Origin of the sequence: Streptomyces sichuanensis, assembly GCF_020328095.1 — a bacterium.
GTDB classification, from domain to species: domain Bacteria; phylum Actinomycetota; class Actinomycetes; order Streptomycetales; family Streptomycetaceae; genus Streptomyces; species Streptomyces cinnamoneus.
In genome coordinates this window covers 114,072-228,937 of record NZ_JAIXMK010000001.1, presented here as the reverse complement: position 1 = coordinate 228,937, position 114,866 = coordinate 114,072, and the positions used below count along the sequence as shown (strand labels likewise).

Annotated in this window: 104 protein-coding genes and 4 pseudogenes (1 of these 108 only partly in view); 41 read left to right on the top strand and 67 right to left on the bottom strand. The window is 72.8% G+C overall.

Features of this window, described 5'->3' with window-relative positions; translation table 11 throughout:
* The first annotated feature begins 22 nt into the window (after positions 1-22).
* Both LE181_RS01030 and LE181_RS01025 read left to right on the top strand, forming a co-directional pair.
* Complete coding sequence (locus tag LE181_RS01030) at positions 23-247, top strand: helix-turn-helix domain-containing protein (protein WP_225658934.1); 225 nt, start codon at positions 23-25, stop codon at positions 245-247.
* A 2-nt stretch (positions 248-249) separates the two neighbouring features.
* Positions 250-834, top strand: coding sequence for a Clp protease N-terminal domain-containing protein (locus LE181_RS01025; RefSeq protein ID WP_225658933.1), 585 nt, complete (start codon positions 250-252; stop codon positions 832-834).
* 147 nt (positions 835-981) lie between these two features.
* On the opposite strand, the gene LE181_RS01020 is transcribed toward LE181_RS01025, so the two are convergent.
* From LE181_RS01020 to LE181_RS01010, 3 genes are all read right to left on the bottom strand, one after another.
* Positions 982-2,397 (bottom strand): phytoene desaturase family protein, encoded by a 1,416-nt coding sequence (locus tag LE181_RS01020; RefSeq protein WP_225658984.1) that lies wholly within the window; start codon positions 2,395-2,397, stop codon positions 982-984.
* A 38-nt stretch (positions 2,398-2,435) separates the two neighbouring features.
* Positions 2,436-3,263, bottom strand: a complete 828-nt coding sequence (locus LE181_RS01015; RefSeq protein ID WP_225658932.1) for an inositol monophosphatase family protein — start codon at positions 3,261-3,263, stop codon at positions 2,436-2,438.
* 101 nt (positions 3,264-3,364) lie between these two features.
* On the bottom strand, positions 3,365-3,841 hold the full coding sequence (locus LE181_RS01010; RefSeq protein ID WP_225658931.1) for a DUF3761 domain-containing protein: 477 nt from the start codon (positions 3,839-3,841) through the stop codon (positions 3,365-3,367).
* Between the two features lie 217 nt (positions 3,842-4,058).
* Between LE181_RS01010 and lplAB the strand changes: the two genes are divergently transcribed.
* Entirely contained in the window at positions 4,059-5,114 is a 1,056-nt protein-coding gene (gene lplAB, locus LE181_RS01005) for a lipoate-protein ligase LplAB (RefSeq protein WP_225658930.1), read from the top strand.
* 66 nt (positions 5,115-5,180) lie between these two features.
* Here lplAB and LE181_RS01000 read toward each other — a convergent pair whose 3' ends face one another.
* Complete coding sequence (locus tag LE181_RS01000; RefSeq protein WP_372458210.1) at positions 5,181-7,022, bottom strand: SGNH/GDSL hydrolase family protein; 1,842 nt, start codon at positions 7,020-7,022, stop codon at positions 5,181-5,183.
* 148 nt (positions 7,023-7,170) lie between these two features.
* On the opposite strand from LE181_RS01000, the gene LE181_RS00995 reads away from it, so the two are divergent.
* A complete protein-coding gene (locus LE181_RS00995) occupies positions 7,171-7,611 on the top strand; it encodes a DUF6278 family protein (RefSeq protein WP_225658928.1) in 441 nt (146 codons plus the stop codon).
* A gap of 39 nt (positions 7,612-7,650) precedes the next feature.
* On the opposite strand, the gene LE181_RS00990 is transcribed toward LE181_RS00995, so the two are convergent.
* On the bottom strand, positions 7,651-8,439 hold the full coding sequence (locus tag LE181_RS00990) for a GntR family transcriptional regulator (protein ID WP_225658927.1): 789 nt from the start codon (positions 8,437-8,439) through the stop codon (positions 7,651-7,653).
* A 208-nt stretch (positions 8,440-8,647) separates the two neighbouring features.
* On the opposite strand from LE181_RS00990, the gene LE181_RS00985 reads away from it, so the two are divergent.
* Genes LE181_RS00985 through LE181_RS00970 form a run of 4 tightly spaced genes read left to right on the top strand, consistent with a single transcriptional unit; the run spans position 8,648 to position 11,859 of the window.
* Positions 8,648-9,391: an amino acid ABC transporter ATP-binding protein gene (locus LE181_RS00985; protein ID WP_225658926.1), complete on the top strand. Its 744-nt coding sequence runs from the start codon at positions 8,648-8,650 to the stop codon at positions 9,389-9,391.
* Between the two features lie 16 nt (positions 9,392-9,407).
* The gene (locus tag LE181_RS00980; RefSeq protein ID WP_225658925.1) at positions 9,408-10,307 is read left to right on the top strand and encodes a glutamate ABC transporter substrate-binding protein; all 900 of its coding nucleotides are present in this window, start codon (positions 9,408-9,410) and stop codon (positions 10,305-10,307) included.
* Positions 10,308-10,318: 11 nt separating this feature from the next.
* Positions 10,319-10,963 (top strand): amino acid ABC transporter permease, encoded by a 645-nt coding sequence (locus LE181_RS00975; protein WP_225658924.1) that lies wholly within the window; start codon positions 10,319-10,321, stop codon positions 10,961-10,963.
* Positions 10,960-11,859: an amino acid ABC transporter permease gene (locus LE181_RS00970; RefSeq protein ID WP_225658923.1), complete on the top strand. Its 900-nt coding sequence runs from the start codon at positions 10,960-10,962 to the stop codon at positions 11,857-11,859. The genes LE181_RS00975 and LE181_RS00970 overlap by 4 nt, the downstream gene beginning before the upstream one ends.
* On the opposite strand, the gene LE181_RS00965 is transcribed toward LE181_RS00970, so the two are convergent.
* The 7 genes and pseudogenes from LE181_RS00965 to LE181_RS00935 all read right to left on the bottom strand — a co-directional run bounded on the left by LE181_RS00965 (position 11,817) and on the right by LE181_RS00935 (position 19,377).
* The gene (locus LE181_RS00965; protein WP_225658922.1) at positions 11,817-13,004 is read right to left on the bottom strand and encodes a globin domain-containing protein; all 1,188 of its coding nucleotides are present in this window, start codon (positions 13,002-13,004) and stop codon (positions 11,817-11,819) included. The two genes, LE181_RS00970 and LE181_RS00965, sit on opposite strands and share 43 nt — an antisense overlap.
* Positions 13,005-13,076: 72 nt before the next feature.
* Positions 13,077-13,523, bottom strand: coding sequence for an RrF2 family transcriptional regulator (locus LE181_RS00960; RefSeq protein WP_225658921.1), 447 nt, complete (start codon positions 13,521-13,523; stop codon positions 13,077-13,079).
* An 82-nt stretch (positions 13,524-13,605) separates the two neighbouring features.
* Positions 13,606-14,919 (bottom strand): annotated as a pseudogene (locus tag LE181_RS00955) (MATE family efflux transporter); the annotation flags it as partial.
* 13 nt (positions 14,920-14,932) lie between these two features.
* Positions 14,933-15,958, bottom strand: coding sequence for a cysteine synthase family protein (locus LE181_RS00950; RefSeq protein WP_225658919.1), 1,026 nt, complete (start codon positions 15,956-15,958; stop codon positions 14,933-14,935).
* A gap of 20 nt (positions 15,959-15,978) precedes the next feature.
* Positions 15,979-17,340, bottom strand: coding sequence for a type III PLP-dependent enzyme domain-containing protein (locus LE181_RS00945; RefSeq protein WP_225658918.1), 1,362 nt, complete (start codon positions 17,338-17,340; stop codon positions 15,979-15,981).
* On the bottom strand, positions 17,337-18,353 hold the full coding sequence (locus LE181_RS00940; RefSeq protein WP_225658917.1) for an ornithine cyclodeaminase family protein: 1,017 nt from the start codon (positions 18,351-18,353) through the stop codon (positions 17,337-17,339). Before LE181_RS00940 ends, LE181_RS00945 begins: the two co-directional genes overlap by 4 nt.
* 28 nt (positions 18,354-18,381) lie before the next feature.
* Complete coding sequence (locus LE181_RS00935; RefSeq protein WP_225658916.1) at positions 18,382-19,377, bottom strand: TauD/TfdA family dioxygenase; 996 nt, start codon at positions 19,375-19,377, stop codon at positions 18,382-18,384.
* 369 nt (positions 19,378-19,746) lie between these two features.
* On the opposite strand from LE181_RS00935, the gene LE181_RS00930 reads away from it, so the two are divergent.
* From LE181_RS00930 to LE181_RS00885, 10 genes are all read left to right on the top strand, one after another.
* Complete coding sequence (locus tag LE181_RS00930) at positions 19,747-21,291, top strand: ABC transporter substrate-binding protein (protein ID WP_225658915.1); 1,545 nt, start codon at positions 19,747-19,749, stop codon at positions 21,289-21,291.
* On the top strand, positions 21,276-22,292 hold the full coding sequence (locus LE181_RS00925; protein WP_372458207.1) for an ABC transporter permease: 1,017 nt from the start codon (positions 21,276-21,278) through the stop codon (positions 22,290-22,292). Before LE181_RS00930 ends, LE181_RS00925 begins: the two co-directional genes overlap by 16 nt.
* Positions 22,289-23,143, top strand: a complete 855-nt coding sequence (locus LE181_RS00920) for an ABC transporter permease subunit (protein ID WP_372458206.1) — start codon at positions 22,289-22,291, stop codon at positions 23,141-23,143. The genes LE181_RS00925 and LE181_RS00920 overlap by 4 nt, the downstream gene beginning before the upstream one ends.
* Positions 23,140-24,657, top strand: a complete 1,518-nt coding sequence (locus LE181_RS00915; protein ID WP_225658914.1) for an ABC transporter ATP-binding protein — start codon at positions 23,140-23,142, stop codon at positions 24,655-24,657. Before LE181_RS00920 ends, LE181_RS00915 begins: the two co-directional genes overlap by 4 nt.
* An 84-nt stretch (positions 24,658-24,741) precedes the next feature.
* The gene (locus LE181_RS00910) at positions 24,742-25,635 is read left to right on the top strand and encodes an SGNH/GDSL hydrolase family protein (RefSeq protein ID WP_225658913.1); all 894 of its coding nucleotides are present in this window, start codon (positions 24,742-24,744) and stop codon (positions 25,633-25,635) included.
* Between the two features lie 68 nt (positions 25,636-25,703).
* Positions 25,704-27,530, top strand: coding sequence for a gamma-glutamyltransferase (gene ggt, locus LE181_RS00905; RefSeq protein WP_225658912.1), 1,827 nt, complete (start codon positions 25,704-25,706; stop codon positions 27,528-27,530).
* 201 nt (positions 27,531-27,731) lie between these two features.
* Entirely contained in the window at positions 27,732-28,574 is an 843-nt protein-coding gene (locus LE181_RS00900; protein ID WP_225658911.1) for a nitrilase-related carbon-nitrogen hydrolase, read from the top strand.
* A gap of 41 nt (positions 28,575-28,615) precedes the next feature.
* On the top strand, positions 28,616-29,890 hold the full coding sequence (locus tag LE181_RS00895; protein ID WP_225658981.1) for an aspartate aminotransferase family protein: 1,275 nt from the start codon (positions 28,616-28,618) through the stop codon (positions 29,888-29,890).
* Positions 29,887-31,287, top strand: a complete 1,401-nt coding sequence (gene hydA / locus LE181_RS00890) for a dihydropyrimidinase (RefSeq protein WP_225658910.1) — start codon at positions 29,887-29,889, stop codon at positions 31,285-31,287. The genes LE181_RS00895 and hydA overlap by 4 nt, the downstream gene beginning before the upstream one ends.
* Before the next feature lie 22 nt (positions 31,288-31,309).
* Entirely contained in the window at positions 31,310-32,308 is a 999-nt protein-coding gene (locus LE181_RS00885; protein WP_225658909.1) for a TIGR03842 family LLM class F420-dependent oxidoreductase, read from the top strand.
* 31 nt (positions 32,309-32,339) lie between these two features.
* Here LE181_RS00885 and LE181_RS00880 read toward each other — a convergent pair whose 3' ends face one another.
* The 5 genes and pseudogenes from LE181_RS00880 to LE181_RS00855 form a co-directional block, all read right to left on the bottom strand.
* Positions 32,340-33,119 carry an exodeoxyribonuclease III gene (locus LE181_RS00880; RefSeq protein ID WP_225658908.1) on the bottom strand — a complete coding sequence of 260 codons (780 nt, stop codon included), beginning with the start codon at positions 33,117-33,119 and terminating at the stop codon, positions 32,340-32,342.
* A gap of 74 nt (positions 33,120-33,193) precedes the next feature.
* Positions 33,194-33,838, bottom strand: coding sequence for an MBL fold metallo-hydrolase (locus LE181_RS00875; RefSeq protein WP_225658907.1), 645 nt, complete (start codon positions 33,836-33,838; stop codon positions 33,194-33,196).
* Between the two features lie 82 nt (positions 33,839-33,920).
* Positions 33,921-34,184, bottom strand: a pseudogene (locus LE181_RS00870) (carboxymuconolactone decarboxylase family protein); the annotation flags it as partial.
* Between the two features lie 567 nt (positions 34,185-34,751).
* A pseudogene (locus LE181_RS00865) lies at positions 34,752-35,753 on the bottom strand (alpha/beta fold hydrolase); the annotation flags it as partial.
* Positions 35,754-36,517: 764 nt separating this feature from the next.
* Entirely contained in the window at positions 36,518-36,880 is a 363-nt protein-coding gene (locus LE181_RS00855; RefSeq protein ID WP_225658906.1) for a MerR family transcriptional regulator, read from the bottom strand.
* 485 nt (positions 36,881-37,365) lie between these two features.
* Between LE181_RS00855 and LE181_RS00850 the strand changes: the two genes are divergently transcribed.
* Positions 37,366-37,740, top strand: a complete 375-nt coding sequence (locus LE181_RS00850; protein WP_225658905.1) for a GvpU-like protein — start codon at positions 37,366-37,368, stop codon at positions 37,738-37,740.
* A gap of 170 nt (positions 37,741-37,910) precedes the next feature.
* Here the strand turns inward: LE181_RS00850 and LE181_RS00845 are convergent, their stop codons facing one another.
* The 15 genes from LE181_RS00845 to LE181_RS00775 form a co-directional block, all read right to left on the bottom strand.
* Complete coding sequence (locus LE181_RS00845; protein WP_225658904.1) at positions 37,911-38,228, bottom strand: SCO5918 family protein; 318 nt, start codon at positions 38,226-38,228, stop codon at positions 37,911-37,913.
* Between the two features lie 49 nt (positions 38,229-38,277).
* Positions 38,278-38,586, bottom strand: a complete 309-nt coding sequence (locus tag LE181_RS00840) for a CBS domain-containing protein (protein WP_225658903.1) — start codon at positions 38,584-38,586, stop codon at positions 38,278-38,280.
* Positions 38,587-38,751: 165 nt separating this feature from the next.
* Positions 38,752-40,245 carry a DEAD/DEAH box helicase gene (locus tag LE181_RS00835; RefSeq protein ID WP_225658902.1) on the bottom strand — a complete coding sequence of 498 codons (1,494 nt, stop codon included), beginning with the start codon at positions 40,243-40,245 and terminating at the stop codon, positions 38,752-38,754.
* 321 nt (positions 40,246-40,566) lie between these two features.
* Positions 40,567-40,770, bottom strand: coding sequence for a cold-shock protein (locus LE181_RS00830; RefSeq protein ID WP_225658901.1), 204 nt, complete (start codon positions 40,768-40,770; stop codon positions 40,567-40,569).
* Positions 40,771-41,203: 433 nt separating this feature from the next.
* Positions 41,204-41,857 (bottom strand): hypothetical protein, encoded by a 654-nt coding sequence (locus LE181_RS00825; protein ID WP_225658900.1) that lies wholly within the window; start codon positions 41,855-41,857, stop codon positions 41,204-41,206.
* Positions 41,858-41,862: 5 nt separating this feature from the next.
* Positions 41,863-42,984: an ROK family glucokinase gene (locus LE181_RS00820; RefSeq protein ID WP_225658899.1), complete on the bottom strand. Its 1,122-nt coding sequence runs from the start codon at positions 42,982-42,984 to the stop codon at positions 41,863-41,865.
* A 543-nt stretch (positions 42,985-43,527) separates the two neighbouring features.
* The gene (locus LE181_RS00815) at positions 43,528-44,352 is read right to left on the bottom strand and encodes an ATP-binding cassette domain-containing protein (protein WP_225658898.1); all 825 of its coding nucleotides are present in this window, start codon (positions 44,350-44,352) and stop codon (positions 43,528-43,530) included.
* Positions 44,349-45,386: an ABC transporter permease gene (locus tag LE181_RS00810; RefSeq protein ID WP_225658897.1), complete on the bottom strand. Its 1,038-nt coding sequence runs from the start codon at positions 45,384-45,386 to the stop codon at positions 44,349-44,351. The genes LE181_RS00815 and LE181_RS00810 overlap by 4 nt, the downstream gene beginning before the upstream one ends.
* Positions 45,383-46,393, bottom strand: a complete 1,011-nt coding sequence (locus LE181_RS00805) for a sugar ABC transporter substrate-binding protein (protein WP_443742915.1) — start codon at positions 46,391-46,393, stop codon at positions 45,383-45,385. Before LE181_RS00805 ends, LE181_RS00810 begins: the two co-directional genes overlap by 4 nt.
* A 214-nt stretch (positions 46,394-46,607) precedes the next feature.
* Positions 46,608-47,357 carry a GntR family transcriptional regulator gene (locus LE181_RS00800; protein WP_225658896.1) on the bottom strand — a complete coding sequence of 250 codons (750 nt, stop codon included), beginning with the start codon at positions 47,355-47,357 and terminating at the stop codon, positions 46,608-46,610.
* Positions 47,358-47,431: 74 nt separating this feature from the next.
* Positions 47,432-48,646: a cytochrome P450 family protein gene (locus LE181_RS00795; RefSeq protein ID WP_225658895.1), complete on the bottom strand. Its 1,215-nt coding sequence runs from the start codon at positions 48,644-48,646 to the stop codon at positions 47,432-47,434.
* 152 nt (positions 48,647-48,798) lie between these two features.
* Positions 48,799-49,434, bottom strand: coding sequence for a bifunctional 4-hydroxy-2-oxoglutarate aldolase/2-dehydro-3-deoxy-phosphogluconate aldolase (locus LE181_RS00790; protein ID WP_225658894.1), 636 nt, complete (start codon positions 49,432-49,434; stop codon positions 48,799-48,801).
* A 117-nt stretch (positions 49,435-49,551) separates the two neighbouring features.
* Positions 49,552-50,148 (bottom strand): DUF4865 family protein, encoded by a 597-nt coding sequence (locus LE181_RS00785; RefSeq protein WP_225658893.1) that lies wholly within the window; start codon positions 50,146-50,148, stop codon positions 49,552-49,554.
* Between the two features lie 75 nt (positions 50,149-50,223).
* Positions 50,224-50,790: a TetR/AcrR family transcriptional regulator gene (locus tag LE181_RS00780; RefSeq protein WP_225658892.1), complete on the bottom strand. Its 567-nt coding sequence runs from the start codon at positions 50,788-50,790 to the stop codon at positions 50,224-50,226.
* Between the two features lie 88 nt (positions 50,791-50,878).
* Complete coding sequence (locus LE181_RS00775) at positions 50,879-51,298, bottom strand: guanyl-specific ribonuclease (protein WP_225658891.1); 420 nt, start codon at positions 51,296-51,298, stop codon at positions 50,879-50,881.
* Positions 51,299-51,451: 153 nt separating this feature from the next.
* On the opposite strand from LE181_RS00775, the gene LE181_RS00770 reads away from it, so the two are divergent.
* From LE181_RS00770 to LE181_RS00760, 3 genes are read left to right on the top strand one after another with little or no spacing between them, the layout of a single operon-like run.
* Entirely contained in the window at positions 51,452-52,060 is a 609-nt protein-coding gene (locus tag LE181_RS00770) for a helix-turn-helix domain-containing protein (protein WP_225658890.1), read from the top strand.
* Positions 52,057-52,197 (top strand): DUF6126 family protein, encoded by a 141-nt coding sequence (locus LE181_RS00765; RefSeq protein ID WP_190110591.1) that lies wholly within the window; start codon positions 52,057-52,059, stop codon positions 52,195-52,197. The genes LE181_RS00770 and LE181_RS00765 overlap by 4 nt, the downstream gene beginning before the upstream one ends.
* 22 nt (positions 52,198-52,219) lie before the next feature.
* Positions 52,220-52,879, top strand: a complete 660-nt coding sequence (locus LE181_RS00760; protein WP_225658889.1) for a heme oxygenase-like domain-containing protein — start codon at positions 52,220-52,222, stop codon at positions 52,877-52,879.
* Here the strand turns inward: LE181_RS00760 and alc are convergent.
* A complete protein-coding gene (gene alc, locus LE181_RS00755; RefSeq protein ID WP_225658888.1) occupies positions 52,840-54,000 on the bottom strand; it encodes an allantoicase in 1,161 nt (386 codons plus the stop codon). The two genes, LE181_RS00760 and alc, sit on opposite strands and share 40 nt — an antisense overlap.
* Positions 53,997-55,325 (bottom strand): allantoinase AllB, encoded by a 1,329-nt coding sequence (allB, locus tag LE181_RS00750; protein ID WP_225658979.1) that lies wholly within the window; start codon positions 55,323-55,325, stop codon positions 53,997-53,999. The genes alc and allB overlap by 4 nt, the downstream gene beginning before the upstream one ends.
* Before the next feature lie 303 nt (positions 55,326-55,628).
* Here allB and LE181_RS00745 point away from each other — a divergent pair, with 303 nt between their 5' ends.
* Positions 55,629-56,417, top strand: a complete 789-nt coding sequence (locus LE181_RS00745) for an IclR family transcriptional regulator (protein ID WP_225658887.1) — start codon at positions 55,629-55,631, stop codon at positions 56,415-56,417.
* Positions 56,418-56,434: 17 nt separating this feature from the next.
* Here LE181_RS00745 and LE181_RS00740 read toward each other — a convergent pair whose 3' ends face one another.
* Positions 56,435-56,839 carry a DUF5955 family protein gene (locus LE181_RS00740; protein ID WP_225658886.1) on the bottom strand — a complete coding sequence of 135 codons (405 nt, stop codon included), beginning with the start codon at positions 56,837-56,839 and terminating at the stop codon, positions 56,435-56,437.
* A 186-nt stretch (positions 56,840-57,025) separates the two neighbouring features.
* Between LE181_RS00740 and LE181_RS00735 the strand changes: the two genes are divergently transcribed.
* Both LE181_RS00735 and aceB read left to right on the top strand, forming a co-directional pair.
* Positions 57,026-57,646, top strand: a complete 621-nt coding sequence (locus LE181_RS00735; protein WP_225658978.1) for a nucleotidyltransferase family protein — start codon at positions 57,026-57,028, stop codon at positions 57,644-57,646.
* Between the two features lie 171 nt (positions 57,647-57,817).
* Positions 57,818-59,419, top strand: coding sequence for a malate synthase A (gene aceB / locus LE181_RS00730; RefSeq protein ID WP_225658885.1), 1,602 nt, complete (start codon positions 57,818-57,820; stop codon positions 59,417-59,419).
* Positions 59,420-59,486: 67 nt separating this feature from the next.
* Here the strand turns inward: aceB and LE181_RS00725 are convergent, their stop codons facing one another.
* The 6 genes from LE181_RS00725 to uraD form a co-directional block, all read right to left on the bottom strand.
* On the bottom strand, positions 59,487-61,031 hold the full coding sequence (locus LE181_RS00725; RefSeq protein ID WP_225658884.1) for a YfcC family protein: 1,545 nt from the start codon (positions 61,029-61,031) through the stop codon (positions 59,487-59,489).
* 151 nt (positions 61,032-61,182) lie between these two features.
* The gene (locus LE181_RS00720; protein ID WP_372458205.1) at positions 61,183-62,637 is read right to left on the bottom strand and encodes a nucleobase:cation symporter-2 family protein; all 1,455 of its coding nucleotides are present in this window, start codon (positions 62,635-62,637) and stop codon (positions 61,183-61,185) included.
* Positions 62,638-63,924: 1,287 nt separating this feature from the next.
* On the bottom strand, positions 63,925-65,322 hold the full coding sequence (locus LE181_RS00715; RefSeq protein WP_225658883.1) for an 8-oxoguanine deaminase: 1,398 nt from the start codon (positions 65,320-65,322) through the stop codon (positions 63,925-63,927).
* 34 nt (positions 65,323-65,356) lie between these two features.
* Entirely contained in the window at positions 65,357-66,253 is an 897-nt protein-coding gene (gene pucL, locus LE181_RS00710; RefSeq protein WP_225658882.1) for a factor-independent urate hydroxylase, read from the bottom strand.
* 4 nt (positions 66,254-66,257) lie between these two features.
* Positions 66,258-66,629, bottom strand: a complete 372-nt coding sequence (uraH, locus tag LE181_RS00705) for a hydroxyisourate hydrolase (RefSeq protein ID WP_225658881.1) — start codon at positions 66,627-66,629, stop codon at positions 66,258-66,260.
* Entirely contained in the window at positions 66,626-67,156 is a 531-nt protein-coding gene (gene uraD / locus LE181_RS00700) for a 2-oxo-4-hydroxy-4-carboxy-5-ureidoimidazoline decarboxylase (protein WP_225658880.1), read from the bottom strand. Before uraD ends, uraH begins: the two co-directional genes overlap by 4 nt.
* Before the next feature lie 328 nt (positions 67,157-67,484).
* Here uraD and LE181_RS00695 point away from each other — a divergent pair, with 328 nt between their 5' ends.
* Positions 67,485-68,138, top strand: a complete 654-nt coding sequence (locus tag LE181_RS00695) for a hypothetical protein (RefSeq protein WP_225658879.1) — start codon at positions 67,485-67,487, stop codon at positions 68,136-68,138.
* A gap of 20 nt (positions 68,139-68,158) precedes the next feature.
* Here the strand turns inward: LE181_RS00695 and LE181_RS00690 are convergent, their stop codons facing one another.
* The gene (locus LE181_RS00690) at positions 68,159-68,461 is read right to left on the bottom strand and encodes a helix-turn-helix domain-containing protein (RefSeq protein ID WP_225658976.1); all 303 of its coding nucleotides are present in this window, start codon (positions 68,459-68,461) and stop codon (positions 68,159-68,161) included.
* A 44-nt stretch (positions 68,462-68,505) separates the two neighbouring features.
* The gene (locus tag LE181_RS00685) at positions 68,506-68,766 is read right to left on the bottom strand and encodes a YkoF family thiamine-binding protein (RefSeq protein ID WP_225658878.1); all 261 of its coding nucleotides are present in this window, start codon (positions 68,764-68,766) and stop codon (positions 68,506-68,508) included.
* 100 nt (positions 68,767-68,866) lie between these two features.
* Here LE181_RS00685 and LE181_RS00680 point away from each other — a divergent pair, with 100 nt between their 5' ends.
* The 4 genes from LE181_RS00680 to LE181_RS00665 all read left to right on the top strand — a co-directional run bounded on the left by LE181_RS00680 (position 68,867) and on the right by LE181_RS00665 (position 73,311).
* Positions 68,867-69,703: a TIM barrel protein gene (locus LE181_RS00680; protein ID WP_225658877.1), complete on the top strand. Its 837-nt coding sequence runs from the start codon at positions 68,867-68,869 to the stop codon at positions 69,701-69,703.
* Between the two features lie 112 nt (positions 69,704-69,815).
* Positions 69,816-70,703 (top strand): 2-hydroxy-3-oxopropionate reductase, encoded by an 888-nt coding sequence (locus tag LE181_RS00675; RefSeq protein WP_225658876.1) that lies wholly within the window; start codon positions 69,816-69,818, stop codon positions 70,701-70,703.
* Between the two features lie 17 nt (positions 70,704-70,720).
* Positions 70,721-72,424, top strand: a complete 1,704-nt coding sequence (gene gcl, locus LE181_RS00670) for a glyoxylate carboligase (protein WP_225658975.1) — start codon at positions 70,721-70,723, stop codon at positions 72,422-72,424.
* Between the two features lie 170 nt (positions 72,425-72,594).
* The gene (locus tag LE181_RS00665; protein WP_225658875.1) at positions 72,595-73,311 is read left to right on the top strand and encodes a hypothetical protein; all 717 of its coding nucleotides are present in this window, start codon (positions 72,595-72,597) and stop codon (positions 73,309-73,311) included.
* A gap of 217 nt (positions 73,312-73,528) precedes the next feature.
* Here the strand turns inward: LE181_RS00665 and LE181_RS00660 are convergent, their stop codons facing one another.
* Together LE181_RS00660 and LE181_RS00655 are read right to left on the bottom strand one after the other, a co-directional pair.
* The gene (locus tag LE181_RS00660; protein ID WP_308103040.1) at positions 73,529-75,187 is read right to left on the bottom strand and encodes an AMP-binding protein; all 1,659 of its coding nucleotides are present in this window, start codon (positions 75,185-75,187) and stop codon (positions 73,529-73,531) included.
* Positions 75,184-76,878 carry an AMP-binding protein gene (locus LE181_RS00655; protein WP_225658874.1) on the bottom strand — a complete coding sequence of 565 codons (1,695 nt, stop codon included), beginning with the start codon at positions 76,876-76,878 and terminating at the stop codon, positions 75,184-75,186. The genes LE181_RS00660 and LE181_RS00655 overlap by 4 nt, the downstream gene beginning before the upstream one ends.
* Before the next feature lie 216 nt (positions 76,879-77,094).
* On the opposite strand from LE181_RS00655, the gene LE181_RS00650 reads away from it, so the two are divergent.
* Both LE181_RS00650 and lysA read left to right on the top strand, forming a co-directional pair.
* Positions 77,095-77,496: an SAV_915 family protein gene (locus LE181_RS00650; RefSeq protein ID WP_308103039.1), complete on the top strand. Its 402-nt coding sequence runs from the start codon at positions 77,095-77,097 to the stop codon at positions 77,494-77,496.
* A gap of 642 nt (positions 77,497-78,138) precedes the next feature.
* Positions 78,139-79,497, top strand: coding sequence for a diaminopimelate decarboxylase (gene lysA, locus LE181_RS00645; protein ID WP_225658972.1), 1,359 nt, complete (start codon positions 78,139-78,141; stop codon positions 79,495-79,497).
* Between the two features lie 37 nt (positions 79,498-79,534).
* Here lysA and LE181_RS00640 read toward each other — a convergent pair whose 3' ends face one another.
* On the bottom strand, positions 79,535-80,014 hold the full coding sequence (locus LE181_RS00640) for a DUF1453 domain-containing protein (protein WP_225658873.1): 480 nt from the start codon (positions 80,012-80,014) through the stop codon (positions 79,535-79,537).
* Between the two features lie 66 nt (positions 80,015-80,080).
* Here LE181_RS00640 and LE181_RS00635 point away from each other — a divergent pair, with 66 nt between their 5' ends.
* The 6 genes and pseudogenes from LE181_RS00635 to LE181_RS00610 all read left to right on the top strand — a co-directional run bounded on the left by LE181_RS00635 (position 80,081) and on the right by LE181_RS00610 (position 86,314).
* The gene (locus LE181_RS00635) at positions 80,081-80,701 is read left to right on the top strand and encodes a TetR/AcrR family transcriptional regulator (RefSeq protein ID WP_225658872.1); all 621 of its coding nucleotides are present in this window, start codon (positions 80,081-80,083) and stop codon (positions 80,699-80,701) included.
* A gap of 95 nt (positions 80,702-80,796) precedes the next feature.
* Complete coding sequence (locus tag LE181_RS00630) at positions 80,797-81,951, top strand: magnesium and cobalt transport protein CorA (protein ID WP_225658871.1); 1,155 nt, start codon at positions 80,797-80,799, stop codon at positions 81,949-81,951.
* 52 nt (positions 81,952-82,003) lie between these two features.
* Positions 82,004-82,216 (top strand): annotated as a pseudogene (locus LE181_RS00625) (RNaseH domain-containing protein); the annotation flags it as partial.
* An 805-nt stretch (positions 82,217-83,021) separates the two neighbouring features.
* Positions 83,022-83,426 carry a restriction system modified-DNA reader domain-containing protein gene (locus LE181_RS00620; RefSeq protein ID WP_225658870.1) on the top strand — a complete coding sequence of 135 codons (405 nt, stop codon included), beginning with the start codon at positions 83,022-83,024 and terminating at the stop codon, positions 83,424-83,426.
* A 55-nt stretch (positions 83,427-83,481) separates the two neighbouring features.
* Entirely contained in the window at positions 83,482-85,131 is a 1,650-nt protein-coding gene (locus tag LE181_RS00615; RefSeq protein WP_225658869.1) for a DUF262 domain-containing protein, read from the top strand.
* Positions 85,121-86,314 (top strand): type II toxin-antitoxin system HipA family toxin, encoded by a 1,194-nt coding sequence (locus LE181_RS00610; protein WP_225658868.1) that lies wholly within the window; start codon positions 85,121-85,123, stop codon positions 86,312-86,314. Before LE181_RS00615 ends, LE181_RS00610 begins: the two co-directional genes overlap by 11 nt.
* A gap of 662 nt (positions 86,315-86,976) precedes the next feature.
* On the opposite strand, the gene LE181_RS00600 is transcribed toward LE181_RS00610, so the two are convergent.
* Entirely contained in the window at positions 86,977-88,356 is a 1,380-nt protein-coding gene (locus tag LE181_RS00600) for an FAD-binding oxidoreductase (RefSeq protein WP_225658867.1), read from the bottom strand.
* A gap of 23 nt (positions 88,357-88,379) precedes the next feature.
* Positions 88,380-89,357 (bottom strand): antibiotic biosynthesis monooxygenase, encoded by a 978-nt coding sequence (locus LE181_RS00595; RefSeq protein ID WP_225658866.1) that lies wholly within the window; start codon positions 89,355-89,357, stop codon positions 88,380-88,382.
* Positions 89,358-89,442: 85 nt separating this feature from the next.
* Here LE181_RS00595 and LE181_RS00590 point away from each other — a divergent pair, with 85 nt between their 5' ends.
* Complete coding sequence (locus tag LE181_RS00590; protein WP_225658970.1) at positions 89,443-90,009, top strand: nucleoside deaminase; 567 nt, start codon at positions 89,443-89,445, stop codon at positions 90,007-90,009.
* Between the two features lie 28 nt (positions 90,010-90,037).
* On the opposite strand, the gene LE181_RS00585 is transcribed toward LE181_RS00590, so the two are convergent.
* The 15 genes from LE181_RS00585 to LE181_RS00515 form a co-directional block, all read right to left on the bottom strand.
* On the bottom strand, positions 90,038-92,908 hold the full coding sequence (locus tag LE181_RS00585; protein WP_225658865.1) for an NHLP bacteriocin export ABC transporter permease/ATPase subunit: 2,871 nt from the start codon (positions 92,906-92,908) through the stop codon (positions 90,038-90,040).
* 1 nt (position 92,909) lies between these two features.
* A complete protein-coding gene (locus LE181_RS00580) occupies positions 92,910-95,135 on the bottom strand; it encodes an NHLP family bacteriocin export ABC transporter peptidase/permease/ATPase subunit (protein ID WP_225658864.1) in 2,226 nt (741 codons plus the stop codon).
* A complete protein-coding gene (locus tag LE181_RS00575) occupies positions 95,132-95,938 on the bottom strand; it encodes an HlyD family efflux transporter periplasmic adaptor subunit (RefSeq protein WP_225658863.1) in 807 nt (268 codons plus the stop codon). The genes LE181_RS00580 and LE181_RS00575 overlap by 4 nt, the downstream gene beginning before the upstream one ends.
* Positions 95,939-96,068: 130 nt before the next feature.
* The gene (locus LE181_RS00570) at positions 96,069-96,287 is read right to left on the bottom strand and encodes a hypothetical protein (protein WP_190112513.1); all 219 of its coding nucleotides are present in this window, start codon (positions 96,285-96,287) and stop codon (positions 96,069-96,071) included.
* A 412-nt stretch (positions 96,288-96,699) separates the two neighbouring features.
* Entirely contained in the window at positions 96,700-98,406 is a 1,707-nt protein-coding gene (locus tag LE181_RS00565; RefSeq protein WP_225658862.1) for an AMP-binding protein, read from the bottom strand.
* 14 nt (positions 98,407-98,420) lie between these two features.
* Positions 98,421-99,032: an LOG family protein gene (locus tag LE181_RS00560; RefSeq protein WP_225658861.1), complete on the bottom strand. Its 612-nt coding sequence runs from the start codon at positions 99,030-99,032 to the stop codon at positions 98,421-98,423.
* A gap of 102 nt (positions 99,033-99,134) precedes the next feature.
* Positions 99,135-99,911, bottom strand: coding sequence for an FAD-dependent thymidylate synthase (gene thyX / locus LE181_RS00555; protein ID WP_225658860.1), 777 nt, complete (start codon positions 99,909-99,911; stop codon positions 99,135-99,137).
* Complete coding sequence (locus LE181_RS00550) at positions 99,908-100,927, bottom strand: DMT family transporter (protein WP_225658859.1); 1,020 nt, start codon at positions 100,925-100,927, stop codon at positions 99,908-99,910. The genes thyX and LE181_RS00550 overlap by 4 nt, the downstream gene beginning before the upstream one ends.
* A complete protein-coding gene (locus LE181_RS00545) occupies positions 100,924-101,976 on the bottom strand; it encodes an isopenicillin N synthase family dioxygenase (protein ID WP_225658858.1) in 1,053 nt (350 codons plus the stop codon). Before LE181_RS00545 ends, LE181_RS00550 begins: the two co-directional genes overlap by 4 nt.
* A gap of 80 nt (positions 101,977-102,056) precedes the next feature.
* Complete coding sequence (locus LE181_RS00540; RefSeq protein WP_225658969.1) at positions 102,057-102,815, bottom strand: enoyl-CoA hydratase/isomerase family protein; 759 nt, start codon at positions 102,813-102,815, stop codon at positions 102,057-102,059.
* A 95-nt stretch (positions 102,816-102,910) separates the two neighbouring features.
* Positions 102,911-103,648: an SDR family NAD(P)-dependent oxidoreductase gene (locus tag LE181_RS00535; RefSeq protein ID WP_225658857.1), complete on the bottom strand. Its 738-nt coding sequence runs from the start codon at positions 103,646-103,648 to the stop codon at positions 102,911-102,913.
* Positions 103,649-103,688: 40 nt separating this feature from the next.
* Positions 103,689-104,672 (bottom strand): 3-oxoacyl-ACP synthase III family protein, encoded by a 984-nt coding sequence (locus tag LE181_RS00530; protein ID WP_225658856.1) that lies wholly within the window; start codon positions 104,670-104,672, stop codon positions 103,689-103,691.
* 15 nt (positions 104,673-104,687) lie between these two features.
* Complete coding sequence (locus tag LE181_RS00525) at positions 104,688-105,728, bottom strand: ketoacyl-ACP synthase III family protein (protein WP_225658855.1); 1,041 nt, start codon at positions 105,726-105,728, stop codon at positions 104,688-104,690.
* 665 nt (positions 105,729-106,393) lie between these two features.
* Entirely contained in the window at positions 106,394-107,053 is a 660-nt protein-coding gene (locus LE181_RS00520) for a ScbR family autoregulator-binding transcription factor (protein WP_225658854.1), read from the bottom strand.
* Positions 107,054-107,276: 223 nt separating this feature from the next.
* Entirely contained in the window at positions 107,277-108,509 is a 1,233-nt protein-coding gene (locus LE181_RS00515; protein ID WP_225658853.1) for an MFS transporter, read from the bottom strand.
* 153 nt (positions 108,510-108,662) lie between these two features.
* Between LE181_RS00515 and LE181_RS00510 the strand changes: the two genes are divergently transcribed.
* A complete protein-coding gene (locus LE181_RS00510) occupies positions 108,663-109,190 on the top strand; it encodes a PadR family transcriptional regulator (protein WP_225658852.1) in 528 nt (175 codons plus the stop codon).
* Between the two features lie 29 nt (positions 109,191-109,219).
* Positions 109,220-109,651: a PPOX class F420-dependent oxidoreductase gene (locus LE181_RS00505; protein WP_225658851.1), complete on the top strand. Its 432-nt coding sequence runs from the start codon at positions 109,220-109,222 to the stop codon at positions 109,649-109,651.
* A 59-nt stretch (positions 109,652-109,710) separates the two neighbouring features.
* On the opposite strand, the gene LE181_RS00500 is transcribed toward LE181_RS00505, so the two are convergent.
* The 4 genes from LE181_RS00500 to pucD all read right to left on the bottom strand — a co-directional run.
* Positions 109,711-110,517: an MgtC/SapB family protein gene (locus LE181_RS00500; protein WP_225658850.1), complete on the bottom strand. Its 807-nt coding sequence runs from the start codon at positions 110,515-110,517 to the stop codon at positions 109,711-109,713.
* A gap of 33 nt (positions 110,518-110,550) precedes the next feature.
* On the bottom strand, positions 110,551-111,774 hold the full coding sequence (locus LE181_RS00495) for an XdhC family protein (protein WP_225658849.1): 1,224 nt from the start codon (positions 111,772-111,774) through the stop codon (positions 110,551-110,553).
* A gap of 9 nt (positions 111,775-111,783) precedes the next feature.
* The gene (locus LE181_RS00490; protein ID WP_225658848.1) at positions 111,784-113,244 is read right to left on the bottom strand and encodes an NCS2 family permease; all 1,461 of its coding nucleotides are present in this window, start codon (positions 113,242-113,244) and stop codon (positions 111,784-111,786) included.
* A 128-nt stretch (positions 113,245-113,372) separates the two neighbouring features.
* A protein-coding gene (gene pucD, locus LE181_RS00485) for a xanthine dehydrogenase subunit D (protein ID WP_225658847.1) crosses the window boundary here: on the bottom strand, positions 113,373-114,866 show its 3' portion. The gene runs 891 nt beyond the window's last position; 1,494 of the gene's 2,385 nt are visible here — the last part of the coding sequence; the start codon falls outside the window, past its right edge; the stop codon is at positions 113,373-113,375.

Here is a 114,866-nt window from a genome sequence, read left to right as displayed (position 1 = left end):
GCTGTCATCCTAGGTTGACAGCATGGCCGGAACGGATGCGAAGGAAGCGGTCGGTACCACCGAGGCCGCCATGAACCCGGATCCCCAGGTGGGATTGCGGGCGGTCGCCGCTCTGCGGCGCCTGGTCGAGCGCCTGGAGGAACTCCAGGTCGCCGGTGCACGACGGCAGGGCTGGTCCTGGGAGGAGATCGGGGCCGCGCTGGGAGTCAGCAGGCAGGCAGTCCACAAGAAGCACGCGCGGAGGTAGGCATGTTCCAGCGGTTCACCAAGGAAGCGCGCGAAGTGGTGATCGACGCGCAGGAGCAGGCGCGCTCGCTCCGGCACCCGGAGATCGGCCCGGAGCATCTCCTGCTCGCGATGGTCCACCGGGACCGGGCGCCCGGAGCCGCCACGCTGGCACGGCTGGGGATCACGCCGCAGGCATGCCGGGCGGCACTCACGGCACCGGACGCCCCCTTCGACAAGAGCGACGCGGAGGCGCTGCGGGCGTTCGGCATCGACCTCGACGCGGTGCGGGGGCGGGCGGAGGACGTCTTCGGAAGGGGAGCACTGGACGCCGTCCCACCGCCCACACCGGGGACCCGACGGCTGTTCGGCCGCGACCGGGATCGCAAGCGCCACCTGCCCTTCACCCGGCGGGCCCGGAAGGCGCTGGAACGGTCGCTGCGCGAGGCACTGGCGCGCCGGGACGACCGCATCGGGGTCGAGCACGTGCTGCTGGGCGTCCTGGACACGGAGGACCGGGCGACGGCCGGCCTCTTCCGCCGGCTCGGCACGGACACGGCGGCGGTACGCGCGGACGTCGTGGCGGACCTGGGCCGGGCGGCGGCGTAGCGCGAGGCACCGCCGGGCGCGCCCTTCGGTAGCCGGGGGGGAGTCACGGGCCGGGGGGCCTTACGTGCATGACCCAGGCACCTGAGCCCTCCACGCAACCGCCGGACCGGGCCCCGGCACCGGACGGCGCCCGCCCCGCCCCGCCTCCTACGCGGCGCCCTGTCGCAGGTGGCGCCAGGCGGCCTTTGCCGCGTGGTGGCCGGACATTCCGTGGACTCCCGGGCCCGGCGGGGTCGCGGAGGAGCAGAGGAAGACCGCCGGGTGGGACGTGGCGTACGGGACGCGGGCCAGGCGGGGGCGGATCAGCAGGCGCAGGCCCGCCACCGAGCCCGTCGCGATGTCCCCGCCCACGTAGTTGGCGTTGCGGGCGGCCAGCTCCGGCGGCCCCGCCGTGGCCCGGGCGAGGACCAGGTCGCCGAAGCCCGGGGCGAAGCGCTCGATCTGGCGCTCGATCACCTCGGTGGCGTCGCCCTCCCAGCCGCTGGGCACGTGCCCGTACACCCAGAAGGTGTGCTTGCCCTCGGGGGCGCGGGTGGGGTCGACGATGCTGGGCTGGGCGGTGATGAGGAACGGTACGGCGGGGTCGTCGCCGTGGACGGCGGCCCGCAGGGCCTCGCCGATCTCGCCCATGGTGGGGCCGACGTGGACCGTGCCGGCCCGCCGGGCGGCCTCGGCGGTCCAGGGCACCGGGCCGTCCAGCGCATAGTCGATCTTGAAGACGCTGGGCCCGTAGCGGAAGCGCGGGAAGGCGTTGCCCAGGCCGGCGATGCGGGCCAGGGCGGTGGGCGAGGTGTCGAAGAGGAAGGTCCGGGCGGGGGGCAGGTCGTCGAGGTGCTTCACCTCGAAACCGGTGTGCACGGTGCCGCCCAGCTCCCGCAGGTACGAGGCGAGCGCGTCGGCGATCGCCTGCGAGCCGCCGCGGGGCACGGGCCAGCCGCACTCGTGGGCGGCGAGGGCGAACATCAGGGCCATGCCCCCGGTGCCCAGGGCGCCCAGCGGCGCGATGCCGTGCGCGGCGAGCCCGGCGAACAGGCCGCGGGCCTTCTCGTCCCGGAAGCGGGTCCGGGCCAGCAGCGTGGCGGACTGGCCCGCGGCCAGCCCGAAGCGGGCGTACGTGAGCGGGTCGCGCGGCAGCCCGTCCCACTGCGTGCGCAGGAAGTCGGCGGCGAGGGTGTCCCACCGGCCGTGGAAGGGCGCGACGAGCCGCCGGTAGGCACCGGCGTCGCGCGGGCCCAGCGAGCGGGCCGTCTCGCCGATCAGCCGGGAGAGGACAGCCGCCGTGCCGTCCGGGAAGGGGTGCGCCATCGGCAGGTCGGGGTGGATCCACTCCAGGCCGTGCCGGCCGAGCGGCATCGCGCTGAAGGCGGGCGAGCGCACGGCGAGGGGGTGCACGGCGGAGCACGGGTCGTGGCGGAAGCCCGGGAGGGTCAGCTCCTCGGTGCGGGCGCCGCCGCCGACGACGTCGGCGGCCTCGAACACCTCCACGGACAGGCCCCTGCGGGCCAGTTCGACCGCGGCGGTCAGCCCATTGGGCCCCGCTCCCACGACGACCGCGTCGAGCATGGTGGCCACCGGACGGGCTCCCCTCGTGTCCCTGCGTGTCAGCCGGCGGACGCCAGCAGGTCCAGGATATGCCGCAACGTCATCTCGTCCCGCGCGGCACTGAAGGGCAGCGCGTTGCCGCCCGCGATACGGAACGGCTCCTTGGCGACGGTGCCGCTGGCCCCGCCCGCCTCGGAGACCAGCAGCAGGCCGGCGGCGTGGTCCCAGGCGTTCTCCCAGGAGAAGGCCACGGCGTCGAGGACGCCCTGCGCGATGTGGAGGTATTCGAGCCCCGCCGAGCCGCAGGGGCGCGGCGCCACCCCGTCCGTCCGCAGCGCGTCCAGCACCCGCTTCTGCTCGTCGGTGGTGAAGTCGTAGTGCGAGGTGGCCACTTCCAGGTCCCGGCCCGGCTCGGGCGAACCGGATCGCAGCGGCACGCCGTTGAGCACCGCCCCCTCCCCCTTGCGGGCTATCGCCATCAGCTCCAGGGCCGGCGCGTAGGTCCAGGAGGCGAGCAGTTCGCCGCGGTGCGCGAGGCAGACCAGGGTGGCGAAGCCGGGGTCGCCGTTCACGAACTGCCGGGTGCCGTCGACCGGGTCGACGATCCACACCGGCTCCTCGCCGCACAGCGAGGCGAGGATGCGCGGGTCGGCGTGCACCGCCTCCTCGCCGACGACGACGGATCCGGGCAGCAGGGCCGTCAGCGCGTGCGTGAGGTGTTCCTCCGCGAGCCGGTCGGCGACGGTCACGAGGTCGTGGGGGCCGTTCTTCTCGACGATCTCGTCCGCGGCGAGCTGCCGGAAGCGCGGCAGGATCTCGGCGGCGGCCGCCTTGCGGACCACTTCCTCGACATCGTTCACATCACCTGCGAGAAATTCATCGATCATACGAACCATCGAACCACGTCGCACCGACAATCGGTGATGCGGTGATGGCCGCATGGTGTCCCCGGAGTGAACCCCTCGCCGGCCCTGCTGCCGGGGCGGGCTCAGGAGGGCAGGTCCTTGAGCCACTGCGCGACACCGCCGTGGTGGGAGCAGGTGCCCCTGCGGTGCGCGGAGTAGGAGGACGTGCCGTCGTTGCAGATCGCGGAGGCGCCGCTGTGCGAGCCGCCCGTGGTGGACGACGAGCCGCCGCCTCCCCCGGTGGATGTGGAACCGGAACCGCCGGACCCGCCCGAGACGGCGCCGCCGAGGGAACCCGCGTCAGCCTTGGCCGGCGGCGTGGGCGAGGGGGTCGGCGAGGCGCTGCTCGGCGAGGGCGTGGGGGTGGGTGTCGGGCTGGGTGTGGGCGTGGCGGTGGGCCCGGCTATCTCCGACGGTGTCGTCGTCGAGACGGTCGGCTTCGGGTCCTGCGTCTTCTTGCCGTCGCCGTCGTCGCAGGCGACGGCGCCGAGTCCCAGTGCCAGCGCGGCGAACAGCGCCGCACAGGCCCGTGCGGTCCGCCGCGCGGTGAACGTGCTCACGATGAGGATTCCCCCCGGTGTACTGCTGCGCGAAGCAGTTCCGCGCATGGCTCCGCACCCGGTCGCGAGCCGGCGCCCGGCGGTCCGGGAGGGCGGGGTGGGGGGTGGTCAGAGTGTATGGGGCATCGCGGCGAACGCGTGGCCAGATGACGGAGTTACGGTTGATTCGCTGCCGGCCGACCGGGCCGGCCGGAGGAAGCAAGATGGAGGGTGCGCCGTGCACGGTGAATACAAGGTGCCGGGCGGCAAGCTCGTCGTCGTCGATCTGGACGTCGCGGACGGGGCGCTGCGTGACGTGCGGGTGGCCGGGGACTTCTTCCTGGAGCCGGACGAGGCGCTGCTCGACATCAACCGCGCCCTGGAAGGCGCCGACGCGGACCTGCCCGCTCCGGAGCTCGCCGCCCGGATCGACGCCGCCCTGCCCGAGGGCACGGTCATGTTCGGCTTCTCGTCGGAGGCCGTGGGCGTGGCGGTGCGCCGGGCGCTGGCGAACGCCACGGACTGGCACCACTACGACTGGCAGCTGATCCACGACGGCCCCCAGTCCCCCACCCTGCACATGGCCCTGGACGAGGTCCTGACCGCCGAGGTGGCGGCCGGCCGGCGGCCGCCGACGCTGCGGGTATGGGAGTGGGAGTCCCCGGCGGTGGTCATCGGGAGTTTCCAGTCGCTCCGGAACGAGGTGGACCCCGAAGGTGCCGAACGCCACGGGATGACCGTGGTGCGGCGCATCAGTGGCGGTGGGGCCATGTTCGTAGAGGCTCAGAGCACCATCACCTACTCCCTGTACGTTCCGGACGCACTGGTGCAGGGGCTGTCCTTCGCCGACAGCTACGCCTACCTCGACGACTGGGTGCTGGCGGCCCTCGGCGACATGGGCATCAAAGCCTGGTACCAGCCGCTCAACGACATCGCCACCGACGCCGGCAAGATCGCGGGCGCGGCGCAGAAGCGCATGGTCACCGGCGACGGGGCCGTGCTGCACCACGTGACCATGGCCTACGACATCGACGCCGAGAAGATGCTCGACGTGCTGCGCATCGGTAAGGAGAAGCTCTCCGACAAGGGCACCAAGAGCGCGAAGAAGCGCGTCGACCCGCTGCGCCGCCAGACCGGTCTGCCGCGCTCCGCGGTCATCGAGAAGATGATCGAGACCTTCCGCGGCCGGTACGGCCTGGCGGAAGGCTCGGTCACCCCCGGGGAGCTGGCGCGGGCCGAGGAGCTGGCGGCGACGAAGTTCGCCTCGGCGGAGTGGACGGCACGGGTGCCGTAGCCGCCCGGGCGGCCTGCGTCAGAACATGCGCCACGGCGCGTGTCCGAGCATGCGCCGGAGCGTGCCTCAGAACAGCTTCCGCAGGTCGATCGCGTCGCTGAACGCCTTCATTCCCGCATCGTTGGGGTGCAGGTGGTCGCCGCCGTCGAAGCGCGGCAGCATGCGGTCCGGGTGGCGGGGGTCGCGAATGGCGGCGTCGAAGTCGAACACGGCGTCGTAGACGGGGCTGTTGCGCAGGTGCCGGTTGATGGCGACGCGCTCGGCCTCGGCCCCGGCCGTGCAGTCGAAGAAGCCGCCGCACGGCGCGATGGTGGCGGCGACGACGCGCATGCCGCGCCGGTGGGCGACGTCCGCCATCCTGGTGAGGGCGCCAACGACCTCGTCGGCCTTCGTGCCGGCGCGGATGTCGTTGACGCCCTCGAAGATCACGACGGTCCGGGCGGAGGTCTGGGCCAGGACGTCGCGCTCCAGGCGGTGTTCCGCGCTGACCCCGCTCCTGATCGTGCTGGTGCCCTCGCCCGTGTAGCGGTCGGTCACGACGCGGTTGCCGGAGATGCCGTGGTTGAGGACGCCGAGCCGGGGCACCGCGTGCTGCCCGAGCAGCCGCCGCGACAGCAGGTCGGGCCAGCGGCCGTTGGCCCCGGGCGTGGCGCGTTCGCCGTCGGTGATGGAGTCGCCGAGGGCCACCACGGAGCCGGGCCCGCCGCCGACGTCCACGCCAGTCAGCAGCGGCCAGCCGTCCAGCTGCTGCCCGTAGGCGTCGCCGCCCCGGTCGCCGGTGCGGTCGCCGGCGCCGTCGGCGCTGAGGTAGGAGACCTGGTTGCTGTAGCTGTGCACGGGCAGCGCCCGTACGGTGCCCGGCAGGTGGATGCTGACCAGCAGGTTGGTGTCCGGCGGTACGCGGAAGCCCACGGGGTCGCTGAACTGCTGCGCCCCGGCGGGGATTTCGGCCGCGCTGCGGCCGGCGAAGGCCAGCGGTACGGGGCGGCCGTCCGCGGCCGCCCCGCGGCCCTGCACCGCCACGGTGGCACGGCCGATGCGGACGGGTAGCTGGGAGAAGGTGTTCTCCAGCCGGATGCGGGTGCGCGGGCCGCCCGCGCTGCTGTGCACGATCAGCCGCAGCGTCCGGTCGGTCCACGGGCCCACCGTCGCGTACCCGGACGTGGACGCCGCCCAGCTGCCGGTCCACCCGTTCGAGGGAGCGCGCAGGGCGAGGGAGAAGACGTGGAGGTCGCTCGTGGGGCCGTCGGCGGGCAGCACCACGGCGGCGATCTCCCGGGAGCGTTCGACGGGCACGCTCACCACGTAGAGGCGGGTCGTCTCGGTCCGCCGGCCGCCCGTGGTGTTGCGGTGCGGCAGCCCCACGGCCTTGGTGGTCAGCGGCCCGTGACGCCAGTCGGGCGCCTGCAGGCGGTAGGGGCTCTGCGAGCCGTCGCGGTAGCGGATCGTGCCCGTGCCGTCGGAGCCGCTCCGCTCCCCCACCGGGGAGCTGCTCGCCACCAGGAAGGAGAGGGCGTCCCCGCGGCCGTTCAGCCGCACCGCCTGCCCGTCGGCGACCACGTTGTCGGGCGTCCCGGGCCGCGTCCGGGGCCAGGTGAGTGCGGCGCCGTCGACGGCGATCGTACGACCCCGGGTCCAGCCGGCGGCCCTGAGGTCCTGGGCCGAGTAGGAGCTGCCCCGGCCGTCGAAGTCGGCGTCCTGCGGGTGGGCGTCGTCGCTGACGGCCCTGTTGTCGAAGAGCCGCTCCAGGGGGAGCGCTTCCCGGTGCGGCACGCCCGCGGCGTGCGCCGGGGCGCCGGTCAGGGCGAGGGCGCACACCGCTCCGGCCGCGAGCACCGCCGCCGCGAACGCGCGGGCGGCGGGCGGTCTGTGACGTGCGTTGTCCGTGGGCTGCGTCGTCCGGAGCATGTGCGTCATGCCTCCCAGCGTTCCCCGCTCTGCACGTGGCGGGATGAAGTTAGGGAGGCACCAGGGGAACGTCAAGGAGGCCAACCGGCCACGTCGGGCGCAGCGCGCCTGTGGTGGGGCCATCCGTGGGAGTGAGATCCTGGCCAGTATGAACATTCCCTTCTTGGACAGCTGGCGCAAGCGGCACGGCCCGGCGCACGGGGTGGCGCTGCCCGAGGCGGCCGACCGGGGGCCGGAGGGCCTGGCCGAGCTGCTGTCGGAGTGCGAACTGCTGCGTGCGCACGCGCAGTCGGCGGGGATCGCACTCGACGACTCGCCGTCGTCCCTGGAGGCGCTGGACCAGCTGCAGCCGCGCTGGCGTGAGGACCCGGAACTGGTGCCCTGGCTCGGTAACGACGCGGGGCTGTACCTGGGCACGGTCATCGTGCGCACGGTCACGGGCGCGGGCTGGTGGATCTGGCCGGACGGGCAGCCGGTGGTCCGGCTGGCCAGCGGGCGGGAGATCGACGTGGTCGAGGCGGGCCAGTCGTGGGCGGCGGACGGCGCCCCGGAGCTGTCGCAGCTCTACGCGGAGGTCGCGGAGAACTGACCCGGCGCCGGACGGTGTCAGCGGGCAGGCCGGACGGTGTCAGCTGGTGAAGGGGATGGTGTACTCCAGGCGCCAGCGGTCGGCCCGGACGACGATGTCGGAGGTCTCCACGGCGCGGTCCTCGCCGTCGAAGTGGGTGCGCTCGACGACGGTGACGCACTGGCCGGCGGCGCAGCCGAGCGCCTCGGCCTCGGGGGTGGTGGCGGGGCGGGAGCCGACGAGCTCGCGGGCCCGGACGACGCGGATGCCGATGGCGGCGAGCCGGCCGCGCACTCCGCGCCGGGCGTAGGGGCCGCGCTCGGGGAGGGCGACGTCGGTGCCCTCGGTGATGGTCAGGGGCTCCCAGCTGGTGGCCAGCTGCACGGGGTGCCGGTTGGCCAGGTATTCGTACTGGGTGCACAGCACGGGCTCGCCCGGGCCGATGCCCAGGCGTTCGGCGATGCCGGCGGGGGCGGGGGTCTCGCTGGAGGACGCCTCCCACGTCAGCGCCGTGCCGCGGTCGCCGGCACCGGCCGGGGACGCCTCGTCGCCGGCGGCGTAGCCGCGGATCTTGGCGGCGAAGGGCGAGTCGACGGCGCCGGTGGAGCGCAGCAGGGTGCCGAGCGGGGCCCGGTCGGCGACGAAGACGCCCCGGCCGAACTGTCCTTCGGCGTAGCCGGCGGCCTTCAGGACGCGGACCGCGCGGTCGACGGTCTGGTCGCTGGCCTCGTAGGCCCGTTTGAGCTCGGAGCGGGAGGGGATGCGGTCGCCGACCACCAGGGCGCCCTCGTCGATCCGTTGCCGCAGGTCGTCCGCGATGCGCAGGTATACGGGCCTGCTGTCACCCACACCGGGCTCCCTTCCCCCTCTGCTTCCCCCCGTCCGCCCCCACAGGCTAGGTACCCAGGCTCGGTCTGTGTACCTAGGGCAAATGGCGGCCTCTGCGGCTCCGATCCGGCCCATTCCCGGGAGGTGTGCGTGTCAGCACGGAAGTCCCGTTTTCGATGCGGATAGTTTGCGGCGACTGCGAGACAGCTGAGAGTGGATAGGGCTGGGTATGGCCGTCGATCCGTTGATCGAACTGAGGGACGTCAACAAGCACTACGGCACGCTGCACGTGCTGCGGGACATCAACCTCACCGTCGGCCGCGGGGAGGTGGTCGTGGTCATCGGCCCCTCCGGCTCCGGCAAGTCCACACTGTGCCGCACCATCAACCGCCTCGAACCGGTGGAGTCCGGCACCGTCCTGCTCGACGGCCGGCCGCTGCCGGCGGAGGGGCGGGAGCTGGCCCGGCTGCGCACCGAGGTCGGCATGGTCTTCCAGTCGTTCAACCTCTTCGCCCACAAGACGGTGCTGGCCAACGTCTCCCTGGCCCAGGTCAAGGTCCGCAAGCGCGGCAGGGAGGAGGCCGACCGGCGCTCGCGGGAGCTGCTGGAGCGGGTGGGGCTGCTCGCCCACGCCGAGAAGTACCCCGCGCAGCTCTCCGGCGGCCAGCAGCAGCGCGTGGCCATCGCCCGGGCGCTGGCCATGGACCCCAAGGCGCTCCTCTTCGACGAGCCGACCTCCGCCCTCGACCCCGAGATGATCAACGAGGTGCTGGAGGTCATGCAGCAGCTCGCCCGGGACGGGATGACGATGGTCGTCGTCACCCACGAGATGGGCTTCGCCCGCTCGGCCGCCAACCGCGTGGTCTTCATGGCGGACGGCCGCATCGTCGAGGACCGCACGCCCGAGGAGTTCTTCACCGCGCCCGAGAGCGAGCGCGCCAAGGACTTCCTCTCCAAGATCCTCAAGCACTGAGGGGGTGACGGCACCCATGAGACGCCTCGTCGCCGCGCTCGCCCTCGCGGCCCTGCTGACCGCCGGATGCGGCAAGGAGGGCAGCCCGCCCGTCAAGGGACCCCAGCCCGACCAGCTGCCCGTCTACCCCGTCGCCACCGGGTTCCGGCTGCCGGACTCCCCGACCTGGACGGCCGCCAGGCGCCGCGGCCACCTCGTGGTCGGCGCCAAGGAGGACCAGCCCTACCTGGGCCAGAAGGACCCCGCCACCGGCGCCTACTCCGGCTTCGACATCGAGATCGCCAAGATGATGTCCGCCTCGCTCGGCTTCGACCCCAAGACGGTCTCCTTCCGCACCATCGCCTCCGCCAACCGCGAGACCGCCCTGCAGAACGGCCAGATCGACTACTACGTCGGCACCTACACCATCAACGACCTGCGCAAGAAGCAGGTCGGCTTCGCCGGGCCGTACTACATCGCCGGGCAGTCGCTGCTGGTCCGCAAGGACGAGGACGACATCCACGGCCCCCAGGACCTGGCGGGCAAGCGGGTCTGCTCGGCGGCCGGCTCCACCCCGCTGCAGCGCATCCAGCGCGACTACCCCAAGGCCGTCGCCGTCGCCTACGACACCTACTCGATCTGCGTGGACAACCTCCTCAGCCTCCAGGTGGACGCCGTCACCACCGACGACACCATCCTCATGGGCTTCGCCGCCAAGGCCCCCGACGCGCTGAAGGTGGTGGGCGCGCCCTTCTCCAAGGAGCCCTACGGCATCGGGGTGCCCCGCGGCGACACCGCGCTGCGCTTCGCCCTCGACGACGCCGTCACGGCGCACGAGAAGAACGGCGACTGGAAGCGGGCCTACGACGCGACCCTGGGCCTGTCGGGAGTGCCCGCCCCGCAGCCGCCACCCGTCGACCGCTACCCGGCGGGCTGAGGAGGACCTCCGTGGACGTACTGACCGACAACCTCTCCCTCTACGGCGAGGGCCTGCTCGGCACCATCGAGCTCACCGTCTACGCCTCGCTGCTCGCGCTCGTCCTCGGCTTCGTCATGGCCTCGTTCCGGGTGGCGCCCGTCGGCTCGCTGCGCGTCTTCGGCACGGTGTGGGTGACGGTGCTGCGCAACACCCCGCTCACCCTGCTGTTCTTCGCGGTGATGCTGGGGCTGCCGCGCTTCGGGATCGTCCTGCCCTTCCAGCTCTTCGCGGTCCTCGCCCTGGGCTCCTACACCTCCGCCTTCATCTGCGAGGTGCTGCGCTCGGGCATCAACACCGTGCCCACCGGCCAGGGCGAGGCCGCCCACAGCCTGGGCATGACCTTCGCCCAGACCCTCGGCGACGTCGTCCTCCCCCAGGCGTTCCGGTCCGTCATCCCGCCCGTCGGCTCGACGCTGATCGCGCTCGCCAAGAACTCGGCGATCGCCGGGTCGTTCAGCGTCACCGAGCTCCTGGGCACGTACAAGCCGCTCAACGAGCTGGGCTACAGCATCGTCTGGTCCTTCGTCTGGATCGCCGTCGGCTATCTGCTCGTGACCCTGTCCATCAGCGCGATCTTCAACGTGCTGGAGAAGCGCTGGGGGATCGCCCGATGACCACCGCCCTCTACGACATCCCGGGACCGCACGCCCGCCGCCGCCACCTCCTCTACGGCCTGCTGGCCACCGTGGTGATCCTCGGGATCGTCGCCTGGGTGCTCTACCTCCTCTTCGACACCGGGCAGTTCACGGCCGCCAAGTGGACGCCCTTCGCGTACGAGGGCATCCAGGAACTGCTCCTGGACGGCCTCGGCAACACCCTCAAGGCGTTCGCCTACGCCGCCGTGCTCTCCCTCCTCCTCGGCGGGATCCTCGCCTGCGGCCGGCTCTCCGAGCACCGCGCGCTGCGCTGGACGGCCACGCTCGTGGTGGAGTTCTTCCGGGCCATGCCCGTGCTGGTCATGATCTTCTTCGTCTTCGTCGCCCTCAAGGTCCAGCCGCTGCCGGCCCTGGTCACCGGCCTGACCCTCTACAACGGCTCGGTGCTGGCCGAGGTCTTCCGCACGGGCGTGAACGCCGTCGACCGCGGCCAGCGCGAGGCGGCCTACTCCCTGGGCATGCGCAAGACCCAGGTGATGACGCACGTGCTGGTCCCCCAGGCCGTGCGCGCGATGCTGCCGGCCATCATCAGCCAGCTGGTCGTCGCCCTGAAGGACACCTCGCTCGGCTTCCTCATCACCTACGAGGAGTTCCTCCACGCGGGCAAGCTGATCGCCAGCAACCTCGACTACGACCTCCCCTTCATCCCCGTCGTCATGGTCATCTCACCCGTCTACATCGGCATGTGCATGCTGCTGTCGTGGTTCGCCACCTGGGTGGCGAAGCGGCAGCGGCGCAGCCTGAAGACCCGGAAGGTGGAGGTCGCCGCGGCGGAGCCGGGCCCGCTGCTGCCGGGCGCCGGTCAGCAGCTTCAGGAGCCGCCCAGCCACAGGTCGGGGCCGAAGACCTCGTAGTGGACGTCCGCGGCCGCCACGCCCGCGGCCAGCAGCTGGGCGCGGGCGGCGCGCAGGAAGGGCAGGGGGCCGCAGAGGTAGGCGGTGGTGCCGGCCGGGACGTCGATCAGGGACAGGTCGGCCAGTCCGGTGCGGTCGGCGGGCCAGTCGGCCTGCGGCTGCTCGTACCAGACGTGGGCGGTGGCGTGCGGGAGCTTGGCGACGAGCTGGTCGAGGTCGGTGCGGAAGGCGTGGGTGTCCTCACTGCGGTCGGCGTGGACGGCGATGACGCGGCGGGTGGAGCCGGTGGCGGCGAGGTGGGCGAGCATCGCGGTCATCGGGGTGCAGCCGATCCCGGCGGAGGCGAGCAGCAGCGGCGCGTCGCCGTCGTCGAGGGTCACGTCCCCGAAGGGGTGGCTGAGGAGCAGGGTGTCGCCGGCGGCCACGTGGTCGTGGAGGTGGCCCGAGACCTCGCCCGCGGGGTCGCCGGTCACGCGCTTGACGGAGAACTGCAGAGCGTCCTCCGGCAGTCCGGACAGGCTGTACTGGCGGATCTGCCGGGCACCGTCGGCCAGCGGGACCTGCACGGAGACGTACTGGCCGGGCCGGGCGGCGGGCAGCGGGCGGCCGTCGGCCGGGCGGACGACGAAGGTGGCGACGTCCGCGGTCTCCCGGTGGCGGGCGACGACGCGGTACGTCCGCCAGGTGGCGCCGTGCAGGGCACCCGCCCCGGCGTACAGCCGGGCCTCGATGGCGATGAGGGCGTTGGCCATCAGCCAGTACACCTCGTCCCAGGCGGCGGCCACCTCGGGCGTGACCGCCTCGCCCAGCACCTCGACGATGGCGGCGAAGAGGTGCTCGTGGACGATCCGGTACTGCTCGCGGCCGACGCCGAGCGAGGCGTGCTTGTGGGCGATGCGCGAGAGCATCGCGTCGGGGCGGACGTCCGGGTGCTCGACGAGCGCGGTGGCGAAGGCGGCGACGGCCCCGGCGAGGGCCTGCTGCTGGCTGCCCTCGGCCTGGTTGCCGCGGTTGAACAGGTCGCGCAGCAGCTGCGGATGGGCGGCGAACAGCTTGTCGTAGAAGAGCGGCGTGATCTCTCCGATCGCGCCGCCGACGGCGGGCAGGGTGGCGCGGACGATCTCGGTCGACTTCGGGGACAGCATCGGCGCTCCTCAAATTGGTATCTGAGATTCGTATTTTCGGGTGTGCGAACGGGCCGGGGACCACAGGGGGGGTCAGCTTCCGGGGCGCGTCCCCAGGCTCAGCAGGACCGGACCCGTCGGAGGGCCCGTCAGGTCCTCGACGGTGAGCGGGTCGAGTGCGGCGAAGAACGCCTCCTGGGCGTCGCGCAGCGCCCCGCGCAGCCGGCACGCGCCACGCAGCGGGCAGGGCGGCTCGTCCTCGCAGCCGACGACGTCGCCGGCGCCTTCGAGGTCGCGCACGAGGCGGCCGACCGAGCCCCGGCGTCCGGCCGGGGTGAGGGCGAGCCCGCCGCCGCGGCCCCGGCGGGCCTCGACGACCCCCAGGTGCTGCAGCCGGCTGACCACCTTGGCGGCGTGGGTGTAGGGCACACCGACGGCGTCGGCCACCTCGCGGGTGGTCGGCGCCGCGTCGGTGGGGTCCTCCACGGCCAGGCGCATGGCGATGCGCAGCGCGATGTCGGTGCTCTTGGTGAGTCGCACGGCACCACCGTAACTAATTGGATTCCTGGAATCCAATTATCTGGGGGCGGTGGGAGCGCAGGCCGACGTCGTAGCGGCGCAGCAGCAGCGCGGCCGTGCTCGCCAGGCCCGCCAGGAGACCGAGCCAGATGCCGAGGGTGTGCAGGCCGGCCGCGTAGCCGAACAGCAGGACCGCGGGCAGTCCGACGAGCCAGTAGCCGACGAGGGTGAGCCGGAAGCCGCCCTTGGTGTCGTCGAGGCCCCGCAGCAGGCCGACGCCGATGTTCTGGGCACAGTCGAAGAACTGCAGGACGGCGACGACGGCCAGCAGCCGGGTGGCCAGCGACAGGGCCGCGTCGTCGCCGGCGCCGAGGAAGGGGCGCAGGAACAGGGCGGGGAAGGCGAGGTAGCCGGCGCCGACGACGGTCATCACGGTGGCGGCGCAGGCCAGGGCGGTGTTCCGCAGGCGCCTAGCGGCCGGGACGTCGCCCAGGGCCAGCTCCCGGCTGACGTTGACGGAGGCGGCGTGGGAGAGGCCCACGGCCACTTGGAAGACGATGTAGACGAGCTGGTTGACGGCGGTGTGGGCGGCGAGCGCGGCGCTGCCGAAGGAGCCGGCCATCAGGGCGGTGAGGGAGAAGAAGCCGGCCTCCGAGCCGTAGGTGGCGGCGATGGGGGTGCCCAGGGCGAGCAGCCGGCGCACCTCGGCGCGGCCGGCCCGCAGGGGGTTCGCGCTCAGCAGGGGGGCGAGCTCGGCGTCCCGGCGGGCCGAGGCGTACAGCGCGGCGAAGGACAGCAGGTGCACCAGGGACGTGGCGACGCCGATGCCGGTGAGGCCGAGCCGGGGCAGGCCCCCGGCGCCGTTGAGGAACGCCCAGTTCAGGGCGGCGTTGACGGCCACGGAGACCAGGGTGATGCGCAGCAGCGCCTGCGGGCGGCGCATGCCGACGGTGAACTGGCGCACCGCCTGGAACCACAGGCAGGGCAGCAGCCCGGGGGCGAGGGCCAGGAGCACGGCCCGGGCCCGGTGGGCGACGTCCGGGTCCTGGCCGAGCAGGGGCAGGCACTGGCCGACGGCGGCCATGAGGACGGCCCCGGCGACGCCCGCCAGGGTGGCCACGGCCATGCCGGCCCGCACGGTGGCACGGATGTCGCCGGCGCCGTCGCGGGACGCCGCCTCGGCCCGGGCGGCGGCCGCGGCCGTGTGGTTGCCGACGGCCGTCACCAGGCCCACGCCCATGGTGCGCAGCTGGTTGAAGAGGACGAGGGCGAGGCCGCCGGCGGCCAGTTCCCGGGTGCCGAGCAGGCCCATCATCACGGTGTCGGTGGTGGTGAGCGCGACCTGGGCGAGCTGGGTGAGGACGAGCGGGACGGCGAGGGAGGCCAGGCCGCGGCAGTCGCGCAGGAGAACGTTCACGCCCACGACGGCATCACCTTCCGCGGAGTTTGGCGAGGACCTCGTCGACCGCCCGTTCCGTGGCGGGGGCGAGGAGGCCGCGGGCGGCCATCCAGTCGTCGTCGAAGACGGTGTCCAGGTACTTCTCGCCGCCGTCGTTGACGAGGGCGACGACGACGGAGCCCGGGGGCAGCGCCGGCAGCCGGCGGAGGGCCTCGTGGACGACCCCGCCGGCGGAACCGCCGATGAGCAGGCCGGTGCGGGCCACCGCGCGGCAGGTGGCGAAGGCCGCGACGTCGCCGACCTTGACGCCCTCGTCGATGAGGCCGAAGTCCACCAGGGCGCCGAGCGGGGCGCCGGCGGGCGTGCCGGTGCCCGACTGGTAGTAGTCGTGGGCCGGCGGGCCGAAGGCGGTGGACCCCTCGGGCTCCACGCCGACGGTCCGCACGCCGGGGAGGATCCGGCGCAGTTCGCGGGCGGTGCCGCACAGCGAGCCGCCGGTGCCGACGGCGGCGACGAGGACGTCCAGGCGGCCGTCGAGGGCCTGGTGCAGCTCGTGGGCGACCGACGCGTAACCGGTGCCGTTGCTGGGGTTGTTGTGCTGTTCGGTGAAGAGGGTGTCGTCCCGGCCGTGGGCCAGGCGCCCGGCCAGCTCCTCGCGGGCGGCGGTGGCCAGGTCGCCGGTGCCGCCGTCGGTGACGTACACCAGCTCGGCGCCCAGGGCGCGCATGGCCCGCAGCTTGTCGGCGCAGGCGTGGTGGTCGACGACGGCGGTGAAGGCGTAGCCGCGTTCGGCGGCGACCACGGCCAGGCCGAGCCCGGTGTTGCCGGAGGTCGACTCGACGATGCGGCCGCCCGGGGGGAGTTCGCCCCGCCGCTCGGCGTCCAGCACCATCTGCCGGGCCATGCGGATCTTCGCGCTGCCGGTGGGGTTGAACATCTCCAGCTTCAGCAGCAGCCGGCTGCCGGTGGCGGTGCGGCACAGCTCCAGCAGGGGGGTGCGGCCGATGAGCTCGGAGAGGCGGGTGACCACGGCGGGCCGGGCGAGTGCCTCGTTCATGGGTTCTGGGCTCCTGTGGGTCAGTGGGCCGGGGCGTGCCGGTCCAGGCGCCAGCGCGGGCGGTCCGCCGGGCCGTCGACGACGACCTTGGGCGGCAGCGGCAGTTCGTGGAAGGGGGATTCGTTGGAGTCCATCTGGTAGCCGGCGGTGTTGGGGTAGACGAGCAGGTCGCCGACGGCGGGGCGGGCGGGGAAGGGCACCTTGCGCCAGCTGACCATGTCGTTCTCCAGGCAGGTCGCCCCGCCCACGCAGGCCGCGTGCGCGGGCGGGCCGGTGGCGGGGCCGGCCGGGGTGAGGAGGACGGGATCGGGCAGGTACTCGCTGTTGAACCACTGCTCGGACAGGCTCAGGCTGCTGCCGTCGACGGTCAGCACGGCGTGGCCGTCGCGGTCCTTGACGCCCTGCACCCGGAAGACGGTCGCACCCGCCCGGTCCAGCAGGGCGCGGCCCGGCTCCAGCATCACGGTGATGCCGGCGTCCCGGAGCAGCCGGCCCAGGGGGCGGTCGTGCCCCGCCGGGACGGTGGCGAGGACGGCGCGCAGGGCGTCGGCGCCGGCCACCGGCGAGTGGTAGGGGTAGAAGCCGTCCGCCGGGAAGACCTTGCCGGCGTGGTAGTGCCCGGGCCGCTGCCGCGCCAGGAAGGCGTACCAGTCGGCGGCGGCCGCGTAGTCGACGGGGAAGCCGCCGCCGATGCCGATCCGGTCGGCCGGCAGGCCGCACTCCCGGGCCCGCCGGCACCAGGTGACGAGCTGTCCGGCCAGGTCGGCGCGAGGGCGCAGGGCGTACCCGGACAGGTGGAAGGCGAAGCCCTCCATCCGGACGACCTCCCCGGCCCCGGCGCAGCGCCGCAGGGCGGCGGCCGTCTCGGCGTCGTCGAGCCCGAAGCGGCTGTGCTGCCCGGGGGGCCGGTGGCGCAGCAGCACCCTGGCCGGCCGCGCCTGGGCGGCCAGGGCCAGGAGGTGGTCCAGCTCCCCCGGGGAGTCCACGGCGATCAGGCAGCCCTGCAGCAGGGCCACGCGCAGCAGGTACCCGTGCTTGGCGGGGCCGGTGACGGTGATGTCCGTCCCCCGTACGCCGTGGGCGAGGGCTTCGCGCAGCTCCCCGGCGGAGGAGACGTCGACGCCCGCGCCCGCCGCGGCGCAGCGCTCGACCCACACGGCCGCCTTGTTGGCCTTCTTCGCGTAGGACACCTCCCCCGTCACCCCCGCCTCGGCGAGGGCGGCGCGGAAGGCGGCGAGGTTGGCGTCGAAGTGCTCGGGGAGCAGGAAGTGGAACGGGCCGCCGAAGGCGTGGGAGAGCTCCTGCAGCAGCCCGCTGGCGAGCACCTGCGCCGTCCGCCGGTCGGGGCGGGCGGGCAGCGCAGGTGCACTCGTGCCGGTCATCGCCACAGCGGCACCCTGGTTCCCAGGCCCCGGGCGAGGGCGAGCCGGGCGAAGCGGTGGCCCAGCGCGATGTCGGTGACGACGAGCCCGCTGTTGTAGGCGAAGACCCGCTCCCCCGGGTCGGTGCGCCCGGCGGCGGTGCCGGCGATCACGGCGGGGAACTCGGCGTCGACGGCGGGCAGGGCGCCGCTCGCGTCGGCCATGTCGGTGCCGGTGACGCGCATCTGGGCCTCGCTGGTGGCCACGACCCGGTCGGCCTCGTGCAGCGTGGAGGGGGCCAGTCCGTGGCCGACGAGGACGGCGAGGGAGCCGGGCCGCAGCGAGGCGGCCGGCACGGCGGCGGGGGTGCCCGGGCCGGCGGTGGCGAGCACGACGTCGGCGGCCGCTGCCGCCTTGTCGGGGTCGGTGACGACCTCCACGGACCGGTCGGGGAAGTCCGCGCGCAGCTGCGCGCGGACCGCCGCGACGCCTTCGGGGTGGGTGCCGTAGAGCATCAGGTGTTCGAGGCCCGGCAGAGTGGTGAGCAGGAACGGCAGCGCCAGGCGCCCCTGGGTGCCGGTGCCGATCACCAGGGCGCTGCGGGCGCCGGGGGCGGCGCACGCGCGGGCGAGGAGCGCGGAGACGGCCGGGGTGCGCAGGGCGCCGATGCGTCCGCAGTCCATCATCGCCACCGGCAGTCCGGTGCGGTCGTCGTAGAGCGTGAGCGTGGTGTAGTAGTGCTGTTCGCCGCGGGGGCGGTGCAGGCCGTGTTTGTAGGAGGTCTTGACGGCGACGACGTCGCGGGTGCCGTCGTGGCCGAGCATCGCGTACGCCACCGAGTGGCCGTCCGCGGGCTTCACGGTGAGCTTGCGGGGGTTGTCGGAGAGTCCCGCGGCGAGCGTGCGGCAGGCCCGCTCCACGGTCTCGACGACGTCGGCCGGGGTGATGGCGATGCCGGCCACGTCGGCGGTGGACAGGAGGGTCAGGGTCCGGTCGTCGGGCAGGTGTCCGGCCGGCGTGCTGGTGTCCGTCATGGCTGCTCCCTGTGCGGTGGGGGCTCGTTCAGAGGATGGCGTGGGCCAGGGCGGCCTTCTGTCCGTAGCCGTGCTCGGCCTCCTCGGCCGGCGGGCGGGTGCGGCGGCCGGGTACGTGGACGGAGGCGCGCTTGAGCCAGCGGTCGGTGCCGTCGTAACGGGGGGTGAAGGGCACCCGGCCGTGGACGACGAGGTCGTTGTCGACGACGAGGACCTCGCCGGGGGCGAGGCGCACGGCGACGGAGACGCGCGCGAGTTCGCCGGCCAGGAGCCCGTAGGCCGCGGCGTAGGCGGGGGTGGCCTCGTCGAGCGGGGTGTAGGCGGGGTCGAAGCGCAGGGTGAGGCCGTCCTCGGACCGCCACAGCGTGGCCACGCGGGGCGCGGGACCGGTGTGCTTCCGGGGTCCGAAGTAGGCGTCGTCCGGCAGGATCGGCAGGGCGGGCCGGGTCAGCTCGTCGACGGCGGCCTCGTCCAGGCGGACGCGGCGGATGCTGGCGGCGGTGGTGGCGATGCGGTCGTGGTTGCGCATGCAGGCGAGCATCAGCAGGTGGGCGCGGGCGGGGTGGAAGGCGTCCTCGGTGTGCGGGCTGAGCAGCACGGTGCTGCTGGCGCCGGTCTGTGCCCGCTCGTGCCCGGCCGAGGGCACGATGTTGTGCACGAAACGACCGTTCTGCTGCCCCTCCCAGGCGAGGGGGTTGCCCATCACGGTGGCCAGCAGGAGGAGGGCGATGTCGTGGCGCGCGCCGGCGTCGCCGGAGGTCGCCCAGCTCAGCGGGGTGGGGCCGAGTCCGGCGTCGTCGACGGGCAGGCCGCGCAGGACGAACAGGCCGGCGTCGGTGTCCACGGGCCGGCACTGGTGGCGCAGGGGTTCGCCGAGGCGGGCGGCGTGCTCCCGGACCCTCCACAGGAGCCCGGGCGAGGTGGTGTCGGTGCCGCATGCGGCCTGTATCTCCTCGGCGGCCCGGTACAGCTCGCCGGCCGAGGCGTCGTCGAGCAGGCGGAGGGGGGCGGATCCCGTACTCATGGCGCGATCTCCCGTTCCGTAGCGGTCGTTCCGGGGCGGTCGTTCCGTGGGGTGGGGTGATTCCGGGCAGGGCGCGGCAGGGGCGAAGGGGTGGGGGCGCAGGGGCAACGCGCGGTCGTCGCAGGGGGCGTTGAGGGCCCGCTCGTCCGCGGCGCCGGAAGGCTGGCTCGAACGTACCGCCCGAAGTTAGGTTAGGCAAACCTAACTGACGGGTTATCCGATAGGCCGCCTTTGCCTGAACGACCGCTGAAATGCGGCGACTTAAGAAGATGGCTGATTCATGTCGTACGCACGGAAGCTTGCGGGGGTGAAGAAATTTAGGGTAGGCAAACCTAAGTAGACCTGAACCTGCTGCGGATCGGGGACGACGTGGACTTCACCAGGCGACAGGTGCTGTTGACCGGAGCGGGCCTCGGAGCGACAACGCTGCTCTCCGCCTGCACCAGCGGCGGCACGGCCTCCTCGGACACCGGAAACAAGCCGCGGCGCGGCGGCACCCTGCGCGTCGGCGCGCTGGGCCGGGCGTCCGCCATCACCCGCGACCCCCACGGAAACCAGGGCAACGAGAGCGACTATCTGGCCATCGCGCTCGCCTACGACACCCTCACCGCACCCGGGGCGAAGACGAACACCGTCGGCCGCCTCGCCACCTCCTGGACCCCATCGGACGACCTGAAGACCTGGCGCTTCACCCTCGCCGAGGGCGCGGCCTTCCACGACGGCACCCCCGTCACCGCCGACGACGTGGCCTGGTCCCTGCGCCGGCTGCGCAGCACCCCGGCCGGGGCGTCCCGGCTGCCGGGCGTCAAGGCCGAGGCCATACGGGCCGACGGCAAGGGCACCGTGGTCCTCGTCTCCGACTACGCCAACGCCGAACTCCCCCTCCTGACCCGGCTGTCCACCTTCGTCCTCAAGAAGGACACCGGCGACAAGGAGCTGGCCAAGGCGCCGGGCACCGGACCGTTCAGGCTCGACTGGTACCGCGGCGGCAACGCCCGGCTGGTGCGCAACGAGCACTGGCACGGCGGCGAGGTCCTCCTGGACGCCGTGGAAGTGATCATGTTCGAGACCGCACAGGCCATGGGCAACGCCCTGCTGGCGGGCCAGATCGACCTCGCCTCCAACTGCGGTGCCGTGGCCGGCCGCACCGCCGCCTCCCGCAAGGACGTCCAAGTCGTCCGCCGGCCCGACGACATGGCGATGCCCATCGTGATGCGCGCCGCCGCGGGCAGCCCCTTCGCCGACCCCCGGGTCCGCGAGGCGTTCAAGCTCGTCGTGGACCGCGAGGCCATGGTCAAGCAGGTCCTCTCCGGCTACGGCACCGTCGCCAACGACGTCCTGGGCACCGCCGACCCCGCCCACGCCAAGGACATCCCCCGGCGCACCCGCGACCTCGCCAGGGCCGCGAAGCTGCTGAAGGAGGCGGGTTTCGACCTCGGCAGGACCTACGAGCTGGTCACCACCGAGGACATCGCCGGCCTCGCCGAGTCCGCCACGCTCTTCGCCTCCCAGGCCCGCGAGGCCGGCATCAAGGTCAAGGTCGTCAAGCAGGAGTCCAACGCCTTCTACGACAGGACCTGGCTCAAGGGCGACTTCTACACCACCTACTGGGGCACCAACGACTCCGTCGTCTTCTTCGCCTCCAACACCCTGGTCACCGGCGCCCCGCGCAACGAAGCCGGCTTCTCCGACGAGGACTTCGACGCCGCCTACCGCAAGGCCATCGGCACCAAGGACGCCGCCGCCCGGACGGCCGGGCTCCGCACGCTCCAGAAGGTCGAGCACGAACGGTCGGGCTACCTGCTGTGGGGCATGGCCGACGGCATCGACCTGGCCGCCGCCACGGTGCGCGACCTGCCCCGGCTGCCCGGCTACGGACGCGTCCAGCTGGAACGCGTGTGGCTCGCGAGGTGACCTCCGTCCCGTCCGGCCCACCAGGTGCGGCCGCGGCACCCGCGGCCGCACCGGCCCGCGCGGCCGCCTTCGCGCTGCGCGCCACGGCCCTGCTGGCGCGCCGCGCCCTGCTGCTGGCCGTCCTGCTCGCCGTCGTCTTCGCGGGCGTCGAGCTGCTGCCCGGAGACGCCGCCCTGGCCGTCGCCGGGCACGGCGAGAGCGCCGCCGGCCTCGACCGGCAGCGGCACCTCCTCGGCCTCGACCGGCCGCTCCCCGAGCGGTTCCTGGACTGGATCACCTCCCTGCCCACCGGCGACCTGGGCACCTCCGCACGCGGGGAACCGGTCACCGGACTGCTGTCCGCGTCCTTCCCCAACACCCTGGTCCTCAGCGGCACCGCCTTCGCGCTGACGCTGCTGCTCTCCCTCACCCTCGGCTGCCGGGCCGCCGCCCGCCCGGGAGGTCCGGCGGACCGCACCATCGGCGTCCTCGCCACGGCCACCCTCGCCCTGCCGGAATTCGTCGTCGCCGTCGGCCTGTTGCTGCTCCTCTCCCTGTGGACGGGCTGGCTGCCGCCCACCACCCTCACCGGCGCCAACGGTTCCCCGGCCGACTGGAGGATGCTGGTCCTGCCCGTCCTGGCCCTCACCGTGCCGCAGGCGGGCTGGAACACCCGCCTGGTGCGGGCCGCCCTCGCCGACCAGGCCACGGCGCCCCACGTCGAGGCCGCGGTCCTCGACGGCCTGTCCCCGCACCGGGTCGTGCTGCTCCACGCGCTGCCCGGGGCGCTGCCCGCCATCGCGACCGGCCTGGCCACCTCGACCGGCATGCTGCTGGGCGGCGCCGTCGTCGTGGAGACCCTCTTCAACTACCCCGGCGTCGGCATGGTGCTGGCCGGCGCGGTCGCCGACCGCGACACCTCCGTGATCGCCGGCGTCGTGGCCTGCACCGCGGCCGCCATCACGCTCGTCCTCTTCCTCGCCGACCTCGTCCGCGACCGCACCGTGGGAGCCCGCCCGTGAGCGCACCCTCCGCATCCGGTCCGCCCGCGGCCCGGCGCCGCCCGTACCGGGTGCCCGCCGGGCTGCTGCCCGCCCTCGGCCCCGTCCCCGTCCTCCTGCTGGCGGCGGCCGGCCCGTTGCTGGCGCCGCACCCCGTCGACAAGCCCGTCACCGCCCCCTACGGGCCGCCCGGCGGCGGGGCGCTCCTGGGCGGCGACCAGCTGGGCCGCGACGTCTGGAGCCGGCTGCTGCACGGCGGCGGTCCGCTCGTCGCCGGCTCCCTCGCCGTGGCGGTGACCGTCACCGCCCTGGGCGCCGTCCTGGGCTGCTTCGCGGCCCTCGACCCGCGCCTGGGGCGCCTGGTCGAACGCGGCGCGGACCTGGTGATGCTGGTGCCTCCGGTCCTCGGCTTCATGCTCTTCGCGCTCGCCTGGCCGGGCGGCCGCCGCCTGGCCGTCGTCGCGGCCGCCGTCGTGCTGGGCACCCCCTACGCCGTACGGGTGGTGGCGGCCGCCGCCGCCCCGCCGGCCGCCGCCGGATTCACCGAGGCGGCGCGCGCCGGCGGCGAACACCTGTGGTACCTGGCGCTGCGCGAGGTCCTGCCCACCCTGCGCTCCACCGTCCTCGCCCTGTTCGGGCTGCGCTTCGTCGCCGCCGTCTACGTCCTGTCCATGGCGGGCTTCCTGCAGCTGGGCCCGCAGCCCCCGACCCCCGACTGGGCCCTGATGATCCGCGAGAACGCGCCCGGCATCCTCCTCAACCCCTGGGCCGTCGTCGCCCCCGCCCTCGCCATCGCCGTCCTGGCCGTCGGCACCCACCTCGCCGCCGACCGCCTCCCGCCCACCGGCCGGCGCACGGAGGCCCTCCGATGACCGCCGGCCCGCACGACGACGCCCCCCTGGTGAGCGTCGTGGACCTGGAGATCGGCATACCCGCCGGGCCGGTCCTGCTCCCCCGCACCGGCCTCGTCCTGCGCCGCGGCCGCGTCACCGCACTGACCGGCGCCTCCGGTTCCGGCAAGACCACCCTGCTGCGCGCGGTCCTCGGCGCCCTGCCCCCCGGGGCGCGCGTCCTCGCCGGCGGCGCGCACGTCCTGGGCGAGGACGTCTTCGCCCTGCCGCCCCGCCGGCTGCGGGAACTGCGGCGCCACCGCCTGGCCTACGTCGGCCAGGACCCCGGATCCGGGCTCGACCCCCGCATGCGGGTGCGGCGCCTGGTCGCCGAGACCGCCACCGACCCCCGGGAGCAGGCGGTGCGCGACCTGCTCGCCGAATGCCGGCTGCCCGCCGACGACGGGCTCCTCGGCCGCCGGCCGGCTGCCCTCTCGGGCGGCCAGCAGCGGCGCGTCGCGCTCGCCCGCGCCCTCGCGCGCACGCCCGACGTCCTGCTCCTGGACGAGCCCACCGCCGGGCTCGACGCGGCGCTGCGCGACCGGATCGCCGCCCTGCTGCGCCAGGTGGCCGCGCACCGCGCCATCGCCGTCGCCCTGGCCTGCCACGACCCCGCCCTGCTGGACCTCTGCGCCGACGACGTCGTCCACCTCGGCACCCGGCCGCCCCCCGCTCCGGCCCGGGCGGCCGGCGCGGCCGTCGCACCGCGCAGGGCGAGGGAGCCGGAGCCGGCGGCCCCGGAGGACCTGCCGGCCGCCGGGCTGGCGGCCCGCGGCCTGCGCGTGACCTTCGGCCGGTCCCGCGGCCGGGACACCCACCGGGCGCTCGACGGCGTCGACTTCACGGCCGCGCCCGGCAGCGCCACCGGCGTCATCGGCCCGTCCGGTTCGGGCAAGACCACCCTGCTGCGCGTCCTGGCAGGGCTCCAGCCGGCCGAGGAGGGGCGGCTCGTGCTCGACGGCGCGCCGCTGCCGGGCGGCCTCCGCAGGCGCAGCCGCGAGCAGCTGCGGCGCATCCAGCTGGTGCCGCAGAACCCGCTCGGGGCCCTCAACCCCGCGCGTACCGTCGGCGCGGCCCTCGCGCGCCCGTTGCGGCTGCACGGCGTGGTGCCCCGGCGGGGCACGGCGGAACACGTCGCCGGACTGCTCGACGCCGTGGGCCTGCCGGCCGGCTTCGCCCGCCGCTACCCGCACGAGCTCTCCGGCGGCCAGCGCCAGCGCGCCTCCATCGCCCGCGCCCTGGCCCCGCGGCCCGAGGTGCTGCTGTGCGACGAGGTGACCTCCGCCCTCGACCCCCGCACCGCCACGGCCGTCATGGACCTGCTCGTGCGGCTGACGGACGAGCGGGGGCTGGCGCTGGTCGTCGTCAGTCACGAGGTGCACCTCGTCGCCGCATACACCGCTACGGTCCACGTCCTCGACGCCGGCCGCGTCGTCCGCCGCGGTCCCACCGTGAGCCTGCTCGCATCACCCGGACGAGCGACGGCCTCGGATTGACAGACCGTAACCACGCGGGAAGTCTGGCCCGCGATGATCGACTGATCATCGATGAACGGACTCTCCCACCTTTTTGGAGCATTTGTGGCATTCGTGCGCCCACGTGGCAGCCGGTACGCCAAGGCCCTGGCAGCGCTCGGCGCGGCCTCGGCCCTGACGGCGGCGGCGTCCCCCTCCGTCTCCGCCGCCCCCGCCCAGCAGGCCGGCAGCGCCCGCTACGTCGCCCTCGGCGACTCGTACACCTCCGCGCCCGGTGTCCCCGAGCAGAGCGGCGGCGACTGCGCGCGGTCCAGCGTCAACTACCCCGCCCTCACCGCCGCGCAGCTGCAGCAGAAGTCCTTCAAGGACGTCAGCTGCAGCGGGGCGACGACGGACGACTTCTGGCGGGCGCAGGGCGAGAACGCCCCGCAGCTCGACGCCCTCGGCAAGCAGACCAAGCTGGTGACGGTCGGCATCGGCGGCAACGACATCGGCTTCGGCACGATCATCGGCACCTGCGCACAGCTGTCCGTCACCGACCCGGCCGGCGCGCCCTGCAAGAAGCAGTTCACGGCCGCCGACGGCAGCGACCAGCTCACCGCGCGCATCAACGAGGCGGCGCCCAAGATCGCGCACGTCCTCAAGGCCGTGCACGAGCGCGCCCCGTACGCCAAGGTCGTGCTCGTCGGCTACCCGACGATCATGCCGGACGGCGGTGAGGGCTGCTTCCCGAACGTGCCGATCGCGGCCGGCGACGCCCCGTACCTGCGCGACACCGAGAAGCGGCTCAACGCCATGCTCAAGGAGCAGGCCCGCGCGGCGCACGTCCGCTTCGCCGACACGTACGGGCCGACCGTGGGCCACGATGTGTGCAAGCCCACCGCCGACCGGTGGGTCGAGGGCGCCCAGCCCGAGAACCCGGCCGCGCCCTTCCACCCCAACGCCAAGGGCGAGGCGGCCATGGCCCGTTCGGTGACGGCGGAGCTCCGCAAGCACTGAGCGTGCCCTGTCGGCGGACGGGCTCCGCGAGTAGGCTCCGGGGCCCGTTCGCCCGAATGGAGGCACCGATGGCCCTGCAGAGACCGTCCGCCCACCGGAACACGCCCGTCCTCGCGGCGGCCGCCGCGCTGCTCGCCGGCGTGCTGACGGCGCCCGCCGCGGCCGCCGGCCCGAGCCCGGGCACCGCCCCGCCGCCCCCGAAGTCCCCCCTCGCCGTCGGCTACGGCGGCGCGGTCTCCAGCGTCGACCCCGACGCCTCGGCGGCCGGCATCGAGATACTGCGCAAGGGCGGCAACGCCGTCGACGCGGCCGTGGCCACCGCCGCCGCCCTGGGCGTCACGGAGCCCTACTCCGCCGGCATCGGCGGCGGCGGGTACCTCGTCCACTACGACGCCGGGACGCGCACCGTCTCCACGCTCGACGGCCGCGAGCGGGCTCCGCTCAGCGCGGACAAGGACCTGTTCGTCGAGAAGGGCAAGCCGGTCCCCTTCGCCGACGCGGTCACCAGCGGGCTCGCCGTCGGCACCCCCGGCACCCCCGCGACCTGGGACACCGCGCTGCGCACCTGGGGCAGCCGCTCGCTCGCCCAGGTGCTGGCGCCCGCCCGGCGGCTGGCGCGCGACGGCTTCACCGTCGACGCGACGTTCCGCAACCAGACCGCCGACAACCAGGCCCGCTTCAAGGACTTCCCGGCCAGCGCCCGGCTCTTCCTGCCCGGCGGCCGGCTCCCCGAGGTGGGCTCGACGCTCAAGAACCCCGACCTCGCCCGCACCTACGGCCTGCTGGCGCAGCAGGGCACGGACGTCTTCTACCGGGGCGCGGTGGGCCGCGACATCGTGCGGACCGTCCGCAAGCCGCCCGTCGACCCGGCCTCGCACCGCGTGGCGCGCCCCGGCGACCTGACGGAGAAGGACCTGCGGGCGTACGGCGTCAGGAAGCAGGCACCGACCCGGACGGCCTACCGCGGCCTGGACGTCTACGGCATGGCCCCGTCCTCGTCGGGCGGCACGACCGTCGCCGAGGCGCTCAACATCCTGGAGAACGGCGACCTGCGGAAGCTGGACGCGGCGACCTACCTGCACCGCTACGTGGAGGCGAGCCGGATCGCCTTCGCGGACCGCAACCGCTGGGTCGGCGACCCCGCGTTCGAGAGGGTGCCCGTCGCGGGGCTCACCTCGCAGCGCTACGCCGACGCGCGCGCCTGCCTGGTCAAGGACGACGCCGTGCTCACCAGCCCCCTGGCGCCGGGCGACCCGCGCCGGCCGCGGTCGTCCTGCACCTCCCGCGGCACGGCCGCCCCCACGCCGTACGAGGGGGAGAACACCACCCACCTGACGGTGGCCGACAAGTGGGGCAACGTCGTCGCCTACACCCTGACCATCGAGCAGACCGGCGGCAGCGGCATCACGGTGCCGGGGCGCGGCTTCCTGCTCAACAACGAACTGACCGACTTCTCGTTCGTACCCGTGAGCCCGGGGGTCCCCGACCCGAACCTGCCGGGGCCGGGCAAGCGGCCGCGCTCGTCGATGTCGCCGACGATCGTCCTCGACCACGGCAGGCCGGCCCTCGCGCTGGGCTCCCCCGGCGGTGCGACGATCATCACGACGGTGCTGCAGACGCTGCTCAACCACGTGGACCGCGGGATGCCGCTCGTCGACGCGATCGCCGCGCCGCGCGCCAGCCAGCGCAACGCGGCGGTGACCGAGCTGGAGCCGGGGCTGTGGGACGGCCCGCTGCGGAGCCGGCTGGAGGCCAAGGGGCACGTCTTCAAGGCCAACCCGGAGATCGGCGCGGCCACCGGCATCCAGCGCCTGCCGGACGGGCGGTGGCTGGCGGCGGCGGAGAAGTCCCGGCGCGGCGGCGGCGCGGCCATGGTGGTGCGGCCGGCGCGGTGACGTCCGGCCGTCCCCGCGGGTGTGCACGGCAGCGGGCCTCGCGCCCTGCCCACCCGCGGGGACCCGGCGCGTGCGCGCGACGGCTTTTCCCGGGACGTGGTGCGATGGTCTTGCCACGCGCAGTGACGGCACCTACGGTCGCATGCACACACGGATCTTCGCGTGTCAGCCTGGTGGAAGCCCCTGGCATAGGAGCAGCTCATGGCCAACGTTGTCCGCGCCGCACTGGTCCAGGCGACCTGGACCGGCGACACCGAGTCGATGATCGCCAAGCACGAGGAGCACGCCCGCGCCGCCGCCGCGCAGGGCGCCGCGGTGATCGGTTTTCAGGAAGTCTTCAACGCTCCCTACTTCTGCCAGGTGCAGGAGGACGAGCACTACCGCTGGGCCGAGCCGGTCCCGGACGGGCCGACCGTCCGCCGGATGCAGGACCTGGCCCGCGAGACCGGCATGGTGATCGTCGTACCGGTCTTCGAGGCCGAGCAGTCGGGCTTCTACTACAACACCGCCGCCGTCATCGACGCCGACGGCCGCTACCTCGGCAAGTACCGCAAGCACCACATCCCGCAGCTCAAGGGATTCTGGGAGAAGTTCTACTTCAAGCCCGGCAACCTCGGCTGGCCCGTGTTCGACACGGCCGTCGGCAAGGTCGGCGTCTACATCTGCTACGACCGCCACTTCCCCGAGGGCTGGCGCTCGCTGGGCCTGGCCGGGGCCCAGCTCGTCTACAACCCCTCCGCCACCTCCCGCAGCCTCTCCTCCCACCTGTGGCAGCTGGAGCAGCCGGCCGCGGCCGTCGCCAACGAATACTTCATCGCGGCGATCAACCGCGTCGGCCGGGAGGAGTACGGCGACAACGACTTCTACGGCACGTCGTACTTCGTCGACCCGCGCGGCCGCTTCGTCGGCGAGCCGGCCAGCGACACCAAGGAAGAACTCCTCGTCCGCGACCTGGACTTCGGCCTCATCGACGAGGTGCGCCGGCAGTGGGCGTTCTACCGCGACCGCAGGCCCGACGCGTACGACGGGCTGGTGCGGCCGTGACCGCGCCCCAGCCCTCGCTGCACGCCCGGCACCGGGCCGTCATGCCCGAGTGGCTCTCCCTCTACTACCGCGAGCCCCTGCAGCTCAGCCACGGCGAGGGGCGGTACGTCTGGGACGCCGAGGGGCGGCGCTACCTCGACTTCTACGGCGGCGTCCTCACCACCATGACCGCGCACGCCCTGCCGGAGGTCACCAAGGCCGTCGCCGAGCAGGCGGGGCGCATCCTGCACACCTCGACCCTCTACCTCGACCGTCACATGGTCGAGCTGGCCGAGCGCATCGCGGCCCTGTCCGGCATCCCGGACGCCCGGGTCTTCTTCACCACCTCCGGCACCGAGGCCAACGACGCGGCGCTGCTGCTGGCCACGTCCTTCCGGCGCTCGAACCAGATCCTGGCCATGCGCAACGGCTACCACGGCCGCTCCTTCTCCACCGTCGCCGTCACCGGCAACGCCGCCTGGTCGCCGACCAGCCTCTCGCCGCTGCAGACGCTGTACGTGCACGGCTGCGTCCGCACCAGCGGCCCCTACGCCGGGCTGACGGACGCGCAGTTCACCGACGCCTGCGTCGCCGACCTGCGCGACGTGCTCGGCCAGACGCGCCGCGACGTCGCCGCCCTGATCGCCGAACCGGTGCAGGGCGTCGGCGGCTTCACCTCGCCGCCCGACGGGCTCTACGCCGCCTTCCGCGAGGTGCTGGACGAGCACGGCATCCTGTGGATCAGCGACGAGGTGCAGACGGGCTGGGGCCGCACCGGCGACCACTTCTGGGGCTGGCAGGCCCACGCCGCGAGCGGCCCGCCGGACCTGCTCACCTTCGCCAAGGGCATCGGCAACGGCATGTCCCTCGGCGGCGTCGTCGCCCGGGCCGAGGTCATGAACTGCCTCGACGCCAACTCCATCTCCACCTTCGGCGGCAGCCCCGTCACCACGGCGGCCGGCCTCGCCAACCTCACCTACCTGCTGGAGCACGACCTGCAGGGCAACGCCCGCCGCGTCGGCGGCCTCCTCATCGAGCGGCTGCGCGCCGTCACCGCCGGCCTGTCCGTCGTCCGCGAGGTGCGCGGCCGCGGCCTGATGATCGGCATCGAGCTCGCCGGACCCGACGGCTCGCCCTCGACGGAGGCCGCCGCGCTCGCCCTCGAACGCACCCGCGAGCAGGGCCTCCTGGTCGGCAGGGGCGGCCGCGAGGCCCACGTGCTGCGCATCGCCCCGCCCCTGACCCTCACCGTCGCCGAGGCAGAAGAGGGCGCAGCCGCCCTCGCGACCGCCCTGCGCGAGGTGCAGCAGGCCATCGACCCGAAGGAGCGGCCGTGAGCAGAACGGTCATCAAGGGCGGGCTCGTCGTCACGGCCGCCGAGGAGATGCACGCCGACGTCCTCGTCGAGGACGGCACCGTCGCCGCCCTCGCCGCCTCCGACAGCGCCTGCGCCCGCGGCTGGAGCGCCGAACACACCATCGACGCCACGGGGAAGTACGTCGTCCCCGGCGGCGTCGACGCCCACACCCACTTCGAGCTCCCCTTCGGCGGCACGTCCTCCTCGGACACCTTCGAGACGGGCACGCGGGCCGCGGCCTGGGGCGGCACCACCACCGTCGTCGACTTCGCCGTGCAGACCCGCGGGCAGGCCCTGCGCGAGGGGCTCGACACCTGGCACGCCAAGGCCGAGGGCCGGTGCGCGATCGACTACGCCTTCCACATGATCCTCTCCGACGTGAACGAGGGTTCGCTGAAGGAGATGGACCACCTGGTGGCGGAGGGCTGCACGTCGTTCAAGCTGTTCATGGCCTACCCGGGCGTCTTCTACAGCGACGACGGGCAGATCCTGCGCGCCATGCAGCGGGCCGCGGACAACGGCGGCCTGATCATGATGCACGCCGAGAACGGCATCGCCATCGACGTCCTGGTCGAGCAGGCCCTCGCCGCCGGGAAGACCGACCCCCGTTACCACGGCGAGGTCCGCAAGGCGCTGCTGGAGGCCGAGGCCACCCACCGCGCCATCCAGCTCGCCCGCGTCGCCGGCAGCCCCCTGTACGTCGTGCACGTCTCGGCCCAGGAAGCCGTCGCCGAGCTGGCCCGGGCGCGCCACGCGGGGCTGCCGGTCTTCGGCGAGACGTGCCCCCAGTACCTGTTCCTGTCCACCGACAACCTCGCCGAGCCCGGCTTCGAGGGCGCCAAGTACGTCTGCTCGACGCCGTTGCGCCCCCGGGAGCACCAGGCCGCGCTCTGGCGCGGGCTGCGCACCGACGACCTGCAGGTGGTCTCCACCGACCACTGCCCGTTCTGCTTCGCCGGTCAGAAGGAGCTCGGCCGCGGCGACTTCTCGAAGATCCCCAACGGCCTCCCGGGCGTCGAGAACCGCATGGACCTCCTCCACCAGGCCGTCGTCGACGGGCACATCTCCCGCCGCCGCTGGATCGAGATCGCCTGCGCCGCCCCCGCCCGGATGTTCGGCCTCGCCCCGCGCAAGGGCACCATCGCCCCGGGCAGCGACGCCGACGTCGTCGTCTACGACCCGCACGCCCGGCAGACGCTCTCCGCCGCCACCCACCACATGAACGTCGACTACTCGGCCTACGAGGGCAAGGAGATCACCGGACAGGTCGAGACGGTGCTCTGCCGCGGCGTGACCGTCATCGACCGGCGGCGGTTCACCGGACGGGCCGGACACGGCCACTACCTGCCCCGCTCCACCTGCCAGTACCTCACGTAACGCGTAAGGAGCACCCCGCACCGTGGACTTCGGCCTCGTCCTCCAGACCGACCCGCCCGCCACCGCCGTCATCGACCTCATGCGCCGCGCCGAGGACGCCGGCTTCCGCTACGGCTGGACGTTCGACTCCGTCGTGCTGTGGCAGGAACCCTTCGTCATCCACAGCCGCATCCTGGAACACACCGAACGCCTCGTCGTCGGCCCCATGGTCACCAACCCCTCCACCCGCAGCCCGGAAGTGACCGCCTCCACCTTCGCCACCCTCAACGACATGTACGGCAACCGCACGGTGTGCGGCATCGGCCGCGGCGACTCGGCGATGCGGGTCGCCGGCCGCAAGCCCAACACCCTCGCCGCGCTCGGCGAGGCCATGCGCGTCATCCGTGACCTCGCCGAGGGCCGCGAGACCGACATAGACGGCACCATGCTGCGACTGCCGTGGGTGCGCGAGGGCCGGCTGCCCGTGTGGATGGCGGCCTACGGGCCGAAGGCCCTGGCCCTGGCCGGGCGGGAGGCCGACGGCTTCATCCTGCAGCTCGCCGACCCGTTCCTGACGGAGTGGATGATCAAGGCCGTCCGCACCGCGGCCGCCGAGGCGGGCCGCGACCCGTCCTCGGTGACGATCTGCGTCGCCGCGCCCGCCTACGTCGGCGACGACCTCGCGCACGCGCGCGAGCAGTGCCGCTGGTTCGGCGGCATGGTCGGCAACCACGTCGCTGACCTCGTCGCCCGCTACGGCGCGCACTCGGGGCTCGTCCCCGAGGCGCTCACCGCCTACATCGAGCAGCGCCACGGCTACGACTACAGCCACCACGGGCGCGCCGGGAACCCCTCGACCGACTTCGTGCCCGATGCGATCGTGGACCGCTTCTGCCTCCTGGGGCCCGTTGCGGCACACCGGGAGCGGCTGGAGCACCTGCGCGAGCTGGGCGTGGACCAGTTCGCCGTCTACGCGATGCACGACGCGAAGGAGGCCACCATCGACGCCTACGGCAAGGACGTCATCCCGGCGCTCGGCTGACCGCGGCGCTCGTGGCTCGCTGCTCGCCTGCTCAGACGTCGAGGTCGACGACCACCGGGGCGTGGTCGGAGGCGCCCTTGCCCTTGCGCTCCTCGCGGTCCACGTACGCGTCCTTCGCCGCGGCGGCGAAGGGGGCGTTGCCGTAGACCAGGTCGATGCGCATGCCCTTGTTCTTCGGGAAGCAGAGCTGGCGGTAGTCCCAGTAGGTGTACGGCTGGTCGTACTTCAGCGGACGGGGGACCACGTCGGACAGCCCGGCGTCGCGCAGCGCCGCGAGGGCGGCGCGCTCGGCGGGCGTGACGTGGGTGGCGCCCTCGAAGACGGCGGGGTCGAAGACGTCCGCGTCGGTGGGGGCGATGTTGAAGTCGCCGAGGACCGCGAACGGCCGCTCCCCCGTCGCGTCGGCGGCGACCACGTCGCGCAGCGTCTCCAGCCAGTGGAGCTTGTACGTGTAGTGGGCGTGGCCGACCTCGCGGCCGTTGGGCACGTAGACCGACCACAGGCGCACGGGGCCGCAGTCCGCGGAGATCGCCCGCGGCTCCTGGGCGTCCTCGTAGGCGGGGCCGCCGGGCAGGCCGTGGACGACGTTCTCCAGGCCGACCCGGGAGACCAGGGCCACGCCGTTCCACCGCCCGGTGGCGTGCACCGCCGACTCGTAACCGAGCTCGCGCAGCTCCTCGGCGGGGAACTGCTCGGCGGTGCACTTGGTCTCCTGGATGCAGAGGACGTCCGTGCCGCTGCTCTCCAGCCAGGCCAGCAGCCTGGGGAGACGGGCGGTGATCGAGTTCACGTTCCAGGTGGCGATGCGCATGCAGCCACCCTAACGGGAGGGTCCGACAGTCAGAGCTTCCAGAAATTCCAGAGCCTTCAGAGCTTTCAGAGCTTTCAGAGCTCGATGCTCTGGCCGGTGACCATCCGGGTGTGCTCGGTACCGCCGGCGCCCGGTCCGTCCGGGCCGAGCATCCGGTCGTAGACCGGCCGGGCGAGGTCGGTGAGCAGCGCGTCGTGGATGTCGACCGCCCGCCGCGGCTTGACCTCACGGAGGTAGTCGATGACCTCGGAGACCTTGTTCCAGGGCGCCATGACCGGAACCATCAGCGTGTCGACCGGCTGCCCCGGGAGGGTCAGCGCGTCGCCGGGGTGGAAGACCGAACCGTCCACGAAGTAGCCGACGTTGGTGATCCGCGGGATGTCCGGGTGGATCACGGCGTGCAGCTGCCCGTGCACCTGAATGTCGAAACCCGCGGCCGTGAAGGCATCGCCCTCGCCGACGGTGTGCACCCTCCCCGGAAAGGCCGCCGAGACCCGCTCGGCGACACTGCGCAGGGTCCACAGCTCCGCGGCCGGATTGGCCTCCAGCCCGGCGCGCAACCGGCCTTCGTCGAAGTGGTCGGGGTGCTCGTGCGTGACGAGAACGACGTCCGCGCCGACGGCCGCGTCCTCCTCGCTGAAGACCCCGGGATCGATGACGAGCCTGCGACCGTCCTTCTCCAGCCGGACGCAGGCGTGACTCTGCTTGATCAGCTTCATGCCCCCATCTTGCACCCACCGGCCCGGAGGGCCGGAGGAGACGGGCGGGGCGGGCCCGGCCGGGCCGGGCCGGAGGGCGGGGTCAGGAAGCAGGGGCCTCCTGGGCCACGACGCGCGCGGCCACCGCGATGGCCGCGCCGGCGGCCGGTATCCCGCAGTACGTCGCCGCGTGCAGCAACGTTTCCTCTATCTCGTCGGCGGTGACGCCGGCGCGCAGGGCGGCTTGGACGTGTACGGCCAGCTCGTCGAGGTGACTGCCCGCGGTCAGGGCGGTGAGCGTGAGGAGGAAGCGGGTTCGCCGGTCGAGCCCGGGCCGCGCCCAGGTCCCGCCCCAGGCCACGCGGGTGACGAAGGCCTCGTAGCCGGCTCCGAAGCCGGTCCGCTCCCGCGGCCGGCCCTCGCCGCCGAGCACCTCGGCACGGACGCGCAGACCGACGGCGTACGGGTCGGCCTCCACGACCGGCGGGGCACCGGTGGCGGGGCCCGTGGCGGTGGCGGTGCCGGTGCCGTATCCGGTGCCGGGGCCGGCGCCCGGGGTGGTTCCCGTGCCGGACCCAGTGCCGGTGCCGATGCCGGTGCCGGTGCCGGGGCCACTGGCGGTGCCGGTGCCGGGCCCGGTGCCCGTGCCAGTGGCGGTGCCGATGCCCGTACCCGTGGCGGTGCCGGTGCCGGGGCCATTGGCGGTCTCGGTGCCGGGCCCGGCGCCCGTACCAGTGCCGGTCCCGGTGCCGTATCCGGTGCCGGGCCCGGCGCCCGGGGTGGTTCCCGTGCCGGACCCAGTGCCGGCGCCGGGGCCGGTGCCAGCGCCGGGGCCGGTCTCCGTGCCCGTGGCCTGGCCGGAGGCTGCCGCGGGCGGGGTCGGGGTCGGGGTTGCGTACGGGTTGCCGTTCTCGCGGCTGACCGGAGTGGCGGGTACGCCTGCGGTTGCCGGGTCGGGGGCGGCTGCCGGGGGCGGGACCGTACCGGGCACCACGGCGGGGCCTGGCCCGAAACCGGGAACGGGGCGAGGACCGCCGCCGCCCGGTTCCCCGGCATCCGCAGGTGCCGGCGACGACTCGACGACAGCCGGCTGCGGCACGGAAGCCACATCGCCCACCACGCCGGCCCCACCCGCGCCCGCTGAGGACGGAGCCGGTTGCCAGGGGGCGGAGAAGTGGCGGACCAACAGGTCCGTGACGGCCGCGGGCTGTTCCACCGGCGTCAGGTGGCGCGCCGCCGGCACCACCGCCAGGCGGGCGTCGTGGATGCCCGCCACCAGCACCCGCGCCTCCGCGGCCGGCGTCACCTGGTCGTCGGATCCGACGATCACCAGCGTCGGAGCGCCGATCCGGCCCAGCTCCGGCCGTGCGTCGAACGCGGCCAGGGCCTCGCAGGCCGCGGCATAGCTGTGGAGGTCGGTCGTGCGCACCATTTGGACGGCCCAGTCCACGATCGCGGGCTGCGCACCGCCGAAGGCGGGCGTGAACCAGCGCTCGGGCGCGGAGAGGGCTACCGGTTCGAGCCCGTTCGCGCGGACCTCCGCGGCGCGCGGGCCCCAGCGGTCGGCCGCGGCGAAGTGGGCGGCGGAGCCCACGACGGCCAGTGAGGCGAGCCGGTGCGGGTGGCGCAGGGCCAGGTCGGTGCCGACGGCACCGGAAACGCAGCAGCCCACGTACCCGAAGCGCTCGACGCCGAGCCCGTCCAGCGTGGCCAGCAGCCGGTCGGCGAGGTCGCCGACGGTGGCGGCGGGCTCGGCCGGGGCGCCGCCGTGGCCGGGCAGATCGAAGCGGAGGACCCGCCAGTGCCGGGTCAGCTCGGGCACCTGCCGGTCCCACATGTGCCATGTGGTCCCGAGGGCCGGGCCCAGGACCAGGACCGGCGCGTCCTCCGGCCCGTCGGAGCGGTATTGCAGGGTGTTCGGCGTACTCTCACTCACCCGCTCACGCTCCCACATCTCAGAAAATCTCACGGAAGGGGGTCTCCACGCCCGGCTTCACGTACCACCTCTGGGTCGTCCTCGCGTTGGTGTGCCCGGCCCACCAGGCCGGAACGCGGTCCGGTGGGCGGCCGTGCACCGGGTGCTCGCACGGTGTTCCCTCGCGCACGGCGACCCCCCACAGCTACGTGCGCTGGTGTCCGGCGCACCGTTGCCGGCCAAGGCCACCCTGCTCACCCGCTGGCGACAGCGGGCCGACCAGGACGCCGAATACATCAGGGTCGCCTCGCCCCTCGCACACGAGCCATCGTCCTGCCGCCCGGAAAGCGTCACCTGGTGATCGAACCACGCGTCGTCGCCCACGCCCAGCGGCTGCCGCCCCACGAACTCCCCGCCTACATCTACGACCTCACCGCTCTCGACCGGCACGCCCACGCGATACGTGCGGTACTCCCCGAGCGGGCCGAGCTTCGGCGGCCCCGGCAAGACGGAGACGGAACTTCGGCTCGCCCTGGAACTGGGCGTCGAGCGCCTGCACGTGGGGAGCGAACACGAATTCCGGCTCCTCGTCTCCCTCTCCCGGGCACCTGTTGACGTGCTGCTCCGCGTCAATCTGCCGATACCGGACGGACACGGGGAGCACGCCGCGCTCGCGGACGGGTCCGTGGCGCGAGGTCCCGCCCGGTTCGTGGAGGAGCGGGACCGGGCCCGGCCGGAGGGCCGGGTGATCCCGTCATGCGCACCGGCCGGTCCGGCCGGCCTGCTCAGGCGGAACCGGAACCGGAACCGGAGTCGGAACCGTCTGACGCCTGCTCCGCCGTGCGGCGGTACTCGGCGTTGATGCGCTGTGCTTCCTCAAGCTGGTCCTCAAGGATGACGATGCGGCAGGCGGCCTCGACCGGTGTTCCTCTATCGACCAGCTCGCGGGCACGAGCGGCGATCCGGAGCTGGTAGCGGGAGTAGCGCCGGTGTCCGCCCTCGGAGCGGAGCGGAGTGATGAGCCGGGCCTCGCCGATGGCCCGGAGGAAACCCGGGGTGGTGCCGAGCATCTCGGCGGCACGGCCCATCGTGTACGCGGGGTAGTCGTCGTCATCGAGACGATCGCTCAGTGGACTGTCTGCTGTCATGTCACCTCGTTCTGCAAACGCGCTGAGGGGCCCTGGTGCCGTACGGCACCAGGGCCCCGAAGGAAATTGAACACCATCTGTCGGCGTTACTGCCGCGCCGACCTTCTGTTTCCGCCGCCCGGCCCGGGAGCGGGCAGGGCGTACCGGGATCGCGGTTGCGTGACCGAGGACCACCTTCCGTTCCGGGGCCTTGCGGTACCCGGTCCGAACGCTCTCGGGCCGGGCGATCCTGATGGCGTCTGCTCCCTCCGTCCTTCCTCTGGTGAATCTGTGTGTCAGAACCGGCACTGCGGTACTACCTGTGCCATCCCGCCAGTTCGTGTCTGCCGGGCATCTCCGACTGTGTCTACGGGAGAAACTCTAACCACGCGCCCGACCCATGTCTACTCTGACAAAGATAGATTTTGATGGCGCCTCACCTCAAGCATCCTCACGCCACCTCTGCAGGTGGATGGTGGGGCGGCCGCTGGATAGAATCCGCTCCCATGTCGAACCCTGACGACCTGCTCGTCGGCATCTCCACGATGGTGGAGTCCGGGCAGAGCAATCAGATGTCGCTGACCGTGGTGGTCGGTGGTGCTGTCATCACTGGCCGACTGGCTCCCGAGGCCGCGTGGAGGGAGCGGGTCTCGGAGGTACTCAAAGACTCGGACCATCTCGGTTCGTTCTCCGGCGTCTTCACCGCGGACCGGCCGCAGGACCGCGCCGACCGTGGCGAGGCGCCCACGCATCTGCACTTCCATCTCGCCAGGATCCTCCAGGGCAGCGTCGGAATTCCCGAGACCGGTGGGATGTACCGCGTCGCGATCAAGGACGTCAGCGCCTGGACCGTGGGCGACTTCAGCTACTCCGACCACTGAGACGCCGTACCGAGACACCGTGGCCGGCGCCTCCCGGACGGACGGTTCCGGTCGACCGGAACCGGACGACAACAGCGGTGAAGGGGCCCTGCCGACGCGCGTCGGCAGGGCCCCTTCACCGCTGTCCTGTGCCGGACGCCGTCCAGGGGATCAGCTTCCGGCGGTCGTCGTCACAGTCCCAGAGGGCTGGGGCTGCCCAGCAGCGCCGACGCTGTCTCGACCGGCGTGGAGGCGTGCGGGGCGGACGCAGCCTCATGGCCGCTCCGGCAGGTGAAGCCGAGCCGCGCCATGGCCCGGACGACCTCGCCGCTGGTGAAGTCGCGGCGGTCCTGCCTGGTGATGACTTCGCCCACCTGCTTGGCGGGGTAGTGGTGGCGGCCGATGAGCACGGACTCTCCCGTGACGGGCTCGGGCTTCACGCCCTTCATCGAGGTCAGCACCCCGCTCTTGGTGAGGTCGAAGGGGAACCGGGCGATGACGCAGCGCATGATGCCTCACAGGGGAAGGAGGAAGGGGACCGGGGGCCGGACGGGCCGGTCAGCGGGACAGGGTGAGAGCGCCCGGGGCGCAACCGTGCTCGCCGGGGACGGTAGACGGCGCGCCGGGCTGCCGGCGCCGCGTCGCGTGCCCGGCTCCGGGCGTCGTCACGGGCGCGGGCGGGGCGGACGGCCCGTCGGCGCCGAGGACGTCCCGCAGCCGGAGCCGGTCCGTGTAGGCGGAGCTGTCGCGGACGGCGACGAGCCGGGTCCGGGTGATCGAGCCCGTGATCTGATCGTCCCGGTCGCACAGGAACAGGAATCCGACACGGGCGCCGGCCATGACGGACAGCGCCACCTCCACCGTCATGTCGTCACAGACCTGCGGTCCGGACAGGTCCCCGGCCGAGGCCGAGGGAAGGGGGCGGGTGGGACGTTGCCGAGTCCGGGCCGGTGTCAAAGGATGCCTCCTGTGGGGACGGGTGGATGTCCCGGTCACGACGGACCGGGCGCGACGGCGTGGGCCGCGACGGGGCTAGGCAGCCGCGTCGACGGCGGACGAGCGCTGCGGCGTGCGGCGAGCCGCGTCGCCGGTGGACCGGCCCCGGCCGGCGCGACCCCGCCGGCCGCGGGGCGGGGAGGAGGCACGCCGGGGACGTTCCGTGGTCGGCGCGGTGATGGTGACCGGGACGCCCGAGGGGGCCTGGGCACCGGTGATGCGGCTCAGTTCGGCTTCGCCCGAGCGCACCTGGGTGGTCTGCGGTGTGATGCCGGCGGCGGCCATCAGCCGGCTCATGTCGCGGCGCTGGTCGGGGGTCACCAGCGTGACGACGCTGCCGGACTCACCGGCGCGGGCCGTGCGCCCGCCTCGGTGCAGGTAATCCTTGTGGTCGCTGGGCGGGTCGACGTTCACGACCAGATCGAGGTTGTCGACGTGGATACCGCGCGCCGCGACATTGGTCGCCACCAGCACCGTCACATGCCCGGACTTGAAGCGGGACAGGGTCCGCGTGCGCTGCGGCTGGGACTTGCCGCCGTGCAGGGAGGCGGCGCGGACGCCGCTGTTCAACAGGTGCTCGGTCAGTCGGTCCACCGCGTGTTTGGTGTCCAGGAACATGATCACCCGGCCGTCCCGGGCCGCGATCTCGGTGGTCGTCCGGTGCTTGTCCGCGCCGTGCACGTGGAGTACGTGGTGCTCCATGGTCGTCACCGCGCCCGCGGACGGGTCGACGGAGTGGACCACCGGGTCGGTCAGGTAGCGGCGGACCAGCAGATCGACGTTGCGGTCCAGCGTGGCTGAGAACAGCATCCGCTGCCCCCCGGCGCGCACGTGGTCGAGCAGCGCGGTGACCTGAGGCATGAAGCCCATGTCGGCCATCTGGTCGGCCTCGTCGAGCACGGTGACGGCGACCTGGTCCAGGCGGCAGTCGCCACGGTCGATGAGGTCCTTGAGCCGGCCCGGCGTGGCGACGACGACCTCCGCCCCGGTACGCAGCGCACCGGCCTGCTTGCCGATCGACATGCCGCCGACCACGGTGGTCAGCCGCAGCCTCACGGAGCGGGCGTACGGAGTGAGGGCGTCGGTGACCTGCTGGGCCAGCTCGCGGGTGGGTACCAGGACGAGGGCCAGCGGCTGCCGCGGCTCGGCGCGTCGGCCTGCCGTACGGGCCAGCAGGGCGAGGCCGAAGGCGAGGGTCTTGCCCGAACCGGTGCGGCCACGGCCGAGTACGTCACGGCCCGCGAGGGAGTTCGGCAGGGTCGCCGCCTGGATCGGGAACGGTACGGTCACACCCTCGTGGCCCAGCGCACCCAGCAACTCCGCCGGCATGTCGAGGTCGGCGAACGCCTCGACGGCAGGCAGCGCCGAGGTGACCGTCTTGGGCAGTGCGAACTCGCCCTGGGGCGACGTCCGCCGGCGTCCGTGGCCTTCGGCACGGCGCGGGGAGCCGGAACGGTTTCGGCCCCTCGCGGAGCCCGGATTTCCGGAGCGAATGCGGGCGGAGCGATCGTTCATGCGCGTGCGGTTCACATGGAACCTTCCTTGACGTGGCACGTATCAAGGAATTCCCGCAGAAAACGAGCAGCGCAGAAATCGCAAGAACGAGCCGAAGCAAATGGGAACCGAATCGGAGGAACAATCGGATCGGCAGAGGGTTGCTCACGGAGGCTCCGCCGGAGCCCATGATGCGATTCCCGCGGTGGGGCCGGGCGTTCCGTGCAGAGGTTCCGACGGATTTTCATCCGGAATTCGGGCGGGCCCCGGACAGCGGGTCGCGAATCCCCTGAAACGCATCGAGCCGGGGCCCGCACCCCAAGGTGCGGGCCCCGGCTGCGAGGGTGCGTGCCGACGTCAGGCGGGAACGATGTTCTCGGCCGTCGGGCCCTTCTGGCCCTGCGCGATGTCGAACGTGACCTTCTGGCCCTCCGACAGCTCGCGGAAGCCCTGGGCGGCGATGTTCGAGTAGTGGGCGAAGACGTCAGCGCCGCCACCGTCCTGCTCGATGAAGCCGAAGCCCTTTTCTGCGTTGAACCACTTCACGGATCCGGAAGCCATGTCATTTCTCCTTCGGGGCGGTCTCTTCGGTTCACACTGCGTGCATTCCGTGTCGCCGCGATGATCACCCCGCCGGAAATGACCGGAGCCAGAAAGGATCACCGCCGGAGTGAACCGGCGGGAACACCTGAAGGATTTCGGGAACCACAACTGCAACTGAGACCGAGACTAGCACGGCGCGATCGGCCGTGCGCGGAGAATAACTCGGCCCCGCCTGTCGAGTGAATAATATTCATCACGCCCCGAGCTTAATTCTCACTTCGCCAGCACAGATATTGACGTGCCCGGGACCCATGGTTTCTGCCGAGGATTCAGGGGACGGCGGCTCGTCGGGATCCCCTCACCCCACGCATACGAAGTCGGCCCCCGAGAGCGAGTCTCAAGGGCCGACACAGGCATCCACAGGGTTTTCCTGGGGTGGGGCGTCCCTGCCTCAGGGGGTCACGGTCGAGATCACGAATACCCGGGGGCGGTCCGGGTTGTCCATGTTGGCCGTGATCTGGAAGTTCGGCTTGGGCTTGTCCTGCTCCCGGACCGTGCCCTTCCAGTGGTGTCCGCTGCCGAACTTCCAGCCGACCACCGCCGCCTCGTCCGCGTCGATGGTGATGCGGCCGTCCTGGAGCGCCGCCCGGTTGGTGCCGACCTGCTTGAGCCACTTGTCGAGCTTCTTGCGGTTGGTCGTGAACTGCAGGTACAGCGAGCTCGTGCGCCAGGAGTTGGTCTCGTAGTGGGCGACGTCGGTGGCGTAGGCCGGGACCGTCATGCCGTAGATGCGCCGCTGGACCTTGGACGGCCAGCCCTCCTCCAGGCCCTTGGAGACGGCCTCCTCGCGCTTGGTGGTGCTGCCCTTGCGGCTCTGCATCGCGGAGATGTAGAGGTAGCCGGCCGGGATGGCGAGCAGGAGGAAGATGACGACGGGCTTGACCCAGGGGCGGGAACGGCGGGTGGCCGCCGGGGGGCCGTCCGGGGTGCCGCCTTGGGTGCCGCCCGGCGCGCTGCCGTGGGTGCCGCCCGGGGTGCCGCCCCGGGTGGCGTCGGCGGACGGGCCGTCGTCGCCGGGCTCGTTCTTGCGTTCCGTGTGTTCCATGATGCTCATCCCCGGCCCGCCCTCGCGTACCGCTCGTAGCGCTCGACGCGGCGCCGGTTGGCGCGGCGGAAACGGCGGGCGACGAGGCGGGCCAGGTCGGCGGCGCCGACCATGCCGGCCTCGGGGCCCAGCTGTGCCTTGACGATCCGGGCCTCCGGGCGGTAACCGCGCCCGGTGAGGTGCCGGCGGAAGGCGTCCCGGGCCGGGCCGATCAGCAGGTCGTCGGCGGCGCTGACGCCACCGCCGATGACGAAGCAGGAGGGGTCGAGGGCGGCGGCCAGGTTGGCGATGCCGACGCCCAGCCACTGGCCGATGTCCTGGAGGAGCTCGACGCACATGGCGTCGCCCTCCCGGGCCAGCTCGGTGATCAGCGGGCCGGTGATCTCGGGGATGTTGCCGCCGACGCGGTCGATGATGCCGTAGGCCACCGGGGACTCGGCGGCGGCGAGCTCGCGGGCCTCGCGGACCAGGGCGTTGCCGGAGCTGTACTGCTCCCAGCAGCCGCGGTTGCCGCAGGGGCAGCGGTGGCCGCCGGGCACGACCTGCATGTGACCGAACTCGCCGGCGACGCCGAACTTGCCGCGCTTGACCTGGCCGTCCTCCAGGATGGCGCCGCCGATGCCCGTACCGAGGGTGATCATGACCAGGTGGTCCTCGCCCCGGCCGGCGCCGAAGCGCCACTCGGCCCAGGCGGCGGTGTTGGCATCGTTGTCGACCATGACGGGAACGGCGAGGCGGCCGGCGAGGCGGTCGCGCAGGGGTTCGTTGCGCCACGACAGGTGGGGGGCGAAGAGGACGCGGTTGCGGTCGGCGTCGACCCAGCCGGCGGCGCCGATGCCCACGGCGTGGACGTCGTGGCGGTCGGAGAGGTCGAGGACGAGCTCGACGATGGTGTCCTCGACGACCTTGGGGCTCTTGGACTTGTCCGGGGTCTCCGTGCGGAGCTTCTCCAGGATGTTGCCGTCGGCGTCGACGACGCCGGCCATGACCTTGGTGCCGCCGATGTCGATGCCGACGGTGGGGACGCGGGGGGCGGTGAGGTGCGAGCGCCGCTCGCGCGTGCCGACCGTGCGGAGCACGGTCGCTGTGGCGCTGCCCCGGTGTACCCGCTCGCGGTACATGCTCATCGCGGTCGTTGCCCCTGCGGTGGTCTCGTGAGGCCAGGGCCTCGTGGATGCGGTCGGTCGTGGCCGATTGTGCCTCACGGGTGGGTTGCGATGCACAACGGTGGGGGGCGGGGGTGGGGGCGGTGGGAGTGTGGTGGGGGTGTGGTGCGGGTGCCGTCGGGGTGCGGTTCGGGGTGTCCCGGCGGTGCGGTGGGCCGTGCGCCGGGGCGGGGACGGGGTGGGGCGGGCCCTTCTGGGGGCTGCATTATTTACGGCAACCGTCAGCCGTCGAGCGTGCCCCGAACGCCGCCGCAAATAACGCGTCACGCCCCCTGCCAGGGCCCACCCCACCCCGCCCCCTCACGCCGCCGGGCCGCTGACGGGCCGTTCTCGCCCTGCCCCTCACGCCGAGGGCGGGCCCTCCTCACCCCGCCGTCAGGCCCGCCCTCCGTCCGCCCCCCCTCGCGTCACGACGTCGTGACTGACGGTTCCGGGCGATCGGGCGGGTGGGTGGGCGCGAACCCCCGCGCCGGAGGCGCGGAAGCCCCGGCGGGGCGGGCCGCGTCAGGCGGAGTCGTCGGAGACGACCGGCTTGCCGCCGATGACGTCCGGGGACGGCGCGCGTTCCAGCTCGTGGCTGAGCTGGTCGAGCTCGCTGCCGCCCGCCATCTGGCGGGTCAGTTCGTCGAGGGCGATCTCGTTCTTGCCGTGGCTGCCCGCCATCGCCCCCCGCTTGAGGAGGACGAAGCGGTCGCCGACCAGGTACGCGTGGTGCGGGTTGTGCGTGATCAGGACCACACCCAGGCCCGCGTCACGGGCGGCCGCCACGTACTTCAGGACGACGCCGGACTGCTTCACGCCGAGCGCGGCGGTCGGCTCGTCCAGGACCAGGACCTTGGCGCCGAAGTACACCGCACGGGCGATGGCCACGCACTGGCGCTCGCCGCCCGAGAGCGTGCCGATCGGCTGGTCCACGTCGCGCAGGTCGATGCCCATGCGGAGCAGCTCCGCGCGGGTCGTCTCGCGCATCTTCTGCACGTCCAGGCGCTTGAAGGGGCCCGCCCCCTTCGTCGGCTCCGAGCCGAGGAAGAAGTTCCGCCAGACCGGCATCAGGGGCACGACCGCCAGGTCCTGGTAGACCGTGGCGATGCCCCGGTTCAGGGCCTCGCGGGGGGAGGCCAGTTCCGCCTCTTCACCCTCGATCTCGAAGGATCCCTCGTCGTGCTGGTGCAGACCCGCGATGATCTTGATGAGGGTCGACTTGCCCGCGCCGTTGTCGCCGAGGACGCAGGTGATCTCGCCCGCGTGGACCTCCAGCGAGACGCCCTCCAGCGCACGGATGTTGCCGTAGAACTTGCTCACGTCCGTGAGCTTGACCAGGGCGCTCACTTGGTTGCCTCCGCACGCTTACGGACCCAGGCGTTCAGCAGGGTCGCCAGGAGCAGCATCGCGCCGAGGAAGAACTTGAACCAGTCCGGGTTCCACTGCGCGTACACGATGCCCTTGCTGGTCATGCCGAAGATGAACGCGCCGACCGCGGAGCCGATGGCCGAGCCGTAGCCACCGGTCATCAGGCAGCCGCCGATGACGGCCGCGATGATGTACAGGAACTCGTTGCCCACGCCCTCGCCGGACTGGACGACGTCGTAGGACATCAGCAGGTGCTGGCCCGAGATCCAGGCGCAGAAGGCGACGGCCATGTAGAGGCCGATCTTGGTCTTGTTGACGGGGACGCCGACCGCCCGGGCCGCGTCCGCGCCGCCGCCGACCGCGAAGATCCAGTTGCCCACGCGGGTGCGCAGGAGGATCCACGTCGCCACGGCGACCAGGGCCAGCCACCACAGGATCGTCACCTGCAGGTCGACGCCGCCGACGGTGAGGTGGGAGGCGAAGACCGCGCGGGCGGAGGCGAAGCCCTCCATGTCGCCGATCGTCTTGGTGGAGACCGTGCCGCTGATGAGCTTGGTGAAGCCCAGGTTCAGGCCCGTCAGCATCAGGAACGTGCCGAGCGTGATGATGAAGCTCGGCAGTTTGGTGCGGGTCAGCATGAAGCCGTTGAAGAAGCCGATCGCCAGGGTGGTCAGGAGGGAGACCCCCACGCCGGCCCAGACGTTCGCCGTCATCTGGTAGCTGAACATCGACGAGACCAGGGCCGACGTCGTGACCATGACGCCCGTCGACAGGTCGAACTCGCCGCCGATCATCAGCAGCGCCACGGGCACGGCCATGATGCCGATGGTGGAGGACGCGTAGAGGACCGTGGACAGGCTCGACGCCCTCAGGAAGCTGTCGGCCGCGAACGAGAAGAAGAGGAAGACCGCGGCGGCTCCGACGACCGCGCCCAGCTCGGGGCGGCCGATCATGCGGCGCAGCATGCTGCGGTGGACCAGTCGTTCGTCGGCCTGTGCTGTGGCTGCGCTCATCGTGTGCCCCGCTTGGCGTACTCGGCGAGGACCTTGGCGTCGTCCTTGGTGACGATCTGCGGGCCGGTCAGGACCGGGCGGCCGCCGCCGAGCATGTCGCGGTTGTACCGGTAGAGCCACAGGAGGTCGACCGCCTCGTAGCCCTGGAGGTACGGGTCCTGGTCGACGGCGAAGGCGAGGGTGCCCTTCTGCAGGGCGTCGGCGACCTTGGCGTTGAGGTCGAAGGTGGCGACCTCGGCCTTGCTGCCGGCCTGCTCGGCGGCCTTGACGGCGGTGGGGGCGAAGGGGGCGCCGAGGGTCACGACGGAGTCGATGTCCTTGTCGGACTGCAGCTTGGCCTCGATGGACGACTGCACGTTGGGCATGTTCGTGCCCTCGACGTAGAGGTTCTGCAGGTCGCCCTTGAAGCTCTTCTTGACGCCCTCGCAGCGCTGCTCGTGGCCCACGTTGCCCTGCTCGTGCAGGACGCAGACGGCCTTCTTCCGGCCGCGCTCGTTGAGCTGCTCGCCGACGGCCTCGCCGGCGATCGTCTCGTCCTGGCCGATGTGGGTGAGGGCGCCGAACTCCTTGGACTTGTCGGAGCCGGAGTTCACGGTGATGACCGGGATGCCGGCCTTCTTCGCCTTGGCGACGACGTCCTTCATGGCGTCGGGCTTGGCGAGCGTGACGATCAGGCCGTCGACCTTCTGGTCGATCATGGCCTGCACGTTCTGCGCCTGCTTGTTCCCCTCGACGTCGTGCGCGTAGAGGAATTTGATGTTGTCCTTGGCGGCCGCCTGCTTGGCACCGCTCTGGACGATGTCCCAGAAGGTGTCGCCATCGCCCGAGTGAGTGACCATTGCGAAGGTCCACCGGGGGGTGTCGACCGCGGCGCGGCCCTGGGCGGCCTTGGCGGCCCGCTCCTCGGCACGCTTGCCGCCCGTGCTGCTGCACCCCGCCAGTGTGGCGCCGAGCACCGCTGCCAGCACGGCGCTCACCGCACGTACGCCTGTCCGAACCCTTGCCACGAGGACTTGCCCTTCCACTGTCTGTCACGGTGCGGCCGGGCCCGCTCAGCAAGCCCAACCGCCCAAGTATCCGTCACCATCCGTCACCGCCGTCGGCCGGGGCGTCGGCGGTGTCGTGCGGGGCGTTCCTTCCCTGGTCGTCGTGGGTGGATGTGTAGTGGCGGGCGCCACACCACGTCAAGACTTTGTCAGAACATTCTTACGACACGACACCTCAGGGGCGGGCCAGCAGCTGGAAGTCGAACGCGTACCGCGAGGCCCGGTAGAGGTGGGAGCCGAACTCCACGGCGCGGCCCGTGTCGTCGAAGGTCGTGCGCTCCATCGTCAGCAGCGGCGCCCCTTCCGGCTCGGCGAGCAGCTCGGCCTCGGCGGCGGTGGCCGCACGGGCGCCGATGCTCTGGCGGGCGCTGTGCAGGGTGATGCCGGCGATGCGCATCAGCCGGTAGAGGCCGGTGTTCTCCAGCGTGTCGTGGTCGAGGGCGAGCAGCCCGACGGGGAGGTGGTTGCGCAGCCGGGCCATGGGCTCGCCGTGCGCGAGGCGCAGCCGCTCGACGAGCACGACGTCGGCGCCCTCGGTGACGCCGAGGGCCGCGGCCACCTCGGCGGTCGCCGGCTCGACGGCGTGGCGCAGCACCCGGGTGGCGGGCTTCTGGCCGGCCGCCTCCAGGTCGTCGTAGAGGCTGCTCAGCTCCAGCGGGCGCTTGACCTGGCTGTGCACGACCTGGGTGCCCACGCCGCGGCGGCGCACGAGCAGGCCCTTGTCGACCAGCGACTGGATGGCCTGGCGGACGGTGGGCCGGGACAGGCCCAGCCGCCCGGCGAGGTCGATCTCGTTGCCGAGGAGGCTGCCGGGGGCGAGCTCACCCCGCTCGATCGCGGCTTCGAGCTGCTGGGACAGCTGGAAGTAGAGCGGGACCGGACTGCTCCGGTCGAGGGAGAACTGAAGGGGTTGGTGCTTCGCCACGGAGGGAGCGTAGCCCCGGGACCTGTTGACGGGAAGTCCGGAGGTCCGATTGTCCTGACATGAGCCATGGGTGGTCAGAACCGGACGGGCAGGTGGTGCGGGCCGCGCATCAGCAGGCCCTCCCGCCAGGTCAGTGCGGCCGGGTGGGCGTCCAGGGCCAGGTCGGGGCACCGCTCCAGCAGCGAGCGGATGGCGATCCTGGCCTCCAGCCGGGCCAGCGGGGCGCCCACGCAGTAGTGGATGCCGTGGCCGAAGGCGACGTGGCCGCGCGGGTCGCGGTGGATGTCGAAGCGGCCGGGCTCGGGAAAGCGGGCCGGGTCGTGGTCGGCGTCGGCGATGGCGACGAGCACGAGTTCGCCGCCGCCGGGCACGAGCGTGCCGCCGATGTCCATGGGCGCGGTGGTGAAGCGGAAGGTGGAGGTCTCCACCGGGCCGTCGTAGCGGAGCATCTCCTCGACGGCGTTGTCCAGCAGCCCGGGGTCGGCGCGCAGGTCGGCCAGCTGGGCGGGGTGGGTGAGCAGGGCGAGCACGCCGTTGGATATCAGATTGACCGTCGTCTCGTGGCCCGCGACGAGCAGCACCCAGGCCATGCCGAGGAGCTCGCGGGACGAGAGCCGGTCGCCGTCCTCGTCGGTGGTGCGGATCAGGGCGCTCATCAGGTCGTCGCCGGGCCGCTCGCGCTTGTCGGCGACCAGCCGGGCGAGGTAGGCGGCGACCTCGGCGGCCGCCTCGGCCTTCACCTTCGGCGGGGCGGAGCCTATGGCGGTGTTCGACCAGTGGCGGAAGGCGGCGCGGTCGAGGTCCGGCACGCCCAGCAGTTCGCAGATGACGCCCATGGGCAGGGGGAAGGACAGCGCCTCGACGAGGTCGGCGCGGCGGTCCGGGGCGGCCAGCATGGCGTCCAGCAGGTCGTCGGTGAGCTGCTGGACGCGCGGGGCGAGCGCCTCGACGCGCCGCGGGGTGAACTCCTTGGCGGCCAGTCTGCGCAGCCGGGTGTGGTGCGGCTCGTCGGTGATCAGCATGTGCGGGCCGGGGGCGACCACCGGCAGGCCGACGTGCTCCGAGGCGTTCGCCCAGTCCTTGGAGAGCCTGGGGTCGTTGAGCGCGGCCCGCACCTCGTCGTAGCCGACGACGAGCCAGCACTCGGCGCCCTCCGGCATCCGCACGCGGTGCACCGGCCCCTGCTCGCGCAGCCGGGCGTAGACGCTGTACGGGTGACGGGCGAACTCCCCGCCCATCGCCGCCAGGTCGCCGATGCCGCCCACCGCGTCGTTCGTGGTCGCCCCCATGGCGCTACCCCCTGATCGTCGGAGAATCCGGCGGAGGGGCCGCGGAGCCGCCCCTCGACCGCCTCACCGTACGGTGGCGTACGGTCGTGGGGCATCCGTCGCAAGGAGGATCCTCAACGGCACCTGCTGATGCGGGGGTTGTTGCAGCACCGTCAGCCGCAGCGGTGACCGGCCTCCGCCAGCCGGCCGAGGAGCTCCCCGGCCCGCTTGGCCACCGCATCGCGGTCCCCCTCGGAGAGTTCGGCGCCCATGCCGCAGGCGACGGCGCCGGCGGCGATCCAGTCGGGCGCGCTGTCGACCGATATCCCGCCGCTGGGCACGAGCGGCGCCTGCGGCAGCTCGGCCCGCACCGCGCCGACCCAGTCGGGGTGCCGGCCCGCCGCGGGGAAGAGCTTGAGCGCGTCGGCGCCCAGCTCCATGGCGTGCAGCAGCTCGGTGGGCGTCGCGACGCCCGGGAAGACCGGCACGCCGTAGCGGTGGCCGGTGCGGATGACCCCGGCGTCGAGGCCCGGCGAGGTCAGGAAGCGGGCGCCGGCGTCGATGGCCATCCGGGCGGAGGCCGCGTCCAGCACGGCACCCGCGCCGATGATGGCCTCGTCACCGACCTCGCGGGCGAGCGTGGTGACGGCCTCCAGGGCGAAGGGCGTGGTGAGGGATATCTCCAGGCTCGTGATCCCCGCGGAGAGCAGGGTGCCCGCCGTCGATGCGGCCTGGTCGTAGCTGTCGCCACGGACCTGGGCCAGGACGCCTTGGGCCAGCGCGGCCCGGGTGATCTCCCAGCGGTACACGGAAGTTCGCCGCCCTTCTCGAAGTGCGTGGGTGTCGTGCCTCCCCGGACGTCGTTCCACCAAAACGTTAACGGGAAGCAGTGACAATCGGCCCCCGTCGGACGGCGACGACCGCCTTCACCAGTGGCGCCCCGCCGGGATCGCGTCCAGGTGCGGCGCGGAGAGGTGCAGCACCTCGTAGCGCTCGTCCTGCGCGTCGGCCGTCGCCGGGACGGCCGTCTCCCACAGGACGAACCGCAGCAGCTGCCAGTGGCGGGGGTCGAAGGCCAGCGCCGCGGTGTGCACGGCCTCGGTGCGGGCCAGGTCGTGCAGTTCGGCCAGCGCGTCCTCGACCAGGGCCGCGGGGTCGGCCCCGGCCGGCAGCGGCGTCAGCCGCCGGGAGGCCGCGCGGGGAACGGCGGTGCGAGCCGGGCCCGCCTCGCACGCGATGCCCGTCCAGTGGTGGACGGGGGGCCGCCCGAAGTCACCGATGATGCCCTGGAATCCGCCGCCGCCGACCAGGAACCGGCTCATCTCGCCGGTCTCCGCCCACAGATAGAAGGGGGCGTACTGGTTGACCGGGGAGCCGTCGACGCCGCGTTCACGGATGACGTATGCCTTCAGCCCCAGCCCGGCACGGTCGTCGAGGGCGTGGCCACGGGTCGCCACCCGATTCCGGATGACGTTCATGTCGTAGTCGGCGGGCAGGGTGAGCTCGTACTGCATGGCGTACACGGGATGTTCTCCTTCTGCCGGCGCAGCGCTCGGCGGCTGCCCCCGGCTGTGCGTGGGTGGTTCTCCGGTCGGCGGTTACGCGGCGGTGTGCGCGGCCAGCAGGCCGAGCACACCGTCGACCGCCTGGCGGAACGGTTCTTCGGAGCCGGCGGCCCGGGCCAGGACGTAGCCCCCCTGCAGCACGGCCATGACCGTCGACGCCGTGGCGGCGGGGTCGAGGGCGGCGGCCAGCTCGCCGCGGTCGCGGCCCTCGGCCAGCACGGAGGCGAGCCGCTCCCGCAGCCAGGCGAAGGTCTCGTCGACCGGGGCGCGCAGCGCCGGGTCCGCCATGACCTCCGGGTCCTGGGTGAGGCGGCCGACGGGGCAGCCCTTGAGGACGTCCCGCTCGCGCCGCAGGTACGCGGCGATGCGCTCCACGGCCGTGCCGGGCCCGGAGAACTGCGCCTCCGCGGCGGCGCGCAGTTCCCCGGCCGTCCGGGTGATCGCGGCGAGGGCGAGGTCGGGCTTGCCGGCGAAGTGGTGGTACATGCTGCCCTGCCCGGCCCCGGCGCGCTGCTGGATGGCCTTCGGGCTGGTGCCGACGTATCCGCGCTCCCACAGGAGCTCGCGGGTGCTCTCGATGAGCCGTTCCGGGGTACTCATGATCACCAGTGTACATACCAGTAGGTACAGAACGATCAAGAAAAGGTCCCGCCCCCGGCGGAGGGGGCGGGACGCGGGACGGGCGGGGTCAGCAGCCGAAGTCGACCAGGTCGAACGTCGCGTAGTGGTCCCCGGTGTAGTAGTCCTCGTGCGCCTTCTGGCCGGCGACGATCCGGCGGGCGCCGCGGTCCGGGGAGCCCGGGGTCACCACGGTGTACTCGTGGTAGTAGCCGCTGGCCTGCCGGGGCAGGACGCGCTCGCGGTTGGAGAAGACGGTGCCGTCCTTCGGGTACGGGAAGGGGCCGCCCTGGTCGATCAGGCGCAGGGTGTCGTGGGCCTGCGAGGGCAGGTCGGAGTAGCAGATGTCGCCGACGGTCTTCACGGCGGCGACCCCGTGGACGGCCGGAGCGGAGGCCGGGCCGGCGGCGACGGCGGGCGTGCCGACGAGCAGCGTGGAGGCCAGGGCGGCGAGGGCGGCAACACGCGCGAAGCGATGGGGGGTTGTCATGAGGCACAGCATGACGCGCGTAGCACATGTCATGTCAACGCCAATATTTAATGTTTTCCTGACGTTAACCGGGCTCGGAGGGCCATATGGCGGAGGCTTTGCCTCAGAGGCAAAACTTTTGCCCCTGAGGTACGACCCGGCTATACCGGAAGCATGAGTGCAGACGACCTGCCCGCCGTGGCACCGCAATTGCGTGCCCTGCGCCGGCGCAGCGGGCTGACCCTGGAGGCCGCCGCCGCGCGGGCAGGACTCTCCCCCGCACACCTCTCCCGGCTGGAGACCGGGCAGCGGACGCCGTCCCTGCCGATGCTGCTGGCCCTGGCGCGCACCTACGGGACGACCGTCTCCGACCTGCTGGGCGAGGTGCCCGAGGGGCGCGATCCGATCGTACGCGCCGACCGGATGGAGGCGCAGGAGGCCGGTGGCTGGACCTACTGGCGGGCGGGGGGCTCGGGGCGGGCCATGCAGGCCCTGCGGCTGCACGTGCCGCAGGGCCGGGGCGGCCAGGAGGACCTGGTGCGGGTGCACCCGGGCGAGGAGTGGCTCTACGTCACCGGTGGCCGGCTGCGGCTGACCCTCGGCGAGAGCGTGCACCTGCTCGACCCCGGGGACGCGGCCCACTTCGACTCCCTCACCCCCCACCGCATCGCGGCCGCGTCGGGCGGCGGGGTGGACCTTCTGTTCATGCACACGCTGATGCAGAGCGGTGCCGCCGGGCTGTGCCTCGGCGGTGCCGCACCGACCCGGAGGGCAATGCCGTGAGCGACCACGCGAAGGACTACCTGGAAGAGGACCGCGCCCCGATGGGCATGACGGTCCGCGTCTTCATCTACCTCGTCGCCGTCCACTTCATCGTGGCCTTCTTCTTCCTCCTCTTCTATCTCGGCGGGGCGAGGTGACGGGCGTGGCTACCCTGGGCCCATGGCCCGTACCGCCCGGGAAGTCCTCGACGACGCCGTGCGCGCCCTGCCGCCCGGCTCCAACCGCCTCGTCCCCCTGATCGCCTCGGGCGCCGCCCCGCGCACGGCCCTCGCGGCCCTCGCCCTGGAGCAGCACCACGTCATCACCGGCGACCGCCGCAGCTTCCTGCACCTCGCCGCCCGTGCCACGGGGGCCGGGCAGCCGGCCGCCGCCGCCTTCTTCGAGCACCTCGCCCTCGGCGAGGACCTCGCGCTCGGCCTGTTGCGGCCGCTCGCGGCCGCCTGCGGGCTGGACGAGGAGGCGGTGCGCTCCCACGAGCCGCGGGCCGGCTGCCAGGCGTATCCGGCGTACGCGGCCTGGCTGGCCCTGGGCGCCGAGCCGGTGGACGCGGTGGTGGCGCTCACCGCCAACTTCGCGGCCTGGGGCGGCTACTGCGCCACCGTGAGCGGCGCCCTGCGCAGCCACTACGGCTTCGCCGACGCGGCCTGCGGCTTCTTCGACTTCTTCGCCGGCCCCGATCCGGACGGTGAGCACACGGCCCTCGGGGCGGTCGAGGAGGGGCTGGCCGGTGGCCTGCTCTCGGAGCCGCTGGCGCACCGCTACGGGCGGCTCCTCCAGGACTACGAGTCGATGTTCTGGAACACCCTCGCCGACAGCTGACGCGCCCCGGCGTCGGTCAGCGAGCCGTGGAGCCGCAGCCGTGCGATGCCCCCGTCGGGATAGATGTCGATGCGGGCGTGGGTGGCGGCGGGCGCGTCCGGCAACGGGAAGCGGTGCACGGTGTCGGGCTGGAGGCGGGTGCGGGGGAGCACCTCCGTCCAGCCGGTGGTGTGGCCGGCCGGGTCGGCACCCGTGGTGGCGTCGAGCACGGACAAGGCGGCCCATCCGGCCGCGTTGCCCTTGTAGCAGCCGGTGTCGATCTCGACGGCTCTCGGCACGCACTGCCCGGTGAGGCGGTAGCGCACCCAGTCGTTGCCCCGGTCGCGGCGGCGGCGCGTCTCCCAGCCGTGGTCCATCCGGTGGGAGCGGCCCGGGTGGATGCTGTGGGCCGGGGAGGAGAAGAAGCGGTCGGAGGCGTCCTCGGCGTGGCCGCCGTTCTCCAGGGCCGCGAGGTCGAAGGTGCCCAGGGCGGCGAGCCAGGCGGGGTCGGGCAGGGCTTCGCCGTGGACGCGCAGACGGGCCACGCCGCCGTCGGGGTACTGGCGCAGGCGGACGTGGGTGAAGCGCCGTGCGGTCTCCACGGCGAAACCGTTGGCGGCGTGGCCGCCGACGGGGGTGCGCGGCACCAGGGGCGTCCACGTCACGTCGTCGGCGAGCAGTTCCCCGGGGGAGGGGGTGCCGGGCAGTGCCGTGGCCTCGACGCTGACGGCCTGGGGGTGGTTGCCGCGGAAGTGGGCGGTGTCGACGACGACGCCGTGGACGACGCCGGGTACGCCGAGCCGGACCAGGGCCCAGTCGTGGTCCGCGTCCGCGGGGTGCGGGCGGTCGGCGGAGGGGCCGCGCCGGCGGCGGGTCTCCCAGCCGTCCATGACCTTGCCCTTGTGTCCGTAGTGCTCGGGGTCGAAGCGGGCGGGGCCCGGGGTGAGCAGGTTCTCCCGCTCGGCGAAGAACTCGTCGTTCGCGGCCGTCACGGCGGCGCCCAGCCGCCGGTCGGCGAGGTCGGGGAGGGCGGTGAAGGGGAAGGCGGCGGTGCGGTAGTCGGCGTAGGGGTCGCCGCCCGCGTAGGGGCGCGCGGCTCCGGGGAAGGAGGGGATGCTGCCGGGTATGCCGGGCGTGCTCATGTGCGCTCCAGGAGTCGGCCGGTGGGCTCGGGCGGGACGCCGCCGCGGTCGGCGATCTTGCGGCCGCGCAGCCACGTGGACCGTACGACCCCGTGCAGGGTCCGGCCCGCGTAGGCGGTGACGGGATTGCGGTGGTGGAGGGCGGCGGGGTCGACGGTGAAGGTCTCGTCGGGGGCGAGGACGGCGAAGTCGGCGTCGTGGCCGGGTGCAATGGCGCCCTTGCGGTCGAGGCCGGCGAGGGCGGCGGGTGCGGTGGACATCCAGCGGGCCACGTCGTGCAGGGTGTGCCCGCGCCGCCGCGCCGCGGTCCAGACGGCGGACAGTCCCAGTTGGAGGGAGGAGATGCCGCCCCAGGCGGTGCCGAAGTCGCCGTCCTTGAGATCGGCGGTGCAGGGCGAGTGGTCGGAGACGATGCAGTCGATCGTCCCGTCGGCGAGCCCCGCCCAGAGCGCGTCCTGGTTGGCCGCCTCGCGGATGGGCGGGCAGCACTTGAACTCGGTGGCGCCGTCGGGGACTTCCTCGGCGGTCAGGGTGAGGAAGTGCGGGCAGGTCTCGACGGTGACCCGTACGCCCTCCGCCCGGGCTGCGGCGAGCGCGGGCAGGACGTCGGCGGAGGACAGGTGCAGGACGTGGACGCGCGTGCCGTACCGGCGGGCGGCGGCCAGCAGCGCGCCGACGGCCTCGTTCTCGGCGGCCCGGGGACGGGAGGCGAGGAAGTCGGCGTAGCGCGGGCCGCCGGGGCGCGGGGCGCGCTCCAGCCGGCCGGGGTCCTCGGCGTGCACGATGAGCAGGGCGCCGAGGGCGGCGACCTCCCGGGCGACGGCGTCGAGGGCGGCGCGGTCCAGGTGCGGGAACTCCTCGACGCCGGACGGGGAGAGGAAGGACTTGAAGCCGAAGACGCCCGCGTCGTGCAGCGGCCGCAGGTCGGCGACGTTGCCGGGCAGCGCGCCGCCCCAGAATCCGACGTCGGTGTGCACCCGGTCGCGTGCGGCGGCCCGTTTGACGTGCAGGCCGGGCACGGTGGTGGTGGGCGGCACGCTGTTGAGGGGCATGTCGAGGAGGGTGGTGACGCCGCCGGCGGCCGCCGCGCGGGTCGCGGCAGGGAAGCCCTCCCAGGTGCTGCGGCCGGGGTCGTTCACGTGCACGTGGGTGTCGACGAGGCCGGGCAGCAGCACGTCGTCGCCGAGGTCCTCGGCGGCGGCTCCGGGCGGGGGCGGCTCGTCGTACGGCAGGACACCGCTGATCCGGCCGCGGGTGACGGTGACGGTGGCGGGACGCACGGCCCCGGAGGTGACGACCCGCGTCGACCGCAGGACGAGGTCCACGCTCCGGCCCGTGCGCCGCCCCGCGCTCCGGCCGGTGTCTCGGTCCGCGTCCTGCCCCGGCCCCCGGCCCTTGCCCCGATCCGTGCTCTGGTCCCTGCGCTCGTCCACGCCTCGGCCTCCCGGCAGCCCGGATGACGCGATGTCAACGGTCTGTTGAACCGCGATGCGGGAAGTCTTCAGTCGCCGCCCACCGCCGTCAAGACCCTTTCATTTCCCGGAATGCGCCTTTCACAGAACAGAAACCGCCGTGTGGGGCCGGCGGTGGCCGGTAGGCTGCTGCCCATCCATCCCGGAAGGAGCGCCGTGCCCTCGCCTGCCGAGCCCCGAACCGCCGCGACCACGGGCGGAGTCCAGTCCCTTGAGCGCGCCTTCGACCTGCTGGAGCGGATGGCGGACGCCGGGGGCGAGGTCGGACTGAGCGAATTGTCGGCGAGCAGCGGGCTGCCGCTGCCGACGATCCACCGGCTGATGCGCACGCTGGTGGCCTGCGGGTACGTCCGCCAGCAGCCCAACCGGCGGTACGCCCTGGGCCCCCGGCTGATCCGGCTCGGCGAGAGCTCCTCGCGGCTGCTCGGCACCTGGGCCCGCCCGCACCTCGCCCGCCTGGTCGACGAGACCGGCGAGACCGCCAACATGGCGCTTCTGGACGGCGACGAGGTCGTGTACGTCGCACAGGTGCCCTCGCGGCACTCGATGCGGATGTTCACCGAGGTCGGCCGGCGGGTCCTGCCGCACTCCACGGGCGTGGGCAAGGCGTTGCTGGCCCAGTCGCCCGACGAGGAGGTGCGCGCCCTGCTGGGGCGTACGGGCATGCCCGCCGCGACCGAGAAGACCATCACCACGCCCGAGGGCTTCCTGGAGGAGCTCGCGCGGGTGCGCGAGACGGGCTTCGCGATGGACGACAACGAGCAGGAGATCGGCGTCCGCTGCCTCGCCGTCCCGGTGCCCGACTCCCCCACGTCCGCGGCCATCTCCGTCTCGGGCCCGGCGGGCCGGGTCACCGAGGCGGCGACGGAGCGGATCGTCCCCCTGCTGCAGGAGGTGGCGGCCGAGCTCTCGGTGACGCTCGCCGGGACGACCGCCTCCGCCTGAGCGGCACTCGGGCGGTGTCAGGCGCCCTCGCGGGGGCGCGGCAGCGCACGCTCGTCCGGCGCGCCGCCCGCCGGCCCGTCCGCCGATCCGTTCACCGGCTCGTTCGCGGCCTCGGCCTCGCCCGGCAGCCCGCCGAAGCTCTCGACCGCCGCGCGGACGTCGCCGAGGGCGGGTGCCAGGGCGCTGACGGAACCGACGGCACCGGCCACGAGCAGGAGCGAGCGCCGCAGCCGGGAGACGTCCGTCGCACCGGCCCGGGCCATCGCGTCGAGGGCGGCCAGTTCGTCCTCGGCCGCGTCCCTGTCGGGTAAGAGGGCGGGGTGCCCGGCCAGCGCCCGGCGCAGCCGGGACACCGCTGCGCCCAGCTCGCCCGCTCTCGGATCCGGCTCTTCGCCGAAACGGTCCGCTCGCACCTCTTCCACCACAACGGCGCCTTCCGCCACGACTGCCCCCCTCCCACACGCGCTCGCGCGGATCAGTTAACGCCACTTTCCGTGTGCCGCGCCACACGCACAGCGAAATTCAGGCCGGGTGTTCACGTGCGGGTGACGAACTGGCGTACGGCGCACATCCGGTCACCCATGCGGTATGCAGGGCCCATGGCTGCGATGACGGACACGGGTGCGAAACGGGCGTCGGTGGCGGGGCTGTTGCTGGCGGCGGGGGGCGGGCGGCGGCTCGGGGGCCGGCCCAAGGCGCTGCTGACGCAGCGGGGCGGCGAGCTGCTCGTGGAGCGTGCGGTGCGGGTGATGCGCGAGGGTGGGTGCGCGCCGGTGCACGTGGTGCTCGGCGCCGGGGCGTCCGAGGTGCGGGCGCGGCTCGGCGAGCGTCCCAGGGGGGCGGTCCTGGTGGACCACCCGGGCTGGGCGGAGGGCATGGGCTCCTCGCTGACGGCCGGCCTGGCCTCGCTCGCGGCCGTCGCGGACGCGACGGCCGCGCTGGTGATGCTGGTGGACCAGCCGCGCGTCGGGCCGGAGGCGGTGGCACGGGTGCTGGCCGCGCACCGGGCCGGGGCGGGGCTCGTGGCGGCGGCGTACGACGGCGAGCGGGGGCACCCGGTGCTGCTGGGGCGGGAGCAGTGGGACGGCGTCGCCCGGTCGGCGACCGGCGACCGGGGCGCCCGCGCGTATCTGCGTCAACACGGCGCAGCCGTACGGCTCGTGGAGTGCGCGGACGTCGCGGCGCCGGACGACGTCGACACCCCGGACGATCTCGCGCTCCTGGAGTGAGGAGGCCGCCTGTCCGGCGCAACGGCACCCTTGAACTTCCACCATGAGAAAAATAGTCTCCATTCGTCCGCGCGGCACCGCGTGCCCTGGCGTGCCGTGCCGTGTCTGCCGTGACCGGCTGACCCCGGCGGCTGCCGCCGGGCAGCACGCCCGCTGAAGGAGTGACAGCCCATGTCCGCACCAGCGCCGTCCCCGCTGGCCGTCGTCGAGGCCCCGTACGTGGAGCGGCAGGAGGAAGTGCTGACCGATGCGGCACTCGGCTTCCTCGCCGCGCTGCACCGCCGGTTCACGCCCCGGCGCGACGCGTTGCTCGCCCGCCGTGCCGAGCGCCGTGCGGAGATCGCCCGTACCGGGCGCCTGGACTTCCTCGCGGAGACCGCCTCCGTCCGCGCCGACGCCGGCTGGCGCGTGGCCGGGGCCCCGGCCGCGCTGCAGGACCGGCGCGTGGAGATCACCGGGCCGGCCGACGACCGCAAGATGACGGTCAACGCCCTCAACTCCGGTGCCCGCGTGTGGCTCGCCGACTTCGAGGACGCCTCTGCGCCCACGTGGCGCAACGTCGTGGGCGGCCAGCTGAACCTGATCGACGCCTACGAGCGCCGCATCGACTTCACCTCGCCGGAGGGCAGGACGTACGCCCTCGGGCCCGCCGACGAGCTCGCGACGGTCGTCATGCGCCCGCGCGGCTGGCACCTCGACGAGCGGCACCTGACCGTCGACGGCCGTCCCGTCCCCGGGGCGCTGGCCGACTTCGGCCTCTACTTCTTCCACAACGCGCGCCGGCTGCTCGACCTCGGCAGGGGACCGTACTTCTACCTCCCCAAGACCGAGTCGCACCTGGAGGCCCGGCTGTGGAACGACGTGTTCGTCTTCGCGCAGGACTACGTGGGCCTGGACAGGGGCACGATCCGCGCCACGGTCCTCATCGAGACGATCACCGCCGCGTACGAGATGGAGGAGATCCTCTACGAGCTGCGCGAGCACGCCTCCGGGCTCAACGCGGGCCGCTGGGACTACCTCTTCTCGCTCGTGAAGAACTTCCGTGACGGCGGGGAGAAGTTCGTCCTTCCCGACCGCAACGCCGTGACGATGACGGCCCCGTTCATGCGCGCCTACACCGAACTGCTCGTCCGCACCTGCCACAAGCGCGGCGCGCACGCCATCGGCGGCATGGCGGCCTTCATCCCCTCGCGCCGGGACCCCGAGGTCAACGCGGTCGCCCTGGAGAAGGTCAGGGCGGACAAGAACCGCGAGGCCGCCGACGGCTTCGACGGCTCCTGGGTCGCCCACCCCGACCTGGTGCCCGTCGCCCGCGCCTGCTTCGACGCCGTCCTGGGCGACCGGCCGCACCAGAAGGACCGGCTCCGCGAGGACGTCGTGGTGACGGCCGATCAGCTCATCGCCGTGGACTCACTGCAGGCCAGGCCCACGGCGGCGGGGCTGCGCAACGCCGTCCAGGTCGGCATCCGCTACATCGAGGCATGGCTGCGGGGGGTGGGCGCGGTGGCCATCTTCCACCTCATGGAGGACGCGGCGACGGCGGAGATCTCCCGTTCCCAGATCTGGCAGTGGGTGAACGCGGGCGTCGTGCTCGACACCGGCGAGAAGGTCACGGAGGCGCTGGTGCGCCGGATGGCGGCGGAGGAACTGGCACAGGCCGGCGGCGATGCGACGGGCGCGTGGCAGCGGGCCCACGACCTGCTGCTGGAGGTCGCGCTCAGCGAGGATTACGCCGACTTCCTGACGCTGCCGGCGTACGAGCTGCTGGGCTGAGGCGGCCCCGGCGGGGGTGCGGCGGGGCGCGGGCACGGCCCGTTCCGGGTCCGGCCGGGGCCCGCCCTCACGTCATCGCCGCGCCCAGGGCCACGAAGCCGCAGATGAGCACGGCGAGGATCGCCAGCAGCGGCCAGACGAACCGCAGGTAGCGGTCGTAGCCGACCTTCGCCAGGGACACGCCGCCCATGACGACGGCGGTGGTGGGCACCCACAGGTTCATCCAGCCGCTCGCCGCCTGCCAGGCCGTGACCACCACCGCCCGCGAGACGTCCGCGAAGTCGGCGAGCGGCGCCATGATGGGCATGGCGAGCGTGGCGTGGCCGGAGGTGGAGGGGATCAGGAAGGCCAGCGGCAGGTTCACGACGTAGACCAGGATCGCGAAGACCACCGGCGGGGTGCCGGTGACCACGCCCTCGACGGCGTGCAGGACCGTGTCGATGACCTTCGCGTTGGTCATGATGACGGTGACGCCGCGGGCCAGCACGATGACCAGCGCCGGGGCGATGAAGTCCGCCGCGCCCTGCACCAGCGTGGCGCTGAGCCGCTGCTCCCCCAGCCGGGCCACCAGCCCGACGAGCACGGCCGCCGCGATGAACAGCGCCGCCAGCTGGGCGAAGGACCAGCCCAGCTCCCAGGGGTAGGGGGTGGCGTCGGTCCTGCCGGTGAGCGCGCTCGCCCAGGGGATCACCGAGAAGATCATGAACGCGAAGACCAGCGCGACCAGCACCAGCACGGTCTTGTGCAGCCCCGTCAGCTCCGGCGGCTCGGCGGCCTGGGCGGCCAGCTCGCGGTCGCCCTCCCGGAAGCCGACCAGGGAACGGTCCGGGTCGGCCCGCACCCGGCTCGCGTACCGCACGACGTAGCCGATCGTGACCGCGGTCAGCACCAGCCACATCGCGAAGCGCAGCGCGATGCCGTCGCCCAGCGAGACGCCGGCGGCGGAGGAGGCCACGCCCGTGGCGAAGGGGTTGACGGTGGAGGCGAGGACGCCGACGCCCGCGCCGAGGATGATCGCGCCGGTGGCGACCATGCGGTCGTAGCCGAGCGCCAGCATCAGCGGCACCAGCAGTCCGTAGAAGCCCAGCGTCTCCTCCGCGAAGCCCTCGACGGTGCCGAGGAGCGAGAAGACCGTCATGACGCCGGCGATGAGCAGCGCCCCGCGGTCGCTCAGCCGGTGGGCGAGCCGTTCGATGCCGCGGTCCAGGGCACCGGTAGCGAAGACGACGGTGATGAACGCCCCGATGGCGAGGACGAAGAGGAAGACGCCCGCGCTGCCGTAGAGCGCGCCGACCGCGTCCGGGGCGACGAGTCCGGTGGTGGCGTCGCGCAGCCCGTAGAGGCCGTTGACCGGGGCCAGGAAGAGCTCGCCCAGCCGGTGGAGGAAGCTGCCGGGTGCGGCCTCGTGGTGGTAGGTGCCCTGGATGGGGTCGCCGTCGGGGGTGCGGCGGTAGGTGCCGGAGGGGATGACGAAGGTGAGCGCCCAGACGATCAGCGTCACGGCCGCGAGGACGGTGAGCGCGCTGGGGAAGACGAAGCCGCGCTTGTCCCGGTCCCGGTCCTGGTCCTGGTTCCGGTGGTCGTGGTCCGCCTCCGGCGGCTGCTGTTCCATGACGCCACACCTTTCGGAACGAATGGGTGCTTTTCGTGCCGATTGTGGCGTAGGGAGGAGACGGGGTGGCCGAGGCGCGCAGCCCCGGCCTCCGCCCTGCTCGGGGGGCGGCCCTGCTCAGGGGGTGGCCCTGCTCAGGGGGTGGCCCTGCTCAGGGGGTGGGTGGCGACGGCCGGGGGCGGCGCCTCCACCGCGCGTGGTGGAAGGCGAGGTTGAGGACGACCGCCGTCAGGCAGCCGGCGCTGACCCCCGAATCCAGGATGATCTTCAGGGTCTCGGGGATCGCCGGGTTGTCGTAGAAGGTGCGGGAGACCACCGGGACGAGGCCGACGCCCAGGGAGACCGCGGCGATCAGGAGGTTGTCGCCGTGGTCGAGGCCCGCGGTGCGCAGCACGTTGATGCCGCTGGCCGCGACCGTGCCGAAGAGCACGATGCCCGCACCGCCCAGGACCGGCTGCGGCACGACGGCGATGAGCGAGGCGAACACCGGGCTCAGTCCGAGCAGGACGAACATCAGGCCGCAGGTGGCGACCGTGTGCCGGCTGCGGACGCGGGTGAGGGCGACCAGGCCGATGTTCTGCGCGAAGGCGCTGTTGGTGAAGCCGTTGAAGAACGGGCCGAGGGCACTGCCGAGGGTGTCCGCGCGCAGGCCGGCCGCGATGACCTTCTCGTCGGCCTCGCGCTCGACGATCGCGCCGAGGGCGAGCATGTCGGCGGTGCTCTCGGTCATGCAGACCAGCATCAGCACGCACATCGAGACGATGGCCGGCACCTCGAAGCGCGGCTGGCCGAAGTGGAAGGGGGCGGGGAAGCCGACGATCGCGGCGTGCCGCAGGGCCGTCGTGTCGACGGCGCCGGCCGCCGCGGCCACGAGCGTGCCGGCGATCAGCCCCAGCAGGATCGCGATCTGCCGCAGGAACCCCGTGAGCGTCCTGCGCAGGACCAGCACGATGAGCAGGGTCGCTCCGGCCAGGCCGAGGTTGGTGAGGGAGGCCGGCCGGTCCGGGTGGCCTCCCTGGATCCAGCCGAAGGAGACGGGCAGGAGCGTGATGCCGATGAGGGTGATGACCGTGCCGCTGACGACGGGCGGGAAGAAGCGGACGAGTCTGCAGAACGAGGGGGCGAGCAGGAACCCCAGCACGCCGGCCGCGATGACGGCCCCGTAGATGACGGGCAGGGCGTCCCGGCGGTCGGCCTGGGCGTCGGCGATGGCCAGCATCGGCGCGACGCCCGCGAAGGAGACGCCGTTGACGAACGGCATCCTGGCGCCGACCTTCCAGAAGCCGATGGTCTGGAGGAGGGTCGCGATGCCGGAGGTGAAGAGACTCGCCCCCACGAGGAAGGTGATCTCCACGGGCGACAGCCCGAGATACGCCCCGAGCACGAGGGGCGGCGCGACGACTCCCGCGTAACTGGCGGCCACATGCTGAAACCCCCCGGCAACCAGCCGCCCGAACGGCGGCACCCGGTCCACGGGGTGCACCGCCTGCCGCCCCGCGGCGGGCACGTGACCGGCGCCCGGGGAAGCGGCGGCGCCGGGGCGAGCGGCGCCGGCCGACGTGGTGGTCGCTGCTAGGGCGGCGCCCGGGCAAGCGGCGGTGCCCATCGGGGCCGTGCCCGACGCAACGGTCTCCGCTGGGGCGGCGCCCGCCGACGTGGTGGCGCCCGCCGACGTGGTGGTCGCTGCTGGGACGGCGCCCGGGGAAGCCGCAGCGCCCACCGGGGCCGTGCCCGACGCAACGGTCTCCGCTGGGGCGGCGCCCGCCGACGTGGTGGCGCCCGCCGACGTGGTGGCGCCCGCCGACGTGGTGGCGCCCGCCGACGTGGTGGTCGCTGCTAGGGCGGCGCCCGGGCAAGCGGCGGTGCCCATCGGGGCCGGGCCCGACGCAACGGTCTCCGCTGGGGCGGCGCCCGTGGAGGCGACAGCCCCGGCCCGGGGCGCGCCCGCCGATACGGCGGTCTCCGCTGGGACCGCGTCCGGGGAAGCGACAGCGCCGGCCGCGGTCGTGCCCGCCGACGTGGTGGTCGCCGCCGGGGCGGCGCCCGGGCACGCGGCGCCCATCGGGGCAGTGCCAGCCGACGTGGCAGCCTCTGCTGGCGCGGCGTCCCCGGAAGCGACAGCCCCGGCCCGGGGCGCGCCCACCGATACGGCGGTCTCCGCTGGGACCGCGTCCGGGGAAGCGACAGCGCCGGCCGCGGTCGTGCCCGCCGACGTGGTGGTCGCCGCCGGGGCGGCGCCCGGGCACGCGGCGCCCATCGGGGCAGTGCCAGCCGACGTGGCAGCCTCTGCTGGCGCGGCGTCCCCGGAAGCGACAGCCCCGGCCCGGGGCGCGCCCGCCGGTGCGGCGGTCTCCGCTGGGGCGGCGCCCGCCGACGTGGTGGCGACAGCCCCGGCCCGGGGCGCGCCCGCCGGTGCGGCGGTCTCCGCTGGGGCGGCGTCCGGGCAAGCGGCGTGGTCCGCCGGGGCGGCGGTGTCCGGATCCGTGCTCGCCCGGGCGGCTTCGCCGCCGTGGGCGGAGCCGCCGATCGGGCCGGACGGCCCGAGTGGCGGTCCGGACGAGCCGTGCGTTCGATCCCTGGTGGATGCCCCGCCCTCGGTGGTCGCGTCCGCCGAACCGGGCGGCGCGTCACCCCGGCCAGGCGCCCCCGCCAACGGGTCACCGCCCGGACCGGGAAGCCCCGGGGCAGGCTCGCCGGCCCCGGCGGGTTCCTCCCCCGGAGGCGCAGGGGGGCGTGGGGCCGGCGGCGAGTCGGGGGGTGGGGGGCCGTGTTGCTTGCGGCCGGTGGGCCTGGGCACGGCGGGTCCTCCTGTCGGTGGGGAGGGACCGGGGCGTGGCGGGCCGCGCCCCGGTCCTGTCCCGGCCGAGGGCCGTCCCCCTCGGCGGGTCGGTGGTCAGCCGGCGTCGGCGGCGATCCGTGCGAGGCGGTGGGCCTGGGTGCGGGCCTCGCGGGCGACGGTCTCCTCGTCGGCGGTGACGAGCCGGCCGTCCTCGACGACCGCCCTGCCGTCGATCAGCGACAGCGCGACCGGCGCGGGCGGCCCGAGGACGAGGGCGGCGACGGGGTCGGCGATGGTGGAGTGGCCCAGCCCGTCCAGCCTCCACAGCACCAGGTCGGCGAGTTTGCCGGCTTCGAGCGAACCGGTCTCCTCCGCCCGGCCCAGGACCTGCGCCCCTCCGTACGTGCCCAGCCGCAGCGCCTGCCGCGCGTCGAGGGCCGTCGCGCCGCCGGCGAGACGGTGGACGAGCAGGGCGTTGCGCAGTTCGGTGTGGAGTTCGCCGGACTCGTTGGAGGCGGTGCCGTCGACGCCGAGGCCGACGGGGATGCCGGCGCGCAGCATCGCGGGGACGCGGGCGGTGCCCGCGCCGAGGCGGGCGTTGGAGGAGGGGCAGTGCGCCACGCCCGTACCCGTGCGGGCGAAGGCGTCGACGTCGGCGTCGGTCATGTGGACGCAGTGGGCCATCCACACGTCGTCGCCGAGCCAGCCGGTGGACTCGAAGTAGTCCGTCGGCCCCATCCCGAACAGCTCTTTGCAGAAGTCCTCCTCCTCCACGGTCTCCGAACCGTGCGTGTGCAGCCGCACGCCCCTGCGGCGGGCGAGCGCGGCGGACTCCCGCAGGAGCTCGGTGGAGACGGAGAACGGCGAGCAGGGGGCGACGCCGATGCGCAGCATCGAGCCGAAGGAGGGGTCGTGGTGGGCGTCGATGGCCTCCTCGGTGGCCGCGAGCGCGGCCTCGGTGGTCTCGACGGCGAAGTCCGGCGGCAGCCCGCCCGCCGACTGCCCGCGGTCCATGGAGCCACGGGTGGGGCTGAAGCGCACGCCCAGCTCGCGGGCGGCCCGGATCTCGGCACCGAGCAGGTCGCCGGCGCCCCGCGGGAAGACGTAGTGGTGGTCCATGGCGGTGGTGACGCCGCCGCGGACCATCATGGCGAGGGAGCCGCGGGCGGCGGCGTACACCATCGGCTCGTCGATGCGGGCCCACGTGGGGTAGAGGGCGACGAGCCAGTCGAAGAGGTTGCTGTTCTGGGCGAGCCCGCGGGTGAGCCATTGGTAGAAGTGGTGATGAGTGTTGACGAGGCCGGGCGTGGCGAGGTGCCCGGTGCCGTCGATGCGGCGGGCGACGTCCGGGAGGTGCGCGGGCGCGGGTCCGGGGCCGACGGACTCGATGAGGTTGCCGTGGACGACGACGTGCCCGTCGGCGTACTCGGTGTCGTGTGCGTCGACGGTCGCGACGGCGCAGCCCTCGATGACGGTCCGGGTCGCTGAAGCCGCTGAAGGGGGTGCTGCCATGGTTGCCAGGTCCTTAGGGGTCGCCGGGGATCCGTCAGGGGTTCGCCGCATCCACCGGTATGCCGGGCTCGGCGCCGTCGCGCAGGATGGTCGCCTCGATGAGGCCGTAGGGGCGGTCGGCCGCGTAGTAGACCTCGTTGTCGTTGTCGAGGCCGAAGGGGGTGAGGTCGGCGAGGAAGTGGTGCTTGTTGGGGAGGGACAGCCGGATCTCGTCGATGCCGGGGCACTGGTCGATGACCCGCGACCCCATGCTGTAGAGGGTCTGCTGCAGCGAGAGCGAGTAGGTGTCGGCGAAGGCGGTCAGCAGGTGCTCGCGCGCCCGCTCGTAGGCGCGGTTCCACTCGGCGGGCTGCGGTTGTCCGCTGCCGCCGGTCCAGGCGTGGCGCCAGCGGGCGTGGACCTGGGTGGCGAGGATGCGGTCGCGGGTCTCGGGGAGGGTGGTGTAGCGGTCCTTGACGTAGCCGTGGAACTCCGAGTCGGTGGAGTTGAGGACGACGAGGTCCTTGAGGCCCGAGAGGACCTGCCACCGCTCGCCGTCGAAGGTGACCTGCGCGGTGCGGGTCTCCCGGTTCTCCCGGACGAAGGAGTGCTGCTTGGGGCCGGGGACGTCGATGCGTCCCCAGGCGTACTCCTCGATGCGGATGCGGGCGGTGTGGACGGCGTCCTGGCTGGTGACGAAGTGCCGGGCGAGGTGGATGCCGAACTGCTCGGCGGAAACGATGCCGTGTTCCTTGGCGAAGGCGAAGACGGTGTTCTTGGTGGCGTCGGTGGTGAGGACCTTGGCGTTGCAACCGGAGAGGTGGACGTCCGCCATGTCGCCCGAGAGGGACACGGAGACGTTCAGGTCCTTGATGTGGTGCGTGGCGCCGTCGCGCACGATCCTGACGACGCGGTTCTCGGCCTTGCCGTACTGGTTCTGGCCAAGGATCACGGAGCTAGCTCCCTCGGTAGACGGAGTATCCGAACGGGCTGAGGAGCAGGGGGACGTGGTAGTGCTCGCCGCGGGCGACGGCGAAGGTGACCGCCACTTCCGGGAAGAAGACGGGCTCCTCGGCCGGCCGGTGGGGCAGGTAGGGCCCCACGTCGAAGCGGAGCCGGGCCCGGGCGCCGCCCGACGGCAGGGCGGGAAGGTCCGCGCACCGTCCGTCCGCGTCGGTTTCCGACGCCCCGAGCACGGCCCAGCCGTCGCCGTCGGAGACGGACAGCTCGACGGCGATGCCGGCCGCGGGGCGTCCGGCGGCGGTGTCCAGGACGTGCGTGGACACGGTGGTGCTGCGTGCGGCGCCGTTTCCCTCCTGTGCGCTCACGATCGGGACGCTCCTTCGGTGGGGGGCTGCACGGCGAGCCGGGCCAGCCGGATGCGGTTGATGCGCCCCAGCTCCCGGCGGACGTTCTCGCGTTCGCGTTCCGGACTGTTGTCGATCCGGTCCCGGAGGGCGTCCCGCAGCTGAAGGGCCGTCAACCCTGTGGCGCAGATGAGGAAGACGTGACCGAACCTCTCCTGGTAGGCCAGGTTGAGTTCGAGCATCTCCTCCTTGAGTTCCGCCGGGGCACCGGCCATGCCGCGCTGTTCCCGCGCGGAGACCGGGTCGCCGGGCGCCGGGCGCCCGATGGGCGGGTGCGCGGCCATCGCCTCGGCCAGGTCGGCGGCACTCAGGCGGGCGACGGCGGAGTCGGCGGCGGTCAGCAGTTCCTCGGCGTCACGGTAGGGGCGCCGGGCGAGGACGTCGTCGGCCCACGCGGTACTGGCGCAGATCTCGTGGAGGGCGGACCGGGCGATGTGTTCCTCGGCCGCGTTGAACCGGGCGAGCCCCGGCGTCGAACTCGAAGACACGGCAACCTCCGTGGCACTTCTCGCTGCACTGCGCTGCACTGCACTCACCCGGACGGGCTGCGCATAGCTAACGCCCTGCGGAAGACGTCGTCAACACTTTGTTGAAGAACGCCACCCACGGTGCCGTCGTCCAGGAATCAACCATGAGTACACCCGTACGGCAGGTGGAGGGGCTCCCACCAGGTGGTATGGCACCTCTATGACCTCAGAACCGCCTGGCCCGCCGTCAGGCCCGCTCACGCCACAGCCGACTCCGGGGCCGGAGTCCGGGCGCAGGAAGCGCCGCCGACTGCTGACGGCGGTCATTGTGGGCGCGACAGCGCTCGTCGTGATCATCGTGGTGGTCATGATGCTCGGTCAGGGGGAGAGCGGCGGCCCGGCCAAGGACCCTGCCGAGGCACAGAAGCTGGCGAGCGACGTCGCGGCGACACCTGAGGACTGGGGGCCAGGCTTCACGAACACGGGCGAACAGGTGATCGGGCAGGAGGAGCAGATCGCCCAGGATTGCTCGGTGGTCACCAAGGCCAACCGGGCCGGCACAATTGTTGCCCTCCAACGTGACGCGGAAAACAAGGCTTCATCGTTCTCAGTGCGCTCTGAGGTCCGCGTATTCGAGAAGAAGTCCGCAGCAGAATCGTTGGTGAAGGAATCCGAAGACGGCAACCACCGATGCCCCAACCAGCGGTCGAGCGATGGCCAGACGCGTTGGGAACAGATCCGTGAAGGCTCCACGGACGGCCTGACCGGATTCGACGACGTCTTCGCGGAGGAAGGCATTGTGGTGACTGCCGATGACAGCGGCAGTGAAACGAAGATGAGGTACGTACTGACCATGGGAAACGTCGACGACGTGACTCTGAACGCTCAGGCATGGGCCCCCGGGAACACGGAAGCAGACGCACGGAACCTGACGAAGAAAGCCATGCAGGCGATGCAGAAGCGCCTGGCGGAGAAGCAGAACGCCCTTCCCCGCAAACGCTGATCCCATCCTCTGCCCCCACCTCACTCCCGGTTCAGGTAGTTGTAAACGGTGAACCGGCTCACCCCCAGCGCCGCCGCCACCGTTTCCACGCCGTGCCGCAGCGCGAACGCGCCGCGGGCCTCCAGGTTGCGGACCACCGACTGCTTGGTTCTGCGATCAAGTTGCGCCAGCGGCACCCCGTGCCGGCGTTCGAGGTCGGCGAGGATGCGTTCCAGGGAGTCGGCGAGGTGCGGGAGGCGTACGGCGGCGACCGGGCGGCCCTCCCAGGAGAGGACGACGTCGTCCCCCTCGGCCTGTTCCGGCGCGAGCAGCCGTCCGCCCATCGCGTCCACGAGCGGCAGGATCGCGGCCCGGAAGGCGTCCTCGGTCACGCGCCGGCCCCCGCCGCCCCGTCAACGACGTTGACCTGCAGCGACACCCGCGTCGCACCCGCCTCCAACGACGCGCGCACCAACGCGTCCAGAGCCGGAAGCACGACGTCCGCCCGGCCCTCGACGGTGTTGCCGAACGGCCCGACATCGACGGCGTCCAGCGCGGCGGTCCGGACGACGTCGCGGGCCGCCACGGCGTGCGGCGGCGGCTCGTCGAGGTCGAACGGTTCGGTCGTGAACTCCACTCTCAATCGCACGCGGTCAACGTACTGCGGCAGCAAGGGGCCTTGACAGAGGGGCGCGGGGCAGAGGACCGTTTCCTCGTATCGGAATCCATATTCCATATCGTGGAAGAGAGTGGAGTTTCCCGTGACGGCCCTCTCCGATCACCGATTCGATGTGAACCTCTCGCTCCTCTTCACGGAGTTGCCTCTGTTGAAGCGGCCCGCCGCGGCCGCCGCGGCCGGGTTCACGGCCGTGGAGCTGTGGTGGCCGTGGCCGGACGACCCCGTCCCGTCAGCCGCCGCACTCGCCGCACTCGCCGACGCGTTGACCGCGGCCGGGACACAGCTCGTGGGGCTCAACTTCTACGCCGGCCGCCTTCCCGGCCCCGACCGGGGCGCGCTGTCGGTGCCGGGCGCCGAGTCGGAGCGCTTCCGCGCCAACGTCGACGTCGCCGCCGGCTTCGCACGGTCCGTGGGCTGCCGGGCGCTCAACGCGCTGTACGGCAACCGCGTCGACGGGGTGCCGCCCGGCGTGCAGGACGCCCTCGCCCTGGAGAACCTCGCCCTGGCGGCGCGGGCCGCGGACCGGGCGGGAGCGGTGCTGCTGGTCGAACCCCTCAACGCGCGGGAATCGCCGCATTATCCGCTCGTGACGGCCGCCGACGCCGCGGCGGTCGTCGACAAGGTCGACGCCGCGACGGGGCTGGGCAACGCACGCCTGCTGCTGGACCTGTACCACCTCGCCATGAGCGGGGAGGACCTGGCGGCCGTCATCGACCGGTACGGCGCGGGCGCCGGCCACGTGCAGATCGCCGACGTGCCCGGGCGCGGGGCCCCGGGCACCGGCGGCCTCGACGTCGGCGCCCTGCTCGGCCGCCTCCGCGCGGCCGGCTACGACGGCTGGACCGGCCTCGAATACCGCCCCGCCGGCGCGAGCGCGGACAGCTTCGGCTGGCTGACCGGCCACTGACCGGCCGCCGAACGACCGCCGATCGCCCGCCGAACGACCGCCGACCGGCCACCGACCGCCCCGGAAGCCGTCCCCTCGGAAGCCCCCCTCGGCCCCCTCGGAAGGAGACACCGTGCCCCTCCCCCACGTCGCCTGGATAGGACTCGGCATCATGGGCTCGCCCATGGTGGAGAACCTGCTCAAGGCCGGTTACCCCGTCACGGGCTACACCCTCGAACCCCACAAGCTCGACCGCCTCGCCGCAGCGGGCGGCACCCCCGCCGCCTCCGTCCGCGAGGCGGTCGCCGACGCCGCCGTCGTCGTCACCATGCTCCCCGCCGACCCCGACGTCACCGCCGTGACCGGCGGCGACGACGGCGTCCTGGCCTGCGCCCGCCCCGGCACCCTGCTCATCGACATGTCGTCGGTCGGTCCGCGGACCGCGACCGGTCTGGCCGCCCGGGCCGCCGCCCACGGCGTGCGCGTCCTCGACGCCCCCGTCTCGGGCGGCGAGACCGGCGCCGTCGAGGGCACGCTGTCCGTCATGGCCGGCGGCGACCGGGCCGACTTCGACGAGGCCGCCCCCCTGCTGCGCACGCTCGGCACGACCGTCGTCCACTGCGGTCCGCACGGCGCCGGCCAGACCGTCAAGGCGGCCAACCAGCTGATCGTCGCGGCGAACATCCAGGCGTGCGCGGAGGCCGTCGTCTTCCTGGAGAAGTCCGGCGTCGACCTCGCCGCCGCACTGGACGTGCTCGGCGGCGGCCTCGCCGCCTCGGCCGTGCTCACCCGCAAGCGGCACAACCTCCTCGCCCGCGACTTCACCCCCGGCTTCCGGATCGACCTCCACCACAAGGACATGGGCATCGTCACCACCGCCGCCCGCGAGGTGGGCGCCGTGCTCCCGCTCGGCGATCTGGTCGCCACGCTCGTGGCCGCCGTCCGCGCCCAGGGCGACGGCGGGCTCGACCACGCCGCCCTCCTGCGGGGCGTGGAACGGCTCTCGGGCGTCGCCTCGTGAGCGGCACCGTGCCCGCCATGGAGGCGGCCGTCCACATCATGAAGGACGAGGGCGTCGACGTCGCCTTCGGCTGCCCCGGCGCCGCGATCCTGCCGCTCTACAAGGCCATGGAGAGCGTCGGCGGCATCGAGCACCTCACCGTCCGCCACGAGGAGGGCGCGGCCCACATGGCCGACGGCTGGGCCCGGACCAACGGCCGCGTCGGCGTCGCCCTCGCCACCTCCGGCCCCGGCGGCACCAACCTCGTCACCGGCCTGTACACCGCGTTCGCCGACTCGATCCCGATGGTCTGCGTCACCGGGCAGGCGGTCTCCACCAAGCTGCACCAGGAGGCGTTCCAGGCGGTCGACATCGTCGGGATCGTGCGCCCGGTCACCAAGTGGGCCGTGCAGGTCAAGGAGGCGGCCCAGATCCCCTGGATCTTCCGCGAGGCGTTCCGGACCGCGCGCGAGGGGCGGCCCGGGCCCGTGCTGATCGACATCCCGGTGGACGTCGCGCGCCGCGGGATCACGTACGACGCCACGATCGACGCCCGGCTTCCCGCCCGTACCGTCGCGCCCCACCCGCCGCGGGTGGAGGCCGCGCTGGACCTCCTCCTCGCGGCGGAACGGCCGCTCGTCCTGGCCGGCGGCGGGGTGATCCTCTCCGGGGCGGCAGCCGAGCTGCGGGCGCTGGTGGAGTACCTGCGCGTGCCCTTCCAGGTCACCCTCATGGGCAAGGGCGCCGTCGAGGACGACCACGAGCTGCACCTGGGCACGACCGGCGTCCAGACCTCGCAGCGGTACGCCAACGCCTCCTTCCTGGAGAGCGACTTCGTCCTGGCCGTGGGCGCCCGCTTCGGCGACCGGCACACGGGCGCCGACACCGCCGTCTACCGGGGTGGCCGCACGTTCGTGCACGTGGACGTGGAGCCCACCCAGCTCGGCAGGGTCGTCGAGCCGGACCTTGGCATCGTCTCCGACGCCCGGCTCTTCCTCGCCGCACTGCTGGAGGCGGCCCGGAAGCGCGCGGCCGGGCCGCTGCCGGGGATCACCGCCTGGCGGCGGCGCTGCGCGGAGCTGAAGCGGACGCTGACCCGCCGCGAGGACTTCGGCACCGTGCCCGTCAAGGCCCCGCGGGTCTACAAGGAGATCAACGAGGTCTTCGGCCCCGACACCTACTTCGTCACCGCCATCGGCCTGTACCAGATCTGGGGCGGCCAGCATCAGAAGGCGCATCTGCCCCGCCGCTACCAGGTGTGCGGGCAGGCCGGCCCGCTGGGCTGGGAGGTCCCGGCGGCGATCGGGGTGAAGAAGGCGCTGCAGGGCATGGGCCAGGGCGCGACGGAGGTGGTGGGCGTCGTCGGTGACTACGGCTTCCAGTACATGGTCGAGGAACTGGCCGTGGCGGCGCAGTACGACGTCCCGTTCGTGCTGATCATGCTGAACAACGAGTACCTGGGGCTCATCCGGCAGGCCCAGCTGCCGTACGGAATGAACTACCAGGTCGACGTGCATTATGACGAGACGGGCACGGACCACATCACGCTCATGCGCGCGTACGGCTGTTCGGGGCGTCGTGTCGTCGACCCCGCGGACATCCGGCCGGCGATCGAGTGGGCCCGTAAGGAGGCCGTCGCGACGTCCCGTCCCGTGCTGGTCGAGATCATGATCGAGCGGGAGGCGAACACGCCCCACGGACCGGACATCGACTCCGTACGGGAGTTCGAACCCCTTCCGTAGCTCCCGTCCCACAGACCCCGGATGGCGGCGCCCACACCGATACTGTCGCGCCCCGGGCGCCGCCGTCCGGCCCCCTCTCACTCCGCCTTGGCGTTTCGCTCCCCGGCCGCCCCCGCATCGTGGACGATGGGGTACCCCACACCCCTACGGACCCCTCGCTGGAGCCGAACATGGCCAAGAGCGTGCCGGTGCACTGCCCCACGTGCCACCGGGAACACTCCTTCACCCCGCCGACCTTCCCCTGCGCGTGCGGTGCCCCGCTCACCGTGCCCGTACTGCCGGACGCGGCACCCGAGTTACTGGCGCACCGCACCTGGCGCGACGCCTGGGTGGCGGTGCGCTGTCCGTCGTGCGACCGCCAGGGCCAGTGGCCGCGTCCCGAGTTCGGGTGCTCCTGCGGAACGGTCGTCCGGCTGCCCGTACCGCCGGCCTGCGGGGCCGGCCCGGCGCCCGAACGGCCGGACGACGTGAAGCCGAAGCACCGGGCGGTTTCGCGGCCGCCCTTCCGGCCGGTGACCATCCGCACCGAACGGGACGCGGTCATGGCCGCCGAGCGCTATCTGCGGTGGCTGGGCTTCACCGACGTGCGCCGTCCCGGGAACTGCCCCGCCCCCGCAGCGGCCGGGGTGGACCTGCGGGCCACCGGCCTGGTGGCCCGCGTCGATCCGACGACCCTGCCGACCGCCCTGCGCGACATCGAGTGCCTGTGGCTGCACGGCCTGCTCGACGCGGTCTCCTGCGCCTGCTTCTCCCTGGCGGGCTACGCGCACGACGCCCGCTGCAGGGCGGACGACCTGCGCCTTCCGCTGTTCGTGATGGATCTGGCCGGCACTCCGCAGGCGCTCAACGACTGGGCCGACGAGCTGGTGCGGCGCGGCCGGGGCTGATCCCGCGCGCCCCGCGAAGCTCAATTCTTGCTCTGAACTGCCTCCGGACGATGGCCAGTTGGCCCGGGCCGGACGGAGACTTGGCGCAGGGCCCGCGACACACGGGGGAACGCGGGTCCGTCCACGGGGGAACCACGGGGGATCGCACGGGGGTGGCGGGGCGGGCCGCAGGCGGCGGCCCGCCCCGCTCACGTCCGGCCGGCGGCCGGGCACACCCCTAGGACCGCACGCCGGCCCCGGGCGCGTCGCGCAGCATCGCCGCCGCCTCCTGCCGCAGCTCCACCTTCCGCACCTTGCCGCTGACGGTCATCGGGAACGCCTCCATCACCCGCAGGTGGCGCGGCACCTTGTAGTGCGCGAGCCGGCCCCGGCAGTAGTCGGCGAGCTCCTCCCGGCTGAGGGTCTCGTCGGGGTCGCGCAGGATGACGCAGGCCATGATCTCCTCGCCGTACTTCTCGTCGGGCACACCGACGACCTGCACGTCGGAGATCTTGGGATGGGCGTGGAGGAACTCCTCGATCTCGCGCGGGTAGACGTTCTCCCCACCCCGGATGATCATGTCCTTGATGCGGCCGACGATCCGGACGTAGCCCTCCTCGTCCATTTCGGCGAGGTCGCCGGTGTGCATCCAGCCCGCGGCGTCGACGGCCTCGGCGGTGCGCTCGGGCTCGTTCCAGTAGCCGAGCATCACCGAATAGCCGCGCGTGCACAGCTCCCCGGGCTCCCCCCGGCCCACCGTCGCGCCCCCGGCCGGGTCGACGATCTTCACCTCGATGTGCGGCAGCACCCTGCCGACCGTGCCGGTGCGGCGGTCGAGGCCGTCGTCGCGCCGGGTCTGGGTGGACACCGGGGAGGTCTCGGTCATCCCGTAACAGATGGCCACCTCGGCCATGTGCATCTCCGAGACCACCCGCTTCATCACCTCCGCCGGGCACGGCGAGCCCGCCATGATGCCGGTGCGCAGGGAGGAGAGGTCGTAGGTGGCGAAGTCCGGCAGGCCCAGTTCGGCGATGAACATGGTGGGGACGCCGTAGAGCGACGTGCAGCGTTCGCGCTCCACGGCGTGCAGGGTGGCGGTGGCGTCGAAGGAGGGGGCCGGGATGACGATGCACGCGCCGTGCGAGGTGGCGGCGAGGTTGCCCATGACCATGCCGAAGCAGTGGTAGAAGGGCACGGGCAGGGCGATGCGGTCGCGCTCGGTGTAGCCGAGGGTCTCTCCCACGAAGTAGCCGTTGTTGAGGATGTTGCGGTGGGAGAGGGTGGCGCCCTTGGCGAAGCCCGTGGTGCCGGAGGTGTACTGGATGTTCACCGGGTCGTCGCAGTGCAGCAGGGCCTCGCGCTCGGCCAGGAGCCGCGGATCGGCGGCCGCGCCCAGGGCGAGCAGGCCGTCCCAGCTCGCGTCGCCGATGTGGACGACGTCGCGCAGGTCCGGGCAGCCGGGGCGGGCCTCCTCGACCATGGCGCGGTAGTCGCTGGTCCGGTGGGCGAGCGAGGTGACGAGCACGCTGATGCCCGCCTGCTGCAGGACGTAGGCCAGCTCGTGCACCCGGTAGGCGGGGTTGACGTTGACCATGACGGCGCCGATGCGGGCGGTGGCGTACTGCACCATGACCCACTCGGGGCAGTTGACCGCCCAGATGCCGACCCGGTCGCCCTTGGCCACGCCCTTGGCGAGCAGCCCCAGCGCCACCTGCTCGACCACCCGCCCGAATTCCGCGTACGTCCACCGCCGGCCGCCCTGGACGTCCACGAGCGCCTCGTGGTCCGCGTACTGCCGGATCGTCCGGGCGAGGTTGCCGCCGATGGTGTCGTCGAGCAGCGGGATGTCGGTGGGGCCTGCCGCGTGGGCGGGGGACGGCGTGTTCACGGTGGTCACCGGTGGTCTTCCTCTCGGTACTCGGTCCCGCCGCCCTGTGCGGTGCGCTCGCGCAGCTCGATGCGGCGGATCTTGCCGGACACGGTCTTGGGCAGCTCCGCGAACTCCAGCCGGCGGACGCGCTTGTACGGGGCGAGCACGGCACGCGAGTGGGCGAAGAGGGCCTTGGCGGTGTCCGGGCCGGGCTCCCAGCCCGCGGCGAGGACGACGTACGCCTTGGGCACGGACAGCCGCACGGGGTCGGGGGCAGGCACGACGGCGGCCTCGGCGACGGCCTCGTGTTCGAGGAGGGCGCTCTCCAGCTCGAAGGGAGAGACCTTGTAGTCACTGGATTTGAAGACGTCGTCGCTCCGGCCCACGTAGGTGATGTACCCGTCGGCGTCGCGGGAACCGAGGTCGCCCGTGCGGTAATGGCCACCCGCCATGACCTCGGCGGTGCGCTCGGGGTCGCCCGCGTAGCCGGTCATCAGGCCGACGGGCCGCTCGGTGAGGTCGAGGGCGATCTCGCCCTCGTCGGCGGGCTCGCCGGTGTGCGGGTCGAGGAGGACGACGCGGAAGCCGGGGCTCGGGCGCCCCATGGAGCCCGTCTTGAGGGGCAGACCGGGCGGGTTGGCGACCTGCACGGACGTCTCCGTCTGCCCGAAGCCGTCGCGGATGGTGACGCCCCAGGAGCGCCGGACGGCCTCGATGACCTCGGGGTTGAGGGGCTCCCCCGCGGCCACCGCCTCACGCGGCGGGGTGCGCAGCGCGCCGAGGTCGGCCTGGATGAGCATGCGCCACACGGTCGGCGGGGCGCAGAAGCTCGTGACGCCGCAGCGGTCCATCTCGGCCATGAGGCGGGCGGGATCGAAGCGGCCGTAGTTGTGGACGAAGACGGTGGCCTCGGCGTTCCAGGGGGCGAAGAGGTTGGACCAGGCGTGCTTGGCCCAGCCGGGCGAGGAGATGTTGAGGTGGACGTCGCCGGGGCGCAGCCCGATCCAGTACATGGTCGACAAGTGACCGATGGGGTACGAGGTGTGGGTGTGCTCGACGAGCTTGGGGCGGGCGGTGGTGCCGGAGGTGAAGTACAGGAGCAGCGGGTCGTCGGCGCGGGTGACTCCGTCGGGGGTGAACTCCTCGTCCGCCGCGGTGGATTCCTCGTAGGCGAGCCAGCCGGGCCCGCCGCTGCCGCCGACCGCGATGCGGGTGTAGTCACCGGGCACGCCGGCGAACTTGCCGGTGTCCTCGGAGCGTACGATCACGTGCCGGGCCCGGCCGCGTCCGACGCGGTCGGCGAGGTCCGCGGGGCCGAGCAGCGGCGTGGCGGGGATGACGACGGCGCGCAGCTTCATGGCGGCCAGCGCGGTCTCCCAGAGCTCGGTCTGGTTGCCGAGCATGACGACGATGCGGTCGCCGGCCCGTACGCCCTGCCGGCGCAGCCAGTTGGCGACGCGGTCGGAGCGGCGGCGCAGCGCGTCGAAGGCGATGCGGGTCTCGCTGCCGTCCTCCTCCACGATCCACAGGGCGGTGCGGTCGTTGTCCCGGGCGATGGCGTCGAACCAGTCCAGCGCCCAGTTGAACGTCGTGGGCCGGGGCCAGGCGAAGCCCTCGTACGCCGCCGCGTAGTCGTCGCGGTGCCGGAGCAGGAAGTCCCGGGCCTCCCGGAACACATCGGCCGGGCCGGTGGTCCCGGCCTGATTCGTTGCCGTCACAAGTCCTCCCCGTTTCCCCTCGTTCTCGTGTCCTCCAACTATCCCAGGAGAGCGGGGCGCGGCCAGGGGTGACGGGGCCAGGCGGCGGCCGTCAACGAGCCGTCAAGGGACCGTCGGCGGGGGTCAACGTGCTGTCAAGGAGACGGTTGTCCGGGCCGGGGGCGGGCATAGCGTGGGCGACGCACCTCCCGACACCTCCCAAGGACCGTCATGCATGTGAGCCGAACCCCCGCCGAAGCGGCGGCCGTGGCCGCGGTCACCCACTCCGACCCCGCCAACAGCGCCGACGGCCATCCGGCCGACGACGGCGAACCTTCCCATCCGGACCCGGCGGAGCCGCTGTACGTGCCCGTACGGCCGTGCTCCTGCGGCTTCGCGCTGCGCGTCTACCGCACTCCGCTCGGCACACGTACGGCCGTCGCCTTCACCTCCCGGCGGCGGCTGTCCGACTGTCTGGGCCCGGGCGTCCCGTCGGTCCGTCTCGCCCTGCCGGCCGTCCGGGCCCTGGCCGAGCCGCTGGGGGTGACGCTGGTCCGCGTCGACCCACAGCTCAGCGCGGCGCCCGTGCGGCCCTTCCCGGAGGACACGACGCCACTGCAGCCGACACTCCCCGGCTGACGCCCCGTTCACCCACCCCGCCTCCGACCGGTTTCCCGTGCACCCGTGCCCGCGCGGGCACCGTCCGGCCCGTCCCCCCGCCCGGCCTCCCGCCGGCTTCCGCGTGCCCGAGCCCGCCCGGGCACCATCCCGCCCGTTCGACCGCCCCGCCCCCCCCGCCGCCTTCCACGTGCCCGAGCCCGCCCAGGCACCGTCCCGCCCGTTCGACCGCCCCGACCCCGACCGGCTTCCACGTGCCCGAGCCCGCCCGGGCACCGACCCGCCGCCGACCAGTTTCCACGTGCCCGAGCCCGCCCAGGCACCGTCCCGCCCGTTCGACCGCCCCGACCCCGACCGGCTTCCACGTGCCCGAGCCCGCCCGGGCACCGACCGGCCCGTTCGACCGCCCCGACCCCGACCGGCTTCCACGTGCCCGAGCCCGCCCGGGCACCGACCCGCCGCCGACCAGTTTCCACGTGCCCGAGCCCGCCCAGGCACCGTCCCGCCCGTTCGACCGCCCCGACCCCGACCGGCTTCCGCGTGCCCGAGTCCGCCCGGGCACCGACCGGCCCGTTCGACCGCCCCGCCTCCGACCAGTTTCCGCGCGCCCGGGCCCGCCCGGGCGCCGACCGACCCGTTGCCGCGCGCGCGGGCCCGTTCCCGATGGAGATACCCGTGACCCTTCCCCTCGCCCCGGCCGGCCTCCCGCCCCTGCCCGAGGAGCCCTCGCACGCGTCCGTGTGGCCGGCCTCGGCGTGCCCGGTGCCCGCGGGCGACCTGGCCGTCGGGGGCGTCTCCCTCGCGGAGCTGGCCGACCGCTTCGGCACCCCCTGCTACGTCCTCGACGAGGGCGAGGTCCGGGCCAGGGCCCGGGCCTGGCGGGCCGCCCTTCCGGGCGCCGACGTCGCGTACGCCGGCAAGGCGTTCCTGTCCCGCGCGTTGATCCGCTGGATCGGGGAGGAGGGCCTGTCGCTGGACGTCTGCTCCGCCGGCGAGCTCGAACTCGCCGCGCACGCCGGCTTCCCGGCCGAGCGCATCGTCCTGCACGGCAACGCCAAGAGCCCCGACGACCTGCGCACGGCGCTGCGCCTGGGCGTGGGCCGGATCGTCATCGACAGCACCGGCGAGATAGCCCGGCTGGCGGCGCTGGTGCCGCCGGGTGCACGGCAGCGGGTGCTGGTGCGCGTGGTGCCGGGGGTGGAGGCGGGCGCGCACGCGGCGGTGCGCACCGGCGTCGAGGGGCAGAAGTTCGGGCTGCCGGTGGCGGGCGGCGAGGCGGAGGGCGCGGTGGCCCGCATCCTGGGCCAGCCCCGCCTCGAACTCGTGGGCCTGCACTGCCACCTCGGTTCCCAGATCGCCTCCGTGGATCCGTACGTCACCGCCGTGCGCCGCATGGTGGCGCTGCTCGCCCGGCTCCGCGACATGCACGGGGTGACGTTCCCGGAGCTCGGCATGGGCGGCGGCTTCGCCATCGCCTACCGCGACGGCGGGGCGGCCCTGGACCCGGTGGCGTACGCGGCCCGGGTCACGGGCGAGCTGTCCTTGCGGTGCGCCCACGCCGACCTGCCGGTGCCCCGGCTCACGGTCGAGCCCGGGCGCTGGATCGTGGGGCCGGCCGGCATCGCGCTGTACCGGGTGCTCGCGGTGAAGTCGACGGGGAGCCGGGTCTTCGTGGCCGTCGACGGCGGCATGAGCGACAACCCGCGCCCCGCGCTGTACGGCGTGCGCTACACGGTGCGGCTCGTGGGGCGCGCCTCGGCGGCGCCGGCGCGGCCGGTGACCGTGGTGGGCCGCCACTGCGAGGCGGGGGACGTGCTGGCGGAGGACGTGGCGCTGCCGGGCGACGTCCGTCCCGGCGACGTCCTGGCGGTCCCCGCGTCGGGGGCGTACCAGGTGTCGATGGCGTCGGCGTACAACCTCGTGGGCCGGCCGCCGGTGGCGGCCGTCGCGGACGGCCGGGCGCGACTGCTGATCCGCCGGGAGACGCCGGCGGACCTGCGCAGCCGGGACGTGGGGGAGTGACGGGGGCCCCGTCGGCGGCCCCCGCGCCCCCGGCCGGTCAGGCGCGGCGCCGTTCCGGCGCGAACGGCACGCCGCTGGCGAGGCCCCGGGCGCCGATCACCAGCGCCTCGCCGAGGAAGCCCACGCCGATGGACAGCTGGGTGGGCCGCGCCTGCTCGTGCATGCCCATCCGGACCGCCAGCAGGCCGAACCCGGCCATGACGGCCGCCGACACCACGAGGACGAGGAAGGTGCGGCCGGTGTAGCGCTGCCACAGCACGCCCTGCTTCTCGAAGACCTGGACGGTCGTGCCCCGCAGGGCCCCCAGGGCGATGCCGAGCACCACTCCCCCGCCCGCCCAGGCGATGTCGGCGCCGGTGAGGTGCTCCGCCTTGTACAGGGCCCAGACGCCGAGGCCGCTGAGGACGACGGGAGGGCCGAACAGGTCACGTGCGTTGAGCGGTTCGCCGATCAGCCGCTTGATGACGACGACGATGACCACCGCCGTGATGAGACCGGCCAGCAGCCAGACGTTCATACCGCCCCCTTTTATTAGCTCAACCGTGCCAAATCAATGTAGCCCGGCCGTGCTATAAACGGCAACATGCCGAAGATCGTCGACCGTGAGGCACGCCGCCGGGCGGTGGCCGACGCGGTGTTCCGCATCGTGGCCCGCGACGGCCTGGAGCACGCGTCCCTGCGCAACATCGCCGATGAGGCGGGACTCGTCGTGGGCTCGGTGCGGCACTACTTCACCGGGCACGGCGACATGCTGATCTTCGCGATGGATGAGCTGGCCGGCCGCATCGACGGACGCGTCCGCGGCCACGCCGCCCGGCTGCTGGGCGCCGCTTCCGACGCCGGGGAACGGCGGGCGGCCACCGAGGAGCTGCTGGCCGAGTTCCTGCCACTGGACGACGTGCGCCACGAGGAGGCCGTGCTGTGGCTGGCCTTCACCACCGCCGCCCGGACCCGGCCCGAGCTGCGCCCACGGGCGGACGAGCTGCAGCAGGGCATGCACGAGCTGCTCACCCGCATCCTGACCGAGGCCCGCCGGGCCGGCGCCCTGGCCGAGGGGCTGGAGGTCGACACCGAGGCACTGCGACTGTCGGCGCTGCTCGACGGCCTGGCCCTGCAGGCGGTCCTGTGGCCGGACACCGTGACCCCGGAGGCGATGCGCCGGGTGCTGCGGCAGCACCTGACGTCCCTCACGGGACGCGGCTGAGGCACCACGGGACCACCCCGAGGGGCCTGCGCCGGTACGGATGGGGCTGTATATCCTGTTCTGCGGCCCAAGTGACGAGCGAGAGGGAAGCAACGATGCCCGAGCGCCCGCCGCGCCATCGGTCCACGCCCAAGAAACACTCCTGGCTGCGCCCCCCGAACGGCCGCAACGCCGCTCCGGCCGCTCCCGCGGCCGACGCCGCCGCTCCCGACGGCCCGTCGGGGGCCGAGGGCAGCATCGTCCACGCCGCCGTCTACTGCGACGGCCACCGCGTCGCCACCCCCGAGACCCTGGCCGAAACGTACCGGCAGCTGCGCGAGCAGCCGGAGAGCATGGCCTGGATCGGCCTCTACCGGCCCACCGAGGAGGAACTGGTCTCCCTCGCCGGGGAGTTCGACCTCCACCAGCTGGCCGTCGAGGACGCCCTGGAGGCCCACCAGCGCCCCAAGCTGGAGCGCTACGGCGACACCCTCTTCGTCGTCCTGCGCGCCGCCCGCTACCTGGACGCGCCCGAGGAGGTCGACTTCGGCGAACTGCACGTCTTCGTCGGCCCCGACTTCGTCATCACCGTCCGGCACGGCGCGGCCCCGGACCTCTCCGCGGTGCGCCGCCGCATGGAGACCACCCCCGAGCTCCTCGCCCTGGGCCCGGAGGCGGTGCTCTACGCCATCCTCGACGCGGTCGTCGACGGTTACGCCCCGGTCGTGTCGGGCGTCCAGAACGACATCGACGAGATCGAGACCGAGGTCTTCGGCGGCGACCCCGCCGTCTCCCGCCGCATCTACGAACTCGCCCGCGAAATGGTGGAGTTCCAGCGCGCCACCCGCCCCCTGGTGGGCATGCTGCACGGCCTGATGGCGGGCTTCGCCAAGTACGGCACCGACGACGAACTCCAGCGCTACCTCCGCGACGTAGCCGACCACGTCACCCACACCAGCGAACGCGTGGACGGCTTCCGCTCGGCCCTCACCGACATCCTCCAGGTCAACGCCACCCTGGTCACCCAGCAGCAGAACGCGGAGATGCGCGCCCTGGCGGAGGCGGGCTTCGAACAGAACGAGGAGATCAAGAAGATCTCGTCGTGGGCGGCGATTTTGTTTGCTCCCACGTTGGTGGGAACGATCTACGGGATGAACTTCGAGGCGATGCCCGAGCTGAAGTGGGCGTTCGGGTATCCCTTCGCGATCCTGCTGATGGCGGTGGTGTGCGTGAGCCTGTACTTCATCTTCAAGAAGCGGGACTGGCTGTAGCGATCCACCGAACGAGCCTGATCGACTTAGCGCAACCGAAGCGGGCGACGCCCCGGAGTCCTTCGCCTCCGCAGCCCACCTGCTCCGGCAGCCCCCGGACTACCCGGAGGCCCTGTCCCTGCCGCTCCCGCTGCACTTGGCGGGTCTCGACCAGGACCACGTGCTGCCGCATCGCGCATCTCCTGAGGCCTCTGCGGAAGCCTCCAAGATCTCTGACCGGTCAAGGCCTCCGACCCCGCACAAGGCCAGGCAGCGGGTCGCGTAGAGGAGGCGGACGTGGTTGAGGCAGCCGAGCAGCTGGCGTTGTTCGACAGCTGACCACGAACGGTCAGCACTCACGTCGTGAAACCGAGCGGGTGCCGTTCCCCGCTCCGCGACGGCAGAGCGGGGAACACGCCAGATATCGGTTCGCGGCATGCCCTGTCGTGCTGCATGTGGGATTCCAAGACCGCGAACCTTCCCATCCGTGGAATGCCGCGCCGCCGCGCTGACGTCCGCCTCAGGAGATGGCACATGAATGCGCGGCGTGGACGAATGAGCGATTCCTCCCCTTTAAGCCGATCAGCCGCAAATACAGTCGCGCGGGCGCCGAACGGCAGGCAAGGCGTGGCGGGAGGTGGACTGGACGCGCTCCGGTGACCAGCAGCCGGTCGGGTGGAGTGGGGGCCTGGGAGCAGCCTGGCATCTCGGTGCAGTGCATACGGGGAGTACAGGACGTCTGCGCCGTGTGGGGTCTGGACACAACCGCGGGCGACCGGGTGGGGGCTTGGCCCGCGAACATCGACACCGCCTGCAACCGCAGCGCCTCGTTCATCACCCGTCCGATGAGGTCCGGGTCGGGCAGGGGTCCTATGCGGGCGGTCGCCATGTTCTCTGCGGCAGCGAGGAGGAAGGTGAACACCTCGTCGCGGATCTGCACCCGGACCCGCCAGCAGGGACGGATCCCCGACATCCGTCCCCCTCCCAGCAGGCTTTCGTCGGCAGACAACCACCCAAATCTGCTGTACGTGCGATTCTAGCCTTGCTAGCTTTCCACTGTCACAGTTCGCCAGGAGAAAGGTAAAGCGGCAATGAGCCCCACGATCCGGGTGGACGACGAGGTCTACGAAGAGCTACAGAACCGGGCGAAGCCCTTCGTCGACACTCCTAACAGCACCCTGCGCCGGGTCCTCGGCCTCCCAGAGAAGGCGGCCCAATCCGGGGGCGCAACCACGGAGTCCCCATCGCCAGAGGCCGCACTCCGCCCTCTTCTGGCAGATCGGCGACTCTGCCCCGGGCAGCGGCTGGTGTGGCGGCGGCGCAACCTCAACCAGGTGCACTACGCCGAAGTGCTCGCGAGCGGAGCGCTCCAGCTAGAGGACGGTTCTGTGCACGGCACCCCTTCGGGCGCGGCGACTGCACTCGCAGGCAACTCCCAGAACGGCTGGACAGCCTTCATGACCGAGGACGGCATCCTGTTGAGGGACCTGCGGTGAGCACGGGCAGAGCGGTTCCCCGGACCTACGATGTCACGACTACCGGAGGTGGATCATGTCAGGCGTAACCAAGCCGAAGGTCGGTCGTGTAGCTCCACTGGAGCTGGTCGAATGGGCCCAGAGCGGACGCATCCGAATCCCGCGCTTCCAGCGTTCGTACCGCTGGGAGGCTTCCGATTCCGAGCGGCTCTTCGACAGCATCCTGCGTGGCTACCCCATCGGCAACCTGCTGATGTGGCGCAAGCCCGCCCCCGCAGCCGAGATCACCTTGGGGGAGCTCCGGTTCGACGCCCCAGAGCGATCCGATGCATTGTGGGTGGTCGATGGACAGCAGCGGCTGACCACGCTCATCGGAGCGCTCACGGCCTCCGAGCATACGGTGGACCGCCGGTTCCGGATCTTCTACGACCTGAGGGAGAGCGACGCCCACAAACGGTTCCTGTCGGCGCCTCACTCCCAGACCCCGCGTGATCACTGGCTTCCGGTCTGGGTCGCCGGCGACAACCGGCGGCTGATCGCTTGGCAGCGTGAACGGCCGTGGCTAACCAGTGAGGAGTACGACCTCTGCGATTCAGTGGCCACTGCCATCCGCACGTACGAGATCCCCATGTACGAGATCGAAGGTGACGACGAGCGGGCGCTGCGCGAGATCTTCGACCGGATGAACACCTTCGGCAAGACCCTGAAGAGAGCCGAGATCTTCCAGGCGCTGCATTCCACTCCGCTCGATGTGCAGCCATCCGACCTCGACGCGCTGCGTGATCGCGTCACAGCACTCGACTTCGGAGACTTCAGCCCCCAGATACTCATGCAAAGTGTCATGGCAGTGCGTGGAGGGCAGGTGGACCGTGACTTCCGGCAGGAGTTCAAGGACGACGAGGACCGGCAGCAGGCCTTCGGCTGGACCGAGAAGGCTCTGCGCCTTGTGGTCGACTGGCTCCGCAACGAGGCCGGGGTTCCGCACCTGCGCCTGCTCCCCTACGCCCTCTACGTGCCCGTACTCACCCGCTATGCCGCCCTATTCGGGCGCCCGGCCGGGCGAGGCGGAGAGCTCTTGCGTCGATGGGTCTGGAGGGGCGCCGTAGTCGGCGCCGCCCCGCAGGGGAACACCGTGGCCTTGCGACGCAACGCCAGCGCTGTCCATGACGACCCTGTCGCCAGTGCCACGCGGATACTGAAACTACTGCCGGTCGGTGGTGAGCTCTGGAAGCCGGATCTGACCCAGACAGCCCTGAACCGGGCCCAAGCGAAGATCAATGTACTTGGTCTCCTGTCAGCTCATCCTGTCCTCCTGGCGCAGGCCGTGGACTCCGACGGCAACCACTACCCTGTGGGCACTCGGCTCGACGAGTCCCGCCTGTTGATGGACATGCTCAATAGCGGGGGCTCCCCACTGCAGTCCCTCGTATCCGGTGACCGGACCATGGCAGGCAAGCTGCTGCACCCGGCTAACAAGACGGGGTTGGGGTTCTTCTCCGAGGCTTGGGACGAATCAGCCCTTCGGTCACATTGTATGGACGAACGGTGTGTAGAACTGCTCGACTTGGAGGATGCCGACGGGTTCCTGGCACGCCGCGCAGCGATCACCTCCAGGATCATTTCCGATCATGTGCAACGCATGGCCTTGTTCGGATTTGCCGACGGGCCCGAGGCCGAGACCCTGTTCGACGAAAACCTGTGGGGAGACACCACCGATGCAGCGTGATGTGACCGCAACGGTCTTCCTGGGAGACCGTCGCATCGGCGTGCTGGGTTACCACAAGGGCAACACGTGGTTCGAGTACACCGATCTGACAGCCGTTCATCCGGTCTTCGGGCAAGGCTTCGAACGCGATCCACGCAAGCGCCGGACTGCGAGTGGCAGCGTGCCGGAATGGTTCGCGAACCTGCTTCCAGAACAGGGAAGTGGGCTCCGTCGGCTGGTGGCCACCGAGCTGGGGAAGCAGCGAATTCACGACTTCGTACTGCTGAACCATCTCGGCGAGGATCTGCCCGGAGCGGTACGCGTAGTGCCGGACACTCCGCTAGACGACCTCCCCGACCACGATCAGCCCGAGATGTGTAGCCATGACCATGCGCTGCGCTTCTCGCTGGCCGGCGTGCAGCCCAAGTTCTCGATGCGTTTCGAGGGCAAGGCCCTGGTGCTCCCCACTACCGGGAGTGGCGGAGACTGGATCGTGAAACTCCCTGACGAGCGCTTCCCGGCCGTCCCTGCCAATGAATACGCCATGCTGCACTGGGCGGCCCTATCAGGCATTGATGTGCCTGAGGCCTCCCTCGTACCCGGCTCAGAGGTCAACAATCTGCCCGATGGTCTGGCCGATCCCTCGGAGCCCGTGCTCGCAGTTCGCCGCTTCGACCGGACCGGTGAGGGCCGAGTCCATCAGGAAGACTTCGCGCAGGTGCGCGAGGTAGCCACCGACTGCAAGTACGACCGGGCGAATTACGAGGGCCTCGGCCGTGTCGTCAGTGCGGTCTGCCCGACCGAGGACGTCGTCGAGTACGTGCGGCGGCTCGTCGCCATGATTGCCATGGGAAACGCGGACGCGCACCTGAAGAACTGGACGCTGCGATACCCAGGCGGCAGGCAGGCCCGGCTCTCACCGGCATACGACCTGGTCTGCATCGCCGCATACCCGAAGGCTGACCAGAAACTGGCCTTCCCTCTGGGTGGGACCGCAAATTCCGAACTCATCACACTCGACAGTTTTCGCGCCATGTCGCAGTCACTCAGGCTTCCCGCGGAACAGATCGTCTCGACGGTACGGGAGACCGTTGCGGCCCTGGCCACCGCCTGGCCTCAGGTCAAACGGGATTGCCCCGTTCCCGACATGGTCAGCGAGGCGATCGACGAACGTCTTGGGGTGCTGCCCCTGATGCACGCCTGACGTGAATGACCTTGGAGCCGAGCGACGCCGAAGATCGGCGTCCTCCTTCCAAGCCTTGTAGGCACCGCCCGTCGAGCACTGTGTGTTACGGGGCCCGTTAGGCGGACATAGGCGAGTTCGCGTAGCCCATAGATGTCAATCAATACGATCTCCGGGTCCTCGGGGCTCCTGGAATCCCGTACGACACAACCCGTCTGCAACACGCCGCCGTAGGCCAGGCCGTTCACGGGGCCATCACGGCACGGCCGAACCAGTTCTGGGTAACCAGGGTCGTGCAAGCGGGGTAAATCCCCTGCCGGGTCGGTAACGCCGCAGTGCTGCAACACCTCTGGGACCAGCCGGCGCTAGATGTCGGGGCAACCGGGCCCATATCTGGGGAGAACGGAGCCTGGTCCGGGAGCGGCTGGGGAGGGCCGGCCATGCAAACAGGCAGCACGGCGAAAGGGCCGAAAAGACGGATCGCCTCAGGTCGGAGCGCTTCTCCAGTCGATCTCCGCAGATCAGAGCCACGCGTGCGACGACCTCAAGAAGATCTCGTCGTGGGCCGCCTTTTGTTTGCACCCACGTTGGCGGGAACGATCTGCGGCATGAACTTCGACAACATGCCGGAGCGGCGGGACTGGCTCTGAGCGAGCCCGGCACCCGCCTGAAGCCGCGTCTCTTCACGGCGTGAGGTACGAGTAAAAGACGTTCTCCGGGTCCCATCGCGCCTTGGCCTCCTGCAGGTGGTCCCAGTCGGCGGGGGTGTACGAGCGCCGGGCGCGGGTCGGGGTGGCCTCCTGGTCGGTTTCGGCTATGTAGTGGCTGCCGGCGTTCGACGGGTCCGCCGTGGTCATGGTCTCGTGCAGCCATCGGGTGTTGGTCTCGTCCGCGGACGGGTCGTCCCAGACCGCGTAGCAGACCAGGTAAGACTCGCCGAGCGGGGAGAAGACCATGTTCCGCAGCAGGGACGGTTCCCCCGACACCGGCTGCACCGGGGCGAGGACGAGGGACTTGCCGGAGGGGGCGTGGGCGAGCGCGTCGGCCGTGCGGGTCAGCAGGGCGGGGTAGGGCTCGGTCGACCACAATGTGTCGGCCGCGTAGCGGTGTTCGGGCGGCCACAGTGCGGCGGCGCCCGCGTGGAGGGCGGTGAACGACGTCGGCTCGGGCCGTTGCCGGGAGACGGCGTCCGCGGCGAAGGAGCAGGCGTGCACCGGGGCGAGCGCCGCGAGCGCTTCCTCCCGTGTCGGGCAGAACGCGGTGGCGGCGACGCCGATCCGCGGCCCCGCCGGAGTCGTCGTGGTGGGCTCGCCGGAGGCCCTCAGGACGAGGGCCGTCTCGACGCAGGGCGGTGATTCCCGCGCGGCCCCCACCGCCCAGTGCGTCACTGCCCCGGTCTCGGACAGCGGGAACGTCGCACTCGTCGTCATGATCGCGGCCGGCTGGGGATGCAGGCCGAGCCGGAAACCGGTGACGACGGCGAAGAAGCCGGGCCCCGCGCCGCGAGCGGCCCGGAAGAGGTCGGCGTTCTCCGTCCCGGAGCAGGTCACCGTCCGGCCGTCGGCGGTGACGGCCCGGATCTCCTGGACGTCGGCGCACGCCGGGCCCCACGCACGGGAGTTCCAGCCGAGTCCGCCGCTCAGCAGGAAGCCGCCCACCGCGACGGAGGGGCAGTGGCCCACGGGGAAGGCCAGTCCGTGCGGGGCGAGTGCTGCGACCAGGTCCTGACCGGTGGCGGCTGGCCCCACCGTGGCCGTCGCCGTCGCCGGGTCGACGTGGCACCGGGCGAGCCGCGACAGGTCGATCAGCAGTCCCCCGTCCCGGAGTGCCGAACCGGACCAGTTGTGCCCGCCCGAGCGCACCGCCACCCGCAGCCCGTGCGAGCGCGCGTAGGCCAGGGCCTCGGCGACGTCCTGCTCGGAGGCGGGCCGCACGACGGCGTCCGGGAACCGGTCCGGCTTGCGCGCGTTCCACACCGCGTCGGCCCTGGCGCCGTCGTAGTCGCGGTCACCGCGCCGGATCAGTGCGCCCCCGAGGTCCTCCACGGGCGTGCGGTCGGGCATCGCGGCCTCCTCGCTCGTAGGGTTCACTGAGTGATCAGCCCGAAGATCGCGACGAACAGCAGATAGCCGAGCACCACCGCCGCCGCACCCGCCAGGTGCACGCGGTGGCCGCGGGTGCGCCGGGGCACCAGCCAGAAGGCGAACGCCCTGTTCACCAGGGGCATGAGCAGCCACGTCAGGATGCTGACGCTCAGCACGTTGGAGAGGAACAGGCCCAGATAGCCGGGGACTCCGAGCTCGTCCAGCTCGGATCCCACCGTCAGGTTCAGCACCATCACGGTGGGATAGAGGGCCAGGATCACGGACATGGCCTGCTTCCAGTTGGGCGGGGCGGTCCCCTGCGCGCCCTCCTCGAAGCGGAACCAGCCGCTGAACGCCGAGCCGACCTTGCGCACATCGTAGGAGGCGAAGTGGGCGCGCCCCTCCTCCAGCAGCTCGTTGCGGGCGTCGGACGCGAGCCAGGCGTCGAGGTGTTCACGGGAATCGAAGCGGAAGACGACGACCCAGCGCTCCTGGACGCCCTCGACCGGCTTGAACATCTCGGACCCCATGAAGCCGGGCGCCTTCTCCTGCGCCTTCAGGGCCTTCGCCTGCCAGCGCAGGAACCCCTGTTCCTGCCCGGGCTTCACGTCGTGCGAGATGACGGCCGTGACGGCCTCCGGCGCCTGGTCGGGGGGCGCGCCGCCGTGGAGCACCTCCTGCGTCGGGGGCGCCTCGAACAATCCCTGCCCCTCGGCGAGCAGCTCCCGCCGCCGGGGCGAGTTCAGCCAGGCGGTGAGGTGGTCGATCCCGGAGAACCGGAAGACGGCGACCCATTCGTTCTCGTCGCCCGTCCGGGGCGGGTACACCTCGGCGCCTTCGAACCCCTCGAACTCGCGGGCCGCCTCGTTCGTCCGGGCCTGCCAGCTCTGGTAGTCGCCGAGGCGGTCCGCGCGCACCTTCTGCGAGGTCACGACGGTGGCACTGCCGGCCCCGGGTCCGCGGCTTGCACGGGAACTCACCTCAGGTAGCCTAGGACACAGAGAACTTATGGGGCAAATCGGGCAGGCGCGTGCTGTCGATGTGCTGTCGATCGGAGACTGCGTGATGGAACCCAAGGAGCTCATCACCGAAGCGGTACGACTCGCCACCGAGTCGGTCGAGAAGGGCTGGGGCGGCCCGTTCGGTGCGGTGATCAGCCGGAACGGCGACATCATCGCGCGCGGGCAGAACCGGGTCCTCCTGACCGGTGACCCCACGGCCCACGCCGAGGTCGAGACCATCCGCAAGGCCGTGGCGCACCTCAACCCCGAGGCCCCCTCGATCTCCGAGGAGCACCAGAACGAGAGCACCCTGGAGTACGTTCCCCGCCCCGAGGGGTCGCCGGACCCGGTCCCCGAGCGGGCCCGGATGCTCCAGGGCTGCTCCATCTACATCAGCGGCGCTCCGTGCCCGATGTGCATGAGCGCCATCTACTGGGCGCGGATCGACGAGGTCTACTTCAGCTGCGACCTGGACGCCACGCGCCGGATCGGCTTCGACGACGCCTACCAGTACGAGGACTTCAAGAAGCCCCTGAGCGAGCGAAGAATCAAGATCGAGCAGCTTCATCCGGAGATCGGCGCCCACGCCTACGACGCGTGGACGAACAAGCCGGACCGGCACCCGTACTGACCGCCACCAGCCGCTGGCTGACGGACGTTCACCCCAGCTGGCGGCGGACCAGCTCGTGGAAGGGGCCGTCCGTGTCCGCCAGCAGCTCGGCCGGCGGGCCCTGCTGGGCGATGCGGCCCTCCGACATGACGACCACCCGGTCCGCGTCCATCACCGTGGACAGCCGGTGGGCGATGACGATGCGGGTGGCGCGCAGGGCGCGGGTGGACTCGATGACCACGCGCTGGGCCTCGTTGTCCAGCGCGCTGGTGGCCTCGTCCAGGAAGAGGACGCGTGGCTTGCGGATGAGGGCCTGGGCGATCATCAGTCGCTGGCGCTGACCGCCGGAGACGGTGCCGCCGCCGTCGGACAGCATGGTGTGCAGGCCCATGGGCATCGCCTTGATGTCCTCGGCCAGGCCCGCCATCCGGGCCGCCTCCCACGCCTCCTCCGCCGAGTAGCTCTCCGCGCCGCAGATGCAGTCGAGGACGGAGCCGGAGAAGGGCTGGGCGTTCTGCAGGACGACGCCGCACTGGCGGCGCACGGCCGCCTGGTCGAGCGCGGCCAGGTCCTGGCCGTCGTACAGCACGCTGCCGGTCAGGGGCCTGTCGAATCCGATGAGCAGGCGCAGCAGCGTCGACTTGCCGCAGCCACTGGGCCCGACGATCGCGACGAACTCGCCCGGCCGCACCCGGAACGACACGTCGTCGAGGACGAGCGGGCCGTCGTCGGTGTACCGGTAGGAGAGGTTCTTGACCTCGACCGCGCCGCTCAGCGCGCCCGGCGGGGTGCTGGAGCCGCGCACCTCGGGGATCGCCCGGAGGACCGGCTGGATCTGTTCGAACATCGGCTGCACGGCGGCGGCCGAGAGGAGCGCTCCGGTCAGCTGGGTGACCGACGACAGCATCATCGTCACGGCCGTGCTGAAGGTGAGGAAGTCGGCGGCGGACAGACTGCCCCGGGCCGGGCCGGCCAGCAGCATGAACATCACGAGGGTGCACAGCGGCAGGTAGACGGCGTTGAGGACGGTGACGGCGTTCGCGATCCGGCCGATGCGCTGCTGCAGCTCACGGGTGCGGGCGAACTCCCGTGCCCAGGCGGCGTAGGCGAAGCTCTCGGCGGCCGCGACGCGCAGCTTGGGCAGCCCGCGCAGGGTCTGGAACGCCTGGTTGTTGAGCTTGTTGCCGAGCGTGATCAGCCGCCGTTGGTAGCGCAGCTGCCACAGCCCCAGGCCCAGGAAGACCGCGGCCACGACGAGCAGCATGGCGACCGCCGCCAGCGCCAGCGGCACGCTGTAGACGAGCAGCAGCACGAGGTTCATCGTGCCGACGGTGCCCGCCTGGAGGACCACCGGGCCGATGCCGGACAGCACGCGGCGGATGGAGCTGATGCCCATGGCCGCGCTCGCCAGTTCGCCGGTGGAGCGGCCGGTGAAGAACGACACCGGCAGCCGCAGCAGCCGGTCCCACACGGCCGGCTGCAGGGTGGCCTCGATGCGGCCCTCCATCCGCAGGAGGGAGAGGTTCTGCAGCAGCATGAAGGCGGCCGAGACGACGCCGGTGGCGATGAGCGCCAGGGCGGTCTGCACGATGAGGTCGTTCTCGGCCTGGGGGACGTACCGGCCGAGGACCCGGCCGGTGGCGACGGGCACGAGGGCGCCCAGGCCGAGGGCGACCAGTCCGCCCAGGAGCATGCCGCGCAGGTCCTCGCCGGTGCCGCGCACGCTGAAGCGCAGCAGCGCCGGCAGGCTCTGCTTCCGGTCGGGCAGGGGGCGGTAGAACATGACGGCCCGCGGTGCGAAGGCGGCCTCGTTGGCCTTGCCGATGCGTTCACGCTCCCCGGTGGCCGGGTCGACGGCCTCGTAGCGGCCGCGCCGCCACAGCAGGGCGACCGGTGTCCCGTCCTCCTCGCGCAGGCCCACCAGGGGCCCGCCGTTCTCCCGCCACCAGCGGCCGACGAGCCGGACGGTGCGGGTACGGATCCGCGAGGCGGTCGCGATGCGTTCGACGGGGTCGGTCCGGCCGGCGGTGGCGGTGGCCTCGCCGGGGTCCACGAGGGCGATGCCGGCCGCGGCGGCGACCAGCCGGCACGCGGCGAACGTCGCGTCGTCGCCCGCACCGCGGGGGGACTGACGGCCGGGGCGGTCGATGGAGGCCAGCAGCGTCCGGTCCGCCTGGGTGCGGGCGGCCTCGCCGGCCGCGATGCCGGCCGCCGTGCGGTCCTCGTGGGCACGCTCCAGCTGCTCGATCCAGTGGTCCAGGGCGTACAGCAGCCGGTACTGCTGGTCGATCATGCCCTGCCACATCGTCCCGTCGACGAGGAGCACGGCGGACGCGTCCGCGCCGTAGCCCTCGTAGGCGGCGCCGTACTGGACGCTGCCCGGGGTGATCTGCATCCACAGGACGTCGTCGTCGGCCCCGGCCCGGCCGGGACCGCCGGGGCTCTCCAACGGGGCCTGGTAGAGCACGTGCAGGCCGCGGCCGATGCCGAGCGCGAAGGCGTTCTCCAGGGGGCTCAGCGCACCGTCGGCGGCGCCGTACCACCCCTGGGCCCAGCCGCTCCCCCAGCCGCCGTGCGCGGGGGCCGCCGGGCCGCCGTGCTCGGGGCGGAACAGCTCGCGCAGCTCGATGCGGCGCAGCAGGCAGCCGTGCAGCGGCCGTCCGAGCAGGGTGTGTTCGGGCCCCTCGGCCGGGCCCAGCAGCAGGGTGCCCGCCGCCAGGCGGCCCAGGAAGTGCCAGTGCCCCGCCTGCGCGGCGTCGACGGCGAAGAGGTCCAGCTCGCCGTCCACGACGAGCCACAGCACGAGCGGGTCCTCCAGGGACAGGCTGCGCAGGCCCGTGCAGTCGACCGCCGTGCCGAGGTGGCCGAGGGCCGCCACGACCGGATCCGCGGCGACGTACGTCTGGTGGGGGGTCGTCACCTCAGTGCTCCTTGACCAGTTCGGCGTAGGCGCCCCGCGCGGCGAGCAGGTGCTCGTGCCGGCCGCGTTCGACGACCGTGCCCCGGTCGAGGACGACGATCTCGTCGCTGTCGCGCACGGTGCTCAGCCGGTGGGCGATGACCACGCAGGCGCAGCCGCGGCGCCGCAGGTTGTCGATGACGATCTGCTCGGTGGCGGCGTCCAGGGCGCTGGTCACCTCGTCCAGGACGAGGACGCTGGGGCGGCGCACCAGGGCCCGGGCGATCTCCAGGCGCTGGCGCTGGCCGCCGGAGAAGTTGCGGCCGTCCTGCTCGACGCGGCTGTGGATGCCGCCGGGGCGGCGGGCGACCACGTCGTACACGGCGGCGTCCTCCAGGGCGGCGACGACGGCCTCGTCGGGCACGGAGGGGTCCCACAGGGCGACGTTGTCGCGGACGGTGCCCTCGAAGAGGAAGACGTCCTGGTCGACGAAGGCGACGGAGGCGGCCAGGGCGCTGCGCGGGATGTCCTCCAGCCGCATGCCGTCGATGCGGATGGTGCCCTCCCAGGGGGCGTGGAGGCCGGATATGAGGCGGGAGACGGTGGACTTGCCGCTGCCGGAGCCGCCGACGAGCGCGACCTGCCGGCCGGGGCCGACCGAGAGCGAGAAGTCCTTGAGCAGCGGGGCGTCCAGCGGGCTGTAGCCGAAGGTGATGTTCTCCAGCTCCACGTGGCCCTTGAGGCGACGGGTGCCGGCGGCGGGCTCGCGCCGCGCGGAGAGCGGGTCGACGGGGAAGTTCTCGACGTCCTTCAGGCGGGCGACGTCGGCGGCGAAGTCCTGGATCCGTCCGGCCACGCCGTTGAGGCGGGTGATGGGTGCGGTGAAGCCGGTCACCAGGGCCTGGAAGGCGACGAGCAGGCCGACCGAGAGGTGTCCCTCGACCGCCCGCAGGCCGCCGATCATCAGGATCAGCGCGCTGTTGAGGGCGGCCAGCGTGGGCGCGACGACCGCCAGCCACGCGCTGGGCACGCCGAGCCGCTGCTGCACGTCGAGGGTGACGGCGTGCTGGCCGGCCCAGCGCCGGAAGAAGCCGTTCTCGCCGCCGGTGGCCTTCATCGTCTCGATGAGCGTCAGGCCGCTGTAGGACGTGTTGGTGAGCCGGGCGCTCTCGGCCCGCAGCTTCTGGGTGCCGGTGGCCCGTACGTGGACGACGATGCGCAGGGCCACGACGTTGAGCAGGGCGATGCCGATGCCGACGACGGTGAGCTGGGGGTCGTAGGTCCACAGCAGCACCGCGTAGAGGACCACGACCACCGCATCCACGCCGGCGGCGGCGAGGTCCCTGGCGAGGGTCTCGGCGACGGCGTCGTTGGACTGCAGGCGCTGGACGAGGTCGGCGGGGTTGCGCTGGGAGAAGAAGGTGACCGGGAGCCGGAGCAGGTGGCGCAGGAAGCGGGCGCTGCCCAGGGTGGAGGAGATGATGCGCCCGCGCAGCAGGTTGGCCTGCTGCAGCGCGGTCAGGGCCGCCGTCAGGACGAGGGTCGCCGCCATCGATGCGAAGAGCACGCCCAGCAGGGACGTCTGTTCGCCGATGAGGAACATGTCGATGTACGTGCGGCTCAGCGCGGGCACGGCGGCGCCGACGAGGACGAGCAGGAGGCTGGAGAGTACGGCGGCGAGCAGGGTGCCGGAGGTGCCGCGCAGGCGGGCCGGCAGGGCGTCCATGACGCCGGGCCTGCGGCCGGTGCGGCGGAAGCCCTCGCCGGGCTCGAAGGTGAGGACGACGCCGGTGAAGCTGCTGTCGAACTCGTCCATGGGGACGAACCTCCGGCCCTTGGCGGGGTCGTTGACGTGGACGCCCTTGCGGCCGAAGCGGCGGCCCATGCCGTCGTGGACGACGTAGTGGTTGAACTCCCAGAAGAGGACGGCCGGGGGCCGCACTCCGGCGAGCGCGGCCAGATCCATCTGCATGCCCTTGGCCTGCAGGCCGTACCCGCGGGCGGCCTTGAGGAGGTTGCTGGCGCGGGAGCCGTCGCGGGAGACGCCGCAGGCGATGCGCAGCTCCTCCAGGGGGACGAAGCGGCCGTAGTGGCCGAGGACCATGGCGAGCGCGGCGGCGCCGCACTCGACGGCCTCCATCTGCAGGACGGTGGGGGTGCGGACGGCCTTCTGCGGGCGGACGCCGGGGGCGGGTGCGCGGCGTCGCGCACCGCCACGGGGCTCGGGACGGCGTCGGCGCGCGGTCACGGCAGCAGCCAGTCGACGGGGTGCTGCGCGGCGAGGTGGACGGCGCCGGTGACCGGCGTCGTGGAGTCGACGGCGTACGGGGGTCCGTCCGCGGAGGACCACCGGTAGCCGGACCGGGTCGCGGAGGAGCGCTCCAGCCGCACGAGCACCGCGACGGGGTTGCCCTGCCGCGCGAACTGCGCGGCGAGCCGGCCGTCCCCGAGGAAGCCGCTGATCTGCGCCTGCGTCTGGGGCGCGCGGCCGACCGCCGCGACGCGGCCGCGCAGCACGCCGAAGCGCTGCTGGGGGACGGACTGGACGCTCAGGTCGACGGTGGCGCCCACGGGAATCGTCCCGCCGCTCCCGCCGGGCACGTAGAGCACGGCCACCAGCGGGTCGTCGGGGTTCTTCACCCGCTCCACGGTGGCCACGTCCGCGCCGGTCGTCACGACCGAGCCGATCTTGGCGACCAGCGTCGTCAGCCGCCCGCCGGCCACCACACGCACGGCCCGGTCGCCCCGGTCCGTGCTGACCTGGACCAGGGGTGCGCCCGGGGACAGCAGCTGGCCCTCCTTCGCGAGGACCGCGGTGACCTGTCCGGCGAACGGGCTCTGGAGCAGGTAACTGCCCTCGGCATGGGTGAGGATGCCGGGTGCGCTCAGTTTTGATGACACGGATCCGGTAAATGCCCAAAATGCCGCAACGGCCATGACGACGACCGTTACGGCCAGGACGAGCCGGCCTTGCGGGCGCGCGAAGCGCAGGGGCAGATCGAGCTCTTCGGGCGATTGCAGCTTGGAAAGCGCCTTCTGGCGGAACTGCACGAACTATTCCTTCGACTGCATTCGTGACACGGGTACTGAATTGTGCGCGGAGACTTTTGGGACATCACCGCGGGCAGCCATGCGCCCCGGAACGGGGGGCGTTCCGGGGCGCATGGACAACCGCTTCGGCTCAGAGGCCGGCGACACCGGCGTGGACGCCGACGATGCCCTCGACCTGACCGACCGTGGGACGGACGGCCTGGACCGTCTGCAGGGAGGTCACGGTGCCCAGCACGGTGTGGACGTCGCCGGTCACGGCGCCGAGGAGACCGCCGGAGATGCTGACACCGCCGGAAACGGCGTCCAGCTCGGCGTCGGCGATCTCACGGGTCTCGATGTCGTTACGCATGATGTGCGCACCCTTCATTCGTCTGGTTTTTCTCAAATGATGCGGGGCAGGCCGCGGCAAAACGGTCCGTCCACTTCCCGCAGCGGCTCGGTCGATATCGACCGCCGTTCGAAGATCCGCTGCGGTGCGCAGATGTAAGCACGCGAACGGGTGGCTGGGCCAACCGTGTTGGCGCCGGCGGCGATGCACTTTCCGCTTCCTTTACTGGATCATCACAACTTCTTCACAGGATCGAGTAACAGATCCAGGGGGGCCGCCGTCCTCGTGGAACATAAATGGACACACGTCCATCAAACGCTTGGGGCAATACCGGCATTTCGAGGAACGCCGCAGGTGGATACCGCCGGTTACCCGCATCGTGTGAAGATTTACTGGAGCGACGCTCCGTCACGGACCCGCCACGTCCCGTACGTCACGGCGCCGCCGGGACCGCGCCCAGTTCCCGTTCGCGCTCGCGGCGGAGCTCCTTCCGCTTCACCTTTCCGCTCTCCGTGCTGGGCAGGGACTGCCGGAAGTGCACGACGCGGGGGTAGAGGTGGGCGGCGAGGCGGCGCTTGACGTGGGTGCGCAGGTCCGCGGCCAGGGCTTCGCCGGGAACGGCGGCGGGGGCGAGGACGACGAACGCCTCCAGGACCTCGCCGCGCAGGGCGTCGTCGACGGCGGTGACGGCGGCCTCGGCGACGGCCGGGTGCTCCAGGAGGACGTTCTCCACGTCCACCGGGCCGATGCGGTAACCGGCCATGATGATGACGTCGTCGTCGCGGCCGGCGAAGGCGAACCGGCCCTGCTCGTCGGCGCTGGCCAGGTCGCCGGTGAGGAACCACCGGCCGTCCGGGCTGAACCGGCCGGCGGGCCGCGGCCCGCCGCCGAGGTAGTGGGTGAACCACATCAGGGGGCTGCGCGGCACGTCGACGGCCAGCCGCCCCACGGCTCCCGCGGGGAGGGGCCGGTGGGTGTCCTCGTCGACGACCGCCAGGGTCCAGCCGGGCAGGGCGGGGCCCATGCGGCCGGGCACGGGCTCCACGCGCCGGCCGGGCCGCCAGGGGGTGCCGAGGACCATGCCGAGTTCGGTCTGGCCGTAGTGGTCGTGGACGGTCACGCCCAGGTGTTCCTCCGCCCAGCGGGGCAGGTCCGGGTTGAGGGGCTCGCCGGCCGCCGAACAGCAGCGCAGGGCGCCCGGGCGGACCCGGGGGCCGTCGTGGTTGCGCAGGGCGCGGTAGACGGTGGGCGCGGCCGCGAAGTTGGTGACCTGCAGCTCGTGCAGGACACGCAGGGTCAGAGCCGCGTCGAACCGCGCCGCGAGGAGGAGCGTGCCGCGGCCCAGGGCCAGCGGTCCGATGACGGCCTGGTAGAGGCCGTACCCCCAGCCGGGGTCGCTCATGTTCCAGAACACGTCCTCCGCCCGGTGGTCCAGTGCGACGTGCTGGTAGGAGACGAAGGCCGCGAGCGCCCGGGCGGGGACGGGGACCGCCTTGGGCGCGCCGGTGGTGCCCGAGGTGTAGAGGGTGATGAAGGCGTCGTCGCCCGCCCAGCGGAAGGAGTCCGGCGGGCGGACGCCGGCCCCGCGGGTCTCCAGGGCGCGCAGCGTCGGTGCGCCGCCCGGGGCCGCGGCGGTGCCCGGCTCCGTGGCGGTGCGGTGGTGCGCGTCCGGAGCCGTGCGGTCGCCGTTGACCACCACCGTCCAGGGCGTCGCGCCGGTGGCGTCGCGCAGCGGGTCCAGCGTGGGCAGCAGGTCCGCGTCGGTGACGACGGCCCTGGCGGTGGCGGTGCGGGCGGCGACGGCCACGTCCGCGAAGGCGGTGAACAGGGGGATGTGCACGGCGCCGAGCCGCCAGAGCGCCAGCAGCACCACGACGAGTTCGGCGGACTTGCCCATCAGGGTGGCCACGTGGTCCCCCGGGCCGATACCCAGGCCGGCGAGGCCACCGGCCAGGTGCCGGGAACGGTCGGCGAGTTCGCCGTAGGTGACGTCCTCCACGTCCAGCCGCGGCCCGGCCGGGCGGACGACGCTCAGCGCCACGCGCTCGCGCGGATGGCGGTCGCAGAGCAGGGCGGCGAGGTCCACGGGGGTGTCGCGGTCCCGGCTGAGCAGCGCTTCGATCAGGGCTTCGGGTTCCATGCGGCGCTCCTTCCTCAGCCGGCCGCGGCCAGGACGGCGGGCGCGGCCGGGGGCGCGGCGGCGGGCCGCCGCCAGCGCGGGGGCGGCGGGGTCCAGTCGTCCATGAGGGCGAGCAGCTCGTCGGCGTCGCGCACCGGCAGCAGCGAGGTGCTCTCCCCCGGGCTCATGAAGCCGTAGTGGGCGGCCTTGGTCGCCAGTGACAGCAGCCGGCTCCAGTAGTTCTCGGTGTTGAGGAGGGTGACGGGCTTGCCGTGGTGGCCCAGGATCAGCGCGGCCCAGACCTCGAAGGTCTCCTCCAGCGTCCCCACGCCTCCGGGCATCGCGACGAAGCAGTCGCCCAGGGTCTCCATCAGCTGCTTGCGTTCCTGCATCGTGTCGACGACGTGCAGTTCGGTCAGCGAGGTGTGGGCGACCTCGGCGTCGGCCAGGGACGTCGGGATCACGCCGATGACCTTGCCGCCGGCCGCGAGGGCCGCGTCGGCGACCACGCCCATGAGGCCGACGCTTCCGCCGCCGTAGACGATGTCCGCACCGGCCCGGGCCAGCCCGCGGGCGAAGGCGGCCGCCTCGTGGGCGAAGGCCGGACGGTTGCCCGACGACGATCCCGCATAAATGGTGACGCGCACGTGGAATCCAACCTGTCTGGGTGAGGGAGAGGAACGAGGGGGCGCCGGCCGGGCGGCGGAGGGGGAGCCGCCGCCCGGCCGGCCGTGGGGGGACGTCCGGTGTTACGGGCTGACGCGCCCGTAGGACTCGAAGGCCGCGTGGGTGAGGGGCATCAGGCGGGCGAACTCGGCCTCCATGCCCTCGGCCACCAGCTCGATCTCCCGCTGCGGGGAGGAGGGGTAGGCGGAGTCGGGCCGGTTGGTGCGCAGGCCCAGGAAGTGCATGAGGGCGCGGGCGTTGCAGGTGGCGTACACCGAGGAGTAGGTGGCCACCGGCAGCACCATGCGGGCGATCTCGCGGGCGATGCCGGAGTCCAGCATCCGGCTGTACTCGCGGTACGCGGCGAGGTAGACCTCGCTCGCCGAGCTGACGACGCCTTCCAGGTCGCCCGGCCCGCCGGGAACGTACTGGTAGTGGCCGGGCTTGCCCTCCTGGCGCAGCAGGCGCTGCTCGTCGGGGACGTAGAAGACCGGCTCCAGCTCGCGGTAGCGGGCGCTCTCCTCGTTGAAGGACCAGGTGCGGTGCCGCATCATGTGCCGGACCGTGAAGATGGGGGCGCTGATGAGGAACGTCATGTAGTTGTGCTCGAAGGGACTGCCGTGCCGGCAGCGCATCAGGTACTTGATCAGGCCCTCGGTGTAGCCGTCGCCCTTCTCCTCGCGCTGGGCGCGCTCGCCGGCGGTGGAGACCCGGGCCGCGCGGACCACGCTGAGGTCGCTTGCGCTGTGGTCCACGAGTTCGACGGTGATGTCGCTGCGCAGCTCGATGTCCGGGTGCCCGGCCAGGGCGGTGCCGGCGAGGGGGCCGGCCGTGGTCGTTTCGCTGATCTGGAGGGTCATGTCAACTGCCTTTCCGGAAGGGTGGGTTGCGGTTCGTCCTGCCGCACGGCGGGCGGCCGGGCGGCGAGGGCGGCGGCGAGGAGGATCGCCGCGGAGGACAGGAGCGTGGTGGTGCCCGTCCGCCCGCCGCCGTCGGCGGCCAGGTCGACGGCGAGGGAGCCCAGCGTCTGGCCGCCGGTCATCGCCAGGCCCATGACCAGGACCCCGGTGTGGCGCACCAGGACCACCGAGGCCAGCACGAAGGCCACCCCCAGCAGGCCGCCGCTGTAGAGCAGGGCGTCGCGCGGCCAGTGCGCCGGTGCTCCGGACACGGCGAGGTCCACGACGAGGGCGGCCGCCACGACGAGGACGCCGAGGAGGAAGTTCAGCGCCACGGACGGGTAGGGGGTGCCGGCGACGGCGTCGAGCCTGCCGTTGACGGCCATCTGCCAGGACAGGCCGATGCCCGCCGTGAACGGGAGCAGGGCCAGCCAGACGGTGGGGGCGGAGAGGGAGCCGAGGAGCGGTACGGTCACGGCGGCCAGGGCCAGCGCGGCCCCGGCCAGGCGGCGGGCGTCGGCCCGGGTGGCCGGGCCGGGGCCGACGCCGTGGTGGTCGACCCACAGCCCGCTCAGGCTCTGGCCCGCCACCAGGGCGATCGTGTAGAGGGCCGTGCCCAGGGCGGCGCTGCTCGTGGCCTGGGAGAGCACCACCACTCCGCCGACGATGCCGCCGAGGAAGTGCCAGGGCCGCAGGACCGGGGCGCCGGGCCTGCCCGGTCCGTGGCCGGGGCGGTGGGCCAGCCGGGCGGTGCCGCGCCGGAATCCGGGAAGGAACGGGCAGAGGAGGGCCAGTACCGCGAAGCTGACGCCGTCGGAGACGGCGGCGGCCGCCACGGGGTCGTGCACCGCCTCGCCCAGCCGTCCGTTGACCCATGCCTGCAGGGCCAGCACCGCCCCCGCAGTGGTGGCGGCGGCGATCGCCCACCCCTTGGGCCGGGAGCGCGCCGCGGGCCGTGGCGCCGGGCCGGTGCTCATATCCCGTACGCGGCGCTGAGCTTGCCGGTGAGGTAGGCCCCGGAGGTGGTGGCCGGGTGGCGCGGGGGGTTGCCGGGGCCGGTGCAGGTGGGGATGCACTCGATGGGGGCGTCGTAGTTGGGCTGGAGGAAGAACGGTACGGAGTAGCGCTCGCGGAGGGCCACCTCGCGCGGCGGGTTGACGACGCGGTGGACGGTGCTCACCCAGCGGTGGTTGGTCCAGAAGGCCATCAGGTCGCCGATGTTGATGACGAACGTTCCGTTGATGGCCGGCACGTCCACCCACCGGCCGTCCTTGCCGAGCACCTGGAGTCCGCCGGGGGCGCCGTCCTGGTGGAGGACGGTGAGGCTGCCCCAGTCGCTGTGGACGCCCTTGCGCAGTTGGCCGGGCTCCGGCGGTTGTTGCTGGCCGGGGTAGTAGTTGGCCGTCAGGTTGGTCATGTGGTGGTCGATCTTGTCGTCGAACCAGTGCTCGGGGAGGTCCAGGGCCAGCGCGAACAGGCGCATGAGCTCCTGGGCGAGCTCTTCCATGGCCGCGTAGTAGGCGGTGTAGGCGTCCCGGAATCCCGGCAGGTCCGGCCACTTGTTGGGCAGGCCGAGCTCGGCGGGCGCGTCGTGGGGGATGCCGGTGGCGCCGGGGTCGCCCAGCCGGTTGTAGGTGTAGGTCTCGGACAGGTCGGCGAGGCGGCGGGCCTGTTCGGGGTCCGTCCCGGCGTTGGCGGCGGCCAGGTTGCCCTTGCGGCCGAACCCCCTCATCAGCGGGTCGTGGCGCTCGGCGAGCAGGCGGTGCTTGTGCTCGGCGGGCAGGGCGAAGAAGGCCCGGGTGGCCTCGTAGACGTCGCGGATGGCCGTCTGGGGCACGCCGTGCCCGGTGATGGCCATGAAGCCGCTGGTCTCGCAGACCTCGCCGATGGTGCGGGCCACCGCGAGGCGGCCGTCCCGGTCGCCCCGGCGGGCTCCGGAGATGTCGATGACGGGGACGTACCCGTCGACCAGCGTGATGGGCCTGGTGCCCGTCGCCGCGGTCCGCGGCGGTGTGCTCGTCGTCACCTCGTGGCTCCTTGTTCCATGGTGTCCTGGGGGGTTCGTGCGCTCGGCGGGGGTGTCCGTGCGGACCGGCGGGGGCGGGGTCACCGGCCGGTGAACTCCGCGCGGCCGGGCCCGTTCTCCAGGAAGCCCCGCATGCCGGCGGTCCGGTCGTCGGTGGCGAACAGCGCCGAGAACAGCCGCGTCTCCAGGGTCAGTCCGCTTCCCAGGTCGGTCGTGCCGCCCTGGTCGACGGCCTGTTTGATGGCCGCGAGGGCGACGGCAGGGCCTTTGGCCAGGGCCGTGGCCCGGGCGACGGCCCGGTCGAGGACCTGGGCGTCCGCGACGACCTCGTCGACGAGGCCGATGGACCGGGCCTCGGCCGCGCTGACGACCCGGCCGGTCATCATCAGGTCCTTGGCGAGGGCCGGGCCGACCAGGCGCGGCAGCCGCTGGGTGCCGCCCGCGCCGGGCATGACGCCCAGCAGGACCTCGGGCAGGCCCAGCCGGGCGCCGCGGCCGCAGATGCGGTGGTCCGCGGTCAGGGCCAGTTCGCAGCCGCCGCCCAGCGCCGGGCCGTTGACGGCCGCGATCACCGGCTTGGGGATGGTGGCCACGGCGTTGAACGCGGCCTGGAGGAGGGGCGCGTGACGCGACATCGCCAGGTGCGACATGCCGGCCATCTCGCGGATGTCGGCGCCGGCGGAGAACGCCCGCGGGCCGCCGTGGAGGACGACCGCCCGGACGTCGTCGCGCTCCGCGGCCTCGTCGGCGGCGCGGTGCAGCCGGGCCTGCATGTCACGGTCGAGGATGTTGAGCGGGGGACGGTCGAGCCTGATGACCGCCACCGCGCCCGGCAGCAGTTCGAGCCGGACGTCGCCGCTGCCGGCCCCGGTGCCGTCGGCGGGCCGCCGCCCGGGGGCGGGCCCGGTGCCGGCCGGGTGCTGCTGGTCCGCGATCACGCCCACAGCAGACCTCCGTTGACCTCCAGCACGTGGCCGTTGACGTAGGAGCTGGCCCCGCCGGCCAGGAAGACCGCGGCGTCGGCGACCTCCTCGGCGCGCCCGGCCCGGCCGAGGGAGAAGCGGGTGCGGTAGGTCTCCCACGCCTTGTCGTTGCTCTTGAGGGCGTGGCCCATGCCCGCGTCGATGATTCCCGGGGCGAGCGCGTTGACGAGGATGCCCAGGCGGCCGAGCTCGATGGCGGAGACCTTGGTGAACATCTCGATGGCGGCCTTGGTGGCGCAGTATCCGGCGGCTCCCACGGCGACCCGTGTCGCCATGCTGGAGGAGACGTTGATGATCCGGCCGCCGCGTTCGCGCAGCACCGGGACCGCCGCCCGGGTGGTGAGGAACGTTCCGGTGAGGTTGGTGTCGACCATGTCCCGCCAGTGGTCCTCGGACAGCTTCTCGACGCGGCCGTCGCGGCTGATCCCGGCGTTGGCGACGACCACGTCGACCGTTCCGAAGCTTTCCTGGGCCGAGGCCATCAGGGCGTCCAGCGAGGCGGCGGAGGTGACGTCCACGATCTCCATCCGGGCCCGGTCCGGGTGGCTGTCCAGCACCTCCTTGAAGTCGTACGGGCTCCTCGCGGCGGCCACCACGTTGGCGCCCTCGGCGAGGTAGCGCTCGGCGATGGCGCGGCCGAGGCCCCGGGTGCCTCCGGTGATCACTGCTGTTCGTCCAGCGAGTCGCACGCTGGTCTCCTTCCGGTGGGTCGGTGGGGTTCGGGGGCGCTCAGTACCAGGTGACGACGGCGGCGCCGGCGGTCATGCCGCCGCCCACGGCGGCCAGCAGCACGTGCTCGCCGCGTGCGAAGGGGCGGCGGGTGTGCTCGTGGTGGAGGGTGAGCGGAATGGAGGCGGCCGCGGTGTTGCCGAGGAAGGGGGCGGTGAGCGGGACCCGGGCGGGGTCGATGCCCATCTCGCCCACGCACGCCTCGATCAGCCGGGTGTTGGCCTGGTGGAAGACGAAGCGCCCGATGTCTTCGAGGCGCAGGCCGCTCCCGGCGAGGGCTTCGGAGATGACCTTGGGGAAGGTGCGCAGGGCGTAGTCGCGCACCTGGCGGCCCTGCATGCGGAAGAGGTGCTCGCCGCGCTCGCGGGCCCCGGCGTCGAGGGGCTGCCGGGTGCCGCCGGCGACGACCTCGACGTAGTCGCGGTGGGCGCCGTCGGCGATCAGGTGGACGTGGCGGATGCCGTATCCGTCGGGCACGGGCCCGAGGACGACGGCCCCGGCCCCGTCGCCGAAAAGACTGACCGTCCGCCGGTCGGTCCGGTCCATCATGGTGGAGTAGATGTCGGCGCCCACGACCAGCGCGGTGCGCCCGGGTGAGCGGGTGGCGAGCAGCGCGTCGGCGATGGACAGGCCGTAGAGGAAGCCCGAGCAGACGGCGTTGACGTCGAAGGCCGGCACGCCGGGCAGGTCGAGCCTGTCCTGGAGGACGGCGGCCGTGGAGGGCTGCGGCTGGTCGGGGGTGGAGGTGGCGACGACGATGTGCTGCAGCTGCTGCCTGAGCTGGGGCAGCCCGTCCAGGGCGCGGGCCGCCGCCCGGTGTGCGATCTCCGAGGTGGTGGTCCCGGGGGCGCAGTAGCGCCGTTCGAGGACTCCGGTGCGTTCGGCCACCCAGCCGGCGTCGGCGCCGGTCCACTGGGCTATGCGGTCGTTGTCGATGACGTTCTCGGGCAGGTAGGTGCCGAGGGACAGCAGTCCGGTGTTCACTCTCTCGCCTTCTCGCTAGTCGGTGCCGGGGGCCTGGACGAGGGCGCACACCCAGGTGAAGCCGCCGCCGGCTCCGATGAGGACGGCCATCTCGCCCGGGGCGAGGAGGCGCCGGGTGGACAGCTCGTCGAGGTCGGCTCCCCAGTCGCTGCAGCCGAGGTGGCCGGTGCGGTCGTCGAAGCGCAGGTGGTCGCACGTGCCGAGGACGTCCTCCAGGACGGGCAGGTACTGGGCGTCGAGGGTGCGTGCGCCGACGCGGGGCAGGACGAGGCAGCGCAGGCGCGGGTCGTCGGGCGCGACGCCGGCGTCGCGCAGGGTGTTCGTCAGGACGGTGCGGATGCGTTCACGGGCGATCGCGTCGAAGACGCCCTTGCCCATGTCGGCCGTGGCCTGTCGGGCGGCGGTGACGGCGTCGACGGGGGCGCCGGCCTCCAGGGGGGCGGCGGCGAGGGGGGCGTGCCCGCGCAGGACGACTTCCATCTCGACGGCGGAGACGGTGTTCAGCGCCTGCAGGACGAACGCGTCGTCCTCTCCGGTGGACCGGTGGAGCAGGACCGCGGCGGCGGCGTCGCCGAGTCCCATGGACGGATAGGAGTTCCAGCGGTCGATGCCCGGCAGGACGTAGCGGTCGGAGGAGGTGACGAGGGCTCGTGTGACGCCGGGATCCGCCTGCAGGCGCAGGGCCGCGTCGTAGAGCGCGAGCGCCCCGCCGTCGCAGCCCTGGTGGATGGCCAGGGGGAGGGCGTTGGTGGCGCCGAGCCGGTGGGCGATGTAGTGCGGAGGCGACCAGAGTTCGTGACCCTGGTAGTAGAGCCAGGTGTGGATCAGCAGGTCGATGTCGTTCGACTGCCAGCCGGATCGTTCAAGTGCAGTGCGTGCGGCCAGGACCGCCATGTCGGGGGCCGGGACGGGGGAGACCGGCAGCGCGCTGATGCCGGCACGCCGTGCGGATTCCTTGTCCAGGCGCCCCTCCTCCATGGCCTGAGCAGCGGTTTCGCTGGTTTCGGGGAACCAGGACCCGACCGCTTTGATGCGTAAGTCGTCGCCGAACCTCACTGCGTCGCTCCTCTTCGACCGGCCGCACCGCAGCGGGCGTCCGGGGACGCCGGACGGCCGGGGGTGGGGGGTGAGCTGGAATGGTGGGAAGTCTTCGCGGTGACGCGTCCTCAATCGCCGCTGTCTGCGGGGGACTTGCGCCCAGCGGTCCGGTTCCGTGTCGCTTCGGGGGATCCGGCCGCCGCCAGGCACCCACTAAAACCAAACCGATCGTCCTTGTCAACAGACATAGATCGATTCGACGTAGCGCCCGTTATGGCGACCTTACGGCTTATGCACCCAGGAAGTCCGTCGCCACAATCAACCCGAACCAGGACATACGAATCACGCCGGGCTCCGGCGTTCGGAGATCACCAAGACAACGCAAAGAATCTGGGCACCGCGCCAGACCGCGTGGTACGAATATTCGGCTGCACCATACACATTCAGGGAGGGCTGATCATGTTGGCCACGGGGGAATGCACTGAAGGCGCAGGCGAGATAAGGGAGTTATCGCCCCGCACGCCATGGGAACCGCCGGAGAACGAGACCTCGGTTCCGCGTCCACTCGCCCATCGGAGATACAACTCGACGACGGCGAGGACAAGTTACAGACGGTGGGGCTTCAACTCCCGTGATTTTCCGGCCTCATAGCCGCTCCGACATGACGAACGGGCGGCCACCGGTCAGAGCGGGCGTGTGACGACGACGTCACCGCAGTGCAGAGCCCTGGCGTACGCCCGGAAGTGGGCGAGCTTGCGCGGGTGGACGGCACCCGGGAGCAGCGCTTCCCACATCTCCCCCAGCAACGGGCTCAGTTCGGCACCCAGCGCCTGGGTCATCACCTGCGCTCCGGTGTAGGAGCTGACGAAGACGCGGGCGAGGAAGTCCGGGTGGACGTCCGCCCTCAGCTCCCGCTGGTCACGGGCCCGCTCCAGGAGGCCGGTGAGGATGCCGACCCAGTCACGGTAGACGCCGGGGACGGGGTCGCGGTAGGTGGCGTTCTCGAAGGTGAGCCGGATGCCGGCCCGCACCACGACGTTGGTGCGCAGGAGTTCGGCCAGGGTCCGCGACAGCTGCAGCATCAGCTCCAGACCCGAGCCCTGGGCGCTCGCCAGCACCTCGGCCTCCGCCGTCCAGATCCGGTGCTGCTCCTCCACCACCGCGTGCGCCAGTTCCTCCTTGCCGGCGAAGTGGAAGTACATCGCTCCCTTGGACGAGGCCGCGTACTCAAGGATGTCGCTCACGCTCGTGGCGCCGTAGCCGTAGCGATCGAACAGTTCCGCGGCCGCCAGGATCAGCGCCTGGCGCGTCTGCTCGGACCGGAACTGCTTCGGCTTCGCCACGGGTTCTCCTCGGGGGTTCATCCAACTCGTACCGAACGGTCTCATTCTTCACCAGCAGCAGGGCTGTACAGAAGAGTTCCGGCCCGGCCTCGGCGGGCACGGCGGCGTACGGGCCGGGCCCGCACCTGCAACCGCCTGCAACCGCCTGCGCGGCCGGGCTAGGCCGGCCGCGCAGCGAAGCGGGCCTGCACGGAGCGGGGGTTCCCCGTGCAGGCCCGCGGTATCAGGTGGCCGCCGGCCCGTCTTCCCGGCGCCTGGCGAGGGCCACCAGCGTCCCGGCGAGCGCGACGACCACGACCGCGGCGCCGATCCAGGCCAGCGAGGTGACGTCGGTGCCGGAGTCCAGGAACTGCGAACCGGACCAGGAGCCCAGGGCGTTGCCCAGGTTGAAGGCCGACGTGTTGGCGGCCAGGGCCAGTGCGGAGCCGCCGCCCGCCGCGCCGAGCACCCAGGACTGCAGGGGCGGGACGAGCGCGCCGGACGCCAGGCCGATCAGGAAGACCGCGACCGGCACCACGACCTTCGACTCGGCGGTGAAGGAGAGCACCAGCAAGGTGGCGGCCAGCAGGACCAGCATGCTCGCGAGGGTGCCGCGCAGGGTCCGGTCGGCCAGCTTGCCGCCCAGGGCGTTGCCCACGAAGCCGCCGAACCCGAAGACGAAGAGCAACAGGGTGGCGGCGCCCGCGCCGAAGCCGGTCACCTTCTGCAGCAGCGGCGAGATGTAGCTGTAGAGGAGGAACCAGCCCGCCTGCGACACGGCCGTGACGGCCAGGGCCCACAGCACCTGCGGGCGGCGCAGGATGCCCAGTTCGCTGCGCATGGACTCGCTCTCGCCGCGGTCGAGGTGGCCGGGGACGAGGAAGGAGAGCGCCGCGAAGCCGGCCACCGCGGCGCCGGCCACGCACCAGAACGTGGCGCGCCAGCCCCACTGTTCGCCGATCGCGGTGCCGATGGGGCCGCCCAGCACGGTGGCCAGGCCGAGGCCGCCGGCCACCCAGGCGATGGCGGAGGCGCGGCGGTCCGGCGGCGAGAGGCGCACGGCGATGAGGATGCACACCGCCGCGAAGGTGCTGTGGGTCAGCGCTCCCAGGGTGCGGGCGCCCATGAGCAGGGAGAAGGAAGGCGCCAGGGCGCCAAGGACGTTGGCCGCCGCGAAGACCAGCAGCAGGATCAGCGCGAGGAGTTTGGGTGCGACGCGCGAGGTCGCGACGGTCACCAGCGGACCGCCGACCGCCACCGCGATCGCGTAGGCGCTCAGCAGCTGGCCCGCACTGGCCACGGAGACGTGCAGGTCGTCCGAGACGTTGAGCAGCAGGCCGATGAGGGCGAACTCGGCCGAGCACAGGGCGAACACCGAGAGCGACAGCGCGGCCAGGGCCGCGACGGGGAACGTCGCGGGCGCCGGCGGCGGGCCGGCTAACTCCCCCCGGGTCGCGGTTTCGGCAGTGTGTGGCATGGATGAGGCCGACAAGGCTGTACCTCCTTGCCCGGATCCGCGGATGGAAGACACGCAGCAGGCCAGGCATCGTCATCTAGGTATGTCGAATACGCCATGAGTCGTATCGACCTATGACCAACTCTAGCCCTATGCTTGCCGACCATGTCAAGCATGTTGGATCTCGCCACCCTCGGCTTCCTCTACGAAGAGCCGCTGCACGGCTACGAGCTGCGCACGCGCATCGCCCGGCTGACCGGCCACGTCCGCGCGATCAGCCACGGCACCCTGTACCCGGCGATCAAACGCATGGAGAAGGCCGGCCTGCTCGTACGGGAGTCACAACCCGGCGCCGCGGCCGCGCCCCGGCACATGCTGAGCCTGACCGACCAGGGCCGGCAGACCCTGCTGGAGCTGCTCCGCAAGCCCGACGACCCCTTCATCACCGACGAGAACCGCTGGTTCACCCTCCTCGCCTTCCTGCGCCACCTCCCGGAGCCGGAGGCGCAGGCGGAGGTGCTGCGCCGGCGCCTGACCTTCCTTCAGGAGCCGAGCAGCTTCTTCTACAGCGGGGACCGCCCCCTGAGCAGCAAGGACGTCGACGACCCGTTCCGGCGCGGTGTCCTCACCATCGCGAGGGCCACCTCGGAGGCCGAACTCGCCTGGCTGAACGAGACCATCGCGGAGCTGAGCGCCCGCTAGGCAGAAGGGAGACACCCACCGTGCGACCCATGACCGAGGACGAGTGGCGTGCGTTCGTCCTCTCCGGCTCGCGGACCGGCAAGCTGGCGACCACCCGCAAGGACGGCCGCCCGCACGTCACCCCCGTGTGGTTCCTGCTCGACGACACCGACGACGGCACCGTCGAGGTCGTCTTCACCACCTGGCACGCGTCGCTGAAGTACCGGGCCCTGCGCCGCGAGCCGCGCTTCGCCCTGTGCGTGGACGACCAGGAGCCGCCGTACGGCTACGTCACCCTGGAGTGCACGGCCGGCTTCACCGACGACCCGGACGCCCTGCGCGCCTGGGCCACCCGCATCGGAGGGCGCTACATGGGACGCGAGCGGGCCGCGGCGTACGGCGAACGCAACTCCGTGCCCGGCGAGTATTTGGTACGCGCCACCGTCGACCGGGTCATCGCCTTCCACGGCATCGCCGACTGACCCGGCGACGGGGCCGGCACCGCGGGCGCGCGGTGCCGGCACCGCCCGTCGCCCGCCCCTCACCGCCCGGTGAAGAGGTTCCGCACCCGCCGGCGGGCCCTGCGGGCGGCGCGGTAGTCCTCGTCCGGGGTCTCGTTGTCGTCGTCGTCCGGACCGTGGAGGGCCGTCCAGCTGACGGCGGAGACGGCGGGCTCCAGGGAGAGGCGGCTGACGGCCTCCTCCAGGAGGCTGTCGTCCCGGCGCTCCGTGGTGAGTTCGGCCGAGACGATCACCTTGCCCGCCGTCTCCGCGTCGCGGCTGTCCACCGAGCGCAGCCGGAAGCCGGGGCGGGTGACGGCCTGGACGACGAGGGTGCGCACGTGGGCCTCGGCGGGCTCGGTGCACACCACCTCGAAGTAGTAGTCGGTGGTCACCTCCGCGCCGCCGTGCGGACCCCGGTCCAGGCCCCGGGCCAGGGGCCGCAGCAGGGTGTTGGCGCCGACCACGCCCACCGTGCCCAGGGCGGCGATCACGTACAGGCCGGTGCCGGCCAGGGCGCCGACGGCGGCCGAGCACCACAGGGTGGCGGCGGTGTTGAGGCCGCGCACGCTCAGTCCGTCGCGCATGATGACGCCCGCGCCGAGGAAGCCGATGCCGGAGACGATCTGTGCGGCGACCCGTGAGCCGTCGTAGCCCGCCGAGCTGGTGGCGTCGGCGAAGCCGTAGGTCGACAGCAGGACGAAGAGGGCGGAGCCGGCGGCCACCAGGGCGTTGGTGCGCAGTCCCGCCATCCGGGCCCGCCACTGGCGCTCCAGCCCGATGATCGCGCCGAAGCCCAGGCCGGCCCCGATGTTGGCCGCCAGGTGCCACTCGTTCACCATCGCCATGCCCTCGTCCTCCTCGTGCCCGTCTCTCGTTCTCTATCGGCCGGTCACCGCCGGGTGCTGAACCGGCGGACGGACCGGCTCCTCCCACTGTGCGGCAGCAGGCGGGAGGCCGGACGCGTTCAGGCCAGGCACGGGAGCAACGGACGGGGGGCACCCGGCGGGATCCTGTCCGGGGCCGGCCGCCTCGTGGTGGATCGGCGTGTCCCCGCCCGTCAGCGGCACCCCGGTGCCCCCGTGACGTACCGCCACGATCTCGGCGGCGATGGACAGGGCCGTCTCCTCGGGCGTGCGGGCGCCGAGGTCGAGGCCGATCGGGGAACGGAGGCGGGCCAGCTCCTCCTCCCCGACGCCGGCGTCGCGCAGCAGCCGCAGCCGGGCCTCGTGCGTGCGGCGCGAGCCCATCGCGCCCACGTACGCGACGGGCAGGCGCAGCGCCCGTTCCAGCAGGGGGACGTCGAACTTCGCGTCGTGCGTCAGGACGCAGACGACCGTCCGGGCGTCGACGGTCAGGCGTCCGAGGAAGCGGTGCGGCCAGTCCACGACGACCTCGTCGGCCTCCGGGAAGCGGGCGGTGGTGGCGAAGACGGGGCGTGCGTCGCACACGGTCACGTGGTAGCCGAGGAACTTGCCGGCGCGGACCAGCGCGGCCGCGAAGTCGATCGCGCCGAAGACGAGCATCCGCGGCGGCGGCACGCTGCACTCGACCAGGAGGGTCACTCCGTGGCCGGGGAGGCCGGTGCAGGCCGTGCGGCCCTCGGCGAGCAGGGTGCGGGCCGCGTCCCGCGCCGCGTCGTCCAGCGCGGACGACCCGCCCAGGGTGCCCTCGCCCGTACCGTCCGGGCGCACGAGCAGGGCGCGCCCCAGGGTGCCGGGCGGGCCCGTCACCACGCGGGCCAGCGCCACCGTCTCGCCGGACGCCGCCGCGGCCAGGGCCGCGGCGGCCACCGGGCCCACCGGCGCCACCAGGACGTCGATCTCCCCGCCGCACGTCAGGCCGACCGCGAACGCGTCGTCGTCGGAGTAGCCGAATCGTTCCAGCACCGGCATTCCGCTCGCCAGCGCCGCTCGGCACAGTTCGTGGACCGCGCCCTCCACGCAGCCGCCCGAGACCGAGCCGAGCGCCGTGCCGGCCGCGTCGACGGCCAGGGCCGCGCCCGGCTGCCGGGGTGCGCTGCCGCGGACGGCCGCCACGGTGGCCACGGCGACGGCGCGCCCCTGCGTGCACCAGCGGTGCAGTTCACCGGCGATGTCCAGCACGTCCGCCTCCTACTTGACGCCCAGCCAGTGCTCGATGGGGTGCAGGGCGAAGTAGCCCGCGAAGACGGCGCTCAGGACCCACATGAAGACGCCGGGCTCGCGCCACCTGCCCTGGGCCGCTTTGAGGACGGTGTAGGCGATGACGCCACCGCCGACGCCGGCCGTGATGGAGTACGTGAACGGCATCAGCACGACCGTCAGGAAGACCGGGACGGCCACGGCGCGGTCGGTCCAGTCGATGTGCCGGGCGTGGCTCGCCATCATGGCGCCGATGACCACGAGGGCGGCCGCGGCGATCTCGCCGGGGACGATGCGGGTCAGCGGCGTGAAGAACAGACAGGCCGTGAAGAGGAGCCCGGTGACGACGGAGGACAGGCCGGTGCGGGCGCCCTCGCCCACGCCCGTCGCGGACTCGACGAAGACCGTCTGGCCGGACGCCCCGGCCACGCCGCCGATCGCCCCGCCGGCGCCGTCGACGAGCAGCGCCCGGCTCAGTCCGGGCATCCGGCCCTTGTCGTCGGCGAGGCCCGCCTCGGTGCCCACGCCGATGATGGTGGCCATGGCGTCGAAGAAGCCGGCCAGCACCAGCGTGAAGACGATCATGGAGACGGTGGCGCCGCCCACCGTGCCCCAGCCGCCGAACTCCACCTGCCCGAAGAGGGAGAAGTCGGGCAGGGAGACGGCGCTGCCCTCCAGGGCCGGGGGGCCGTTCTGCCAGGTGCGGGGGCCCGGGTCGGCGACGGCGTCGACGAGGACGGCCAGGGCCGTGCCCGCCACGATGCCGATGAGGATCGCGCCGGGCACCTCCCGCGCCTGCAGCATGAAGATCAGCAGCAGGGTGACGCAGAACAGCAGCACGGGCCAGCCCGCCAGTTCGCCCGCCGGGCCCAGTGTGAGCGGCCCACCGGACTGCGCGGCGTGCACGAAGCCGGCCTTGACCAGGCCGATGAGGGCGATGAACATCCCGATGCCCATGGTGATGGCGTGCTTGAGCGCCAGCGGGATGGCGTTCATGACCCGTTCGCGCAGCCCGGTGAGGACCAGCAGCATGATGACGACGCCGTAGACCACGCACATGCCCATCGCCTGCGGCCAGGTCATGTGCGGCGCGACCTGGGTGGAGAGCACGCCGGAGACGCCGAGCCCGGCCGCCAGGGCGAGCGGGACGCGGCCGACCAGGCCCATGAGCAGGGTGCAGGCCGCCGCGGCGAAGGCGGTGGCGGTGATGAGCCCCTGCCGGTCGAGGGTGTGCCGCAGGGCGTCGGGGCCGGAGAGGATCAGCGGGTTGAGCAGCAGGATGTAGCTCATCGCCATGAAGGTGGTGAGGCCGCCGCGCACTTCGCGCGCGAGGGTCGACCCCCGCTCGGTGATGAGGAAGTACCGGTCGAGCCGCGAGGGCCCGGCGGGCCGCCGCGGGCCCGCGCCCGCGTCCTGCGCCGCGGTCTCCGGCCGCGCTGATGCATGGGTCATGGTGCCTGCTCCAGACGTCGCGGGTGGGGGGCTGCACGACCCGGGGGACGGCCCGAGACGAAGGGTGGTGCCGCCGCACCGCCACTGGGGGGCGCGTGCGCGGTGCGGCGGGCGGGGACGCCTCCCGCTCAGGTGCCGGTCAGGTGCTCCGGCCGGAGGGGGACGCGCTGCAGGGCGAGGCCCGTGGCCTGGCGGACGGCCGCCACGACGGCGGGCGTCGAGGAGAGGGTGGGGGCCTCGCCGACCCCGCGCAGGCCGTAGGGGGCGTGGCCGTCGGCGAGTTCGAGGACGTCGACGGGGAGCGTGGGGGTGTCGAGGATGGTGGGGATCAGGTAGTCGGTGAACGAGGGGTTGCGGACCTTCGCCGTCAACGGGTCGACGACGATCTCCTCCATGACGGCGAGCCCCAGGCCCTGGAGGGTGCCGCCCTGGATCTGGCCGGTGACCGACAGCGGGTTGAGGGCCTTGCCGACGTCCTGGGCGCAGGCCAGTTCGACGACCTTGACCAGGCCGAGCTCGGTGTCGACCTCGACGACCGCGCGGTGGGCGGCGAAGGAGTACTGGACGTGGCCGGAACCCTGTCCCGTGCGCAGGTCGAAGGGCTCGGTCGGCCGGTGCCGCCACTCCCGCTCGACGTCGACGCCCTCCTCCCCGAGGACGTCCGCGAGGCCGGCGAGGACCTCGCCGCCGTCGGTGACCACCTTGCCGTCCTGCAGCAGGAGTTCGGCCGACGCCCAGGCCGGGTGGTACGTGCCGAAGCGGGCCCGGCCCAGCTCCAGGACGCGCTCGCGCACCGCCTCGCAGGCGTGCTTCACCGCGCCGCCGGTGACGTACGTCTGGCGGGAGGCCGAGGTGGAGCCTGCGGAGCCCACCCGGGTGTCGGCGGGCGCGATGGTCACCCGGGCGACGCCCAGTTCGGTGCGGGCGATCTGGGCGTGCACCGTGACGCCGCCCTGGCCCACCTCGGCCATGGCGGTGTGCACGGTGGCGACGGGCTCACCGGCGACCACCTCCAGCCGGACGCGGGCGGTGGAGTAGTCGTCGAAGCCCTCCGAGAAGCCGACGTTCTTGATGCCGACGGCGTAGCCGACGCCCCGGACCACGCCCTCGCCGTGCGTGGTGTTGGACAGCCCGCCCGGCAGGGCGCGGACGTCCGTCGCACCGTCGGCGCTCTCCCACTGGCGCTGCGGCGGCAGCGGCAGCGCCTTGACGCGGCGCAGGAGTTCGGCGACCGGCGCGGGCGAGTCGACGACCTGCCCCGTGGGCATGACCGAGCCCTGCGCCATGGCGTTGCGGCGGCGGAACTCCACCGGGTCCAGGCCCAGCGCCGCCGCCAGCTTGTCCATCTGCGCCTCGTAGGCGAAGCACGCCTGCACCGCTCCGAAGCCGCGCATCGCGCCGCAGGGAGGGTTGTTGGTGTAGAGGGCGAGGGCCTCGGCGTCGACGTTGTCGATGACGTACGGGCCGGCCGAGAGCGAGGCGGCGTTGCCGACGACGGCGGGCGAGGACGAGGCGTAGGCGCCGCCGTCGAGGACGATGCGGCACGCCATGAAGAGCAGCTTTCCGTCGCGGGTCGCCCCGTGCTCGTAGCGGAGTTTCGCCGGGTGGCGGTGGACGTGGCC

Bases quoted from the DNA above. Each gene is read 5' to 3' on its own strand.
- LE181_RS01030 (WP_225658934.1), top strand. From the start codon at position 23: ATGGCCGGAACGGATGCGAAGGAAGCGGTCGGTACCACCGAGGCCGCC.
- LE181_RS01025 (WP_225658933.1), top strand. From the start codon at position 250: ATGTTCCAGCGGTTCACCAAGGAAGCGCGCGAAGTGGTGATCGACGCG.
- LE181_RS01020 (WP_225658984.1), bottom strand. From the start codon at position 2,397: ATGCTCGACGCGGTCGTCGTGGGAGCGGGGCCCAATGGGCTGACCGCC.
- LE181_RS01015 (WP_225658932.1), bottom strand. From the start codon at position 3,263: ATGATCGATGAATTTCTCGCAGGTGATGTGAACGATGTCGAGGAAGTG.
- LE181_RS01000 (WP_372458210.1), bottom strand. From the start codon at position 7,022: ATGCTCCGGACGACGCAGCCCACGGACAACGCACGTCACAGACCGCCC.
- LE181_RS00995 (WP_225658928.1), top strand. From the start codon at position 7,171: ATGAACATTCCCTTCTTGGACAGCTGGCGCAAGCGGCACGGCCCGGCG.
- LE181_RS00985 (WP_225658926.1), top strand. From the start codon at position 8,648: ATGGCCGTCGATCCGTTGATCGAACTGAGGGACGTCAACAAGCACTAC.
- LE181_RS00980 (WP_225658925.1), top strand. From the start codon at position 9,408: ATGAGACGCCTCGTCGCCGCGCTCGCCCTCGCGGCCCTGCTGACCGCC.
- LE181_RS00970 (WP_225658923.1), top strand. From the start codon at position 10,960: ATGACCACCGCCCTCTACGACATCCCGGGACCGCACGCCCGCCGCCGC.
- LE181_RS00965 (WP_225658922.1), bottom strand. From the start codon at position 13,004: ATGCTGTCCCCGAAGTCGACCGAGATCGTCCGCGCCACCCTGCCCGCC.
- LE181_RS00950 (WP_225658919.1), bottom strand. From the start codon at position 15,958: ATGAACGAGGCACTCGCCCGGCCCGCCGTGGTCACCCGCCTCTCCGAG.
- LE181_RS00945 (WP_225658918.1), bottom strand. From the start codon at position 17,340: ATGACCGGCACGAGTGCACCTGCGCTGCCCGCCCGCCCCGACCGGCGG.
- LE181_RS00940 (WP_225658917.1), bottom strand. From the start codon at position 18,353: ATGACGGACACCAGCACGCCGGCCGGACACCTGCCCGACGACCGGACC.
- LE181_RS00935 (WP_225658916.1), bottom strand. From the start codon at position 19,377: ATGAGTACGGGATCCGCCCCCCTCCGCCTGCTCGACGACGCCTCGGCC.
- LE181_RS00915 (WP_225658914.1), top strand. From the start codon at position 23,140: ATGACCGCCGGCCCGCACGACGACGCCCCCCTGGTGAGCGTCGTGGAC.
- ggt (WP_225658912.1), top strand. From the start codon at position 25,704: ATGGCCCTGCAGAGACCGTCCGCCCACCGGAACACGCCCGTCCTCGCG.
- LE181_RS00900 (WP_225658911.1), top strand. From the start codon at position 27,732: ATGGCCAACGTTGTCCGCGCCGCACTGGTCCAGGCGACCTGGACCGGC.
- LE181_RS00895 (WP_225658981.1), top strand. From the start codon at position 28,616: ATGCCCGAGTGGCTCTCCCTCTACTACCGCGAGCCCCTGCAGCTCAGC.
- LE181_RS00880 (WP_225658908.1), bottom strand. From the start codon at position 33,119: ATGCGCATCGCCACCTGGAACGTGAACTCGATCACCGCCCGTCTCCCC.
- LE181_RS00875 (WP_225658907.1), bottom strand. From the start codon at position 33,838: ATGAAGCTGATCAAGCAGAGTCACGCCTGCGTCCGGCTGGAGAAGGAC.
- LE181_RS00855 (WP_225658906.1), bottom strand. From the start codon at position 36,880: ATGACAGCAGACAGTCCACTGAGCGATCGTCTCGATGACGACGACTAC.
- LE181_RS00850 (WP_225658905.1), top strand. From the start codon at position 37,366: ATGTCGAACCCTGACGACCTGCTCGTCGGCATCTCCACGATGGTGGAG.
- LE181_RS00845 (WP_225658904.1), bottom strand. From the start codon at position 38,228: ATGCGCTGCGTCATCGCCCGGTTCCCCTTCGACCTCACCAAGAGCGGG.
- LE181_RS00840 (WP_225658903.1), bottom strand. From the start codon at position 38,586: ATGACGGTGGAGGTGGCGCTGTCCGTCATGGCCGGCGCCCGTGTCGGA.
- LE181_RS00830 (WP_225658901.1), bottom strand. From the start codon at position 40,770: ATGGCTTCCGGATCCGTGAAGTGGTTCAACGCAGAAAAGGGCTTCGGC.
- LE181_RS00825 (WP_225658900.1), bottom strand. From the start codon at position 41,857: ATGGAACACACGGAACGCAAGAACGAGCCCGGCGACGACGGCCCGTCC.
- LE181_RS00820 (WP_225658899.1), bottom strand. From the start codon at position 42,984: ATGAGCATGTACCGCGAGCGGGTACACCGGGGCAGCGCCACAGCGACC.
- LE181_RS00810 (WP_225658897.1), bottom strand. From the start codon at position 45,386: ATGAGCGCAGCCACAGCACAGGCCGACGAACGACTGGTCCACCGCAGC.
- LE181_RS00795 (WP_225658895.1), bottom strand. From the start codon at position 48,646: ATGGGGGCGACCACGAACGACGCGGTGGGCGGCATCGGCGACCTGGCG.
- LE181_RS00780 (WP_225658892.1), bottom strand. From the start codon at position 50,790: ATGAGTACCCCGGAACGGCTCATCGAGAGCACCCGCGAGCTCCTGTGG.
- LE181_RS00775 (WP_225658891.1), bottom strand. From the start codon at position 51,298: ATGACAACCCCCCATCGCTTCGCGCGTGTTGCCGCCCTCGCCGCCCTG.
- LE181_RS00770 (WP_225658890.1), top strand. From the start codon at position 51,452: ATGAGTGCAGACGACCTGCCCGCCGTGGCACCGCAATTGCGTGCCCTG.
- LE181_RS00760 (WP_225658889.1), top strand. From the start codon at position 52,220: ATGGCCCGTACCGCCCGGGAAGTCCTCGACGACGCCGTGCGCGCCCTG.
- alc (WP_225658888.1), bottom strand. From the start codon at position 54,000: ATGAGCACGCCCGGCATACCCGGCAGCATCCCCTCCTTCCCCGGAGCC.
- LE181_RS00735 (WP_225658978.1), top strand. From the start codon at position 57,026: ATGACGGACACGGGTGCGAAACGGGCGTCGGTGGCGGGGCTGTTGCTG.
- aceB (WP_225658885.1), top strand. From the start codon at position 57,818: ATGTCCGCACCAGCGCCGTCCCCGCTGGCCGTCGTCGAGGCCCCGTAC.
- LE181_RS00725 (WP_225658884.1), bottom strand. From the start codon at position 61,031: ATGGAACAGCAGCCGCCGGAGGCGGACCACGACCACCGGAACCAGGAC.
- LE181_RS00720 (WP_372458205.1), bottom strand. From the start codon at position 62,637: ATGGGCACCGCCGCTTGCCCGGGCGCCGCCCTAGCAGCGACCACCACG.
- LE181_RS00715 (WP_225658883.1), bottom strand. From the start codon at position 65,322: ATGGCAGCACCCCCTTCAGCGGCTTCAGCGACCCGGACCGTCATCGAG.
- LE181_RS00690 (WP_225658976.1), bottom strand. From the start codon at position 68,461: ATGGGCGGACGGCTGCTCGCGCCGGAACAGGCCGAGGGGGACGACGTC.
- gcl (WP_225658975.1), top strand. From the start codon at position 70,721: ATGGAGGCGGCCGTCCACATCATGAAGGACGAGGGCGTCGACGTCGCC.
- LE181_RS00665 (WP_225658875.1), top strand. From the start codon at position 72,595: ATGGCCAAGAGCGTGCCGGTGCACTGCCCCACGTGCCACCGGGAACAC.
- lysA (WP_225658972.1), top strand. From the start codon at position 78,139: ATGGAGATACCCGTGACCCTTCCCCTCGCCCCGGCCGGCCTCCCGCCC.
- LE181_RS00640 (WP_225658873.1), bottom strand. From the start codon at position 80,014: ATGAACGTCTGGCTGCTGGCCGGTCTCATCACGGCGGTGGTCATCGTC.
- LE181_RS00635 (WP_225658872.1), top strand. From the start codon at position 80,081: ATGCCGAAGATCGTCGACCGTGAGGCACGCCGCCGGGCGGTGGCCGAC.
- LE181_RS00630 (WP_225658871.1), top strand. From the start codon at position 80,797: ATGCCCGAGCGCCCGCCGCGCCATCGGTCCACGCCCAAGAAACACTCC.
- LE181_RS00620 (WP_225658870.1), top strand. From the start codon at position 83,022: ATGAGCCCCACGATCCGGGTGGACGACGAGGTCTACGAAGAGCTACAG.
- LE181_RS00615 (WP_225658869.1), top strand. From the start codon at position 83,482: ATGTCAGGCGTAACCAAGCCGAAGGTCGGTCGTGTAGCTCCACTGGAG.
- LE181_RS00610 (WP_225658868.1), top strand. From the start codon at position 85,121: ATGCAGCGTGATGTGACCGCAACGGTCTTCCTGGGAGACCGTCGCATC.
- LE181_RS00600 (WP_225658867.1), bottom strand. From the start codon at position 88,356: ATGCCCGACCGCACGCCCGTGGAGGACCTCGGGGGCGCACTGATCCGG.
- LE181_RS00590 (WP_225658970.1), top strand. From the start codon at position 89,443: ATGGAACCCAAGGAGCTCATCACCGAAGCGGTACGACTCGCCACCGAG.
- LE181_RS00570 (WP_190112513.1), bottom strand. From the start codon at position 96,287: ATGCGTAACGACATCGAGACCCGTGAGATCGCCGACGCCGAGCTGGAC.
- LE181_RS00565 (WP_225658862.1), bottom strand. From the start codon at position 98,406: ATGGAACCCGAAGCCCTGATCGAAGCGCTGCTCAGCCGGGACCGCGAC.
- thyX (WP_225658860.1), bottom strand. From the start codon at position 99,911: ATGACCCTCCAGATCAGCGAAACGACCACGGCCGGCCCCCTCGCCGGC.
- LE181_RS00550 (WP_225658859.1), bottom strand. From the start codon at position 100,927: ATGAGCACCGGCCCGGCGCCACGGCCCGCGGCGCGCTCCCGGCCCAAG.
- LE181_RS00515 (WP_225658853.1), bottom strand. From the start codon at position 108,509: ATGCCACACACTGCCGAAACCGCGACCCGGGGGGAGTTAGCCGGCCCG.
- LE181_RS00510 (WP_225658852.1), top strand. From the start codon at position 108,663: ATGTTGGATCTCGCCACCCTCGGCTTCCTCTACGAAGAGCCGCTGCAC.
- LE181_RS00505 (WP_225658851.1), top strand. From the start codon at position 109,220: ATGACCGAGGACGAGTGGCGTGCGTTCGTCCTCTCCGGCTCGCGGACC.
- LE181_RS00500 (WP_225658850.1), bottom strand. From the start codon at position 110,517: ATGGCGATGGTGAACGAGTGGCACCTGGCGGCCAACATCGGGGCCGGC.
- LE181_RS00490 (WP_225658848.1), bottom strand. From the start codon at position 113,244: ATGACCCATGCATCAGCGCGGCCGGAGACCGCGGCGCAGGACGCGGGC.